Source organism: Streptomyces sp. BoleA5 (assembly GCF_000373665.1).
In the GTDB taxonomy this organism is placed as follows: Bacteria; Actinomycetota; Actinomycetes; order Streptomycetales; family Streptomycetaceae; genus Actinacidiphila.
The window spans coordinates 56590-168082 of the sequence record NZ_KB892098.1; the positions used below are offsets into that span (position 1 = coordinate 56590).

Annotated in this window: 105 protein-coding genes, 3 tRNA genes, 3 pseudogenes and 1 riboswitch (2 of these 112 running past the window's edge); of the genes and pseudogenes, 44 read left to right on the top strand and 67 right to left on the bottom strand. The window is 72.5% G+C overall.

Annotated features, from left to right (window positions below):
* From B085_RS0113560 to B085_RS51890, 5 genes are all read right to left on the bottom strand, one after another.
* On the bottom strand, window positions 1-864 hold the 5' portion of the coding sequence (locus B085_RS0113560) for a YhjD/YihY/BrkB family envelope integrity protein (RefSeq protein WP_018559106.1). 84 nt of this gene lie to the left of the window's left edge; only the first 864 of its 948 coding nucleotides appear in the window; it begins with the start codon at window positions 862-864; the stop codon falls past the left edge of the window.
* A gap of 128 nt (window positions 865-992) precedes the next feature.
* On the bottom strand, window positions 993-1391 hold the full coding sequence (locus tag B085_RS0113565) for a DUF1992 domain-containing protein (protein WP_018559107.1): 399 nt from the start codon (window positions 1389-1391) through the stop codon (window positions 993-995).
* A gap of 149 nt (window positions 1392-1540) precedes the next feature.
* The gene (locus tag B085_RS0113570; RefSeq protein ID WP_018559108.1) at window positions 1541-1945 is read right to left on the bottom strand and encodes a MazG nucleotide pyrophosphohydrolase domain-containing protein; all 405 of its coding nucleotides are present in this window, start codon (window positions 1943-1945) and stop codon (window positions 1541-1543) included.
* A 21-nt stretch (window positions 1946-1966) separates the two neighbouring features.
* Entirely contained in the window at window positions 1967-2233 is a 267-nt protein-coding gene (locus B085_RS51885; RefSeq protein ID WP_018559109.1) for a hypothetical protein, read from the bottom strand.
* 42 nt (window positions 2234-2275) lie between these two features.
* Window positions 2276-2452, bottom strand: a complete 177-nt coding sequence (locus tag B085_RS51890) for a hypothetical protein (protein WP_018559110.1) — start codon at window positions 2450-2452, stop codon at window positions 2276-2278.
* A 129-nt stretch (window positions 2453-2581) separates the two neighbouring features.
* Between B085_RS51890 and B085_RS0113580 the strand changes: the two genes are divergently transcribed.
* From B085_RS0113580 to B085_RS0113605, 6 genes are all read left to right on the top strand, one after another.
* The gene (locus B085_RS0113580; RefSeq protein WP_018559111.1) at window positions 2582-2968 is read left to right on the top strand and encodes a TOBE domain-containing protein; all 387 of its coding nucleotides are present in this window, start codon (window positions 2582-2584) and stop codon (window positions 2966-2968) included.
* Between the two features lie 37 nt (window positions 2969-3005).
* Entirely contained in the window at window positions 3006-3797 is a 792-nt protein-coding gene (gene modA / locus B085_RS0113585; protein ID WP_018559112.1) for a molybdate ABC transporter substrate-binding protein, read from the top strand.
* Window positions 3794-4648, top strand: a complete 855-nt coding sequence (locus B085_RS0113590; RefSeq protein WP_018559113.1) for an ABC transporter permease — start codon at window positions 3794-3796, stop codon at window positions 4646-4648. Before modA ends, B085_RS0113590 begins: the two co-directional genes overlap by 4 nt.
* Window positions 4645-5727, top strand: coding sequence for an ABC transporter ATP-binding protein (locus B085_RS0113595; RefSeq protein WP_018559114.1), 1083 nt, complete (start codon window positions 4645-4647; stop codon window positions 5725-5727). The genes B085_RS0113590 and B085_RS0113595 overlap by 4 nt, the downstream gene beginning before the upstream one ends.
* Window positions 5728-5818: 91 nt before the next feature.
* Window positions 5819-6355, top strand: coding sequence for a universal stress protein (locus B085_RS0113600; protein WP_018559115.1), 537 nt, complete (start codon window positions 5819-5821; stop codon window positions 6353-6355).
* A gap of 166 nt (window positions 6356-6521) precedes the next feature.
* A complete protein-coding gene (locus tag B085_RS0113605; protein ID WP_018559116.1) occupies window positions 6522-8084 on the top strand; it encodes a Tm-1-like ATP-binding domain-containing protein in 1563 nt (520 codons plus the stop codon).
* 62 nt (window positions 8085-8146) lie between these two features.
* On the opposite strand, the gene B085_RS0113610 is transcribed toward B085_RS0113605, so the two are convergent.
* Together B085_RS0113610 and B085_RS0113615 are read right to left on the bottom strand one after the other, a co-directional pair.
* Window positions 8147-8935, bottom strand: coding sequence for a CbtA family protein (locus tag B085_RS0113610; RefSeq protein WP_018559117.1), 789 nt, complete (start codon window positions 8933-8935; stop codon window positions 8147-8149).
* Window positions 8936-8951: 16 nt separating this feature from the next.
* Window positions 8952-9173, bottom strand: coding sequence for a CbtB domain-containing protein (locus B085_RS0113615; RefSeq protein WP_018559118.1), 222 nt, complete (start codon window positions 9171-9173; stop codon window positions 8952-8954).
* Window positions 9174-9211: 38 nt separating this feature from the next.
* Window positions 9212-9349, bottom strand: a riboswitch (cobalamin riboswitch).
* A gap of 121 nt (window positions 9350-9470) precedes the next feature.
* Here B085_RS0113615 and B085_RS0113620 point away from each other — a divergent pair.
* From B085_RS0113620 to B085_RS51420, 5 genes and pseudogenes are all read left to right on the top strand, one after another.
* Window positions 9471-10034: a histidine phosphatase family protein gene (locus B085_RS0113620; protein WP_018559119.1), complete on the top strand. Its 564-nt coding sequence runs from the start codon at window positions 9471-9473 to the stop codon at window positions 10032-10034.
* A 165-nt stretch (window positions 10035-10199) separates the two neighbouring features.
* Window positions 10200-11215: pseudogene (locus B085_RS42285) on the top strand (energy-coupling factor ABC transporter permease).
* Window positions 11216-11217: 2 nt separating this feature from the next.
* On the top strand, window positions 11218-11979 hold the full coding sequence (cbiQ, locus tag B085_RS0113630; protein ID WP_018559120.1) for a cobalt ECF transporter T component CbiQ: 762 nt from the start codon (window positions 11218-11220) through the stop codon (window positions 11977-11979).
* Window positions 11976-12728, top strand: coding sequence for an ABC transporter ATP-binding protein (locus tag B085_RS0113635; protein ID WP_018559121.1), 753 nt, complete (start codon window positions 11976-11978; stop codon window positions 12726-12728). The genes cbiQ and B085_RS0113635 overlap by 4 nt, the downstream gene beginning before the upstream one ends.
* Before the next feature lie 189 nt (window positions 12729-12917).
* Window positions 12918-14408, top strand: coding sequence for a cellulose binding domain-containing protein (locus tag B085_RS51420; protein ID WP_018559122.1), 1491 nt, complete (start codon window positions 12918-12920; stop codon window positions 14406-14408).
* A 93-nt stretch (window positions 14409-14501) separates the two neighbouring features.
* Here the strand turns inward: B085_RS51420 and B085_RS0113645 are convergent, their stop codons facing one another.
* Window positions 14502-16148 carry a glycosyl hydrolase family 18 protein gene (locus B085_RS0113645; protein ID WP_018559123.1) on the bottom strand — a complete coding sequence of 549 codons (1647 nt, stop codon included), beginning with the start codon at window positions 16146-16148 and terminating at the stop codon, window positions 14502-14504.
* Between the two features lie 221 nt (window positions 16149-16369).
* Window positions 16370-18916, bottom strand: a complete 2547-nt coding sequence (locus B085_RS0113650) for a SpoIIE family protein phosphatase (RefSeq protein ID WP_018559124.1) — start codon at window positions 18914-18916, stop codon at window positions 16370-16372.
* Window positions 18917-19455: 539 nt separating this feature from the next.
* On the opposite strand from B085_RS0113650, the gene B085_RS0113655 reads away from it, so the two are divergent.
* Entirely contained in the window at window positions 19456-20631 is a 1176-nt protein-coding gene (locus B085_RS0113655; RefSeq protein ID WP_420706591.1) for a magnesium and cobalt transport protein CorA, read from the top strand.
* A gap of 27 nt (window positions 20632-20658) precedes the next feature.
* Here the strand turns inward: B085_RS0113655 and B085_RS0113660 are convergent, their stop codons facing one another.
* Complete coding sequence (locus B085_RS0113660) at window positions 20659-20928, bottom strand: DUF1876 domain-containing protein (RefSeq protein WP_018559126.1); 270 nt, start codon at window positions 20926-20928, stop codon at window positions 20659-20661.
* A gap of 120 nt (window positions 20929-21048) precedes the next feature.
* Here B085_RS0113660 and B085_RS0113665 point away from each other — a divergent pair, with 120 nt between their 5' ends.
* The gene (locus B085_RS0113665; protein WP_018559127.1) at window positions 21049-21471 is read left to right on the top strand and encodes a CBS domain-containing protein; all 423 of its coding nucleotides are present in this window, start codon (window positions 21049-21051) and stop codon (window positions 21469-21471) included.
* Window positions 21472-21527: 56 nt separating this feature from the next.
* On the opposite strand, the gene B085_RS0113670 is transcribed toward B085_RS0113665, so the two are convergent.
* Both B085_RS0113670 and B085_RS0113675 read right to left on the bottom strand, forming a co-directional pair.
* Window positions 21528-21875 carry an STAS domain-containing protein gene (locus tag B085_RS0113670; protein ID WP_018559128.1) on the bottom strand — a complete coding sequence of 116 codons (348 nt, stop codon included), beginning with the start codon at window positions 21873-21875 and terminating at the stop codon, window positions 21528-21530.
* A gap of 140 nt (window positions 21876-22015) precedes the next feature.
* Window positions 22016-22885: a helix-turn-helix domain-containing protein gene (locus B085_RS0113675; protein ID WP_026251011.1), complete on the bottom strand. Its 870-nt coding sequence runs from the start codon at window positions 22883-22885 to the stop codon at window positions 22016-22018.
* Between the two features lie 193 nt (window positions 22886-23078).
* On the opposite strand from B085_RS0113675, the gene B085_RS0113680 reads away from it, so the two are divergent.
* Entirely contained in the window at window positions 23079-23564 is a 486-nt protein-coding gene (locus B085_RS0113680; RefSeq protein WP_018559130.1) for an ATP-binding protein, read from the top strand.
* Between the two features lie 22 nt (window positions 23565-23586).
* Here the strand turns inward: B085_RS0113680 and B085_RS0113685 are convergent, their stop codons facing one another.
* The 4 genes from B085_RS0113685 to B085_RS0113700 form a co-directional block, all read right to left on the bottom strand.
* Window positions 23587-23826 carry a DUF397 domain-containing protein gene (locus B085_RS0113685; RefSeq protein WP_026251013.1) on the bottom strand — a complete coding sequence of 80 codons (240 nt, stop codon included), beginning with the start codon at window positions 23824-23826 and terminating at the stop codon, window positions 23587-23589.
* Window positions 23827-24058: 232 nt separating this feature from the next.
* Window positions 24059-25012 carry a pirin family protein gene (locus B085_RS0113690; RefSeq protein ID WP_018559132.1) on the bottom strand — a complete coding sequence of 318 codons (954 nt, stop codon included), beginning with the start codon at window positions 25010-25012 and terminating at the stop codon, window positions 24059-24061.
* 105 nt (window positions 25013-25117) lie between these two features.
* Window positions 25118-25561, bottom strand: a complete 444-nt coding sequence (locus B085_RS0113695) for an SseB family protein (protein WP_018559133.1) — start codon at window positions 25559-25561, stop codon at window positions 25118-25120.
* A gap of 21 nt (window positions 25562-25582) precedes the next feature.
* The gene (locus tag B085_RS0113700) at window positions 25583-27691 is read right to left on the bottom strand and encodes an ATP-binding SpoIIE family protein phosphatase (protein ID WP_018559134.1); all 2109 of its coding nucleotides are present in this window, start codon (window positions 27689-27691) and stop codon (window positions 25583-25585) included.
* Between the two features lie 108 nt (window positions 27692-27799).
* Between B085_RS0113700 and aspS the strand changes: the two genes are divergently transcribed.
* Window positions 27800-29569 (top strand): aspartate--tRNA ligase, encoded by a 1770-nt coding sequence (gene aspS / locus B085_RS0113705; RefSeq protein ID WP_018559135.1) that lies wholly within the window; start codon window positions 27800-27802, stop codon window positions 29567-29569.
* A gap of 104 nt (window positions 29570-29673) precedes the next feature.
* Here aspS and B085_RS0113710 read toward each other — a convergent pair whose 3' ends face one another.
* From B085_RS0113710 to metG, 4 genes are all read right to left on the bottom strand, one after another.
* Window positions 29674-30069, bottom strand: a complete 396-nt coding sequence (locus B085_RS0113710) for a type II toxin-antitoxin system VapC family toxin (protein WP_018559136.1) — start codon at window positions 30067-30069, stop codon at window positions 29674-29676.
* A complete protein-coding gene (locus B085_RS0113715) occupies window positions 30066-30332 on the bottom strand; it encodes a hypothetical protein (RefSeq protein ID WP_018559137.1) in 267 nt (88 codons plus the stop codon). Before B085_RS0113715 ends, B085_RS0113710 begins: the two co-directional genes overlap by 4 nt.
* A gap of 72 nt (window positions 30333-30404) precedes the next feature.
* Complete coding sequence (locus tag B085_RS0113720; protein WP_018559138.1) at window positions 30405-30950, bottom strand: hypothetical protein; 546 nt, start codon at window positions 30948-30950, stop codon at window positions 30405-30407.
* Window positions 30950-32677 (bottom strand): methionine--tRNA ligase, encoded by a 1728-nt coding sequence (gene metG, locus B085_RS0113725; RefSeq protein WP_018559139.1) that lies wholly within the window; start codon window positions 32675-32677, stop codon window positions 30950-30952. Before metG ends, B085_RS0113720 begins: the two co-directional genes overlap by 1 nt.
* 136 nt (window positions 32678-32813) lie before the next feature.
* Between metG and B085_RS42290 the strand changes: the two genes are divergently transcribed.
* The 4 genes from B085_RS42290 to B085_RS0113745 all read left to right on the top strand — a co-directional run bounded on the left by B085_RS42290 (window position 32814) and on the right by B085_RS0113745 (window position 37569).
* Window positions 32814-33890 carry an AI-2E family transporter gene (locus tag B085_RS42290; RefSeq protein WP_037731626.1) on the top strand — a complete coding sequence of 359 codons (1077 nt, stop codon included), beginning with the start codon at window positions 32814-32816 and terminating at the stop codon, window positions 33888-33890.
* Between the two features lie 109 nt (window positions 33891-33999).
* A complete protein-coding gene (locus tag B085_RS0113735; protein ID WP_018559141.1) occupies window positions 34000-35829 on the top strand; it encodes an acyl-CoA dehydrogenase in 1830 nt (609 codons plus the stop codon).
* A gap of 95 nt (window positions 35830-35924) precedes the next feature.
* Window positions 35925-37214 carry a M18 family aminopeptidase gene (locus tag B085_RS0113740; RefSeq protein WP_018559142.1) on the top strand — a complete coding sequence of 430 codons (1290 nt, stop codon included), beginning with the start codon at window positions 35925-35927 and terminating at the stop codon, window positions 37212-37214.
* A 133-nt stretch (window positions 37215-37347) separates the two neighbouring features.
* On the top strand, window positions 37348-37569 hold the full coding sequence (locus B085_RS0113745; protein WP_018559143.1) for a hypothetical protein: 222 nt from the start codon (window positions 37348-37350) through the stop codon (window positions 37567-37569).
* 16 nt (window positions 37570-37585) lie between these two features.
* On the opposite strand, the gene B085_RS0113750 is transcribed toward B085_RS0113745, so the two are convergent.
* The 5 genes from B085_RS0113750 to pdhA (B085_RS0113770) all read right to left on the bottom strand — a co-directional run bounded on the left by B085_RS0113750 (window position 37586) and on the right by pdhA (B085_RS0113770) (window position 43319).
* Window positions 37586-39403 carry an NHL domain-containing thioredoxin family protein gene (locus B085_RS0113750; protein ID WP_018559144.1) on the bottom strand — a complete coding sequence of 606 codons (1818 nt, stop codon included), beginning with the start codon at window positions 39401-39403 and terminating at the stop codon, window positions 37586-37588.
* Window positions 39404-39453: 50 nt separating this feature from the next.
* Window positions 39454-39648: a hypothetical protein gene (locus B085_RS0113755; protein WP_018559145.1), complete on the bottom strand. Its 195-nt coding sequence runs from the start codon at window positions 39646-39648 to the stop codon at window positions 39454-39456.
* A gap of 104 nt (window positions 39649-39752) precedes the next feature.
* Window positions 39753-41138: a dihydrolipoamide acetyltransferase family protein gene (locus B085_RS0113760; protein ID WP_051102049.1), complete on the bottom strand. Its 1386-nt coding sequence runs from the start codon at window positions 41136-41138 to the stop codon at window positions 39753-39755.
* A gap of 52 nt (window positions 41139-41190) precedes the next feature.
* Window positions 41191-42165 carry an alpha-ketoacid dehydrogenase subunit beta gene (locus B085_RS0113765; RefSeq protein ID WP_026251014.1) on the bottom strand — a complete coding sequence of 325 codons (975 nt, stop codon included), beginning with the start codon at window positions 42163-42165 and terminating at the stop codon, window positions 41191-41193.
* 2 nt (window positions 42166-42167) lie between these two features.
* Complete coding sequence (gene pdhA / locus B085_RS0113770; RefSeq protein WP_018559148.1) at window positions 42168-43319, bottom strand: pyruvate dehydrogenase (acetyl-transferring) E1 component subunit alpha; 1152 nt, start codon at window positions 43317-43319, stop codon at window positions 42168-42170.
* A 310-nt stretch (window positions 43320-43629) separates the two neighbouring features.
* On the opposite strand from pdhA (B085_RS0113770), the gene B085_RS0113775 reads away from it, so the two are divergent.
* From B085_RS0113775 to B085_RS0113785, 3 genes are all read left to right on the top strand, one after another.
* Window positions 43630-44328 (top strand): response regulator, encoded by a 699-nt coding sequence (locus B085_RS0113775; protein WP_026251015.1) that lies wholly within the window; start codon window positions 43630-43632, stop codon window positions 44326-44328.
* Between the two features lie 93 nt (window positions 44329-44421).
* A complete protein-coding gene (locus B085_RS0113780; protein WP_018559150.1) occupies window positions 44422-45102 on the top strand; it encodes a GntR family transcriptional regulator in 681 nt (226 codons plus the stop codon).
* On the top strand, window positions 45102-46406 hold the full coding sequence (locus B085_RS0113785) for an MFS transporter (RefSeq protein ID WP_018559151.1): 1305 nt from the start codon (window positions 45102-45104) through the stop codon (window positions 46404-46406). Before B085_RS0113780 ends, B085_RS0113785 begins: the two co-directional genes overlap by 1 nt.
* 15 nt (window positions 46407-46421) lie before the next feature.
* On the opposite strand, the gene B085_RS0113790 is transcribed toward B085_RS0113785, so the two are convergent.
* Window positions 46422-47252, bottom strand: coding sequence for a maleylpyruvate isomerase family mycothiol-dependent enzyme (locus B085_RS0113790; protein ID WP_018559152.1), 831 nt, complete (start codon window positions 47250-47252; stop codon window positions 46422-46424).
* A 132-nt stretch (window positions 47253-47384) separates the two neighbouring features.
* Here B085_RS0113790 and B085_RS0113795 point away from each other — a divergent pair, with 132 nt between their 5' ends.
* The 3 genes from B085_RS0113795 (at window position 47385) to B085_RS0113805 (ending at window position 49670) form a co-directional block, all read left to right on the top strand.
* On the top strand, window positions 47385-48185 hold the full coding sequence (locus B085_RS0113795; RefSeq protein ID WP_018559153.1) for a carbon-nitrogen family hydrolase: 801 nt from the start codon (window positions 47385-47387) through the stop codon (window positions 48183-48185).
* Between the two features lie 91 nt (window positions 48186-48276).
* Window positions 48277-48645 carry a pyridoxamine 5'-phosphate oxidase family protein gene (locus B085_RS0113800; protein ID WP_018559154.1) on the top strand — a complete coding sequence of 123 codons (369 nt, stop codon included), beginning with the start codon at window positions 48277-48279 and terminating at the stop codon, window positions 48643-48645.
* Window positions 48642-49670: a phosphotransferase gene (locus tag B085_RS0113805; RefSeq protein WP_018559155.1), complete on the top strand. Its 1029-nt coding sequence runs from the start codon at window positions 48642-48644 to the stop codon at window positions 49668-49670. Before B085_RS0113800 ends, B085_RS0113805 begins: the two co-directional genes overlap by 4 nt.
* A gap of 31 nt (window positions 49671-49701) precedes the next feature.
* Here B085_RS0113805 and B085_RS0113810 read toward each other — a convergent pair whose 3' ends face one another.
* Window positions 49702-51252: a protein kinase domain-containing protein gene (locus tag B085_RS0113810; protein WP_026251017.1), complete on the bottom strand. Its 1551-nt coding sequence runs from the start codon at window positions 51250-51252 to the stop codon at window positions 49702-49704.
* A gap of 245 nt (window positions 51253-51497) precedes the next feature.
* Here B085_RS0113810 and B085_RS0113815 point away from each other — a divergent pair, with 245 nt between their 5' ends.
* Window positions 51498-53252: a protein kinase domain-containing protein gene (locus B085_RS0113815; RefSeq protein ID WP_026251018.1), complete on the top strand. Its 1755-nt coding sequence runs from the start codon at window positions 51498-51500 to the stop codon at window positions 53250-53252.
* 106 nt (window positions 53253-53358) lie between these two features.
* Here the strand turns inward: B085_RS0113815 and B085_RS0113820 are convergent, their stop codons facing one another.
* From B085_RS0113820 to pdhA (B085_RS0113860), 9 genes are all read right to left on the bottom strand, one after another.
* Window positions 53359-53922 carry a bacterial proteasome activator family protein gene (locus tag B085_RS0113820; RefSeq protein ID WP_018559158.1) on the bottom strand — a complete coding sequence of 188 codons (564 nt, stop codon included), beginning with the start codon at window positions 53920-53922 and terminating at the stop codon, window positions 53359-53361.
* A 117-nt stretch (window positions 53923-54039) separates the two neighbouring features.
* Window positions 54040-54396, bottom strand: a complete 357-nt coding sequence (locus B085_RS42295; protein ID WP_051102043.1) for a hypothetical protein — start codon at window positions 54394-54396, stop codon at window positions 54040-54042.
* Window positions 54397-54470: 74 nt separating this feature from the next.
* Window positions 54471-55442 (bottom strand): NAD(P)H-quinone oxidoreductase, encoded by a 972-nt coding sequence (locus B085_RS0113830; protein WP_018559159.1) that lies wholly within the window; start codon window positions 55440-55442, stop codon window positions 54471-54473.
* 10 nt (window positions 55443-55452) lie between these two features.
* Window positions 55453-56523 (bottom strand): potassium channel family protein, encoded by a 1071-nt coding sequence (locus tag B085_RS0113835; RefSeq protein ID WP_018559160.1) that lies wholly within the window; start codon window positions 56521-56523, stop codon window positions 55453-55455.
* Window positions 56520-57956, bottom strand: coding sequence for a molybdopterin molybdotransferase MoeA (locus B085_RS0113840; RefSeq protein WP_018559161.1), 1437 nt, complete (start codon window positions 57954-57956; stop codon window positions 56520-56522). Before B085_RS0113840 ends, B085_RS0113835 begins: the two co-directional genes overlap by 4 nt.
* Window positions 57953-58867 (bottom strand): NTP transferase domain-containing protein, encoded by a 915-nt coding sequence (locus B085_RS0113845; RefSeq protein WP_018559162.1) that lies wholly within the window; start codon window positions 58865-58867, stop codon window positions 57953-57955. The genes B085_RS0113840 and B085_RS0113845 overlap by 4 nt, the downstream gene beginning before the upstream one ends.
* A 28-nt stretch (window positions 58868-58895) precedes the next feature.
* Entirely contained in the window at window positions 58896-60236 is a 1341-nt protein-coding gene (locus tag B085_RS0113850; protein WP_018559163.1) for a dihydrolipoamide acetyltransferase family protein, read from the bottom strand.
* Entirely contained in the window at window positions 60236-61261 is a 1026-nt protein-coding gene (locus B085_RS0113855; protein ID WP_018559164.1) for an alpha-ketoacid dehydrogenase subunit beta, read from the bottom strand. The genes B085_RS0113850 and B085_RS0113855 overlap by 1 nt, the downstream gene beginning before the upstream one ends.
* Entirely contained in the window at window positions 61258-62358 is a 1101-nt protein-coding gene (pdhA, locus tag B085_RS0113860; RefSeq protein WP_018559165.1) for a pyruvate dehydrogenase (acetyl-transferring) E1 component subunit alpha, read from the bottom strand. Before pdhA (B085_RS0113860) ends, B085_RS0113855 begins: the two co-directional genes overlap by 4 nt.
* Before the next feature lie 149 nt (window positions 62359-62507).
* On the opposite strand from pdhA (B085_RS0113860), the gene B085_RS42300 reads away from it, so the two are divergent.
* Entirely contained in the window at window positions 62508-63050 is a 543-nt protein-coding gene (locus B085_RS42300) for an Lrp/AsnC family transcriptional regulator (RefSeq protein ID WP_078619887.1), read from the top strand.
* A gap of 43 nt (window positions 63051-63093) precedes the next feature.
* Here the strand turns inward: B085_RS42300 and B085_RS0113870 are convergent, their stop codons facing one another.
* The 3 genes from B085_RS0113870 to B085_RS0113880 are packed head-to-tail and all read right to left on the bottom strand — an operon-like array spanning window position 63094 to window position 66002.
* The gene (locus tag B085_RS0113870; RefSeq protein ID WP_018559167.1) at window positions 63094-63828 is read right to left on the bottom strand and encodes an alpha/beta hydrolase family protein; all 735 of its coding nucleotides are present in this window, start codon (window positions 63826-63828) and stop codon (window positions 63094-63096) included.
* Between the two features lie 33 nt (window positions 63829-63861).
* A complete protein-coding gene (locus B085_RS0113875) occupies window positions 63862-64479 on the bottom strand; it encodes a TetR/AcrR family transcriptional regulator (RefSeq protein ID WP_018559168.1) in 618 nt (205 codons plus the stop codon).
* A gap of 2 nt (window positions 64480-64481) precedes the next feature.
* Entirely contained in the window at window positions 64482-66002 is a 1521-nt protein-coding gene (locus tag B085_RS0113880) for a 3-hydroxyacyl-CoA dehydrogenase (protein WP_018559169.1), read from the bottom strand.
* Window positions 66003-66133: 131 nt separating this feature from the next.
* Between B085_RS0113880 and paaN the strand changes: the two genes are divergently transcribed.
* The gene (gene paaN, locus B085_RS0113885; RefSeq protein ID WP_018559170.1) at window positions 66134-67810 is read left to right on the top strand and encodes a phenylacetic acid degradation protein PaaN; all 1677 of its coding nucleotides are present in this window, start codon (window positions 66134-66136) and stop codon (window positions 67808-67810) included.
* Window positions 67811-67853: 43 nt separating this feature from the next.
* Here the strand turns inward: paaN and B085_RS0113890 are convergent, their stop codons facing one another.
* The 3 genes from B085_RS0113890 to B085_RS0113900 are packed head-to-tail and all read right to left on the bottom strand — an operon-like array spanning window position 67854 to window position 70671.
* Entirely contained in the window at window positions 67854-68534 is a 681-nt protein-coding gene (locus B085_RS0113890) for a TrmH family RNA methyltransferase (RefSeq protein WP_018559171.1), read from the bottom strand.
* On the bottom strand, window positions 68531-69991 hold the full coding sequence (locus B085_RS0113895; protein WP_018559172.1) for an HTTM domain-containing protein: 1461 nt from the start codon (window positions 69989-69991) through the stop codon (window positions 68531-68533). The genes B085_RS0113890 and B085_RS0113895 overlap by 4 nt, the downstream gene beginning before the upstream one ends.
* On the bottom strand, window positions 69988-70671 hold the full coding sequence (locus tag B085_RS0113900) for a DUF5819 family protein (protein ID WP_018559173.1): 684 nt from the start codon (window positions 70669-70671) through the stop codon (window positions 69988-69990). The genes B085_RS0113895 and B085_RS0113900 overlap by 4 nt, the downstream gene beginning before the upstream one ends.
* A gap of 201 nt (window positions 70672-70872) precedes the next feature.
* On the opposite strand from B085_RS0113900, the pseudogene B085_RS46885 reads away from it, so the two are divergent.
* Window positions 70873-71936 (top strand): annotated as a pseudogene (locus B085_RS46885) (acyl-CoA dehydrogenase family protein); the annotation flags it as partial.
* A gap of 26 nt (window positions 71937-71962) precedes the next feature.
* On the opposite strand, the gene B085_RS0113910 reads toward B085_RS46885, so the two are convergent.
* The 3 genes from B085_RS0113910 to B085_RS0113920 form a co-directional block, all read right to left on the bottom strand.
* Window positions 71963-72295 carry a rhodanese-like domain-containing protein gene (locus tag B085_RS0113910; protein ID WP_018559175.1) on the bottom strand — a complete coding sequence of 111 codons (333 nt, stop codon included), beginning with the start codon at window positions 72293-72295 and terminating at the stop codon, window positions 71963-71965.
* A gap of 49 nt (window positions 72296-72344) precedes the next feature.
* Window positions 72345-73175 (bottom strand): hypothetical protein, encoded by an 831-nt coding sequence (locus B085_RS0113915; RefSeq protein WP_018559176.1) that lies wholly within the window; start codon window positions 73173-73175, stop codon window positions 72345-72347.
* Window positions 73176-73257: 82 nt separating this feature from the next.
* The gene (locus tag B085_RS0113920; protein WP_037731629.1) at window positions 73258-74676 is read right to left on the bottom strand and encodes a DUF2252 domain-containing protein; all 1419 of its coding nucleotides are present in this window, start codon (window positions 74674-74676) and stop codon (window positions 73258-73260) included.
* A gap of 153 nt (window positions 74677-74829) precedes the next feature.
* Here B085_RS0113920 and B085_RS0113925 point away from each other — a divergent pair, with 153 nt between their 5' ends.
* Window positions 74830-77301, top strand: a complete 2472-nt coding sequence (locus tag B085_RS0113925; RefSeq protein ID WP_037731644.1) for a SpoIIE family protein phosphatase — start codon at window positions 74830-74832, stop codon at window positions 77299-77301.
* A 56-nt stretch (window positions 77302-77357) separates the two neighbouring features.
* Window positions 77358-77795, top strand: a complete 438-nt coding sequence (locus tag B085_RS0113930) for a MarR family winged helix-turn-helix transcriptional regulator (RefSeq protein WP_018559179.1) — start codon at window positions 77358-77360, stop codon at window positions 77793-77795.
* A gap of 27 nt (window positions 77796-77822) precedes the next feature.
* Here B085_RS0113930 and B085_RS0113935 read toward each other — a convergent pair whose 3' ends face one another.
* Complete coding sequence (locus tag B085_RS0113935; protein WP_018559180.1) at window positions 77823-78212, bottom strand: winged helix-turn-helix transcriptional regulator; 390 nt, start codon at window positions 78210-78212, stop codon at window positions 77823-77825.
* 114 nt (window positions 78213-78326) lie between these two features.
* Between B085_RS0113935 and B085_RS0113940 the strand changes: the two genes are divergently transcribed.
* Entirely contained in the window at window positions 78327-78941 is a 615-nt protein-coding gene (locus tag B085_RS0113940) for an FMN-dependent NADH-azoreductase (protein ID WP_018559181.1), read from the top strand.
* Window positions 78942-79040: 99 nt separating this feature from the next.
* Here the strand turns inward: B085_RS0113940 and B085_RS0113945 are convergent, their stop codons facing one another.
* Window positions 79041-79616, bottom strand: a complete 576-nt coding sequence (locus tag B085_RS0113945) for a TerD family protein (RefSeq protein WP_018559182.1) — start codon at window positions 79614-79616, stop codon at window positions 79041-79043.
* 160 nt (window positions 79617-79776) lie between these two features.
* On the opposite strand from B085_RS0113945, the gene B085_RS0113950 reads away from it, so the two are divergent.
* Window positions 79777-80298, top strand: a complete 522-nt coding sequence (locus B085_RS0113950; protein WP_018559183.1) for a MarR family transcriptional regulator — start codon at window positions 79777-79779, stop codon at window positions 80296-80298.
* A 22-nt stretch (window positions 80299-80320) separates the two neighbouring features.
* Here the strand turns inward: B085_RS0113950 and B085_RS51425 are convergent, their stop codons facing one another.
* The gene (locus tag B085_RS51425) at window positions 80321-80452 is read right to left on the bottom strand and encodes a hypothetical protein (protein WP_267881086.1); all 132 of its coding nucleotides are present in this window, start codon (window positions 80450-80452) and stop codon (window positions 80321-80323) included.
* A 708-nt stretch (window positions 80453-81160) separates the two neighbouring features.
* Window positions 81161-81244: transfer RNA gene (locus tag B085_RS0113965), tRNA-Leu, on the bottom strand.
* Window positions 81245-81607: 363 nt separating this feature from the next.
* Between B085_RS0113965 and B085_RS0113970 the strand changes: the two genes are divergently transcribed.
* The 6 genes from B085_RS0113970 to pknB all read left to right on the top strand — a co-directional run bounded on the left by B085_RS0113970 (window position 81608) and on the right by pknB (window position 89619).
* Window positions 81608-82447, top strand: coding sequence for an FhaA domain-containing protein (locus B085_RS0113970; RefSeq protein ID WP_018559186.1), 840 nt, complete (start codon window positions 81608-81610; stop codon window positions 82445-82447).
* Window positions 82448-82457: 10 nt separating this feature from the next.
* The gene (locus B085_RS0113975; protein ID WP_018559187.1) at window positions 82458-82982 is read left to right on the top strand and encodes an FHA domain-containing protein FhaB/FipA; all 525 of its coding nucleotides are present in this window, start codon (window positions 82458-82460) and stop codon (window positions 82980-82982) included.
* Between the two features lie 57 nt (window positions 82983-83039).
* A complete protein-coding gene (locus tag B085_RS0113980; RefSeq protein WP_018559188.1) occupies window positions 83040-84590 on the top strand; it encodes a PP2C family protein-serine/threonine phosphatase in 1551 nt (516 codons plus the stop codon).
* Between the two features lie 25 nt (window positions 84591-84615).
* Window positions 84616-86028, top strand: coding sequence for an FtsW/RodA/SpoVE family cell cycle protein (locus B085_RS0113985; protein ID WP_018559189.1), 1413 nt, complete (start codon window positions 84616-84618; stop codon window positions 86026-86028).
* Window positions 86025-87485 (top strand): peptidoglycan D,D-transpeptidase FtsI family protein, encoded by a 1461-nt coding sequence (locus B085_RS0113990; protein ID WP_018559190.1) that lies wholly within the window; start codon window positions 86025-86027, stop codon window positions 87483-87485. The genes B085_RS0113985 and B085_RS0113990 overlap by 4 nt, the downstream gene beginning before the upstream one ends.
* A gap of 151 nt (window positions 87486-87636) precedes the next feature.
* Entirely contained in the window at window positions 87637-89619 is a 1983-nt protein-coding gene (pknB, locus tag B085_RS0113995; protein ID WP_018559191.1) for a Stk1 family PASTA domain-containing Ser/Thr kinase, read from the top strand.
* A 216-nt stretch (window positions 89620-89835) separates the two neighbouring features.
* On the opposite strand, the gene B085_RS0114000 is transcribed toward pknB, so the two are convergent.
* From B085_RS0114000 to B085_RS0114025, 6 genes are read right to left on the bottom strand one after another with little or no spacing between them, the layout of a single operon-like run.
* A complete protein-coding gene (locus tag B085_RS0114000) occupies window positions 89836-90561 on the bottom strand; it encodes a class E sortase (protein WP_018559192.1) in 726 nt (241 codons plus the stop codon).
* A 31-nt stretch (window positions 90562-90592) separates the two neighbouring features.
* Window positions 90593-92053: a class E sortase gene (locus B085_RS0114005; RefSeq protein ID WP_018559193.1), complete on the bottom strand. Its 1461-nt coding sequence runs from the start codon at window positions 92051-92053 to the stop codon at window positions 90593-90595.
* A gap of 4 nt (window positions 92054-92057) precedes the next feature.
* Window positions 92058-92693: an aminodeoxychorismate/anthranilate synthase component II gene (locus B085_RS0114010; RefSeq protein ID WP_018559194.1), complete on the bottom strand. Its 636-nt coding sequence runs from the start codon at window positions 92691-92693 to the stop codon at window positions 92058-92060.
* Entirely contained in the window at window positions 92690-92866 is a 177-nt protein-coding gene (locus B085_RS50010; RefSeq protein WP_018559195.1) for a hypothetical protein, read from the bottom strand. The genes B085_RS0114010 and B085_RS50010 overlap by 4 nt, the downstream gene beginning before the upstream one ends.
* 40 nt (window positions 92867-92906) lie before the next feature.
* The gene (locus tag B085_RS0114020) at window positions 92907-93623 is read right to left on the bottom strand and encodes a class E sortase (protein ID WP_037731630.1); all 717 of its coding nucleotides are present in this window, start codon (window positions 93621-93623) and stop codon (window positions 92907-92909) included.
* 2 nt (window positions 93624-93625) lie between these two features.
* Window positions 93626-94393: a DUF881 domain-containing protein gene (locus B085_RS0114025; protein ID WP_420706593.1), complete on the bottom strand. Its 768-nt coding sequence runs from the start codon at window positions 94391-94393 to the stop codon at window positions 93626-93628.
* A 136-nt stretch (window positions 94394-94529) separates the two neighbouring features.
* On the opposite strand from B085_RS0114025, the gene crgA reads away from it, so the two are divergent.
* Window positions 94530-94784, top strand: coding sequence for a cell division protein CrgA (gene crgA / locus B085_RS0114030; RefSeq protein WP_018559198.1), 255 nt, complete (start codon window positions 94530-94532; stop codon window positions 94782-94784).
* 241 nt (window positions 94785-95025) lie between these two features.
* Here the strand turns inward: crgA and B085_RS0114035 are convergent, their stop codons facing one another.
* The gene (locus tag B085_RS0114035; protein WP_018559199.1) at window positions 95026-95880 is read right to left on the bottom strand and encodes a rhomboid family intramembrane serine protease; all 855 of its coding nucleotides are present in this window, start codon (window positions 95878-95880) and stop codon (window positions 95026-95028) included.
* 71 nt (window positions 95881-95951) lie between these two features.
* Window positions 95952-96479, bottom strand: a complete 528-nt coding sequence (locus tag B085_RS0114040; RefSeq protein ID WP_026251020.1) for a peptidylprolyl isomerase — start codon at window positions 96477-96479, stop codon at window positions 95952-95954.
* A gap of 218 nt (window positions 96480-96697) precedes the next feature.
* On the opposite strand from B085_RS0114040, the gene B085_RS0114045 reads away from it, so the two are divergent.
* Window positions 96698-97465 (top strand): DUF5324 family protein, encoded by a 768-nt coding sequence (locus B085_RS0114045; RefSeq protein ID WP_018559201.1) that lies wholly within the window; start codon window positions 96698-96700, stop codon window positions 97463-97465.
* A 97-nt stretch (window positions 97466-97562) separates the two neighbouring features.
* Here the strand turns inward: B085_RS0114045 and B085_RS50705 are convergent, their stop codons facing one another.
* Both B085_RS50705 and B085_RS51895 read right to left on the bottom strand, forming a co-directional pair.
* The gene (locus B085_RS50705) at window positions 97563-97922 is read right to left on the bottom strand and encodes a hypothetical protein (RefSeq protein ID WP_018559202.1); all 360 of its coding nucleotides are present in this window, start codon (window positions 97920-97922) and stop codon (window positions 97563-97565) included.
* Between the two features lie 115 nt (window positions 97923-98037).
* Window positions 98038-98895: pseudogene (locus tag B085_RS51895) on the bottom strand (MFS transporter); the annotation flags it as partial.
* Here B085_RS51895 and B085_RS50015 point away from each other — a divergent pair.
* Window positions 98849-99016, top strand: coding sequence for a hypothetical protein (locus B085_RS50015; protein ID WP_199789202.1), 168 nt, complete (start codon window positions 98849-98851; stop codon window positions 99014-99016). The pseudogene B085_RS51895 and the gene B085_RS50015 sit on opposite strands and share 47 nt — an antisense overlap.
* 200 nt (window positions 99017-99216) lie before the next feature.
* Here the strand turns inward: B085_RS50015 and B085_RS50720 are convergent, their stop codons facing one another.
* Complete coding sequence (locus B085_RS50720) at window positions 99217-102591, bottom strand: AfsR/SARP family transcriptional regulator (protein WP_018559206.1); 3375 nt, start codon at window positions 102589-102591, stop codon at window positions 99217-99219.
* A gap of 125 nt (window positions 102592-102716) precedes the next feature.
* A tRNA-Ala gene (locus tag B085_RS0114075) sits at window positions 102717-102789 on the bottom strand.
* A 111-nt stretch (window positions 102790-102900) separates the two neighbouring features.
* Between B085_RS0114075 and B085_RS0114080 the strand changes: the two genes are divergently transcribed.
* Both B085_RS0114080 and B085_RS0114085 read left to right on the top strand, forming a co-directional pair.
* Complete coding sequence (locus tag B085_RS0114080; protein WP_018559207.1) at window positions 102901-103467, top strand: helix-turn-helix domain-containing protein; 567 nt, start codon at window positions 102901-102903, stop codon at window positions 103465-103467.
* Window positions 103460-104710 (top strand): serine/threonine-protein kinase, encoded by a 1251-nt coding sequence (locus B085_RS0114085; protein WP_018559208.1) that lies wholly within the window; start codon window positions 103460-103462, stop codon window positions 104708-104710. Before B085_RS0114080 ends, B085_RS0114085 begins: the two co-directional genes overlap by 8 nt.
* Here the strand turns inward: B085_RS0114085 and B085_RS42310 are convergent.
* From B085_RS42310 to gyrA, 6 genes are all read right to left on the bottom strand, one after another.
* Window positions 104696-105931 carry a hypothetical protein gene (locus tag B085_RS42310; protein ID WP_018559209.1) on the bottom strand — a complete coding sequence of 412 codons (1236 nt, stop codon included), beginning with the start codon at window positions 105929-105931 and terminating at the stop codon, window positions 104696-104698. The genes B085_RS0114085 and B085_RS42310 overlap by 15 nt on opposite strands.
* Window positions 105928-107832, bottom strand: a complete 1905-nt coding sequence (locus tag B085_RS0114095) for a VWA domain-containing protein (RefSeq protein WP_106434929.1) — start codon at window positions 107830-107832, stop codon at window positions 105928-105930. The genes B085_RS42310 and B085_RS0114095 overlap by 4 nt, the downstream gene beginning before the upstream one ends.
* Before the next feature lie 167 nt (window positions 107833-107999).
* A complete protein-coding gene (locus B085_RS46895) occupies window positions 108000-108140 on the bottom strand; it encodes a DLW-39 family protein (protein WP_018559211.1) in 141 nt (46 codons plus the stop codon).
* A gap of 155 nt (window positions 108141-108295) precedes the next feature.
* Window positions 108296-108369: transfer RNA gene (locus B085_RS0114105), tRNA-Ile, on the bottom strand.
* 53 nt (window positions 108370-108422) lie between these two features.
* Entirely contained in the window at window positions 108423-109085 is a 663-nt protein-coding gene (locus tag B085_RS0114110; RefSeq protein ID WP_018559212.1) for a DUF3566 domain-containing protein, read from the bottom strand.
* A 60-nt stretch (window positions 109086-109145) separates the two neighbouring features.
* A protein-coding gene (gyrA, locus tag B085_RS0114115; RefSeq protein ID WP_018559213.1) for a DNA gyrase subunit A crosses the window boundary here: on the bottom strand, window positions 109146-111493 show its 3' portion. It continues 262 nt past the right edge of the window; 2348 of the gene's 2610 nt are visible here — the last part of the coding sequence; its start codon lies off the right edge, out of view; it ends in the stop codon at window positions 109146-109148.

Below are 111493 nucleotides of genomic sequence, written 5' to 3' on the forward strand. Positions count from 1 at the left end.
CGTCGCCCCGGGCGCCGGCTCGTCGCCGTGGAACACCGCGCCGACGGTGAGGCAGACGGTCGCCACGACGCACAGCGCGATCAGGCCGGACAGCAGGGTGAACACCGACCCCAGCGAGCCGTACGCCTGCAGGCTGCGGTTGAGCGCCTTCGGCACGTACAGCGGCGCGGCGAAGACGGCGGCCTCCAGGAGCACCGCCGTGAGCAGCGCCCCCGGCAGCAGCGGCCACCAGCCGATCCGGCCGCCCAGCAGCAGGTGCTGGGTCCACCACCAGATCCCCACCGCGCTCACCAGGGACAGCGGGACACCGAGCCAGCGGCCCGCGCCGAAGCCCTCCCGCAGCGGCCCCTGTATCGCCAGGTAGACCAGCGCCGCGCACACCCAGGCGAACCAGCGCCAGGCCGCGATCCGCGCCGCCGACTTCGGCAGGTGCCAGGCGCGTTCGCACACCCGCTGCATCGCCCGGCTGCAGGCCGTCGCCGACAGCAGGGCCATCAGGATGCCCACCACCCCCACCGTCTGGCGCAGGCTCCCCGGATCGGACTCGTAGACCGAGCGCAGCTGTTCACGGGCGGGACCGGAGAGCCCCAGCACCCGCACCAGCGAGTCGAGGAGTTCCTTGCGCACGCTCTCCGGGGCGAGGGACGCGATGACGAACAGCAGTGGCACGGCGGTCAGAAAGGCCTGGGCGGCCAACCGGGTGGCCGCGTCGAGCACGTTGACGCTCAGCAGCCGGGCGGCGAGCCGGGTGACGATGGGGAACCGCCGCTCGGTGTCCTCCCGCAGGGCGCGCGCCCGCCCCGGCAGGTCCGCGAACCGCGCACGGAGCCCCTCCGGGATGCTGACCCGTGGCCGCCCTTTCACAGTCCGACTATTTTTCAGCCCGCCGGACCCCGCAACCGGGGGCCCGCGGCGCGGAACGGGAGGTCACCGGAACCGCCGCGAACAGTCCGTCCCGCTGCCCGGTCACCAGGGCTCGCGGCGCGGGTGACTCAGTCGCGCTCCGCGCGCCACCGTGCGACGACGTCCTCCACGTCGTACGGGACGAGGTTGAGCGGCGGACCGTCCATCGGGGTGCGGATGCCCGCACGGATCTTCTCGTTGGCCTCCTCGACGATGCGGCGCACCTCGCGTTCAGAGGGGGCGCGGGAGGCGGCGTCCATCGCGTCCTCCACCTCCTTGCGCAGCCTGAGGCTCGCCGGGAGGTGGGACAGCCCCTCGCGGGCCATCTTCTCCCTGATCCACCACAGCTCGTCGTAGGGCCTGTCGAGGGAGGCCAGGGGCTTCCCGGCCCCGGGCAGGTCGTCGAAGGCGCCGCGTTCCGTCGCCTCCCGGATCTGCTTGTCGACCCAGGACTCGAAGGGGACGCCCGGTGGCTTGCGCTCCGTCATGCCCCTGATTCTCCCTCCCACCGCGGCGGAGGGGGAGGGCCGGGGTGAGCCGTCCCCGGGCGTCGGCCCGCGCGCCCTGCGGAGCGACGTCCACGGGCTCCGGCCGGCGAAGCGGCACGGCTCACGGCCGCACACGCCGCGCCGGCGCATCACTCCCCGGCGGGGGCCCAGCCCTGGGCGCGCAGGACCGCCGCGACGTCCGGGGCCTGGTAGTGCTCGCCCTTGAGGACCTTGCCGTCGGCCCGCAGGGTCGGGCGCCCGTCGGGGCCGAGCTTGCTCATGTTGGCGCGGTGGATCTCCGCGATGACCGCGTCCAGGTCGATGCCGTGCACCAGCGCGGTGCCGTACGCGACGTAGACCACGTCGGCCAGTTCGTGCGCGAGGTGGTCCAGGGGACCGTGCTCCGAGGCCTCGGCGACCTCCGCCACCTCCTCGGCCAGCAGGTCCTGCCGGTGCGCCGCGTACTCGGGCGCGATCTCGGTCGGACGGGGACGGGCGTCGAGGCCGAAGGCGGTGTGGAACTCACGGACCAGGCCGGCGGGGGAGGGGCGCATTCCGCCGATCGTAGTGCCCGCTCACACGCCTTCGTCGCCTTCGGCCGCCGGGCCTCCGCCGTACCCGCCGTACCCGCCGTCCACGCGGACGGCGGTGAGGCCGCTGATGTGCCGGGCCCCGCAGCGGTCCTGGGGCAGCACCGGTTGCGGGCCCCGCGCGTCCAGCGGGGTGCCGTCGATGCGGGTGGCGAGCAGGACGCGGGCCTGCCCGGGGTCCGGGTCGATCTCGGCCCAGGACAGCAGCGCGCGGTGGCCCTCCGCCCCGGTGACGGCGATGAGGAAGCGCATTCGGTCCTTGCGGCGTCCGGGGTCGGAGCCGGGACCGGCCGATCACAGCACCTCGTGGAGCAACGGGCCCTCGAAACGGTGGTGCTGCACGCCGCCGGTCCGGTGCTCGAAGCTCACCCGGGCCGTGTGCTGGGGCCAGGCGCGCGGGTCGAGAACGGTGAGCGGGGCAGGGCGGGCCAGGTTTCGCCGCTCAGGACGAGCCCGGTCACTGGCTTCCACCTCTCCCGATGACCGTACCCGCCCTCGAAGGCCTCGGAAACGCAGATGCAACCCTTGACGTCGCTAAACCCGGCAGATGCAATCAGTTAATGGGCTTCCCACTTGCATCTGCGTCACTATGATCGAGTCATGCACACCTACCGGATCGGCGAGGCGGCCGCATTGATGGGCGTGAGCGCCGACACCCTCAGGCGCTGGGTCGACGCCGGACGGCTGCGCGCGGAACGCGACGAGCAGGGCCGGCGCATCATCGAGGGCCCTGTACTGGCCGCCTTCGCCCGGGACTTCAACCGCACGGAGCGCGCGCGCACTGGCTCCTCGGCCCGCAACCGTTTCGCGGGCATCGTCACCGAGGTGATCCTCGGCGACGTCTCCGCGCAGGTCGAGATCCAGGCCGGCCCGTTCCGCGTGGTGTCCATGATCAGCCGGGAGTCGGCCGAGGAGCTGAAGCTCGAGCCGGGCGCACCGGCGGTCGCCGTCATCAAGTCGACCAACGTGGTCGTCGAGACACCGTAGAGACACCGCAGAGATCGAGCCTCGGAGGAGCAGTCCTGTGACGACCCGTCCCACGCACCGCCGGACCCTTCAGCCGGCCGTCGGAGGAACCGCGCTGCTGCTGGCCCTCAGCGCCTGTTCGTCCTCGGCGGGCGCGTCCTCCGCGGGCGACGTGAAGGGCACGGTCACCGTCTTCGCCGCCGCCTCCCTCAAGGAGAGCTTCACCGAACTGGGCGAGGAGTTCGAGGCGGCACACCCCGGCACCAAGGTCACGTTCAACTTCGGCGGCAGCGACGCGCTCGCCGCCGGCATCACCTCCGGCGCCCCCGCCGACGTCTTCGCCGCCGCCTCCCCCAAGACCATGCAGATCGTCACCGACGCCAAGGACGCGGCCGGCGAGCCCGCCACCTTCGTGCGCAACCAGCTGGAGATCGCGGTCGTCCCGGGCAACCCCGAGAACGTCGCGACGCTCGAGGACCTCACCGAGCCGGGGCTGAAGGTCGCGCTGTGCGCCAAGGAGGTGCCCTGCGGCGCCGCGGCGCAGAAGGCGCTGGACGGCGCCGGCCTGAGGCTCACCCCGGCCTCCTACGAGCAGGACGTCAAGAGCGCCCTGACGAAGGTGCAACTGAAGGAGGTCGACGCGTCCGTGGTCTACAAGACCGACGTGCAGGCCGCCGCCGGCAAGGTGGAGGGCGTGGAGTTCCCCGAGTCCGCCGGCACCGTCAACGACTACCCGATCGTCCTGCTCAAGGACGCTCCCAACGCCGGGGCCGCCGAGGCCTTCATCGCCCTCGTCCGGTCCGGCCAGGGCCGGAAGGTGCTGACCGAGGCGGGATTCCTCACCCCGTGACCGGCCACAGCCGCGGCGTGCCCGAACTCCTGGAGTCCCGGCCGCGCCCCGCCGCCCGCCGGCGGGGCCACCGCTCCCCGGTGCCCCTGCCGCTGCTGCTGCCCGCCCTGCTCGGTCTCGGCTTCCTCGTGCTGCCGCTCGCCGGGCTGCTGGTCCGCACCCCGTGGAGCGAACTGCCCGCGCAGCTGACCAGCCCCGGGGTGTGGCAGGCGCTACGGCTCTCCCTGATCTGCGCCACCCTCGCCACCGCGGTGACCCTGGTGCTGGGCGTGCCCCTGGCGTGGCTGCTGGCCCGCACCGAGTTCCCCGGGCGCCGGCTGGTGCGCGCCCTGGTGACGCTGCCCCTGGTGCTGCCGCCCGTGGTCGGCGGTGTGGCGCTGCTGCTGGCGCTGGGCCGCAACGGCATCGCCGGGCGGTGGCTGGACCAGTGGTTCGGGGTGTCGCTGCCCTTCACCACGGCCGGCGTCGTCGTCGCGGAGGCCTTCGTCGCGATGCCGTTCCTGGTCATCAGCGTCGAGGGCACCCTGCGGGCCGCCGACCCGCGCTACGAGGAGGCCGCCGCCACCCTCGGCGCCTCCCGCTTCACCGCCTTCCGCCGAGTGACGCTGCCTCTGATCGCCCCCGGCATCGCCGCCGGAGCCGTCCTGGCCTGGGCACGGGCGCTCGGCGAGTTCGGAGCCACCATCACCTTCGCGGGCAACTTCCCCGGCCGTACGCAGACGATGCCGCTCGCCGTCTACCTCGCCCTGCAGAGCGACCCGGCCGCCGCCATCGCGCTCAGCCTGGTGCTGCTCGCCGTCTCGATCGCCGTCCTGGCCGGACTGCGCGACCGCTGGATGACCACGCCATGACCTCCCTGGAGAAGACCGCCACCACCGGCGGCCCGGCCCCGCAGGGCCTGGACGCCCGGCTGGTCGTCGACCGCGGCGCCTTCCGCCTCGACGTGACGCTCACCGCCGCCCCCGGCGAGGTGCTCGCCCTCCTCGGCCCCAACGGCGCGGGCAAGACCACCGCGCTGCGGGCCCTGGCCGGGCTGACCCCGCTGACCGCCGGCCACCTGCGGCTGGACGGCGCCGCCCTGGACGGGACGCCTCCCGAGACCCGGCCGGTGGGCGTGGTCTTCCAGGACTACCTGCTCTTCCCGCACCTGTCGGCGCTGGACAACGTCGCCTTCGGTCCGCGCTGCCGCGGCGTGCCCAAGGCGCGCGCCCGCGCCGAGGCCGCCGAGTGGCTGGAGCGCATGGGCCTGGCCGAGCACGCCGGGGCCCGGCCCCGCCGGCTCTCCGGCGGCCAGGCACAGCGCGTCGCCCTCGCCCGGGCGCTGGCGACCAGGCCCCGGCTGCTGCTCCTGGACGAGCCGCTGGCCGCGCTCGACGCCCGCACGCGTCTGGAGGTCCGCTCCGGACTCCGCCGCCATCTGGCCGACTTCGAGGCGGTGGCCGTCCTGGTCACCCACGACCCGCTGGACGCCATGGTGCTGGCCGACCGGCTGGTGGTCATCGAGCACGGCGGCTGCGTGCAGGAGGGCACCCCCGCCGAGATCGCCCGCCGCCCGCGCACCGACTACATCGCGCACCTCGTCGGCCTCAACCTCTACCGGGGCCGCGCCGACGGCCACACCGTACGGATCGACGGCGGACCCGCCATCACCACCACGGAGGAACTGTCCGGCCCGGCCTTCGTCGCCTTCCCGCCCGGCGCCGTCACCCTCCACCGGGAGCGCCCCACCGGTTCCAGCGCCCGGAACATGTGGCAGGGCCGGGTCGCCGGCCTGGAGTCGCACGGAGACCAGATCCGCGTGGACGTCCGGGGAGAACTCCCGCTCGCCGCCGACCTCACCACGGTGGCCACCGCGGAACTCGGGCTGCACCCCGGCGCCGAGGTGTGGGCCACCGTCAAGGCGGCCCAGACGCACGCCTACCCGGACTGAGGCCCGCCGGGTCAGGGCGGCGTCAGGAGTACGCCGACCGGCGACAAGGGGACGACAAGGAGCCCCCGCGGGCGCCGCGCCCGGGTCTTCCATGGGGGACATGGATGACGCCGGACACCACCGCGTGGTCGTGGGGCTGAGCGGCTCCCTCGGCAGCCTCACGGCGCTGCACCGGGCCGCCGCCGAGGCACGCCGTACGGGCGCGGTGCTCGTCGCCGTGCTCGCCTGGGAACCGCCGGGCGGGGAGTTCGCCTACCGGCGCTCCCCCTGCCCCCCACTGCTGGACGCCGGGCAGGACCGGGCCCGGCGGCGGCTGCTCGACGCCGTCGAGTCCGCCTTCGGCCGGCTCCCGGAGGACCTCCCCTTGCGCGCGCTGACCGTCCGCGGGCCCGCGGGGTGGGCGCTGACCCAGGTCGCGAACCGCCCGGACGACGTACTGGTGGTGGGCGCCGGGCGACGCGGCCGGCTGCGCCGGCTGCTGAGCCCCTCGGTGGCCCGGCACTGCCTCGCCCACGCGGTCTGCCCGGTGCTCGCCGTACCCCGCTCGCCGCTCCACGGGGTCCTCGAGGACATGCACCGCCGCAACACCTGGCGGCTGCCCCTGCACACCGCCGCGCCCCTGCGCTGAACCCTCGCCGACCAGGCCGGCAGCGCCATCGCCGGCACGCCCCCCCGCCGCGGCCCCCCGACCGGTCCCGGCGGGACACCACCCTTCGAGCCGGCGGGAGGAGACGGGGCGGACGGGGGCGTATCGTCCCCTTATAGGTGGTGTCGGCCCGATGGTGGAGCCACACATGGTGGTGACTGCCCCCGCGCGGGAGCTGCTGGACCAGGTGCTCGCCGAAGTGGTGCGCGAGACGGGCGCCCGTGTCGGTGCGGTCTTCCTGCTGATGCCCGAGGGCCGCGCGCTGGGGTTGGAGGTCATCACCGGGGCGCCGCGCGAGCTGTCGATGCCGTGGTCGCGGCTGCCCATGGAGCGGTCGACCCCGGTGGCCGACGCCGTACGGGAGGGCCGGACGATCCGGGTCGGCTCCCGGGACGACTGCTGCGTCCCGTGCCCCCGTCATGAGGCCTTGTCACTTCCGGCCCGGGGCCCAACACTGGTGTCCATGCCGGTGGTTGCGCTGCTGGGAACGCTGGACACCAAGGGCACCGAGTACGGCTGGCTGCGGGACCGCCTCCTGCGCGCCGCCGTCGAGGTCGTGCTGATCGACGCGGGCGTGGCCGGCGAGCCCCTCGTGACCCCCGACATCCCCCGCTCCGTCGTGGCCTCCGCCGCGGGTGCGGACGCCGAACGGCTGCGCAGGGCGGGCGACCGCGGCACCGCGGTGACGGTCATGGCCGAGGGGGCGGCCCGGGTGGTGCGCCGGCTGCACGACGAGGGCAGGCTGCACGGCGTGCTGGCCGTCGGGGGCAGCGGCGGCACCTCGATCGCCACCCGCGCGATGCGGGAGCTGCCGCTGGGCGTGCCGAAGCTGATGGTCTCCTCGATGGCCGCGGGCGACGTCTCCCCGTACGTCGGCTCGACCGACATCGCCATGATGTACAGCGTCGTCGACATCGCGGGCGTCAACCGGGTGTCGGCGCCGATCCTGGCGAACGCGGCCGACGCCATCGCCGGGATGGCCAGGGGCTTCGCCGGGGCGCCCGCCGCGCCCGCCGGGGACCGGCCGCTGGTGGCGGCGAGCATGGCGGGGGTGACGACCCCCGGGGTCGACGCCGCCCGGGCGCGGCTCACCGAACTCGGCTACGAGGTGCTGGTCTTCCACTCCGTGGGCTCCGGCGGCCGCTCCCTGGAGTCGCTCGCCGGGGAGGGCATGTTCAGCGGGGTGCTCGACCTGACGCTCAGCGAGCTCGCCGACGAGCTGGTGGGCGGCGCCTTCGGCGCGGGGCCCGACCGGCTGCGCGCCGCGGGCCGCGCCGGACTGCCCCAGGTGGTGAGCCCGGGAGCGCTCGACATGGTCAAGTTCGGCCCGCTCGGCTCGCTGCCGGACCGCTTCCGGGCCCGTCACGTCCACGTCCACAACCCGTCGGTGACCGTGATCCGCACCTCCGCCGCCGAGTGCGCCGAACTCGGCCGTCAGGTCGCCGCGAAGCTGCGCGCGGCCACCGGCCCGGCCACGCTCCTGCTGCCGCTGCGCGGGCTGTCCACCCTCGGGGCGCCGGGCGGGCCGTACCACGACCGGGCGGTGGACGGGGTGCTGTTCCACACCCTCCGCGAGGAGTTGCGCGGCAGCCGGGTGGAGGTCGCCGAGTACGACACGCACCTCAACGACCCCGCCTTCGGCCGCGCCGCGGCGGACCGGCTGCACGCGCTCGTCTCCTCCGTGCACGCGACCGCCCGCACGACGCGCTGAGCGTCGTACGGGCGGTCGTGCGTACGGTGCGGCGGGCCCGGCCGAGGGCCCGGACGGCGGCCCTAGACGGAGGCCGCCGTGCCCGCGCCCACGGCGTCGCGCCCCGCGGAGGCGGCGGCCGGGGCCGGTTCCAGCAGGCGTCCGGCCAGGTGGCCGAAGACCAGCCCGAAGGAGGTCCACAGCGTCAGCTGGACCGCCAGCGCCGCCAGACGGAACTGCCACAGCAGTTGCGCCGGGAAGTGCTCCGGCACCTCGTCGATCCCGGGCAGCAGCGCGTACGCGAGCCCCACGGTCACGACGAGGAAGACGCCGGCGGCCACGGTCGCGTACCAGTTGCCCAGGCGCGGCGCGAGGCGCCTGCCCAGGATCACGGTGGCGATCGCGAGCAGCACGCTGAGCAGCATCATCAGGAAGTACAGCGTGGTGCGTTCGCCGATGGTGTCGGGGTCGCCGACGGCCGGCGGGTTGGCGGGGTACTTCAGGAAGGGCACGACGTAGACCGCGACGAGCGCCGCGGCCGACAGCAGCATCGCCGTCGACCGGGCGCCGAAGCGGCCGATCCGCCCGAGGGCGAAGCAGTAGGCGAGCGCGGCGATGCCGCCCAGCGCCACGCCGTACACGAGGAGGCCGGTGGCCAGACCGGCGGTGGACTGCAGGGCACGGCTGACCGGTTCGGTGCCGCCGTGCTCGTGGGCGTGCGACTCCTCGAACGCGATGGCGGCGTCGACCCGGGACTCGCCCAGCAGGTAGGCGACGACCAGCGCGAACGCGCCGGCGGCGAGGCCGGCCAGCATGCCCCGCACCAGCAGTTGTCTGACGGTGACCGAATTGACGGGGGTGGCGGGGTTCATCGGTGCGGCGCCCCTGTCAGTGGCAGGGGAAGCCGAGCAGGTGGCGCCCGTCGTGCAGCCACTCGTGGACGTTCTCACCGGACATGAGGGACGTGGCCCCCTGCTCGGCACCCACGAAGTAGAGCAGGACCAGCATCAGGACGCCGAAGAAGACCGCCCAGGGCAGGATCGCCCTGATCGGCAGCGTCAAGGGGGCGGCGGAAGGGGCTATGGCCGGCGAGGCGGCGGACTGCGCCATGGCATGACCTCCTGGTGGGAACTCGCGTCCCGGTCGGTGGAGCTCTGTCGGACGACTGCGGGTCTGACTCGCCTGGCGCTGGGCTGGGCTTACAGTGGCGCGACCGTGCCGGATTTGCACCGGACTTCCGCCGTGTCGTCGTGAATGTCGTCGTGACGGTACCGCGATCCGGTGATCCGGCCAAGGGCGCGCGTTCACGCCACGGCATGCGCGGGAGCCGCTTCGGTGCCGCGGGCAGGCCCGGTGCGGGGCGGCAGTCGGCGATTCCAGGTGATCGCCGGAGAACGAGGAGGGTGCATGACGACCCGGGTGACGTTGATCTCACCGGTGGTGAACGCGGCGCTGCGCGAGGCGCGTTTCGACGACGACGTGCCGCCGGACGGGCAGGCGCTCGCCGCCGCCCGCGCCTTGGCCGGTTCGCTGCCCTCCGCGGTACCGGTGCCCGTCTCGCCCACGGTGCGCTGCCACGCGACCGCGCAGGCGCTCGGCCTCGCCGCCGAGGAGACCGCGCCCGCGGGCTGGGCGCTGGGCCGCTGGCGGGGACGCACCCTGGCCGAGGTGAGCGCCGAGGAACCGGAGGCGGTGGCCGCCTGGCTCTCCGACCCGGACGCCGCGCCGCACGACGCCGAGTCGCTGCGCGAGCTGTGCGCCCGCGTCGGCGGCTGGCTCGACGGGCTCGCCGCCACGCCGGGCCGGGTGCTCGCCGTCGTCGAACCGGAGATCGTCCGGGCCTGCGCGGTACGGGCCCTGGGTGCGCCGGAGGCGTCCTTCTGGCGGATCGACGTGCCCCCGCTGACGGCGACGGAATTCAGCGGGCGGTCCGGACGCTGGAACCTGCGGGCGGGGCGCCCGTTGGGCTGACCGGGCACCGGAAGCGCGGCTGAAGCGGGCTGAAGCGGGATGAAGCGCGAACGGGCATACGCGGGGCATGCGCTCCAGCATCAGACAGGCTCTTGCAAGTCAGTCGCAATAGGACTCTATGATTGAGCGTTCGACTTCCGACGCGACCCCGGAGCGGAGCTCTCCATGCATGTACCCGACGGATTCATCGACGCCCCGGTGTCGGTGGCGGCCGGTGCCGTCGCGGCGGCAGCCGTGGCGGTGAGCCTGCGCGGTGCGCGACGCGAACTGGACGAGCGCACCGCGCCGCTGGCCGGACTCGTCTCCGCGTTCATCTTCGCCGTCCAGATGCTCAACTTCCCGGTGGCCGCCGGCACCAGCGGCCACCTCCTCGGCGGAGCGCTCGCGGCGATACTCGTCGGCCCCTATACAGGGGTGTTGTGCGTGTCCGTGGTCCTGCTCATCCAGGGCGTGCTCTTCGCCGACGGCGGCCTCACCGCCCTCGGCGTGAACATCACCGACATGGCGATCGTGACCGTGGTCGTCGCCTACGCCCTCTTCCGCGCTCTGGTCAAGGTGCTGCCGAACGGGCGCGGCGGGGTGACGGGCGCGGCCTTCGTCGCGGCCCTGGTCTCCGTCCCGGCCGCGGCGGTCGCCTTCACCGGGATCTACGCGCTGGGCGGGACGACCGACGTCTCGCTCGGCAAGGTCTTCACCGCCATGGTCGGCGTGCACGTCCTGATCGGCATCGGTGAGGCGGTGATCACCGCCGCGACGGTGGGCGCCGTCATCGCCGTCCGCCCCGACCTCGTCCACGGCGCCCGTGACCTGCGCCGCCCGCTGGAACTGAAGGAGGCGACCGTCTGATGGCGGCCGTGACCGACACCCCGAAGCGCGGCGGCATACGGCCGCTGTGGATCGCCGGCCTGATCGCCGCCCTGGCGCTCGCCGGATTCGTCAGCTACTACGCCTCGGCCAGCCCCGACGGGCTGGAGAAGGTCGCCGCCGACCACGGCATCGACAAGAAGGCCGAGGACCACGCGGCCAAGGACTCGCCGCTGGCGGACTACCAGACCAAGGACGTCGGCGACGCCCGGCTCTCCGGCGGCCTCGCCGGTGTCATCGGTGTCGGCGCCACCCTGGCGCTCGGCACCGGCGTCTTCTGGATCGTCCGCCGCCGGCCGCGCGCGGACGAGGGCTGACGGTGGGCGCGGGCCACGCCCACCGGCTCTACCGGCACGGGCACTCGCCGGTGCACGCGCTGCCCCCGCAGTGCAAGATCGCCGCGGTCTTCTGCTTCGTCCTGGTCGTCGTGTCCACGCCGCGCTCAGCGGTGTGGGCCTTCGGCCTGTACGCCGTGCTGCTGGCCACGGTCGCCGTCGCGGCGCGCGTCCCGGCCGGCTTCCTGCTGCGGCGGCTGCTGATCGAGGTGCCCTTCGTCGCCTTCGCCGTCCTCATGCCCTTCGTCGCCGAGGGGCCGCGCACCGAGGTACTGGGCCTGTCCCTGAGCGTGCACGGCCTGTGGGGCGCCTGGAACATCCTCGCCAAGGGCACCCTCGGCGTCGCCGCCTCCGTGCTGCTGGCCTCCACCACCGAGCTGCGCGAACTCGTCCTCGGCCTGCAGCGGCTGCGGCTGCCGGCGCTGCTGGTGCAGATCGCCTCCTTCATGATCCGTTACGGGGACGTCATCACCGACGAGATGCGCCGGATGCGCGTCGCCCGCCTCTCGCGCGGCTTCGAGGCGCGCGGCCCGCGCCACTGGGGCGTGCTCGCCAAGTCCGCGGGCGCCCTGTTCATCCGCTCCTACGAACGCGGCGAACGCGTCCACCTGGCGATGATCAGCCGCGGCTACGCCGGCAGCATGCCGGTGATCGACGATGTGACCGCCTCACGCGCCCAGTGGTCGTACGCGGCCGTGCTCCCGGCCGCCGCGCTGGCGGTCTGCCTGATGGGATGGTTCCTGTGACCGCTTCGCTCGAGGTCAAGGGCCTCGCCTACGCCTACCCCGACGGCCACCAGGCGCTGTTCGGCGTCGACCTGGCCATCGCCCGCGGCGAGCGGGTCGCCCTCCTCGGCCCCAACGGCGCCGGCAAGACGACGCTCGTGCTGCATCTCAACGGCATCCTCGAGGCCGGGGCCGGCTCCGTGACCGTCGCCGGGCTCCCGGTCGGCGACCGCAAGCACGTGGCGGAGGTCAGGCGCCGGGTCGGCATCGTCTTCCAGGACCCGGACGACCAGCTCTTCATGCCCACCGTCCGCGAGGACGTCGCCTTCGGCCCGGCCGCCGCCGGTCTGCGCGGCGCCGAGCTGGAGGCCTGCGTCCGCAAGGCGCTGGAGCGGGTCGGCATGGCGGAGTTCGCAGACCGGCCGCCGCACCACCTGTCGTTCGGCCAGCGGCGCCGCGTGGCGGTGGCGACCGTCCTCGCCATGGAGCCGGAGATCCTCGTCCTGGACGAGCCCTCCTCCAACCTGGACCCCGCCTCCCGCCGCGAACTCGCCGACATCCTGCGCTCCCTGGACGTCACGGTCCTGATGGTCACCCACGACCTGCCGTACGCCCTGGAGCTGTGCCCGCGCTCCGTCGTCCTCAGCGGCGGCACCGTCGTCGCCGACGGCCGCACCCAGGAACTCCTCTCCGACGACACCCTGATGCGCGCCCACCGCCTCGAACTCCCGTACGGCTTCGACCCCCGCTCGGTCACCGTCCGCGGCTGATCCGCGGGCGTCGAACCGCTCGGCGGCGTTCACGGCCGCGCAGCGGCGCACAGCCCTGCTCTCGCCCCAACTCCCCCTTCGGCAAACGAAGTCACACCTTGCTACTTGTGTGGAAAGCGTGAAAGGCTCCCGGCACCACAAGGCGCAGGCGCAGCCGCCTCCCGACGCCGAAGGTTGGTTCACCGCCCCATGACTGCCGCAGCCCCGGTCCCGGAGGCCGTACCGCTGTCCGAGTACTGGGCGGAAGCGCTGTGCTTCGCCCAGCTGTGCACGCTCTCCCCCGAGGACGGCGGACGCCTGGCCGCCGACGCGTTCGAACGCGGCCTGGACCAGGTACCCGACGTGATGGACCCCGGGTTCGCGCCGGGGCCGCTGCCGCTGCCCCTGCTGCCGCTGCTGCTGACCGCCGTACGGGACACCGCCGCGGACTGGCAGGCCCGGGGCGAGGGGGGCAGCCTGCATCCGGAGTTCCGCATCTGGCTCAACGCCGAACGCGCCGCCCGCCGGGGCAGGGCAGCGCGCCCGGAGCCGCTGGCCCTGCGCGGGCTGCGGGACATGGCGGAGGCGGACGCGGCACTGCTGTGGTCCACCGAGGTCGAGTGCCGCCCCGTGGCGGTGACCGCCCGCACGCTGGGCATCGACGCCGCCGCCGCGGAACGGGAGATCGACCGGGCCCGCGAGGACTTCCGGGACCGCTGCCTGCGCGCCCACCAGGAGGAGCCGCCCTCCGACGAGTGCCAGGGGTACGCCAGGCTGCTGGACGCCGCCACCCGGATGCCCGTCGAGGCCGCGCCCGAGGACCTGCGCCGGCACCTGCGCGGGTGCGCCGACTGCGCGCGGGCCGCCGTGTGCCTGGCCCCGTTCGGCGGTGGCCCGGCCGAGGCGCTGGCCGAAGGGGTGCTGGGCTGGGCGGGTCCCGCCTACCTGGAGGCCCGGCGCCGGGCGGCCGGACTGGGAGCCGTTCCGCCCCGGCCGTCGCGGCGTGCCGCCCGTGCCGCCCGCGCGGCGCGGACGCGGACCCGGACACCCCGGGGCAGGGCCGCCGTGGCCGCCGCTGCCGCGGTGCTGGCCGCCGTGGTCTGCGTGACGGTCGTGGTCACCGCCGACGACTCCGCCCCCCGGTCCGCCCAGGCCGCGCCGACGGCCCAGGGCGGCAATGACGGCGCCGCCCCGGACGGTCCCGGATTCCCCCCGCTGCGGTCACCGGGCGCGTCCGGCGCCTCCGGGGCTCCCGAGCCCTCCGGCAGCGCGCCGCCGTTCCCCGAGGAGATCGTGCCCTCGGCCGCCGAGCACACCATCCCCGCCGCCCGCCGCACCCCGTCCTCCGCCGCGCCGCCCGCCCGGAACGCACCGGTGGAGGCACCGCCGTCCTGCACGATCGCCTACGAGGTGACCGACCGGTGGTACGACGGCTTCCAGGCCTCGGTCACCCTGACCGCCCGCGAGGACCTGCGCGACTGGACGGTCGGCTGGCGGTACTCCGACGGCCGCCGGGTGACGCAGATGTGGGACGCCGACTTCTTCCAGCGCGGCGGGACGGTCACCGCCCGGGCCAAGGGCTACAACAGGTGGGTGCGGGCGGGCGAGCCGGTCACCTTCGGCCTGGTCGGCACACGGTACGGTGCCACCTCACCGCCCTCGGGCTTCACCCTCGACGGCGCGCCCTGCGCCACCGCCTGACGCGCCCCGGACACGAACGCGCCGGACACGAACGGGCCGGAGGAGCGGTCGCGAACCCGTCCCTCCGGCCCGTACGGCCGGGCTCCCGAATCGCTAGCTCAGACCGTTGTTGATCGCGGTGACCAGCTCGCCGTTGCCGGTGTCGCCGCTGAACTCCCAGAAGAACGCGCCGCCGAGGCCCTGGTTCTTGACGTAGGCCATCTTGCCCGCGATGGTCGCCGGGGTGTCGTAGCTCCACCAGTTGTTGCCGCAGTGCGCGTACGCGGTGCCCGCGACGGTGCCGGTGGCCGGGCAGGTGTTCTTGAGGACCTTGTAGTCCTCGTTGCCCGCCTCGTAGGTACCCGGGGCGGCACCGGTCGCGGAACCGCCCGGAGCGGACTGGGTGACGCCGGTCCAGCCGCGGCCGTAGAAGCCGATGCCCAGGTTGAGCTTGTTCGACGGGATGCCCTTGCCCTTCAGCTTCTGGATCGCCGCGTCGGAGTAGAAGCCGGCGATCGGGATGCCGCTGTAGGAGGTGAGCGGGGAGTGCGGGGCGGTCGGCCCGTCCGCGTCGAAGGCGCCGAAGTAGTCGTACGTCATCACGTTGTAGTAGTTCACGTACTGGGCGGCGCCCGCGTAGTCGGCGGCGTCGATCTTGCCGCCGCTGGTGCCGTCGGCCGTGATGGCGGCGGTGACCAGGTTGTTGGAGCCGAACCTGGTCCGCAGCGCGGACATCAGCGTCTTGAAGGACGAGGCCCCGCTGGTGTCGCAGGACAGACCGCAGGCGTTGGGGTACTCCCAGTCGATGTCGATGCCGTCGAAGACGTCGGCCCAGCGCGGGTCCTCTACCAGGTTGTAGCAGGAGTTGGCGAAGGCGGTCGGGTTGGCGGCCGCCTGGCCGAAACCGCCGGACCAGGTCCAGCCGCCGAACGACCACAGGATCTTGATGTTCGGGTACTGCTTCTTCAGCTTGCGCAGCTGGTTGAAGCTGCCCCGCAGGGCACCGGTGTCCCAGGTGTCGGCGACGCCGTCGACGCTCTGGTCCGCGGTGTAGGCCTTGTCGTAGTCGGCGTAGGAGTCGCCGATCGTGCACTGGCCGTTGGTGACGTTGCCGAAGGCGTAGTTGATGTGGGTCAGCTTGCTCGCCGAGCCGGAGGTGACCAGGTTCTTGACGTGGTAGTTGCGGCCGTAGACGCCCCACTCGGCGAAGTAGCCGAGGCGGATCTTGCTCCCCGCGGGGCCGGTGGGGGTCGGCGTCGGGGTCGGCGTGGGCGTCGGGGTGGGCGTGGGTGTGGGCGTCGGCGTGGGTGTCGGGTCACCGCCGCCACCGCCGGTGCAGGAGCCTCCGTTGAGCTTGCAGCCGCTCGGGCTGCCGCTGCCGGAGCCGTTGAAGCCGAAGCTGATGCTGGCGCCCGGGGCCAGCGTGCCGTTCCAGCTCTTGTTCCTGGCGGTCCAGTGCGTGCCGGAGCCGGTGACGTCGGCGTCCCACGCCGAGGTCACCGCCGTGCCGGAGGGGAAGTCCCACTCGACGGTCCAGCTGCTGATGGGCGACGAACCGCCGTTGGTGACCGTCCACTTGCCCTCGAACCCCGTGCCCCAGTCCTGGGTCTTGGTGTACGTGGCGGTGGTACCCGCGGCATGGGCCGGCGTGGCCAGGCCGACGAGCGCCGCGAACGGGAGCAGCAGCGCGGTGAGTCCCGCGGCCGCTGTGGTCCTGATGCGTCTGGTGCGTGGAGTGCGGGGGGTGTCTCCAGTGCTCAAGGGGTGCTCCTCGAGTGGGGGGCCGACGGGGATACCAGTGCCGCCTGGCGGGCGATTGACTGATGTCATGCCCACCACAGTTCCCTCGCAGGGTAGAAAGGTCTGGACCAGATGGTCAATAGGTCTGGACCATCTCGACGTACCGGCTCACGGCACGACGCCCCGGCGAAGGCGCCGGGGCGCACGGGTGAACGACGGAGAGCGGGCGGCGGAGTCCGGCCTCAGGCCGGTCCGCCCATGCTGACCGCGTCGAAGCCGATGCCGAAGTCCACACCGACGTCGGGGCCGTGCCCGTCGAGGAACTGCTCGGCCCAGATGATCTTCCCGTCGTCGGTGTAGCGGGTACCCCACCGCTGGGCGAACTGCGAGATCAGGAACAGCCCGCGGCCGCCCTCGTCCGTGGTGCGGGGGTGCCGCAGATGCGGCGACGTGCTGCTGGCGTCGGAGACCTCGCAGATCAGCGCGCGCTCCAGGATCAGCCGCAGGCGGATCGGACCCGAACCGTGCCGGATCGCGTTGGTGACCAGCTCGCTGACGACCAGTTCGGTGGTGAACACGAGATCGCCCAGACCCCAGTCCTCCAACTGCCGGGTGGACAGCTCGCGGGCCCGGCCCACGACCGCGGGGTCGGTGGCCAGGTCCCAGGAGGCGACCCGGCCGATGTCCAGGCACCGGGTCCTGGCCAGCAGGAGCGCCACGTCGTCGTGCGGGCGGGCCGGGGCCAGCTCGTCGACGACGCCGCGGCACAGCGCGTCCAGCGACGCCTCATCGGCCTCCAGGGCCGCCCTCAGCCGGGTCCGCCCGCTGTCCTGCCCCTCGTCCACGCCCTCCACCGGGGCGACCAGCCCGTCCGTGTACAGCGCGAGGACGCTGCCCTCCTCCATCTGCAACTCGGTCGCCTCGAAGGGCAGTCCGCCCAGGCCCAGCGCGGGGCCGATGGGCAGTTCGGGGAAGTGGACGGCCTCCCCGCACTCGGCCCCGCACCGCTCACAGGCGGGCCGGAGCACGGCGGGCGGCAGGTGCCCGGCGCTGGCCATGACGCAGTGCCGGCTGACCGGGTCGTACGTCACGTACAGGCAACTCGACCCCAGCGCGCTGCCGCCGACCCCGACGGTCGCCGACTCCCCGGCCTCCCGCGAGACCTGGACGACCAGGTCGTCCAGGTGCGCCAGCAGCTCCTCCGGCGGCAGGTCGAGGTCGGCCAGGGTCCGCACCGCCGTCCGCAACTGGCCCATCGTCGCGGCGGCCTCGATGCCGTGGCCCACCACCTCTCCCACCACCAGCGCGATGCGCGCCCCGGACAGCGGGATGACGTCGAACCAGTCGCCTCCCACGCCCGACAGCTCGTCCGCCGGCCGGTAGTAGGTGGCGACCTCCACCGCGTCCTGCGGGGGGAAGGTGTGCGGCAGCAGGCTGCGCTGCAGCACAAGGGCCGCGTCCCGCTCACGGGTGTAGCGGCGCGCGTTGTCCAGGCAGACCGCGGCCCTGGCCACGACCTCCTCCGCCAGGCGCAGATCCTCCCCGTCGAAGGGGTCGGCGCGGCGCACCCGGAAGAAAAGGGTCACACCGAGGGTGACCCCGCGGGCCCGGATCGGCACCACCATCGCCGTGTGCAGTCCGAGTTCGCCGAAGTGGAGCGCCCGGACGCCGGCCGGGCCGGCGGCCCACTCCAGCCCGAGCGGATCCAGCCGGGAGCTGATCCAGGAGGTGCCGTCGGTCAGGGACCGGATCGGCGGGGTGTCCTCCAGATAGGCGGAGACCGCCCCGATGCCGAAGGCGGGCTCGGGCTCGCCCTGCCGCGCCGACCGCATCCCGGCGCGGCGCAGCGGCACGGTGACCGCGTCGCCCAGCGGGCCGGCCTGCGGCTCCGCTCCCTTGATGACCGACTCCAGCAGCTCCACGGCCACATAGTCGGCGAGGTCGGGCACGACCACGTCCGCCAGATCCTGCGCGGTGTGCATCACGTCCAGGGTGCGCCCGATGTGCTCACTGGCCCGGTCCAGGAGCGACAGCCGCTTACGGGCCCGCCAGCGGTCGCTGATGTCGACCACCGAGTAGCACACGCCCACCGGGACGCCGCGCTCGTCCTCCAGCCGCACGAAGGACATCGCATGGGCCTGCTCGCGGCGCGGGTCGGTGCGGAAACGCCCCACGTGCTCGTAGTCGATCACCGGCACACCCGTCTCCAGGACCTGGCGCATCTGCGCCTCCAGGACCGTGGCGTTCAGGCCCGGCTGGATCTCCGCGAGCCGCCGCCCCAGCCGCCCCTGGGAGGGACCGCCGCCGAAGCGCTCCAGTGCCGCGTTCGACCAGACGCAGCGCAGTTCGGTGTCGACCACGGCCAGCCCGATCGGCGTCTGGCCGACGATCCGCTCCATCATCGCCGGGGTCATCCCCGACGCCGTCGAGCGGGCGGTGCTGCGGGACTCCGCCGCCAGGACCATCCAGCGGGCGGACGAACCGCCGATGCCCTCGGGGAGCCCGGCCACCCGTACACCCAGCGTGACCCTCGTACCGTCGTCGCGGCGGAGCCGCAGCACACCCGTCCAGCCGCCCTCGGTGCTGCAGCGCTCGGCGATCTCCGGCGGCCGCGCCGCGTCCTCCGGGGCGAGCAGCTCCACCGCGGGGGTGCCGACGACGTCCACCGCACGCCGGCCGAGCAGCCGCTCGGCGGCGGGAGGCCAGGTCAGCAGGCTCCCATGGGCGTCGAGGAGCAACGTGACGGCGTCCGCCACGCCCGCGTCCACGCGTTCCTCGGGAGTCCCCATGGCCAGCCACTCCGTATCCGCCCGCACGTTACGCTCCGCACACCCTTTTCTTGTTCTTCCCACTCGGCGAACGCCGCTCACGGGGTCACGGGAGGCGGTGCAGCGGACCGGCTGCCTGCCGGAGCTCCCGGCCGGTCCGGGAGGGGCGGGCGGGCGGCCTCGGGAGCATTGCCCGGCGGGGACGGGTTCTCGGGGCGGGCGGCGGCCCCCTGGGGGGAGGGCGGTGCGAGGAGAATCCGGCCGAACGGCACCGGGACGTCCATCGAGACCTCCGGAGTACGGCCCCCGTGTCCCCCGCGAATCAGGTTACCCGTCGGCCCCGGTCAGCGCCCCGCGTGCGTACCGCCGTATCACCGGTCTGGCCGGAGGCGGGAACACAGGCGCCGGAGACCCCCCGCCCGGCCGCGGCGGCGCGCGTGAGCACGCAGACGCCCGACCCCGCGTCCCGAAGGGGGACCTGTACCGGCCCGGTCGCGGTGCGGCCCCTACCGGGCGGGCTCGGGCTACCCTGCTCGCAAGGCCCGAAGGGGGTGCTGCCGGTGTCCGGGCGACGACTGCGAGCCCTGCGCGCACTGAGTAACTCGGCGAAGGAGAGGGCCAGGACCGCCCGTCCGCACCGGCCCGCCGCACCGCCGGCCGGGGAGGGCGAAGCCCCCCTGGAGCCGAGGATCGCGGACACCGCAGTCGCCGGTGTGAGCAGCGTGATGGACGCGGCCCTCTACCGCGACGGCCGGCGCATCGCCACGCCCTCCTCGCTCGCCGATGCGTACGCGCAGCTGCGCGCGGAGCCGGGCGCGGTGGCGTGGATCGGGCTCTACCGGCCGAGCGAGGCCGAGCTGGTCTCGCTGGCGAAGGAGTTCGACCTCCACCCGCTCGCCCTGGAGGACGCGATCCAGGCCCACCAGCGCCCCAAGCTGGAGCGGTACGGCGAGACCCTCTTCGTCGTCCTGCGCGCCGCCCGCTACCTGGACGCCCCGGAGGAGGTCGACTTCGCGGAGCTGCACATCTTCGTCGGGCCCGGATTCGTCCTGACCGTCCGCCACGGCGCGGCCCCCGACCTGTCGGCCGTGCGGCGCCGCATGGAGAGCAACCCCGAGCTGCTGACGCTCGGGCCCGAGGCGGTGCTCTACGCGATACTCGACACGGTCGTCGACGGCTACGCGCCGGTCGTCGCGGGGGTCGAGAAGGACATGGAGGAGAGCGAGATCCAGGTCTTCGGCGGCGACCCCCAGGTCTCCCGCCGGATCTACGAGCTCTCCCAGGAGGTGCTGGAGTTCCAGCGCGCCACCCGCCCGCTCGTCCCCATGCTGGACGGTCTGCAGGCGGGCTTCGTGAAGTACGGCACGGACGAGGAGCTGCAGCGCTACCTGCGCGACGTGGCCGACCACGTCACACACACCATCGAGCGCGTGGACGGCTTCCGGCAGGCGCTCGGTGACCTGCTCACCCTCAACGCGACCCTCGTCGCGCAGCAGCAGAACGCCGAGATGCGGGCGCTGGCGGAGGCGGGCTTCGAGCAGAACGAGGAGATCAAGAAGATCTCCGCCTGGGCCGCCATCCTCTTCGCGCCCACGCTCGTCGGCACGATCTACGGCATGAACTTCGACCACATGCCCGAGCTGCACTGGCTGCTCGGCTACCCCTTCGCGATCCTGCTGATGGGCGTGGTCTGCGTCAGCCTCTACCTGGTCTTCAAACGCCGCGGCTGGCTGTGAGGGCGCGCGGCCGGCGCGCCGCCCGGCTCAGATCCTGGGATGCGCAGGCACCCGGGTGACCTCCTCGATCTCGTGCGCCGCCTTGCCGAGGAGCTGACGGGCGAGGTCGTTGAGCGCCCTGGCCGCCGCCAGTTCCTCGCCGACCCGTTCCTGCTCGGGGTCGGAGGGGTGCCGGTTGGCGTGACCGTGCGACCTGACCTCGGTACCGTCCGGGAGCCGGAGCAGCGCGGCGGCCTTCGTCCGCGCGCCGTCCTCCCGGAAGTCCATCTCTATGTGCCATCCGACGAGGGTCTGCATGACGGAACACCTCCAGCGGTCCCGATGTCTCCTTCCAGCGTGCTCCCTATCGCGGAACTACTCCACCAGGGTGACGATGGAGCCAAAGGAAATCGGTCCACGCCCCAAGGAGGCGCCGTCATGACCACCGCACTGGACATCATGCACCCCGGCGCCATGTGCGTGGGGGAGCGGGAGAGCCTCACCGACGCAGCCCGGATCATGCGGGAGCAGGACATCGGCGCGCTGCCGATCTGCGGGGACGACGACGTGCTGGTCGGCATCCTCACCGACCGCGACATCGTGCTGAAGTGCGTCGCCGAGAAGCGCGACCCTTCCGAGGTCACCTGCGGGGAGCTCGCCATGGGACGGCCGCAGATCATCGAGGGCGACGAGCAGATAGAGCGGGTGCTGGAGCTGATGGAGGAGTACCGGGTGCGCCGCCTGCCGGTGATCGACCATCCCGCGCACCGCCTCATCGGCATGATCAGCGAGGCGGACGTGGCCCGCCACCTGCCCCAGGAACGGGTCGCCGAGTTCGTGTCGGCCGTCTGCTGCGACTAGCGTGTCGGCCGTCTGCTGCGACTAGGTCGCGACCCACGGCAGTGTGGACGGGGCGGTCACGGCCGCCCGATCCGGGCGAGCGCCTCGTCCACGCTCGGCACCGGCCGCAGGGCGTTCAACAGCCCGGTGGCACGCAGGACCTTCAGGGTCGGGGGCCGGCAGCAGACGAACTGCACCCGCCCGCCGTTGCCGCGGACCCGGCTGCGGACCCGGCAGAGCACGGCGAGTCCGGAGCAGTCGATGAAGTCGACGGAACCAAGGTCGACGACAAGGCCCGGGCCGGGCGAGCGGGTCAGCTCGTCGAGCGGCGGAGTGATCTCCATTGCCGCGACGATGTCGATCTCCCCGCTGAGTTCGGCCACGACGCACCCGTCGATCGTGCGGGTACGCAGGTACGGGCTCACCGCAGCATGAGATCACCGGGCCGATGAGCCGACCAACGCGTCAAGGTCCACTTCACTCGATCGAGTGAGATCTACGAAAGCCGCAAACCCCCAGTTCAGAGGGGGGAAGCGCAGCACCCGGCGTTGCCGCCGGGGTGCGCTCAGATGTCCCGGAGGACGGCGTTCAGCCGGTCCCGGGTGGCCTCGGGGGAGAGACTGTCCGCGCGGAGCTTCGCCATGACGACGCGGTACTGGTCGACCTCCTCGCGCTTGTCGATGTACATCGCCCCGGTGAGCTGCTCGACGTACACGACGTCGGGGACGTCGGACTCCGGGAAGGTCAGCTGGGTGAAGGTACCGCTGGCGCCCGCGGAGTACCCGGTGAACTCCAGCGGCAGCAGCTGCACCGTCACATTCGGCTGCTCCGAGGCCTCGACCAGGTGCGCGAGCTGAGCCCGCATCACTTCCCGCCCGCCGAACCTGCGGAGCACCACGGCCTCGTCCATCACGGCCACGATCTGCGGGGCGAGCTCCGAGGTGAGCAGCTTCTGGCGCTTGTGCCGCAGGTCGAGCCGGCGTTCCACCTCGTCGGCGGGGGCGTCCGGGTGACCCAGCTCGATGACGGCGCGGGTGTAGTCGTCGGCCTGCAGCAGGCCGTGCACGAACTGCGTCTCGAAGGAGCGGATGACCGAGGCGGACTCCTCCAGACCCACGTACGTCTGGAACCACGCCGGCAGGACGTCGCCGAAGCCGTGCCACCAGCCGGCGACGTTCGCCTCGCGCACCAGCCCGAGCAGCCCGGTGCGCTCGGCGTCGTCGGTGATGCCGTAGAGGGTGAGCAGGTCGGCCACGTCGCGCTCCTTGAAGCTCACGCGCCCGAGCTCCATGCGGCTGATCTTCGACTCCGACGCGCGGATCGAGTAGCCCGCGGCCTCACGGGTGATGCCCCGCGCCTCGCGGAGCCTGCGCAGCTGCGAGCCAAGGAGGATGCGGCGCACCATGGATCCGCTCCCCGACTGCACTGTGGTCATTTGCGCCTACCTTCTCCCCGTGGCATCCAGCAGTCTGCCATCTTCGTGCTGCGTTCAGTACTCGATCGGTCACTCTCGATCGTCACTTCCGCCCCACCTGCCTCGCGTCATGCAAATGCACGTGCATCCGCCCCTTGCATCGGCCACCGGCCGTACGGGACGATGACGTACGTGCCGATACCGGGTGGTGCGCATGTGGACTGAGAGCTCGGCCGGGGTGCAGCCCTTATGGGACGGGCTGGTTCCGGAGCGCCTTTCGTCATCGAGCGCCACCTCGTGCCCGCTGCCGCCGCGTTTCGAAGCGGTCGGCGACGCACGAAGATTCGCGCGGACGACCCTCCGCGCCTGGGATCTCGAGGAGCTCCAGGACGGCATCGAACTGGTCGCCTCGGAACTGGTGACGAACGCCCTGCGCTACGCACTGCCCCAGGACGCGCCCCACGGGTGCGTCAGGCTCAGCCTGGTCAGATGGTCAACGCGCGTAGTCTGCGCGGTGCGTGACCCCAGCAGCCACGGGCCCGTCGCCAAGGCCCCCGACTTCGTGGCCGAGTCCGGGCGCGGGCTGCATCTGGTGGAGTCCTTCAGCGAGACCTGGGGCTGGCATCCCCTGACCACCGCGGGGAAAGTCGTCTGGGCCCTCTTTCGCATGCCCGGACAGCACGACGGCCCGTCACATTGAGCCGCGGCGGGGACGACCGCGGTCAGTTCGCCACGAAATGATCGAACTCCCCGTTCTTCATCCCCACGATGAGGGATTCGATCTCCGCCTTCGTATATATCAGCGCGGGTCCGTCCGGAAAACGTGAATTGCGCACGGCCACTTCCCCGTCCGGAAGCGCGGCCAGCTCCACGCACTGTCCGTTCGCATTGCTGTGCCGGCTCTTCTGCCACACCACTCCGCGGAGATCGGACGCGGCCATGCCGTTGTACGTGTGGCGCATGCTTCTCTCCAGATAAGTGCCGTGCAGGACAGGGGAGATGATAGCCAGAGACGAAGTCACGTGCATCTGCACGTGCAAGTGCACGTGCAGTCACTCAGGGTGAATGCAGCGGCCAATGAGGAGCCAACGAACCGCCCGACGGAATTGCTCCCACCGTATGCGACGGCCCCGCCCGGGAATCGGATTCCCGGACGGGGCCGTTTAATGCCGGAGGTACCCGGAGCCGCCTACGTCACTCCTGACCGGCGGGAACGGTGCCGAGCCGGCCGGCCTTGAAGTCGTCGAAGGCCTGGGCGAGTTCCGCGTGGGTGTTCATCACGAACGGGCCGTACTGCATCATCGGCTCACGGATCGGCAGCCCGCCCAGAAGGACGACCTCGAAGTTGGGGCTGCGCGAATCCTGGGTCTCGTCGGCACGGATCGTGAGGGAGTCCCCGCGTCCGAAGACGACCGCCTGCCCCATGCGGAAGGCCCGGCCCTCCGGGCCCGCGGCGCCCCGGCCGGACAGGCCGTACGCCAGGGCGTTGAAGTCCGCGCGCCAGGGCAGCGTGAGCTGGGCGCCCGGGTTCACTGAGACGTGCAGCATGGTGATCGGGGTGTGCGTGGCGCCCGGGCCCTGGTGCCCGTCGATGTCACCGGCGATGATCCGGATGAGCGCGCCGCCGTCCTCCGACGCCAGCAGCCTGACGCTGCCGCCGCGGATGTCCTGGTACTTCGGCGCGATCATCTTGTCCTTGGCGGGCAGGTTGACCCACAGTTGCAGACCGTGGAACAGTCCGCCGCTCATGACCAGCGCCTCGGGCGGGGTCTCGATGTGGAGCAGGCCGCTGCCGGCGGTCATCCACTGCGTGTCGCCGTCGGTGATGGTGCCGCCGCCGCCGTGGGAGTCCTGGTGGATGAAGGCGCCGTCCATGATGTAGGTGACGGTCTCGAAGCCGCGGTGCGGGTGCCAGGGCGTGCCCTTGGGCTCTCCGGGCGCGTACTCCACCTCACCCATCTGGTCCATCATGATGAACGGGTCGAGGTTCTTGTAGTCGATGCCCGCGAAGGCGCGACGGACGGGGAAGCCCTCCCCCTCGAAGCCACTGGGGGCGGTGGTCACCTGCAGCGCACGCCGCTGCACCGCGTCGGCGGGGGCGTGAACGCGCGGCAGGGTCAACGGGTTCTCGACGGTCACTGCGGGCATGGCCAGGATCCTCCTCGGATTGTTCAACGTTCAACATAGTTGAACTCTGAACTTCCCGCAACCATTCCCCGGCCTTTGTCCGGTTTCCGTGGGGTCAGGGCCGTATCAGCCGTACATCCGCCGCATGGTGAACTCCACCATCTGCTCGACCGCCTTCGCGTCGAACACCATCCGGTGCTCGCCCTCCATGTCCAGCACGAAGCCGTAGCCGGTCGGCAGCAGGTCCAGCACCTCGGCCCCCGTGATCACGAAGTACTTGGACTCCTTGCCGGCGTAGCGGCGCAGTTGCTTCAGCGAGGAGAACATGGGGATCACCGGCTGCTGCGTGTCGTGCAGCGCCAGGAAACCGGGGTTGTCACCGCGCGGGCAGTACACCTTGGACGTGGCGAAGACGGCCTGGAAGTCCTCGGCCGACATCGAGCCCGTCGTGAAGGCGCGGACCGCGTCCGCCAGCGAGGGCGGTGACGGCTCGGGGTAGCTCGCACCCATCGGCGCACCGCCCATCGGCGGCGCGGCCCCTGCCATCCCGTTCTGGTCGTAGCCGTACACGGCACACAGCGTATCGGGCCGCTAGCCCGCCATGGGAGCCTCGTGGAGTTCGAACCAGATCGCCTTGCCGTCGCCCAGCGGATCCACGCCCCAGGCGTCCGCAATCTCCTGCAGGAGCAGCAGTCCGCGACCGGAGGCGGCCATCTCGCCCGGGGTGCGGCGGTGCGGCATCCCGTCGCTGCGGTCGGTCACGTCGACCCGCAGCCGCCGGACGCCCGGAACGCCGAGGAGCTGCGCGCCCAGCACCGCGTCGTCGTCGGTGTGCAGCAGCACGTTCGTGACCAGCTCCGACACCAGCAGCACGGCCGCGTCCACCTGGTCGCCGGACGTCCAGTCGTGCAGCAGCGCGCGGACCTCCTCCCGGGCCGCCCGCAGCTGACGGGCGTCGGTCTGGGCGACGGTGAGCACGCTGCGCCGCACCGGGGCTTCGCGGTGCGCCCCCACGGGGTCGCGCCGCACCAGCAGCAGCGCGACGTCGTCCTCACGGCGGTCGGCGAGCGGGCCGGTCAGATGGTGCGAGGCCAGGCCGTGCACCATCTCCACCAGGGCGTCGGCGAGCGCCTCCAGCCCGTCGTCGACCGCGTCCTCCAGCACCGGGCGGAGCCTTTGGAACCCGGAGTCCAGGTCGTGGCCACCGGTCTCGATCAGGCCGTCCGTGCAGATCAGCATCGTCTCGCCGGGTTCCAGGGTGAGCCGCGTGGTCGGGTAGTCGGAGTCGGGGGCGATCCCCAGCGGCAGGCCGCCGGCCGTGCGCCGCACGATCGTCGTGCCGTCCGCGAGCCGCACGACGGGGTCCAGGTGCCCGGCCCGCACCACGTCCAGGGTCCCGTCCACCGGATCGACCTCCATGTAGAGGCAGGTGGCGAAGCGGGCGTCCTCACTCTCGGCGGAGCACTCGGTGAGCCCGGCCAGGAAGCGGGACGTCCGGGACATCACCGCGTCGGGGCGGTGCCCCTCGGCCGCGTACGCGCGCAGGGCGATGCGCAACTGCCCCATCACCCCCGCCGCGCGGACGTCATGGCCCTGCACGTCGCCGACGACCAGCGCCGTGCGCCCCGACGGCAGGTCGATCACGTCGTACCAGTCGCCGCCCACCTGCAGTCCGCCGCCGGTCGGTACATAGCGGGCGGTCAGCGTCATCCCCTCGACGTACGGCCGCCGTCGCGGCAGCATCGCGCGCTGCAGCCCGTCGGACAGCTCCCGCTCGGACTCGTGCAGATGCGCTCTGGACAGCGCCTGGGCGAGCATCCGGGCGACGGTGGTCAGCACCGACCGCTCGTCCGGGGTGAAGGCGACGCGTTCCCGGAAGCAGGCCATCCACGCGCCGATCGTGCGTCCCGCGGCGACCAGCGGCAGATACGCCCAGGACGACCGCCCGAAGTCCCGCACCAGCGGCCATGTGGCCGGGAAGCGCTCCTCGTACGCCCGCGGGCTCGGCAGATAGACCGCACGGCCGGTGCGCACCACCACCGCCGCCGGGTACTCCGCGCCGAGCGGCATGTCCAGGAAGGGCACCTCGTCGCCGGGCTGCTGCCCGTGGAACCCGATGGCGCGCAGCCGCTCGCCCTGGACACCGAAGACGGCGAGGCCGTCGGGGGAGAACCCCGGCATGGACAGGTGGGCGGCCACACGGAGCACCTCCTCGGTGCTGTCCGCCTCCGCCAGCGCCCGGCCCGCGTCCAGCAGGAAGGCCTCGCGGGACCGCCGCCAGTCCGCGGGGGCGGCCGGTGCCGCCCCGGTGGGCCGGGTGCCGGTGCCCGCGCCGGCGATCGCGTGCGCCGCGGGCGCCTCCTGCAGCGTGCCCATGATCTCCGCCGGCCGGCCGGCGGCAGAGGGGAGCCCGAAGGTGCGCATCACCACGGTGCGGACGACCCGTCCGTCCTCCCGGACCACGCGCAGCAGGGACTCCGAGGAGGTGCCCTCGGCCATCGCCAGGGCGACCGCCGCCGACATGTCCACGTAGTCGGAGGCGTGGTAGCAGGCCCTGGTCACCCCCGAGTGGACCTTCTGCGGCCGGGGCGGAAGCCCTATCAGCCCGGCGCTCACGGCGTCGAGCTCCACCATGTCGGTGGCGCTGTCCCAGCGCCAGACGCCCGTGCCGAGCGAGGCCAGCACGTCCTCGATGCGCATTCGCATAGTTTATGGTTTTTCGCCGCTTTCATACGAATGGGGTCGGGCGCGCGTACCCCCGTAGACTGGGGAGGCCTCATCCCCGAAATCAGACGACTTGGATGAACGATGCATCGGTACCGGTCCCACACCTGCGGTGAGCTGCGCGCCACCGACGTAGACGCGGAAGTGCGCCTGAGTGGTTGGCTGCACAATCGCCGGGATCTGGGCGGCATCCTGTTCGTCGATCTCCGGGACCACTACGGGGTGGTCCAGCTCGTGGCCCGCCCGGGCTCGCCCGCGTACGAGGCACTGAGCCACCAGTCCAAGGAGTCGGTGCTCCGCGTCGACGGACGCGTCGTCGCCCGTTCGGGGGAGAACGTCAACCCCGACCTGCCCACCGGCGAGGTCGAGGTCGAGGTCTCCGAACTGGAGGTGCTCGGCGCCGCCGACCAGCTGCCGTTCCCGGTCTTCCCGGAGGACAACGCGAACGAGGAGATGCGGCTCACCCACCGCTTCCTCGACCTGCGCCGCGCCCGCATGCACCGCAACATCATGCTGCGCACCCAGGTCATCAGCTTCCTGCGGCGCGAGATGACGGCGCTCGGCTTCAACGAGCTGGCCACCCCGATCCTGTCCGCGACCTCGCCCGAGGGCGCCCGCGACTTCCTGGTGCCCTCCCGCGTGCACCCCGGCACGTTCTACGCGCTCCCCCAGGCCCCGCAGCAGTTCAAGCAGCTGCTGATGATCGCGGGCTTCGACCGCTACTTCCAGATCGCGCCCTGCTTCCGCGACGAGGACAGCCGCGCCGACCGCTCGCCGGGCGAGTTCTACCAGCTCGACATCGAGATGAGCTTCGTCGAGCAGGAGGACGTCTTCGCGGTCATCGAGAAGGTCATGACCGACCTCTTCGAGGAGTTCGGCGGCGGCCGCCACGTGACCTCGCCGTTCCCGCGGATCCCGTTCCGTGAGGCGTTCGTCAAGTACGGCAACGACAAGCCGGACCTGCGCGCCAAGCTGGAACTGGTGGACGTCTCGCCGGTCTTCGCCGACTCCGGCTTCAAGGCCTTCGCCGGCAAGCACGTCCGCGCCCTGCCGGTGCCGGACACCGCGGACCAGCCGCGCAAGTTCTTCGACAACCTCGGCGACTACGCCGTCGAGCAGGGCGCCAAGGGCCTGGCCTGGGTTCGCGTCGGCGACGATCTCACCCTCACCGGCCCGATCGCCAAGTTCCTCACCGAGGACGACGTGAAGGCGCTGCTCACGGCGGTCGACGCCAAGCCCGGCCACGCGATCTTCTTCGGCGCGGGCGAGTTCGACGAGGTCTCCAAGATCATGGGCGCCGTCCGGGTCGAGGCCGCGAAGCGGGCCGGCCAGTTCGAGGAGAACGTCTTCCGCTTCTGCTGGATCGTCGACTTCCCGCTGTTCGAGAAGAACGAGGACACCGGGCAGATCGACTTCTCGCACAACCCCTTCTCCATGCCGCAGGGCGGCCTGGAGGCGCTGGAGACCAAGGACCCGCTGGACATCCTGGCGTGGCAGTACGACATCGTCTGCAACGGCGTCGAGCTGTCCTCGGGCGCGATCCGGAACCACGAGCCCGCGATCATGTACAAGGCCTTCGAGATCGCCGGCTACAGCCGCGAGACCGTCGAGCACGAGTTCGGCGGCATGCTCCGCGCCTTCCACTTCGGCGCCCCGCCGCACGGCGGCATCGCCCCGGGCGTCGACCGCATGGTCATGCTCCTCGCGGACGAGCCCAACATCCGCGAGACCATCGCCTTCCCGCTCAACCAGAACGCCCAGGACCTCCTCATGGGCGCCCCGAGCACGGTCGACGAGGCGCGGCTGAAGGAGCTGCACCTCGCGCTGCGGCTGCCCCCGGAGAAGAAGGCCTGACCCACGCCCGCGGGGCATGACGCCGATGGGCCCGGAACCGTACGGTTCCGGGCCCATCGGCGTCATGCCCGTCTCCGCTGCCGTCCCGTCGGGCCGACCCGCCGTCAGCCGACGACCTCGACCACGCAGCGAATGCCGGAAGCTCGCGCCATCCGCCCGTCGGTGGTGAGGAGCGGGCAGCCGTACGCCTCCGCGGCGGCCACGTACGCCGCGTCGTACGCGGTGAGGTTGCCCCGGAGTTCCCAGACGCGGGGCAGCAGAACGCGGGGCATCGGAACGACGGGGTCGAGCCCGCAAAGTGCCTCCACCGCGTCCGCGGCATGGCCGGCCGTGATCTTGCCACCGAGCAGATTGCCCCGGATCACGGACATCACCTCGATCGTCCAGTGCTGCGGCGCGATCCAGCGGTCGTCCGCAGCCAGGGCGCTTCGGCAACGCTCGCCGGTCGTGCCCTCGTCCAGGAGCGAGAAGGCGAAGACAGAGGCATCGACGACGATCACTCGTCGCCTCCCGGCACACCGAGTTGCGCGTCCCGCTCTGCCCTCGCCGTACGCAACACGTCCGTGACGTCGCCTTCGGCAAGCCGGGTGCCGTACGCGGACCTCGAGAACCGCTCGAGAACGGCCAGGTTGTCCCTGCGCCGCACCTCGTCGCGCACGAGGTCGAACAGGTACGCCTGAAGCGACTGGCCGCGCTCCTCGGCTATGGCCGCGAGACGGTCGCGAAGGTCCTCGGGCACGTCACGGATCTGGAGAGCAACCATACGGACAGTGTTGCACGCTTGCATGCATATGTGCATGCAAGCGCCTGGCGAGACGACGGCCGGCCGGGCCGGTCAGCCGTCCAGGGCCACGAGCGCGACCACCGGGTGGGCGGGGTCGCTGTCGTCGACGGCGACACCGCGGCTGTAGGCGCCGTGGCCCGCGGCGGCAGGCACGTGGTCGCCGGCGTAGCGGGCGTGCGCGAGGCCGCCGGCGGCGCGGCGGCAGGGGTCGGCGGGGGGCTCGCCCACGCGCAGTGCCTGGACGTCGGGGCCGAGCGCGCCGAAGCCGGATGCGGAGAGGAACTGCTTCAGGCCGGCGGCCGTGGTGCGGAAGCGCAGTTGGAGGTCGTGCTGACCGGACAGCCCGCCGCCCTGTGCGAGGTAGTGCACGTCCTGCGGGTCGTCCGGCAGCCGCAGGCCGAAGCGCCCCGCGGCCTGCTCCAGCGTGACGTTGCTGCCGCGGCACGCGCCGTCCGGTCCCGGGGCGGCGCCGGAGCGCCGGTCGTCCGAACCGGTCAGGGAGACGGCGAGGATCACCGCGGCCACCACCAGCACCAGGGTCAGGCCCACCGCGAGGATCAGCACCAGCGGGGACCTGTCCCTGGCCGTGGCGGGCATCAGGCGGCCTCCGGCTCCCCGCCGAAGCGCTCCCGGTAGGACTCCAGGTCCTCCTCGGTGATCTTGGCGAAGAGCACCGGCGGCACGGTGAAGGACGTCCCGGCCGGGACGGCGGCCAGGGCGCGGGCCTCCTCGGGGGTGACCCAGGCGGCGGTGTCGTCCGCCAGGTCGAATGCACCGCGCATGGCGGCGGCCGTGGCCGGGATGAAGGGCTCGGAGACGACCGCGTAGAGGTGGATCAGGTTCATGGCCGTGCGCAGGGTCAGGGCGGCGCCGTCGGCGTCCGTCTTGATCTCCAGCCAGGGGGCCTTCTCCTCCAGGTAGGAGTTGCCGGCGCTCCACAGGGCGCGCAGAGCCTGCGCCGCCTTGCGGAACTGCAGGTCCTCCATGTGGCGCTCGTACTCGGCGAGGAGCTCGGCGATCTGCTCGCCGAGGCGCCGCTCGGCCTCCCCGGCCTCCTTGCCCGCCGGCACCTCGTCACCGAAGCGCTTGCGGGAGAAGGACAGCACGCGGTTGACGAAGTTGCCGAGGGTGTCGGCGAGGTCCTTGTTGACCGAGGCCGCGAAGTGCTCCCACGTGAAGGACGTGTCGTCGGACTCGGGCGCGTTCGCGATCAGGAAGTAGCGCCAGTAGTCGGCGGGCAGGATCTCCAGGGCCGCGTCGGTGAAGATGCCGCGCCGCTGCGAGGTGGAGAACTTGCCGCCGTAGTAGTTCAGCCAGTTGAAGGCCTTGACGAAGTCGACCTTCTTCCACTTGTCGCGGGTGCCCAGCAGGGTGGCCGGGAACATCACGGTGTGGAAGGGGACGTTGTCCTTGGCCATGAACTCGGTGTAGCGGACCTCGGTGTCGACGTCGTACCACCACGAGCGCCAGTCGCGCGCCTCGCCCTGGGGCGCGGCGTCCGACCACTCCTTGGTGGCGCCGATGTACTCGATCGGGGCGTCGAACCAGACGTAGAAGACCTTGCCCTCGGCCGCCAGCTCCGGCCAGGTGTCGGCCGGCACCGGCACGCCCCAGTCCAGGTCGCGGGTGATGGCGCGGTCCTGCAGGCCCTCGGTCAGCCACTTGCGGGCGATGGAGGAGGCGAGCGTCGGCCAGTCCTTGCCGTGCTCGTCGACCCAGGCCTCGACCTCGTGGGAGAGCTTGGACTGGAGCAGGAAGAGGTGCTTGGTCTCGCGGACCTCCAGCCGGCTGCTGCCGCTGATCGCGGAACGCGGCTCGATCAGGTCGGTCGGGTCCAGGACGCGGGTGCAGTTCTCGCACTGGTCGCCGCGGGCCTTGTCGTAGCCGCAGTGCGGGCAGGTGCCCACGATGTAGCGGTCGGGCAGGAAGCGCTCGTCGTCCAGGGAGTACACCTGGCGGATGGCGCGCTCCTCGATGAAGCCGTTCTGCTTCAGCTCGCGCGCGATGGCCTGGGTGATCTCGACGTTCTGCGGCGAGGAGCTGCGGCCGAAGTAGTCGAAGGAGAGCGCGAAGCCGTCGTAGACCGCCTTCTGCGCGTCGTGCTGCTGGGCGCAGAACTCGGCGACCGGCAGCCCGGCCTCCTGCGCGGCGAGCTCGGCCGGGGTGCCGTGCTCGTCGGTGGCGCAGATGTAGAGGACCTCCTGGCCGCGCTGGCGCAGGTACCGGGAGTAGACGTCGGCCGGGAGCATGGACCCCACCATGTTGCCCAGGTGCTTGATCCCGTTGATGTACGGAAGGGCGCTGGTGATGAGGTGTCGAGCCATTGCCGGCTGCTCCCAAGTCGCTACTGTGGGTGAGGAATTCCTCTACGGACCGTCAATATCGTATCCGACCGCCGCGGGCCACCCGTTCGCCTTTTCCGGCATGCGGACAGCGGGCACCCCGTGATCCGCTGGGCGGGTGGACGCGCCCCTTCTGCCGGCATCCGCGCGACGGACGGCCGCGTGGTGCGCCGTCGTGCTGCTGGTGGCCGGCGTGGGCGCGCTCGTGGTCTGGCTCGTCGTCACCTTCGCGGCGGTGGTCACGCCCGTCCTGCTGGCCCTGCTGGGCAGCGCCCTGCTGGGCCCGCTCCACCGGCGGCTGCGGGCCGCCAAGGTGCAGCGGTCGGCGGCCGCGGCGCTGACCTGCGTGGCGCTGGTGGTCTTCGTCGCGGGCGTGGGGTTCGTGGTCGTCCACAGCCTGCTGGAGACCGGGGACGAGATCGTGGCCTCGCTCAAGGAGGCGGCCCGGAAACTTCTGCCGCGCCTGGGCGCGTCGGGGACCTCGCTGAACGACACCATCGACAGCCTCAAGTCCTTCGCCACCAAGTACGGCGCCCGCGCCGCCTCCGGGGTGGTGTCCGGGATCAGCATCGTGGGGCAGCTCATCGCCACCGCCGTGCTGGCGCTGCTGCTGACCTTCTTCTTCCTGCGCGACGGCGCCCGCTTCCCGGTGCTGCTGCGCGAGGCCGCCCCGGACGGCACCGGTCCCCTGCTGGAGCGGATCGCCCACCGCGCCTTCGCCGCGGTCCAGGGCTTCATGCGGGGAACGACCGTGATCGCGCTGATCGACGCCGTGCTGATCGGCATCGGCCTGCTCATCCTGCGGGTCCCGGGGGCGGCCGGCCTGGCCGCCCTGGTCTTCGTCGGCGCCTACATCCCGTACCTGGGGGCGTTCATCTCCGGCTCGGCGGCGGTGCTCGTCGCGCTCGCGGACCGGGGGTGGGTGATCGGCCTGTGGGCCCTGGGCGTGGTGCTGGCCGTGCAGGTGCTGGAGGGGCACGTGCTGCAACCGATCGTGCAGAGCCGCACGGTGCACATGCACCCCGCGCTGGTCCTGCTGGCGATCACCGCGGGGGCGAGCCTGGCGGGCATCCTCGGGATGCTGCTCGCGGTGCCGATCGCGGCGGCCGCCTTCGGGGCCCTGGACGAACTACGGCACCGGGAGCCGGGGACTCCTCCGGACGTCGAAGGTCATCCGTCACATCCGGCCGGGTAGGGGTTGTTTTTATTACCGACGGGTAGCATCATTACCGATCGGTAAGTGATAAAGCTGCGAGGACTGGCACCTTTCCCGCCGTCCGACCGACCCCGACGGAGCCGTCGCCATGGGCCACTACAAGTCAAACCTTCGCGACATCGAGTTCAACCTCTTCGAGGTCCTCGGACGCGACACGCTGTACGGGACCGGCCCGTTCGCCGACATGGACGTCGAGACCGCCAAGGACATCCTGTCCGAGGTCGCGCGCCTGGCGGAGAACGAGCTCGCCGACTCCTTCGCGGACGCCGACCGCAACCCGCCGGTCTTCGACCCGTCGACCAACACCGCCCCGGTGCCGGACTCCTTCAAGAAGAGCTACAAGGCCTTCATGGCCTCCGAGTACTGGCGCCTGGGCCTGCCCGAGGGCATCGGCGGCACCACCGCCCCGCCGTCCCTGATCTGGTCGTACGCGGAGCTGATCCTCGGCTCCAACCCGGCCCTGTGGATGTACTCCTCCGGCCCGGCCTTCGCCCGCATCCTCTTCGAGGAGGGCAACGAGGTCCAGAAGAAGATCGCCGGGATCGCGGTCGAGAAGACCTGGGGCTCCACCATGGTCCTCACCGAGCCGGACGCCGGCTCGGACGTGGGCGCCGGCCGCGCCAAGGCCGTCGAGCAGGAGGACGGCTCCTGGCACATCGAGGGCGTGAAGCGCTTCATCACCTCGGGCGAGCACGACATGGAGGAGAACATCCTCCACTACGTCCTCGCCCGCCCCGAGGGCGCCGGCCCCGGCACCAAGGGCCTGTCCCTCTTCCTCGTCCCCAAGTACCTCTTCGACTTCGAGACCGGCGAGCTGGGCGAGCGCAACGGCGTCTACGCCACCAACGTCGAGCACAAGATGGGCCTGAAGGCCTCCAACACCTGCGAGATGACCTTCGGCGACAAGCACCCCGCCAAGGGCTGGCTCATCGGCGACAAGCACGACGGCATCCGCCAGATGTTCCGCATCATCGAGTTCGCCCGCATGATGGTCGGCACGAAGGCGATCTCCACCCTCTCCACCGGCTACCTCAACGCGCTGGAGTACGCCAAGGAGCGCGTGCAGGGCCCGGACCTCGCGCAGTTCATGGACAAGTCCGCGCCCAAGGTCACCATCACCCACCACCCCGACGTGCGCCGCTCGCTGCTGACGCAGAAGGCCTACGCCGAGGGCATGCGCGCCCTGGTCCTCTACACCGCCTCCGTCCAGGACGCGATCGCCGCCGCCGAGGCGGCCGGCGAGGAGGAGAAGGGCCTCGAGGCGCTCAACGACCTGCTCCTGCCGATCGTCAAGGGCTACGGCTCCGAGAGGGGCTACGAGCAGCTCGCGCAGTCCCTGCAGATCTTCGGCGGCTCCGGCTTCCTGCAGGAGTACCCGATCGAGCAGTACATCCGCGACGCCAAGATCGACACCCTCTACGAGGGCACCACCGCGATCCAGGGCCAGGACTACTTCTTCCGGAAGATCGTCCGCAACCAGGGCACCGCGCTCACCGCCCTCTCCGAGGAGATCAAGAAGTTCCTCGCCGAGGCCACCGGTGGCGAGGAGCTCTCCGCGGCCCGCGAGCAGCTCGCCAAGGCCGCCGTGGACCTGGAGGCCATCGTCGGCAAGATGCTGAGCGACCTCGCCGCCACCGAGCAGGACGTCAAGAACATCTACAAGGTGGGACTGAACACCACCCGCCTGCTGATGGCGTCCGGCGACGTGGTCGTCGGCTACCTGCTGCTCAAGGGTGCGGCCGTCGCCGCCGCGAAGCTGGCCGCCGGCGCCTCCGCCAAGGACACCGCCTTCTACACCGGCAAGATCGCCGCCGCGAGGCACTTCGCCGCCGAGGTCCTGCCCCAGGTGTCCGTCGCGCGGTCCGTCGCCGACGGCGTCACCCTCGACGTCATGGACCTGCCGGAAGAGGCGTTCTGACCCGGCCCTGACCGGCTCCGCCCGGGACCGGTACGGCGACGGCGGCCCGCTCCTCCCACGAGGAGCGGGCCGTCGCGCGTCCTTATGCTTGAAGCATGAACCCTCAGCCCCACTTCGGCCGCGGCCACACCGACGACCTCGCAGCTTTCCTCACCGCCAGCCCGTCGCAGTACCACGCGGTCGCGAGCGCCGCCGAGCGCCTGGAGAAGGCCGGATTCCAGCGGGTGGCGGAGACCGAGGCGTGGGGCGCCGAGGCCGGCGGCAGGTACGTGCTGCGGGGCGGCGCGATCATCGCCTGGTACGTGCCCGAGGGCGCAGGACCCGCCACCCCCTTCCGGGTGGTCGGCGCGCACACCGACTCCACCAACCTGCGCGTCAAGCCGCGTCCCGACTCCGGCTCCTTCGGATGGCGCCAGATCGCCGTCGAGATCTACGGCGGCGCCCTCCTCAACACCTGGCTCGACCGCGACCTCGGCCTGTCCGGCCGTCTGGTGCTGCGTGACGGGACGACGACGCTGGTCAACGTGGACCGGCCGCTGCTGCGGGTGCCACAGCTCGCCGTCCACCTCGACCGCGGTGTCAACGACAACGGCCTCAAGCTCGACAAGCAGCGCCACATGCAGCCCGTCTGGGGCCTGGGCGAGGTCAACGAGGGCGACCTGATCGCGTTCCTCGCGGAGGAGAGCGGCGTGGCCGCCGCCGACGTCGTCGGCTGGGACCTGATGACCCATGACGTCCAGCCGCCCGCCTACCTCGGCCGCGACCGCGAGTTCCTGGCCGCGGGCCGGCTCGACAACCTGCTCTCGGTACACGCCGGCACCGCCGCCCTGGCCGCCGTCGCCGGGGCCGACCTGACCTGCATCCCCGTGCTGGCCGCCTTCGACCACGAGGAGACCGGCAGCGAGTCCGACACCGGCGCCCTCGGCCCGCTCCTCGGCAACGTCCTGGAGCGTTCCGTCTTCGCCCGGGGCGGCAGCTACGAGGACCGCGCCCGCGCCTTCGCCGGCACCGTGTGCGCCTCCGCCGACACCGGCCACGCCGTCCACCCCAACTACGCCGAGAAGCACGACCCGACGCACCGCCCGATGCCCAACGGCGGCCCGATCCTCAAGGTCAACGTCAGCCAGCGCTACGCCACCGACGGCACCGGCCGCGGCATCTTCGCCGCCGCCTGCGAGCGGGCCGGTGTGCCCTGGCAGTCCTTCGTCTCCAACAACGCCATGCCCTGCGGCACCACCATCGGCCCCATCACCGCCGCCCGGCACGGCATCACGACCGTGGACGTCGGCGTGCCGATCCTCTCGATGCACTCCGCGCGCGAACTGTGCGGCGCCGACGACCCGTTCCTGCTGGCCGGCGCCCTGAAGGCGTTCCTTGAGGGCTGAACCGCGGCCCCGCCGGTGAAGTCCGTCCCCCCAGGAGCGGACTTCACCGGCATCCGGCGGTCATGAGTTCGCCGCCCCGGGGTACACGGGTTCTACGAGTCCGTAGACCCAACCCAGTTCGGAGGCGGACATCATGGGCATCGGCGGTTGCATCGGCCTGATCGCGGTGGGGGCCATCCTCACCTTCGCGACCGACTGGCACATGGCCGGCGTCAATCTGGACCTGGTCGGCCTGATCATGATGGCGGTCGGCGTCATCGGCCTGGCCGCGTACATCAGCATCTTCAAGAAGCGCCGCGTCGTGGAGCCGATGCCGGTGATGGACGAGCGGGCCCGCAACTACCCGCACGTGTGACGGACGTGCGGGCGCGTCAGGCGTCCATCCCGGCGAGCACCAGGGCGAGCCGGGTGTCCCCCTCGGGCGTCAGCCGGACGGGGACACCCCAGTCCTGCTGGTGCACATGGCAGGCCGGGAACTCGTTGTCCGGGTCGTCGTCGCACGACGCGGCCATCGCGGAGACGTGGAGCACCCCCTCGCCGACGTCGCCGTTCAGGACGACGTCGCGGAAGAGGTCCGTGCCCTTGCCCTCCCCCTCCAGCAGCAGCTCCGGGGGCGTCGCGCCGACCAGCAGCCGCGTCGACGGGCCGTAGCGCTCGTCGAGCTTCTGGCCGGCCGGGGCGGAGAACACCACGTCCAACCGCAGCGGCCCCGGCGCCACATCGGTCGCGGGCCGCTGCGTGCGGTGCGCCGCGCCCTCGACCCGCACCGCGTCCTCCGGCAGGCGCAGCCGCGTCAGCCGGTGGCGGGCGGACTCCACCACCACGATCTCCCCGCCGTCCAGCACCGCGCCGGACGGCTCCCGCAGGTCCGTGGCGAGCGTGGTGACCTCGCCGGTCGCCGGGTCGAAGCGGCGCAGCGCGTGGTTGTACGTGTCGCTCACCGCGACCGAACCGTCGGGCAGCGCGGTCACCCCGAGCGGATGCTGCAGCAGCGCCTGCTCCGCGGCCCCGTCGCGGTGACCGAAGTCGAACAGCCCGGTGCCGACGGCGGTACGCACCGCGTACCCCGCGCCGTCCGCGCTCCGCTCCACCCAGCGCAGCGCGCTGGTCTCGGAGTCCGCGACCCACAACCGGTCGCCCGCAGCCGCCAGGCCCGACGGCTGAGCGAACCACGCCTCCTCCGCCGGTCCGTCGACCAGCCCCTCGTTGGTCGTGCCCGCCGCCACGGCGACCGTCCCGTCCGCCGGGTCGTACGCCCACAGCTGGTGCACGCCGGCCATGGCGATCCACACCCTGCCGTCCCACCACGCCACGTCCCACGGCGACGACAGGTCGGTCCCGAGTGCCGGGCCCGAGGTCGCCGACCCCTGCCACCACTGTCTGCCGGTGCCGGCCACCGTCTCCAGGGCCCCGCTCGCCGGGTCGAACGTCCGCAGCCGGTGGCCCACGGTGTCCGCGACGACCACGGTGCCGTCCGGCAGCAGCGCCAGCCCCTGCGGCTCGTTGAAGTCCCCCGGCCCGCCGATCCGCCGTACGACGGTCTCCCCGTCCGGCTCCATCTCCACCAGCTGGTGCCGGGTCGAGTCCGAGACCAGCAGGTTCCCCGACGGCAGCCGCAGCGCCTTCCCCGGGAACCGCAGGTCCGTCGCCACCGGTTCCGGGGCCACGTACGGGCCGTCCCCGCGGCGCAGCGTCCCCTTCGCCGCGTGCTCGGCCTCCAGCTCGGTGACCAGCACCTCCAGCGCGTGCGCGTGCCCCTCCCCGGAGTGCTGGGCGACGACGTACCCCTCCGGGTCGATCACGGTCAGCGTGGGCCACGCGCGCACGGCGTACTGCTTCCACGTCGTGAGCTCCGGGTCGTCCAGCACCGGGTGGTGCACCCCGTACCGCTCGACGGCGTCGACGACCGCGTCGTGCTCCGCCTCGTGCACGAACTTCGGCGAGTGCACGCCGACGATCACCAGGGTGTCGCGGTGCTTCTCCTCCAGCTCGCGCAGCTCGTCCAGGACGTGCAGGCAGTTGATGCAGCAGAAGGTCCAAAAATCAACGATGACGCACTTGCCCCGCAGGTCGGCGAGAGTGAGATCCCTGCCCCCGGTGTTGAGCCACCCGCCCTTCCCGACCAGTTCAGGGGCGCGGACACGGGCACGGCGGGGCTTGGGGGCGGACGCGGAGGCGGAATCGTTCATGCTTCAAGGGTGCCATCCGCGCGCCGCGCCCGATCACGGCGAGGACGGGCTCAGGGGCGCAGGTCGCTCACGGCGTCCGTGGTGGCGACCAGGCCGGAGTGGATGGTGGGGGCGAGGCTGGAACTGGCGAGGCAGAAGCCGAGAAGGACGCACAGGATCGCGTGGGAGACCTTCAGCGACTTCGCCCGGAGCAGGATGAGCGTGATCACGACCAGGAGCAGGACCACGGAGATGGATACCGCCATGGCCGTATGACGTCACAGATCGCCGCCGGGTTGGGGGCGACACGCGCGGGAAGGGCCCGGACGCACAAACGTCCGGGCCCTTCCCGTTGCCGTGTCCGGGCGGCTCAGGCCCAGGTGATCAGGCGCTTGGGGTACTCCAGGACCGCCGCGACGTCGGCGAGGAACCTGGAGCCGAGCTCGCCGTCGACCAGGCGGTGGTCGAAGGAGAGCGCGAGCGTGGTGACCTGGCGGGGCTTGACCTTGCCCTTGTGGACCCAGGGCATCTCCTTGACCGCGCCGAAGGCGAGGATCGCGGACTCCCCGGGGTTGAGGATGGGCGTGCCGGTGTCGACGCCGAAGACGCCGACGTTGGTGATGGTGACCGTGCCGCCCTGCATGTCGGCCGGCGAGGTCCTGCCCTCACGTGCCGTGGCGACCAGGTCACCGAGGGCGGACGCCAGTTCGGGCAGGGTCTTGGCCTGGGCGTCCTTGATGTTGGGGACGATCAGGCCGCGCGGGGTGGCGGCGGCGATGCCCAGGTTGACGTAGCCCTTGTGGACGATCTCCTGGTTGGCCTCGTCCCAGGCGGCGTTGATCTCCGGGTTGCGGCGGACCGCGACCAGCAGCGCCTTGGCGACCAGCAGCAGCGGGCTGACCTTGAGCCCGGCGAAGGCCGGGTCGGTCTTGAGCTCCTGGACGAGCCGCATGGTCCGGGTGATGTCGAAGGTGACGAACTCGGTCACGTGCGGCGCGGTGAAGGCGCTGGCGACCATGGCCGCGGCCGTGGCCTTGCGGACGCCCTTGATCGGGACGCGGGTCTCCAGCGCGCCTGCGGCGGCGGCCGGGGCGGTCGGAGCCGGTACCGCCTGCGCGGCGACGGGCACCTGCGCGGGGGCGGCCGGCGCGGCGGCGGGGGCCACCGCCCTCTGGACGTCCTCGCGGGTGATCGTCCCCTGCGGCCCGGTCGGGGCGACCGTGGCCAGGTCCACTCCCAGGTCCTTGGCGAGCTTGCGCACCGGCGGCTTGGCCAGCGGGCGCACCTCGGCGGGGGCGAAGGAGGCGGCGGCCGCCGGGACCGGGGCGTGGCCGTTCAGCTCGCCCTGGACCGCCTGCCGGGCAGGGGTCTGCGCCGGCACGGCGGGATGCCTGCGGGGCCGGCGCTTGGTCGACGAGGCGGCGACGCCGTAGCCGACCAGCACGGGCTGACGCTTCTGCTCCGGCTCCGCGGCGGGGGCCGGCGCGGCGGCCGGTTCCGCGGCGGCCTCGGCGGCCGCTTCGCCGGCGTCGCCCTCGCCGGTGTCGACCGCGATGATCACGGTGCCGACGTCGACGGTCTCGCCCTCGGGGAAGCGCAGTTCGTGCACCACCCCGTCGAACGGGATCGGAAGCTCGACCGCGGCCTTGGCGGTCTCCACCTCGCAGACGACCTGGCCGTCGGTGACGGTGTCGCCGGGCTTGACGTACCACTTGAGGATCTCGGCCTCGGTGAGTCCCTCGCCGACGTCCGGCATCTTGAACTCACGGAAGCGCTGCGGTGCTGCCACTGTCGTCACAACCCTCTCCTCAGAACGCCAGCGAGCGGTCGACGGCGTCCAGCACCCGGTCCAGGCCGGGCAGGTACTCCTCCTCCACCCGGGCCGGCGGGTACGGCGCGTGGAAGCCGCCGACCCGCAGCACGGGGGCCTCGAGGTGGTAGAAGCACCGCTCGGTGATGCGGGCCGCGATCTCCGCGCCCATGCCGAGCTGCACCGGCGCCTCGTGCACGACGACCAGGCGGCGGGTCTTCTCCACCGACGCCTGGACGGCGTCGAAGTCCAGCGGGGACAGCGACCGCAGGTCCACGACCTCCAGGCTACGGCCCTCCTCGGCGGCCGCGGCGGCCGCTTCCAGGCAGACCTTCACCATGGGGCCGTACGCGGCCAGGGTGAGGTCGGTGCCCTCCAGGGCCGTGCGGGCCTTGTGGAGCGGGGCGGGGATGCCGTCGGTGTCGACCTCTCCCTTGTCCCAGTAGCGGCGCTTGGGCTCGAGGAAGATCACCGGGTCGTCGGAGTCGATCGCCTGCTGCAGCATCCAGTAGGCGTCCTGCGGGGTCGACGGGGAGACGACCTTGAGTCCGGCGGTGTGCGCGAAGTACGCCTCGGGCGACTCGCTGTGGTGCTCGACGGCGCCGATGCCGCCGCCGTAGGGGATGCGGATGACGACCGGGAGCTTGATCTTGCCCAGGGCGCGCGCGTGCATCTTGGCGAGCTGGGTGACGATCTGGTCGTACGCGGGGAAGACGAAGCCGTCGAACTGGATCTCCACGACGGGCCGGTAGCCGCGCAGGGCCAGGCCGATCGCGGTGCCGACGATGCCGGACTCCGCGAGCGGGGTGTCGATCACCCGCTCCTCGCCGAAGTCCTTGTGCAGCCCGTCGGTGATCCGGAAGACGCCGCCGAGCTTGCCGATGTCCTCACCCATGAGGACGACCTTGGGGTCGGTCTCCAGGGACTTGCGCAGCGCCTCGTTGAGGGCCTTGGCGATGGTCATCGTTGCCATGGTCAGTGACCCTCCGTGCTGTCCGCGAACGACGCCTGGTACTCGGCGAACTGGGCGCGCTCCTCGTCGACGAGCGCGTGCCCGTCGGCGTAGATGTTCTCGAAGATCGACATCGGGTCGGGGTCGGGCATGGCGCGCACGGCCTCGCGGACCCGCTTGCCGAGCGCCTCGCTCTCCGCCTCGACACCGGCGAAGAAGGCCTCGTCGGCGATGCCGTCCTTCTCCAGGTAGCTGCGCAGCCGCAGGATCGGGTCCTTGTGCTCCCACTGCTCGCGCTCCTCGTCGAGGCGGTAGCGGGTGGGGTCGTCGGACGTGGTGTGGGCGCCCATGCGGTAGGTGAAGGCCTCGACGAGCATCGGGCCCTGGCCGGAGCGGGCGTGCTCCAGGGCGGCGCGGGTGACCGCGAGGACCGCGAGGACGTCGTTGCCGTCGACCCGCACGCCGGGGAAGCCGAAGCCGGCGGCGCGCTGGTAGATCGGGACGCGGCTCTGCTTCTCGGTGGGCTCGGAGATCGCCCACTGGTTGTTCTGGCAGAAGAAGACCACGGGAGCGTTGTAGACGGCGGCGAAGGTGAAGGCCTCCGCGACGTCGCCCTGGCTGGAGGCACCGTCGCCGAAGTAGGCGATGACGGCGGAGTCCGCGCCGTCCTTGCTGATGCCCATGGCGTAGCCGGTCGCGTGCAGCGTCTGGGAGCCGATCACGATCGTGTACAGCTGGAAGTTGTTCTCGTTCGGGTCCCAGCCGCCGTGGTTCACCCCGCGGAACATCCCGAGCAGGTTGACCGGGTCCACGCCGCGGCACCAGGCGACGCCGTGCTCGCGGTAGGTGGGGAAGACGTAGTCGTCCGGCCTGGTGGCCCGCCCCGAGCCGATCTGTGCGGCCTCCTGGCCCAGCAGCGACGCCCACAGACCCAGCTCGCCCTGCCGCTGCAGGGACGTCGCCTCCGCGTCGAAGCGGCGGGTCAGGACCATGTCCCGGTACAGACCGCGCAGCTCTTCGGGGCTCAGGTCGATGGAGTACTCACTGTGCTGGACGCGCTCGCCCTCGGGGGTCAGGAGCTGTACCAGCTCCGGCTCGCCCTCACGGCGCTTCGCTCCACCGCGCGCGCCCGTACGGGGCGTACGGGGCTTCGCGGCAGTGCTTTTCACGCTCACGCTTGCTCCTCCGTCTGTCCGGCCCCCGGGATCCGCCGGCGGCCAGTGCGGCTCCTGCCCGACTCGTCGCGGCGCACGGGGTGTGTGCGGCACGGCCGAGCCGGGAGTGTTGGTCGACCCGGCAGGAGGCCCTGCGAAGTGAACGTTACCCACACCTTCCGCTTTCGCGCGAAGGGTGTTCTACCTGCGGTTTTGTTTGGATTTCCTAGTAAATGGGCGTTCTCGCAGGCCACCGGGACAACGGCACGGTATCCCGAGGATCGATTCTGCGTAAGAGGTCGGCGCGGGTCGCGTGTGCAACGCTGAACTTGTGACCGAAAAGTCGGGAATCACGGTTTTCCTACTGGACGACCACGAAGTCGTCCGGCGCGGGGTGCACGAGCTCCTCGCCGCCGAGGACGGGATCGAGGTCGTCGGCGAGGCCGGCACGGCCGCCGAGGCGCTGGCCCGGATCCCCGCCGTACGCCCCGACGTGGCGGTCCTGGACGTCCGGCTGCCGGACGGCAGCGGAGTCGAGGTGTGCCGGGAGATCCGCTCCTCCCAGCCGGGGATCGCGTGCCTGATGCTCACCTCCTACGCGGACGACGAGGCCCTCTTCGACGCCATCATGGCGGGCGCTTCGGGCTACGTGCTCAAGGACATCCGCGCCAGCGACCTGGTCGGCGCCGTACGGGACGTCGCCCGGGGCCGGTCGCTGCTGGACCCGGTCGCCACCGCGCGCGTCCTGGAGCGGCTGCGCGGCGGCGGGGAACGCCAGGAGGGCCGCCTCGCCGATCTGACCGACCAGGAGAAGCGGATCCTCGACCTGATCGGCGAGGGGCTCACCAACCGGCAGATCGGCGACCGGCTGCACCTCGCCGAGAAGACGGTCAAGAACTACGTCTCGTCCCTGCTCGCCAAGCTCGGCATGCAGCGGCGCACCCAGGCCGCCGCCTACGTCGCGCGGCTGCGCAGCGGCGGCTCCACGGGGACGGGCACGGGAACGGGTCCCGGGCCGCCCGGATCCTGACCACGCGCGGCCCGCCACGGCGAAACACGTACCAGTCCGTATGCCGGACGCGCACCGCCTGTGCATACGTCTTGTATCTATGATGTGCGCATCATGACCCGAAGCCCCGTCGCGACCGCCGGCACCACCGCCGAGCAGGCCGCCAAGCAGCCACCCGCCGCCGAGCGGGTCTACACCCACGTCAAGCAGGCGGTGCTCGACCGCCGCTACGAGGGCGGCACCCTCCTGAGCGAGGGCGAGCTGGCCGAGGCGGTGGGCGTCTCGCGCACCCCCGTCCGCGAGGCCCTGCTGCGCCTGGAGGCCGAGGGCCTGCTGAAGCTCTACCCGAAGAAGGGCGCCCTGGTGCTGCCGGTCTCCGCGCAGGAGATCGCCGACGTCGTGGAGACCCGGCTGCTCGTGGAGCGCCACGCCGTGATGAAGGCGGTGCCGGCCCCGGAGCGGCTGCTGATCCGGCTGGAGGAGCTGCTGGACGAGCAGCGCGGCCACGCCGCCACCGGCGATTTGGCCGCCTTCGCGGCGGCCGACCGCTGCTTCCACGCGGAGATCGTGCGCGCCGCGGGCAACCGCATCCTCTCCCAGCTGTACGACCAGCTGAGGGACCGTCAACTGCGGATGGGAGTGGCCACGATGCACGCCGAGCCCGGCCGCATCGCCAAGAACGTCGCCGAACACACCGAGATCCTCGCGGCGTTGCGCGCGGGGGACAGCGCCTCGGCGGCCACGCTGGTCGAGCGGCACGTCAGCTGGGTGAGCCACCTGGCCCGGGGGGAGTAATGACGACGAGCGGCACCACCAGCGGTGAACCTCCCGGCGGCACCAGGGCGGTCGCCGTCTGGAGCATCGGCACCCTCGTCTACACGGTCGCGGTCGTGCACCGCACCAGCCTCGGCGTCGCCGGTATCGACGCCGCGGAGCGCTTCCACATCGGCGCCTCGGCGCTGTCCACCTTCTCGATCCTGCAGGTGCTGGTCTACGCCGGCATGCAGATACCGGTGGGCCTGATGGTCGACCGCCTCGGCACCAAGAAGGTGCTGAGCATCGGCATCGTCCTGTTCACCGCGGGCCAGCTCGGCTTCGCCCTCTCCCACGCCTACGGCCCGGCGCTCGCCGCCCGCGCGGTGCTGGGCTGCGGCGACGCCATGACCTTCGTGAGCGTGCTGCGGCTCGGCTCGCGCTGGTTCCCAGCCCGCCGCGGGCCGATGATCGCGCAGGGCGCCGCGCTGTTCGGCGTCGCGGGCAACCTGCTGAGCACCGTGCTGCTCGCGCGGCTGCTGCACTCCGTGGGCTGGACCCCGACCTTCGTGGGCACGGCGCTGGGCGGCGCGCTCGTCCTCGTCCTCGTGCTGGCCTTCATGAAGGACCACCCCGAGGGCTTCGAGCCGGCGCCCCCCGAGCACCCGGGGCGCGGTTACGTGAAGCGGCAGATCGCCGCCGCCTGGCGGGAGCCCGGCACCCGGCTGGGGATGTGGACGCACTTCACCACCCAGTTCTCCGGGATGGTCTTCCTGCTGCTGTGGGGACTGCCGTACCTGGTGGAGGACCAGGGGCTGTCCCGCGAGACCGCGGGCACCCTGCTGACGGTGGTCGTGATCGCCAACATGGTCTTCGGGATGCTCTTCGGCCAGATCATCGCCCGCCACCACGGGGCCCGGATGCCGCTCACCCTGGGCGTCGTCGGGGCGACCGCGGTGATGTGGGCGGTGGTCCTGGCCTGGCCAACGGACCACGCGCCGCTGTGGCTGCTGGTGCTGCTCTGCGTCGTGCTGGGCACCTGCGGGCCGGCGTCGATGATCGGCTTCGACTTCGCCCGCCCGGCGAACCCTCCCGAGCGCTTCGGCACCGCGTCCGGCATCGTCAACATCGGCGGCTTCACCGCCTCGATGGCCACGCTGCTGGCCATCGGCGTCCTGCTGGACGCGAGCGGCGACGACTACCGGGTGGCCTGGAGCAGCGTCTTCGTCCTCCAGGCCCTGGGCCTGGCGCAGATCCTGCGGCTGCGCGGCCCGGCCGCGCGGCTGGAGCGGCAGCGCATCGCCGTCAGCCGCGTCGAGAGCGTCCACGTCCCCGCCGGGACATGAACGCTCCCCCCGGCGTCACTGCGTGACGGCGATGTTCGCGAGGATCGCGTCGGCCAGCGACCGGTCGCCCTCGGTCTTGAGCCGGTCCTCCACGGCGGCCGCACGCGTGCGGCCGCAGGTCAGCCGGACGAAGGTCTCCCAGTCCAGGGTCAGCGTGACCGCGGGACCCAGCGAGACGCTGCCGTCGATCGAGCCGTGGCCCTCGGCGTCGACCCGGACCGTCCGCATGAACTCCAGTTCACCATGGACGTCGAACACCACAGCGGAGCCCGCCGGGGCGCCCGCGCGCTCGGCGACCACCTTCGGCAGCTCGGAGAGGATGTGGTCCCGGGCGACGACCGCGCCCGGCGAGTCGAGGTTGCCGGGCTCGCCCAGTGCCCTGCGCAGGTCCTGCTCGTGCACCCACACGTCGAAGACCCGCCACTTCAGCAGCTCCTCGAGGGTCGTCTCCCTGCCCATGGGTCCGCGGACGGTGTCCTGCGCGCCACGGGTCTCGTTCCGCAGCTGCCGGGAGCGGCGGATGATGGTGTAGTCGAGTTCGCCGACGACCTCCGGCGCGGTGTGGTGCCGCCGCTTGTCGACCGGCACCTCCACGTAACGGGCGTGCTCCGTGGTCATGTGCCGCAGGTCGCTGGGGAGCGTGTGGATCGGCCGGGGATCTCCGAGCAGCTCGCACTCGAACCCGATCACGTGCGACACGACGTCGCGCACGGACCAGTACGGGCACTCGGTCGGCCGGTTCCAGGCGCCCGCCGGAACGGGACGGACCAACTCGGCTATGGATTCTATGGAGTGGGTCCAGGCGTCGATGTACGGCTGGATCTGGCTGTGGACGGTGCCGGTCACGGGACCCCTCGACGGTCGGAGCGCGGTCGTGGTGTGCGCCTTAAATTACGCTGCGCAGTGACACCACGGGAGTGCTTTCGTGTGACGATCGTAGGCCCGCAAGAACGTGCCGAACTCATGGGCGGTGGTACTGTGCGCGTTTCCCTGCTCCAGATCGACGTCGACCCCGGCGAAGCGGTGGACGCCCGGCGCGAACGGGTCGCGTCGCTCGTCCGCGGACAGGCCGGGTCGGACCTGGTGGTCCTGCCCGAACTGTGGCCCGTCGGCGCCTTCGCCGCCGATCTTTTCCAGCCAGAGGCCGAGCCGCTGCGGGGTCCCACCGCCGAGGTCATGAGCGCCGCGGCGCTCGACGCGGGCGTCTGGCTGCACGCGGGGTCGATCGTCGAGCGCGCCCCCGACGGCGCGCTGTACAACACCTCGCTGCTCTTCTCCCCCGACGGCGAACTGCGCGCGACCTACCGCAAGATCCACCGCTTCGGCTTCGACCGGGGCGAGGCCGTGCTCATGAGCGCCGGCGACCGCATCGTCACCGGCGACGTCCAGGGCGTCCCCGTGGGCCTGGCCACCTGCTACGACCTGCGCTTCCCCGAGCAGTTCCGGCTGCTCGTCGACGCGGGCGCCACCGTCCTGGTCGTCCCGGCCGGCTGGCCCGCCCGGCGCCGCGAGCACTGGACGCTGCTGGCCCGCGCCCGCGCGATCGAATCGCAGGCCTACGTGCTGGCCTGCGGCACCGCGGGCACCCACGCCGGGGTGGAGCTGGCCGGGCACAGCGTCGTCGTCGACCCCTGGGGCGCCGTCCTCGCCGAGGCCGGGCCGGGAGAGGAGGTCCTCACCGCCGAACTCGACCCGGGCCTGGTGGCGAAGACCCGGGCGGACTTCCCGGTGCTGCGCGACCGCGTGCTGGGCCTGCCGGTGCCGGATTCGGCCGGTTGAGGCGGTATGGCCCCATCAGGGACCATCGGCCCCGGAGGTGGGGGCGGAGTGCTCTGCGCCTGCGGGGGGCCGGACCGGCAGGGTGGATCCCATGGAATTCGAGGGGCGCGCTGCGCTGGCGCTGCTGGGAAGGGTTCGGTACGGGCGGCTGGCGCTGACGCGGGGGGCCCTGCCGTACATCGCCGTGGCCCGGCACGTCGTCGCCGACGACTCCGTGCTGATCCGCACCGACCGCTCATGGGGTGTGGACGGCACGGTCGTGGCCTACCAGGCGGACGACCTCGAAGCTGGCTGGGCGGTGCAGTTCCTCGGGACGGCGCGCGCCTTCCACCCGTCGACGGCACAAGAGGCGCTCTTCGGCACAGATCGTCAAAACGATACAAGCCTGGAGCCGGGCCATGTGTACGTACGACTCGACCCGCGAGTCCACCACCGGAATGATCTAGCATCTGCCTGGTGATCGGGAGTTCGGCGACGGCGCCGCCCTCCGCCGGGACACTGGACACCCTGCTGCGCCGATACAAGGACGCCGGCGCCCCGCTGTCCTGCGAACCCGTTGCCCAGGGCTTACTGAACCGGGGATTCCGGCTGGCCACCACCAGCGGCCGCTACTTCCTCAAGTTGTACGTCGACAGCGCCACCTCCGACTCCGCCGTCATCGCCCGCCAGCACCGTGCGACCCAGCGGCTCGACGAGGTGGGCCTGCCCGTCGCGCCGCCGGTGCCGGACGCCGACGGGCGCACCGTCGCCGTGGTCGGCGGGCGCCGCTTCGCGCTTTATCCGTGGGTGGAGGGACGGCACCGCGAGGGCGGCGAACTCACCACCGCCGACTCCCGCCGCCTCGGCGCGCTGCTCGGACTCGTCCACACCACCCTGGCCCAGGTGCAGCCCGCCCCGGAGCCGGGCCGGCACGCCAGCGCCGACCCCGAACTGACCTACGCGCTGATCGCCGCGCTGCTGCGCCGGGTGCGCGCCCGCGCGCCGCGCGAGACCTTCGACGAACTGGCCGAGCACCGGCTGCTGGAGCGCCGCGCCCTGCTGGAACGTCACGCCCACCGCCGCCCGCCCGACGCCGCCGGCCCGGTGTCCGGATGGGTGCACGGCGACTTCCACCCGCTCAACCTGCTCTACCGCGAGGACGAACCCGTCGCCATCGTCGACTGGGACCGGCTCGGCGTGCGGCCGCGCGCCGAGGAGGCCGTACGGGCCGCCGTGATCTTCTTCGTGCAGCCCGGTGGCGCCCTGGACCTCGACAAGATCCGCGCGTACGCGGGCGCCTACCGCCGCGCCGCGGGCGTGGCGGAGGACGAACTGGCCGCCGCCGTGCACCGGGTGTGGTGGGAGCGGCTCAACGACTTCTGGATGCTGCGCTGGCGCTACGTCCTCGACGACCGCAGGACCGACCCCCTCTTCCCGGCCTCGTCCGCCCTGGTCGTCTGGTGGACCGCGGCGTACGAGGCCGTGCTGGAGGCCTTCACGGGCTGACCCGGAGGTCAGCGGGCCGGCCACCGGCCGGTCAGCCGCCCGTGACGCCGGCGTCCGCGGCGCCCTCGGTGCCGGCGGTACCGCCGCTCTCGGACGCGGTCGGCGTCGGCTCGCTCGGCGTCGGCGTGGGCGGCGCGGAACTGGCGGGGGCGCTCGGCTCCTTGGTCGGCGCCTCGGAGGTGGCGGGCGCCTCGGAGGTCGGCCGCGTGTAGGAGGGGGTCGAGTTGTACGACGGCTTCTCCGTGACCCCGCCGGTGCCTTCCTGCGTCTCCTGCGTGGAGTCGTCCCGGGTCGGCTGCGACGTCGGCTTCTCCGGCTGCGAATGCGTCGGCGTCACCTTCTCCGCCGGGGGCTTCTTGCCACCGGTCTGGGAGACGGCGAAGTAGATGCCGAGCGCGACCGCGAGCACCGCCGCGACCACGAACAGCGCCGGCTTGGCCCAGCGGCCGCCGCCGTGCGGGGGGCTCGCGCCGTTGTAGCCGTGGTCGCCGCCGTCGCCGCCGGGCGGCCCGAGCAGCAGCGGCGGCTGCAACTCCGCGGTGTTGTGCGGGTTCTGCTGTCCGTACTGCGGGGAGACGCCCATCGGCGCGGTCGGGGCGGCGTTCGGCGCGGGCACGTACCCGGTGTTCCAGGTGCCGGTGTGGCCACCGCGCTCGCTCAGCATGCCCAGCGCGTACTGGACGACGCCGCGCATCTCCTCGGCGGTCTGGAAACGGTCGTCCGGGTGCTTGGCGAGCGCGTGCAGCACCAGCCCGTCCAGCTCCGGCGGCACCCGGTCGCTGAGCTGGGACGGCGGGCGCGGCTCGTCCTGGACATGCTGGTAGACCACCGACAGCGGGGTCTCACCGGTGAACGGGGGCCGCAGCGCGAGGAGTTCGTAGAGCAGGCAGCCCGTCGCGTACAGGTCGGAGCGGGCGTCCACCGTCTTGCCGAGCGCCTGCTCCGGCGACAGGTACTGCGGGGTGCCCATGACCATGCCGGTCTGCGTCATCGTGGTCGAGGCGCCGTGCAGCGCCCGCGCGATGCCGAAGTCCATCACCTTCACCGCGCCGGTGTTGGTGATGATCACGTTCGCCGGCTTGATGTCCCGGTGGACGATGCCGTGCGCATGGCTGTAGGCCAGCGCCTCCAGCACGCCCGAGACGATGATGAGCGCCTGGTCGACCGGCGGCGGCTGGTCGGAACCCAGCAGCAGGTCGCGGATCGTGCGGCCCTCGACGAGCTCCATCACGATGTACGGCACGGTGCCGCCCGGCGTGACGTCCTCGCCCGAGTCGTACACCGCCACCACCGCATGGTGGTTGAGCCCGGCGACCGACTGCGCCTCGCGCGTGAAGCGGGCCTTGGACACCGGGTCCTCGGCGAGGTCGGAACGGAGCAGCTTGACGGCCACCGTCCGCCCCAGGCGCACGTCCTCAGCCGCGAAGACCTCGGCCATGCCGCCGCGTCCGAGACGCCCGGTCAGCCGGTAGCGGCCGTCGCCCACCAGGCCCGCGGCGCCCCACAGCTCGGGCGAGTCGGGCACGCCCCGGCCGTCGGCAGAGGGCTCGTCAGGGCCCCCGGCGGCTGTCGTCTGTGCCATCAGTCCTCGCCGTCGATCGTCGCCGTACAGGGTCCTCCGGCGCACCACGCTACCGCGTTCCGTGTGGGACGCGCTCCCGTGGCACCCGTGCCCCCGATGAAGGGATTCATACGCATCCGGTGACGAACAGGTCAACGAACTTGACCTGTCCAGGCCGTCGGGCAGACTGGGCTGGCAGGATCGGGACAACCGTCTTGTGCGTACGCGCGGTGCGCCCAGGGGGAACGTCAAGGGGACGGGTACGGATGAGCGGGGACGGCACGCGGGGGACTCATTCGGGGCGCTCGGTCGGTAACGGTCGCTACGTACTGCGCGACCTGCTGGGACAGGGTGGCATGGCCGCCGTGCACCTGGCACACGACACAGTGCTGGACCGTCCGGTGGCCGTCAAGACGCTGCACACGGACCTCGGCCGGGAGCAGTCGTTCCGCGAGCGGTTCCGGCGCGAGGCGCAGGCCGTCGCCAAGCTCAACCACACCAACATCGTCTCGGTCTTCGACTCCGGCGAGGACACCGTCGACGGCGCGCTCGTGCCGTACATCGTCATGGAGTACGTCGAGGGCAAGCCCCTGCGCGAGGTGCTCGACGAGGACGTCGCGCAGTTCGGCGCGATGCCCACCGAGAAGGCCCTGAAGATCACCGCGGACGTGCTCGCCGCGCTCTCCGAGAGCCACAGCATGGGCCTGGTCCACCGGGACATCAAGCCGGGCAACGTGATGCTCACCAAGCGCGGTGTGGTGAAGGTGATGGACTTCGGCATCGCCCGCGCCATGCAGTCCGGCGTCTCGTCGATGACGCAGACCGGCATGGTCGTCGGCACCCCGCAGTACCTCTCGCCGGAACAGGCGCTGGGGCGGGGCGTGGACGAGCGCTCCGACCTGTACTCGGTGGGCTGCCTGCTCTTCGAGTTGCTCACCGGGCGGCTGCCCTTCGACGGCGACTCCCCGCTGTCCATCGCCTACCAGCACGTGCAGGAGGTCCCGCCGGCCCCGTCGGCGCTCAACCGGGCGGTGCAGCCGGGCGTCGACGCGCTCGTCGCACGGGCCCTGAGGAAGAACCCGGCCGAGCGCTTCCCCACCGCCGACGCCATGCGCGACGAGGCGGAGCGGGTCGCGGCGCCGGGCCGCGGCGGGGCGACGACACCGCTGATCATCGGTGGCGGGCCGCGCCCGCGCGGCCGCGGTGAGGAGGTCTCCTCCGCGGTCTTCCCGCCGGTGCAGGGGGACCTGGGGACCCCGCCGCCGCACGTGCAGACCCCGTACCAGGCCCCGGCCCCGCCTCCGTACGCGCAGCCGCGGCAGCAGTCCCCGCAGCGCTGGGGCACCGGCGGTCAGGGGGGCGGCGCCCACACCCCGCCGCCCGGCCCCGCCTACGGCTACCCGCAGAACGCGCACGCGTCCCACCCGGCACACCCGCAGGCCGCGCAGCAGCACGCCACCCCGCCCTACACGATGCGCCCGGGCACCCCGGCGGGCGGCGGCCGCAGGGGAGGCGGCGCCTCGACGGCGGTCGTCGCCATCGGCGCCACGGTCGCCGTGATCGCGGTGGTCGCGGTCGTCATCATCGCCATGGCGATGGGCGAGCAGGGCGAGAAGGGTGACACCGGCGGCACTCCCACCTACGACTCCCGGCCCGGCGCCTCGGTCACCGCCACCGACCGCAGAAATACCCCCTCGCGCCCGGCGGACGACGAGCCCGCGCCGGGCGTCAGCCAGGCCGACCAGACCCGGACCATCGACGCCTCGCGCTGCTCCGAGGCCACCAAGAGCTACCTGGGCGACGACCCGGACGCCGTGGTGATGCCGGACTTCTTCACCAAGTACGTCGACTCGGTCAAGTCCTGCATGGACGCGGCCGGTTGGGACTACGAGATCAAGTACCGCAACGAGCAGATCTACGGGAAGGGCGCGGTCGTCGACCAGAAGCCCAAGACCTACGGCGCGTTCAAGCCGGAGAAGGACAAGATCACCATCTGGGTCTCCACCGGCCAGGGCGGCTGACCCCCGGCGTCCCCCGGACGCCCGCACGGCAACGACGGACGGCGGGTGACCCCATGGGTCCCCGCCGTCTGTACCTACGCGTACGTACCGTCCTGGTCCCGCCGGCTCACAGATACGGGCCCGTGCGGGCCCCGCCCGGAACGTTCCCCTCCTCGTCGCCCTCGTGGCCGACACCGGGCGGCAGCGCGCGGCGCATCTGCTCCAACTGGGCGCGGGCGGCCATCTGCTGGGCGAACAGGGCGGTCTGGATGCCGTGGAAGAGGCCCTCGAGCCATCCCACCAACTGCGCCTGGGCGATCCGCAGCTCGGCGTCGCTCGGCACGCCGTCCTCGGCAAAGGGCAGCGAGAGCCGCTCCAACTCCTCGACCAGCTCGGGGGCGAGCCCCGCCTCGAGCTCCTTCACGGAGCTGTGGTGGATCTCCTTCAGGCGCACCCGGCTCGCCTCGTCCAGGGGCGCGGCCTTGACCTCTTCCAGGAGCTGCTTGATCATGCTGCCGATCCGCATGACCTTCGCGGGCTGTTCGACCATCTCCGTCACGGGAACCTCGCGCTGCTCGTCGCCTTCTCCGGCGCGGTCGGCGTGTCCGCCGCCGCCGAGGGCCATCCCGTCCGGGCCGACGACCAGGACCTGCGGGCTCTCCTGCGACCGTTCGTTCATCGGCATCTCCATGCCGCCATTGTCGCGCACCGGCGCCTCTCCGGAATGTGTGCCCCCCACCACCCCGCGCTACCCCTCCCGGCCGCCGCCGTCCGCCGCCGGGCCGGCCCGGTGCGTGGCGCGAGGGGCTCAGCGGCCACGGCGCAGCCGCAGAGCGAGGAAGCCCAGTCCCAGCCCGATCAGCACCAGCCCCGCACCGAGCGGCAGCACTTCCAGCACCCGCCCCACCGGTGCCCGGACGGCGGCCGGTCCCTGGTCCTGCGGCTCCTCGACGTGGACGGGGAGGTTCGCCGGGGGCCGTTCCTCGCCGGTGCCCGTGGTCTGCGGCGGTTCCGCCCGCCCGGGGTGCCTGCGCCCCTCACCGGACTCGTTGCCCGCCAGCCCGGAGGACGCCGCCGGGTGGGGCGGGGGCGGCGCGGCCGCGCCGGTGACCAGGAGGGCGACTCCGGTCACCGTCGCCGCCACGACCACCTTCCGCAACTCCATGCTTCCAGCGTCACACGGAGCGTCACGAGCGGCCAGTCGTGCCCGCGGGGCCGTACCGGCCGTCCGGCGGCGGTTCAGAGCGTGAGCAGCACCTTGCCGACGTGGGTGCTGGCCTCGACCAGCCGGTGCGCCTCCGGCGCCTTGCGCACGGGGAGCGTGCGGTCCACGACCGGGCGCACCACCCCGGACTCCAGCAGCGGCCAGACGTGCTCCCGCACCGCCGCCACGATGGCCGCCTTCTCCTCCAACGGCCGTCCACGCAGAGAGGTCGCGGTGATCGCGGCCCGCTTGGCGAGCATCCTGCCGAGGTCGAGCTCTCCCTTGACGCCGCCCTGGAGCCCGATGACGGCCAGCCTGCCGTTGACCGCGAGGGCCTCGACGTTCCGGCCCAGGTACTTCGCGCCCATGATGTCGAGGATGACGTCGGCCCCGCCGAAGGCCTTGCGGACCTCGGCCGTGAAGTCCTGCTCGCGGTAGTTGATCCCGAGGTCCGCGCCCAGCTCGCGGCACTTGGCGAGCTTGTCCTCGCTGCCCGCGGTGACCGCGACCTTGGCACCGACCGCCTTGGCCAGCTGGATCGCCATCGTGCCGATGCCGCTGGAGCCGCCGTGGACCAGCAGCCTCTCGCCGGGACGCAGGTGGGCGATCATGAAGACGTTGGACCAGACGGTGCAGACCACCTCCGGCAGGGCCGCCGCCTCGACGAGTCCCACCCCCTTGGGCACCGGCAGCAGCTGCCCGGCGGGTACGACGACCTTGCCCGCGTAGCCGCCGCCCGCGAGCAGTGCGCACACCTCGTCGCCCACGGACCAGCCGCTCACCCCCGGGCCGAGGGCGGCGATTCGGCCCGAGCACTCCAGGCCCGGGTAGGGGGACGCGCCCGGCGGCGGGTCGTAGAAGCCCTGCCGCTGCAGCAGGTCGGCACGGTTGACGGCGGTCGCGGCGACCTCGACCAGCACCTCGCCCTCGGCGGGTACGGGATCGGGGACCTCGGCCCAGACGAGCGCGTCGGGACCGCCGGGTTCGGGGATGGTGATCGCATGCATATCGCCGACGCTACCCCTGCGGGACGTGCGACGGGTCGCCCTGACTCGTCCTGTGGATGACGATGAGCCGATCGGTCAACTGCAGCGGGCTCGCCTCGGGGTTGTCGTGGTCGAGCAGCCGGTGGCCGCGCTTGACGACCACCACCAGGTCACCGACCTCGCGCGGGTCGAGCCCGGCCTCCGCCTTGGTGACGGGGCGCTCGATCAGGTCCAGCCCGCTGCCGTAGCTGATCAGCTCCTCCATCACCTCGCCGGCGCTGGGGCTGAGCATCGACATCCCGAGCAGCCGGCCCGCCGCGCCGGAGCTGGTCACGACGGCGTTGGCGCCCGACTGGCGCAGCAGCGGGGCGTTCTCCTCCTCGCGCACGGACGCGACGATGTTGATCCGCTTGCTGAGCTGGCGGGCCGTGAGGGCCACCAGGACGGCGGTGTCGTCCCGTTGCGCGGCGATGATCAGCTCCTTGGCCCGCTGGATCTCCGCGCGCAGCAGGACGTCGTTGCGGGTCGCGTCGCCGGTGACGCCCGCGAACCCCGCGGCGACCGCGGACTCCACGGCCTTGGGGTCGGGGTCGACCACCACGATCCGCTGGGCCGGCACGCCGTGCCCGGTCAGCGTCCTGGCCGCCGAGCGGCCCTTGGTGCCGTATCCGACGATGACGGTGTGGTCGCGCACGGCGGACCTCCAGCGCTGCTGCCGGTACTGCTCGCGGGTGCGCTCGGTGAGCACTTCGAGAGTGGTGCCGACGAGGATGATCAGGAAGAGCACGCGCAGAGGCGTCACCAGGAGCACATTGGTCAGCCGGGCGCTCGCGCTGTACGGGACGACGTCGCCGTAGCCCGTGGTGGAGAGGGTGACGGTGGCGTAGTAGACGCAGTCCAGCAGCGACATCGAACCGCCGGCGTTGTCGTGGTAGCCGGCCCGGTCGATGTACACGATCAGTACGGTCAGCGCCATGACCAGCAGGGCCAGCACTAGCCGCCGGACCACCTGGCGCAGGGGCCCGACGGCGTTCTTGTGGGGCAGGTGCACGATGTCGGCGCCCGCCCGTACGGCGCCACGACCGCGGCCGGTGTCCCTCACAGCCGGCCCCAGCCCGTCTCCAGTACGGCCGTGCGGTCGCCCTTCACCGCCCCGCCGGGCGGCACGACGGCCATGCCGTCGGCCGCCGCGATGCCGCGGAGCATGGCCGGGCCGCTGAAGTGCAGCGGGGCCGCCTGCGACTCCTCGTCGAGGACCACCGGCACCAGGCGGGTGTCGGTGGGGTGGCCGTGCACGTCTCCGGTGAGCCGGGCCTCGTACGCCACCGGGGCCGGGCGGCCCGCGAGCGCGCGCAGCAGGGGGACGGCGAGGGTCAGCACCCCGGAGACGGCCGCCAGCGGGTTCCCCGGCAGACCCACCAGCCTTCCGCCGCCCGGCAGTTCGGCCAGCAGCATGGGGTGCCCGGGGCGGACCGCGACGCCGTCGACGAGCAACCGCGCCCCGATGCGCTCCAGTACGGGGTGGACGAAGTCCACCGGACCGCCCGCAGTGCCGCCCGTGGTGACGACGAGATCGGCGGTCGAGGCGGTGACGGCGTCCTGCAGCAGGCCGGCGTCGTCCTTCAGCCGCCGGGCGCTGACCGTGCCGGCCCCGAGCGCGGTGAGCCAGCCGGGCAGCAGCGGGCCGAGCGCGTCCCGCACCCGGCCGGCGCCGGGCGCGCCGGCGTCCAGCAACTCGTCGCCCAGGACGAGGATCTCCACCGACGGCCTCGCGGTGACGGCCAGTTCGTCGTAACCGGCCGCCGCCGCCAGGCCGAGCACCGCGGGCGTGACCAGTACCCCGGCGGCCAGCAACTCGTCGCCGCCGCGGCACTCCTGGCCGCGGGGCCGCACGTCCTGCCCTGGCCCGGGGCCGCCCCGCGTGGCGTGCAGCAGCCCGTCCGCGGTGGTCCGCCCGTGCTCCCGGCGCAGCACCGCGGTCGCGCCGGGGGGCAGCGCGGCGCCGGTGGCGATGACCGTGGCATGGCCGTCGAGCAGCGCGGTGGTGGACCGCTGCCCGGCCAGGACGCTGCCCTCCGTGCGCCACGGGCCGGGGCCCGCGACGGCCCAGCCGTCCATCGCGGAGGTGTCGAAGGAGGGCAGGTCCGTGAGCGCGGTCAGCGGTTCGGCCAGCGCGTGTCCCAGCGCCGCGTCGAGCGGCAGCGCCAGCCGTCCCAGCGGGCCCGCGGCGGACCCGGCGATGTGCCGGGCCCGCGGCCACGGCAGGTCATGGCGACCGCTGTGGGGGGAGCCGTGGGAGGAGCCGTGGGAGGCCCCACGGGCGGCGCCGTGGGTCTCGCCCCGGGCCCCGCCGTGGGGGCGGGGGTGGGACGACGCCGCGCCGTCGGGGCCGCCGCCTTCGGAAGGCGGCTGCGCGGGGTCGTGCCGGCCGACGGACCGCCCGTTGACCAGGGCCAGCGCCGCGTCCAGCTCGTCGTCGGCGGCGTCCCCGGCACCGGTGTCGCGGGCACCGCCCGCCGCACCCGGCAGGTTCATGCGCCCGGGTCCCCGCTCTCCGCTTCCTTCGCCCACCGCTCGGCCAGCGCGGCGGCGCGCCTGGCGGCCTCCGCGACGGCCTGCTCGCCGCCGCCCGCCGTGGCCGCCGCGTAGCCCACCAGGAAGGTGGTCAACGGCGCGGCGGGGCGGTCGACACCGTGCGCGGCGTCCCGGGCGAGGTCGAGGAGCATACGGATGTCGACGTCGAGATCGATGCCGAGTTCGGACTTGGCTGCGGTGATCCATTCATCCAACACGCCCCCATGCTCCCTGATACGGGCCCGCGCTGTGGAGAGGTCGTCCCAGGTGTCGCAGTCGAAGGAGGCCTGCCCTGTGGGGTCGGGCAGCCTCCGCAGGGCCAGTTCACCGGTGAGCAGACGCAACGGCAGCCCGGTGAGGGTTCCGTGCTCGGCGGCGATCAGCGCCAGGTGGTGGCGCAGTGCCTCCGTGCGGTAGGCGGCCGCCAGCGTCTGGTCGCGGCCGTCGGGGTCGGTGAGCACGACCCCGTCGTCGCCGTCCGCGCCGCTGCGCAGGTCGGCGAGCAGGGCGTCCGCCGTGGCACGGGACAGGAACGGCAGGTCGGCGGCGAGCACCAGCACGACGTCCGCGGTGACCTGGCGCAGCCCGGCGGCGAGCGCGGGCAGCGGGCCCCCGCCCGGCGGTTCCTCGCGGGCCCAGGCCACCGGGCGGACGGTGGGGCGGCGCGGGCCGACGACCACAGTGGTGGCCGCGCCCGCGCACGCGTCCAGGACACGGTCGATCAGCGCGCGACCGGCGACGGGCAGTCCCGGCTTGTCGGCCCCGCCGAGGCGCCTGGCGGCGCCGCCGGCGAGGACGACCGCGTCGTGGGGCCGCTCGTACGACGAAGGCGGCGATGGGTGGTCCCGCGGCTCATGCGGCTCCGGAGTCATGCCCGGAGTATCGCCCACCGTGATGTGTTCACACCGCCCGGAGCAGTACCGCCGGTTGTTCCACGCAGTCCGCGACGAAGCGGAGGAAGCCGCCCGCCGTGCCGCCGTCGCACACCCGGTGGTCGAAGGTGAACGACAACTGGACCACCTGGCGCACCGCCAGCTCGCCCTGGTGCACCCACGGCTTGGGGGTGATCCGGCCGACGCCGAGCATCGCGGCCTCGGGGTGGTTGATGATCGGCGTGGAGCCGTCGACACCGAACACGCCGTAGTTGTTGAGCGTGAAGGTGCCGCCGGTCAGCTGGGCCGGGGTCAGCGCGCCGGAGCGGGCCGCCTCGGTGAGCCGCCCGATCTCCGCCGACAGCTCCTCGGTGCTGCGCCGGTGGGCGTCCCGCACGACCGGCACGACCAGACCGCGATCGGTCTGCGCCGCGAAGCCGATGTGCACCTCCGGCAGCACGACGATCTCGCCGCGCCCGGTGTCCACCGTGGAGTTCAGCTCCGGGTAGCGGGCGAGGGCCGCCGCGCAGATCCGCGCGAACAGCGCGAGGACGGAGACCTTGGGACCGCCCGCGGCGTTCATCGCCGCCCGTGCCGCGAGCAGTTCCGTCGCGTCGGCGTCCACCCAGCAGGTGGCGTCGGGGATCTCCCGCCGGCTGCGGCCGAGCTTCTCGGCCACGGCGCCGCGGATGCCGCGCAGCGGGATGCGGGTGCCCTCGGCCGGGGCCGCGGACGCCGCGGGGGCGGCCGCGGTGACCGGCGCCGTGGACACGGCCGTGATGGCCCGCTCCACGTCGGAGCGCAGGATCAGCCCGTCGGGGCCGGAACCCGTCAGCACGCGCAGGTCGAGACCGTGCTCACGGGCCCGACGCCGCACGAGCGGGGAGATGACGGCCACCGGACCCTCGTGCCGGACCGGCACGGCGGCCACCGTCGCGGAAGCGGGCACCGGAGCCGGAGCGGGCGCGGGGGCGGATGCGGCGGGCGCGGGGACACCCGGCGCCGGACGCACCCGTCGGCGGCGGGCCACGGGGCCGCTGGTCCCGTAGCCGACCAGCACGTTGCCGGACCCGGAGTCGCCGTCGGCCGGGGCGGCCGGGGCGGCGGGCGTCTGCCCGTCGGGGGAGCCGACGGCGACGGTCAGCAGCGGCCGCCCGACGTCGAGGGTCTGGCCCTCCTCGCCGAAGCGTGCGGTGACCACGCCGCCGTAGGGGCAGGGCACCTCGACCACGGCCTTGGCCGTCTCGACCTCGACGACCGGCTGGTCGATGGCGACGACGTCGCCGACCCGCACCATCCAGCGCACGATCTCGGCCTCGGTCAGCCCCTCACCCAGGTCGGGGAGGGCGAACTCGCGGACGACGGCCATCACGCCTCCTCCCACTGCAGGCGCCCGACCGCGTCGAGGATGCGGTCGACACCGGGCAGGTGGTGCCGCTCCAGCATCGGCGGCGGGTAGGGGATGTCGAAGCCGGCGACCCGCAGGACCGGGGCCTCCAGGTGGTGGAAGCAGCGCTCGGTGACCCGGGCGGCGATCTCGGCGCCCACGCCACCGAAGCCGGAGGCCTCGTGGACGACGACCGCGCGGCCGGTGCGGCGCACCGAGGCGCTGACCGTCTCGTCGTCGAAGGGCACCAGGCTGCGCAGGTCGACGACCTCCAGGTCCCAGCCCTCCTGCACGGCGGCCTCGGCCGCCTCCAGGCAGACCGGGAGCGACGGGCCGTAGGTGATCAGGGTGGCGGAGCGGCCGGCGCGGCGGACGACGGCCCGTCCGATGGGGGCCACCTCCTCCGGCGCGTCCGCCGACCAGTCGGCCTTGGACCAGTACAGCCGCTTCGGCTCGAGGAAGACCACCGGGTCGTCGGAGGCGATCGAGGCCCTCAGCAGCCCGTAGGCGTCCGCCACCGTGGCGGGGGTGACGACGTGCAGGCCTGGGGTGTGCGCGTAGTAGGCCTCGGACGCGTCGCTGTGGTGCTCGACGCCGCCGATGCCGCCGCCGTAGGGCACGCGGATGGTCAGCGGCAGCGGCATGGCGCCGCGCGTGCGGTTGCGCATCTTGGCGACGTGGCTGACCAGCTGCTCGAACGCCGGGTAGGCGAAGGCGTCGAACTGCATCTCGACCACGGGGCGCATGCCGTACATCGCCATGCCCACGGCCGTGCCGAGGATGCCGGCCTCGGCGAGCGGGGTGTCGGTGCAGCGGCTGTCGCCGAACTCCTTGGCGAGGCCGTCGGTGATCCGGAAGACACCGCCGAGGGTGCCGATGTCCTCGCCGAAGAGGTGGACGGAGGGGTCCTCGGCGAGGGAGTCGCGCAGCGCGCGGTTGAGCGCCTGGGCCATGGTGGCCGGCTTGCGTCCGGCGGCCACGGGGGTCGCGGTGGTGGCGGTGCTCATGACTGTGCCTCGGCCTCCAGCTCGGCCCTCAGCATCGCGGCCTGCTCGCGCAGCTGCGGGGTGGGCTCGGCGTAGACGTGTGCGAACAGGTCCATCGGGTCGAGGACCGCCTCCTCGTTCATCCGCTCGCGCAGCGCGGCGGCCATCCGCTCCGCGTCCTGCTCGGTCTCGCGGACCGTCGCCTCGTCGAGCAGGTCGCGCTCGCGCATCGCGCGTTCGAGCACCGCGATCGGGTCGTGCTCGCGCCAGGCCTCGACCTCGGCGTCCTCGCGGTAGCGGGTGGCGTCGTCGGCGTTGGTGTGGGCGTCCATGCGGTAGGTGATCGCCTCGACCAGGGTCGGCCCGCCGCCCTCGCGGGCGCGGGCCACGGCCTCGGTGAGCACGGCGTGAACGGCCGCGATGTCGTTGCCGTCGACGAGCCGGCCGGGGATCCCGTAGCCCACGGCCTTGTGGGCCAGCGACGGGGCGGCGGTCTGCTTGGCGAGCGGCACCGAGATGGCGAAGCCGTTGTTCTGCACGAGGAAGACGACGGGGGAGCGCCACACGGCGGCGAAGTTCAGCGCCTCGTGGAAGTCGCCCTCGCTGGTGCCTCCGTCGCCGACCATGGCGAGCGCCACCACGTCGTCGCCCTTGAGCCTGGCGGCGTGCGCCAGGCCGACGGCGTGCGGCAGCTGGGTGGCCAGCGGAGTGCTGAGCGGGGCGACCCGGTGCTCGCGCGGGTCGTAGCCGGTGTGCCAGTCGCCGCGCAGCAGCGTCAGCGCCTCGACGGGGTCGACGCCGCGGGCGACGGCGGCGAGGGTGTCGCGATAGCTGGGGAACAGCCAGTCCCGGGGCTCGAGGGCGAGCGCCGCGGCGACCTCGCACGCCTCCTGGCCGGTGCTGGAGGGGTAGACGGCGAGCCTGCCCTGCTTGGTGAGCGCGGTGGCCTGCCGGTTGTAGCGGCGGCCGCGCACCAGCTGTCCGTACATCGTGGTCAGCAGTCCGGCGTCGAGCGCACCTGCCTCGGGGGTGCCGAGCAGTCGGTACGGCTCAGGGTCGGGCAGCAGCGGCGCCGGGTCGGTGCGGGGTTGCCAGACGTGCTGGTCCAGGACGGTCATCGCGAGCACCTCCTCGTGGGCGTGTTCGATCGGTGGAGCGGGTATCGCTCCCCTACCGATTGTTCGGTCGCCGGAGGCATTTTGGCTACAGGTGCGTCCTGCCTGTGGACAAACGGTTCTCCACACCCTGAGATGGAGCCAGTACGTCCATGCTAGGGAGGCTCGGGGGCGTGACGGATTCCCAAATTTCTCGGGGCGGGGCCCCGGGACCGCAGGCAGCGGCACCGGACACCGGTCCGGCGGCGGTGCGTCCGCTGGACGCCATCGACCGCGCGATCCTGCGCTACCTGCAGGAGGACGGCCGGGCGTCCATACGGTCGGTGGCGGAGCACGTCCATGTGTCCCGCGCCAACGCCTACGCCCGGATCAACCGCCTCATCGAGGACGGGGTCATCCGCGGCTTCACGGCCCGGGTCGACCACGAACGCGCAGGTCACGGGGCATCCGCGTACATCACTCTGAAGATCGTGCAGAACTCCTGGCGCACCGTGCGGGAGAAGCTTCTGGAGCTTCCCGGGGTCGCCCACATCGCCCTGGTGAGCGGGGACTTCGACGTGCTGCTGCTCGTCCACACCCCCGACAACCGCAGCCTGCGGGAGCTGGTGCTGACCCGCATCCAGGCGGTGCCGGAAGTGCTCAGCAGCCGCACGCTGCTGGTCTTCGAGGAGACCGACCGGGTGCTGACCGACTGACGCCGGCCCCGTCCGCGGATCCGCCCGCCCATCCTCCGCCCGGCTATCCGGCGTACTTCTTCAGGAAGGCCGTCACGGTGGCCCAATTGGGGTCGTAGGTGAGCATGCCCACGCCGTGCTGGGGTCCGCCGACGATGTCGAGCCGGTTCTCGGCCGCCTTCTTCGTGGCCTTGCTCAGCGCCTCGGTCGACTCCGCGAACGCCGTGTCGCCCGCCGCCGCCATGTAGAGCACGGGCACGGTCAGCCGGGGCACCGCGGAGCTCGCGTCCATCGTCCCGTAGGTCTCGGGTGCGGAGAGCGAGACCACGGCGTCGACCGGCGGGTCGGCCGACGCGGCACCCTCCAGCACGGCCGTGCCGCCCTTGGAGGCGCCCATCAGCAGCACGTGCCGCGCGCCCTTGGCGCGCAGGAACGCCACGCCGCCCACGACCTCGGGCACCTCGCTGCCGTTGGAGTCGACGACCAGGACGCGGTAGCCGTCCTTCACCAGAAGGCCGGCCTGCGGCATCCACTGGCACATGTCGCCGTCCGCCTGGTGCATCAGCAGGACGGCCGTGTCGCCCCTGCCGCCGAGCCAGGCGTCCACGGGGTTGCCGCCGGTGTCGTCGTAGCCGACGGAGCCGGCCTTCGCCTGCGCGGCCGTCAGGCATCCGAAGTCCTCCGGCGGTGCGGCGTCGGCGGCCCGCCCGTCGCCGTCGCCGTCACCGCCTCCGCACCCGGCGAGCAGCAGGACGGCCGCCGAGGCGGCGCACAAACGGGCACGCAAGGTGAGGGCCATGACCCTGAGCGTGACGGTTGGTCTGGACCAGCGTCAAGAGACGCGCAACCCGTCGAAGGCCAGCCGCACGACGGCGTCCACGACCGCGGCGTCGTCGTGCTCCCTGGTACCGGCCGCGTGCGGCTGGTACCACTCGACTATGGAATTGATCATTCCGAAGAGCAGCCTGGTCGCGAGCCTGGGCTCCACGTCACCTCGCAGGTCCCCCTCCGCGACGGCCGACTTCAGCAGGTCGGCGACCCGGTGGTCGAACTCCCTGCGGCGCTCCATGGCCGCCCGCTCGGCCGTGGTGTTGCCGCGCACCCGCAGCAGCAGCGTGACGTAGGGCAGCTCCGCCATCAGCACCTCGGTGGTGCGGCGCGTGACGTACTCCAACCGCTCCACGGCACGCCCGCCGCTCGCCCCGGGCTCCGCCAGGATGCCGAAGAGCCCGTCCAGGGCACGGCCGACGGCGCGCTCCAGGAGCTCCTCCTTGCCCCGCACATGGTGGTAGATCGAGGACTTGGAGATGCCGGCGGCCCGTGACAGGTGCTCCATGGACGTGCCGTCGTAACCGCGCTCGATGAAGACCGCCACTGCCACGGCCAGCAGCGAGTCCGGGGTGTACGTGTCCCTCTTGGGGGCGGAGCCGTCGCGCTGTGCCATGGTCATGATTAGAGCAGTCTCCCCTCGACCGCCGCGCGGCGGTTCAGCGGACGGGACGGCGCGTACCGCCCGCCGGGGTACGCCTGGTGCAGGTTGCGCAGCACCTCGCGCACCCACTCGAAGCCCAGTTCCTCGCCCCAGGCCAGCGGACCGCGCGGGTAGTTCACGCCCAGCCGCATCGCGGAGTCGACGTCCTCCGGCGAGGCCACCCCGCGCGCGACCGCGTCGGTGGCGAAGTCCACCAGCATCGCCACGGTACGGGCGACGATCATGCCCGGGACGTCCTCGATGACGCTGACCTTCTTGCCCAGCGCCTGGAACAGGCCGATCGCCGCCTGCATGGTCTCCGGGCGCGCGGAGTCGGACGGAGCGAGGGCGACCCGGGTGGCCACCCGGTAGTCCAGCGCGAGGTCGAACTGCACGTAGTCGACGGCCGGGCCCGTGGTGGCCGGTCCGCCGTCCGCCAGGTAGAGCCGGCCGCCGCCGGGCAGCTCGATGAACCCGTCGTCCGGGTCGGCGACCTCGCCGTCCAGCACCTCGATCCCCGCCTCGGCGATCAGCCTGGGCAGCACCGCGGCCGGGCCGCGGCCGCTCATGCACACGGTGACCTCGGCGGGCGGCTTCTCCGGCCCGGCGGTGTGGGGGGCCGCGGCGGCCGCGCCCTCGGCGTGGTCGTACCAGCCGTGCCCGCTCTTGCGGCCGAGCCGCCCGGACTCCACCAGCCGCCGCTGGGCGAGCGAGGGAGTGAACCTGGGGTCCTGGAAGAAGGAGTCCCACACCGAGCGGGTGACGGCCTCGTTGACGTCCTGGCCGATGAGGTCGGTGAGTTCGAAGGGGCCCATCCGGAAGCCGCCGCTCTCCCGCAGCACCGCGTCGATGGTGGCGGGGTCGGCGACCCGTTCCTCGTGGAGCCGGAAGGCCTCGGCGTAGAAGGGGCGCGCGACCCGGTTGACGATGAAGCCGGGGGTGTCGGTGCAGCGCACCGGCGTCTTGCCCCAGGTGGCGGCGGTGTCGTACGCGGTCCTGGCGGCCGCCTCGTCCGTCGCGGCGCCGGAGACCACCTCTACCAGCGGGAGCAGCGGGGCGGGGTTGAAGAAGTGCAGGCCCACGAAGCGCCCCGGAAGGCGCAGCGCGCCGCCCACGGCGGTCACCGACAGGGAGGAGGTGTTGGTGGCCAGCAGGCAGTCCTCGCGGACCACCGACTCCAGCGCCGTGAAGAGCTGCTGCTTGGCGCCCAGGTCCTCCAGGATCGCCTCGACGACGAGCGACACGCCCGCCAGTTCCTCGATCTCGCGGACGGCCGAGAGCCGCCCGCGGGCCGCGTCGCGCTCGCCGGCGGACAGCCGGCCCTTCTCCACCAGCCGGTCCAGCCGTTCCCCTATGGCCCGCTCGGCCTGCTCGGCCCGGCCCGGCCCGGCGTCGTAGAGGCGCACGGGATGCCCCGCCACCAGTGCGACCTGGGCGATCCCCTGGCCCATCGTCCCCGTGCCCACCACCGCGACCGTGCTGGATCGGTCAAGAGCGCTCATCGCCGCCACTGCTCCTCGCCGGTTGTCCACAGCTTGGGTCGGCCCCCTTGTCCCGACCGAACATTCGGTTAATCTAGCGGTGAAGCCAGCACCCTGCCCACCCCAATCCAGCTCGACGAGGAGTTGGCCCCATGGCTGCCGATCTCACCGCTGTACCGTCGGTCGAAGCGCACCGCGAGACGCTCGACAAGGCGCTCGAGGCGATCCGTACCCGCGAGTACTGGTCCCCGTACCCCGAGCACCCGAAGGCATACGCGGACGGCGAGACCGCCCAGGCCGCGTTCGACGCCCTGCGCGGCACCCGCTTCGACCTGGACCAGCCCGGTACCGACGGCTGGACCGGCGGTGAGGTGTCCCCCTACGGCATCGACCTGGGCGTGGAGTACCCGCACCCGGCCGTCGACGTGCTCCTCCCCGCGATGAAGGCCGCGATGCCCGCCTGGCGCGAGGCCGGCCCCGAGAACCGGGCCCTGGTCTGCCTGGAGATCCTGGCCCGGATCAACGCGCGCACCACGGAGATGGCCCACGCGGTCATGCACACCTCCGGCCAGGCCTTCATGATGGCCTTCCAGGCCGGCGGCCCGCACGCGCAGGACCGCGGCCTCGAGGCCGTCGCGTACGCCTACGTGGAGCAGGTGCGCACCCCCGGCACGGCCGAGTGGGTCAAGCCACAGGGCAAGCGCGACCCGCTGAGCCTGCGCAAGGACTTCACCGCCGTGCCGCGCGGCGTCGCGCTCGTGATCGGCTGCAACACCTTCCCCACCTGGAACGGGTACCCGGGCCTCTTCGCCTCCCTGGCCACCGGCAACGCGGTGGTGGTCAAGCCGCACCCGCGCGCGGTGCTCCCGCTGGCGCTGACGGTCAAGATCGCCCGCGAGGTGCTCGCCGAGACCGGCTTCGACCCGAACCTGGTCTGCCTGGCCGCCGAGCGGCCCGGCGAGGGCCTGGCCAAGACGCTGGCGCTGCGCCCCGAGATCCGCGTCATCGACTACACCGGCTCCACCGCCTTCGGCGACTGGCTGGAGGAGAACGCCCGCCAGGCCCAGGTCTTCACCGAGAAGGCCGGCGTCAACACCGTGGTCGTCGACTCCACGGACGACTACAAGGGCATGCTGTCCAACCTGGCCTTCTCCCTGTCCCTGTACAGCGGCCAGATGTGCACCACCCCGCAGAACCTGCTGATCCCGCGGGACGGCATCGCCACCGACGACGGCCACAAGGGCTTCGACGAGGTCGTGGGCGATCTGTCGGCCGCCGTCGGCGGGCTGCTCGGCGACGACGCCCGGGCCAACGCCCTGCTGGGCGCCCTGGTCAACCCCGATGTGAAGGCCCGCCTGGAGGCCGCCGCGTCGCTCGGCGAGGTCGCGCTCGCCTCCCGCGAGGTCACGCACCCCGACTTCCCGGACGCCGTGGTCCGCACCCCGGTGATCGTGAAGCTGGACGGCGCCAAGCCGGACGACGAGGCCGCCTACATGTCGGAGTGCTTCGGCCCGGTCGCCTTCGCGGTCGCCATGGACTCCACCAAGGACTCGGTCGACCTGCTGCGCCGCACCGTGCGGGAGAAGGGCGCCATGACGGTCGGCGCCTACACCACCTCCGGCGAGGTGGAGCGGCAGATCGAGGAGGTCTGCCTGGAGGAGGCCGCCCAGCTCTCGCTGAACCTGACCGGCGGGGTGTACGTCAACCAGACGGCCGCCTTCTCCGACTTCCACGGCTCCGGCGGCAACCCCGCCGCCAACGCGGCCCTGTGCGACGGCGCCTTCGTCGCGAGCCGCTTCCGGGTCATCGAGGTCCGCCGCCAGGCCTGATCCGGCCGCCTCACCGACGACAGCCCCGCCCGGAGAAGCCCTGTCACTCCGGACGGGGCTGCTCCGTCCCCACCCGCGCGTAGCGCTGGATCCAGGCGTGCATCGCGATGGCCGCCGCCGCTCCCGCGTTGATCGACCGCGTGGAGCCGAACTGGGCGATCGAGCAGACCGCCGCGGAGTGCTTCCACGCCTCGTCGGTCAGACCGGGCCCCTCCTGCCCGAAGAGCAGCACGCAGCGCCGGGGCAGCTCGGTGGTCTCCAGGGGCACGGCGCCGGGGAGGTTGTCGATCCCGATGACCGGCAGGTCCTCCGCGGCCGCCCACGCGGCCAGCGCCGCGACGTCCAGGTGGTGGCGCACGTGCTGGTAGCGGTCGGTCACCATGGCGCCGCGTCGGTTCCACCGGCGCCGCCCCACGATGTGCACCTCCTTGGCCAGGAAGGCGTTGGCGGTGCGCACCACGGAACCGATGTTGAAGTCGTGCTGCCAGTTCTCGACGGCGACGTGGAAGTCGTGGCGCCGGGTGTCGAGGTCGGCGACGATCGCCTCCCGCGTCCAGTAGCGGTACTCGTCCACCACGTTGCGGCGGTCGCCGTGCGCGAGCAGCTCGGGGTCGTAACGCGGGCCCTCGGGCCAGGGTCGCGGATGCGGCCCGACCCCGATCTCGGGGCCGAAGCCGTCGTCGTACTGCAGCGGCTCGGCCGCGTCGTCCTGGCTGGTGCTCACACCACGAGGTTAGAGGGGGCGGGCTCGCCGTCCGGTCCCGGCCCCAGCGGCCCCGCGACCGCCCGCGCAGGCGCTTCCTTCGGCCTCTCCGCGTCCTTCGCCTTCTCCGCGTCGTCCGTGTCCTCCGCGTCCCGCGCCCGGGCGTCCGCCGGCTCCCCGGCGCCGTCCGCCGCCGCGCCGGCTCCGCCGCCGCGCCGCAGCGGGCGCGCCACGCGGTCGCCCGCCCAGCGCAGGAAACCGGTGGGCAGGAAGACCGCGTCGGCGGCGATCATCGCCAGCGAGAAGAAGGGCAGTCCGAGGACGACCGCGATCGAGGCGTGCTCCACCATCATCAGCGCGAGCAGCACGTTCTTGACCCGGCGGTTGAAGAGCGTGAAGGGGAAGGCGACCTGGACGATCACCGTGCCGTAGGTGATCACCATGACCATCAGTCCGCTGGCGGCCATCGCGTGGGACAGCCCCGGCCAGGGGCTGAAGTCGTCCAGGTGCAGGGGGTAGTACAGCGCCGTGCCGTCCTGCCAGCGCGAGCCCTGGACCTTGTACCAGCCCGCCGTGGAGTAGATCAGGCACACCTCGACGACGATCACCAGCAGACCGGCGCCGTGCAGGATGTTGGCGAGGATGTCGAGCACCGTGCGCGGCTCGCCCGGCGCGTACCGCCGCACCGCCCACCACACGGCCTGGAGCAGCAGGAACCCCCACAGGAACGGCGTCCAGCCCAGCCAGGGCAGCAGGCCGTCGGTCCAGGTCAGTCCGGTGCGGCCGAGCAGCTGCGCCACGGCCAGCACGAGCCCGAGGACGATCCACAGCGCGATCCCCGCGCCGTCGCCCTCCCGCCGCCTGGCCCGGCGGCGGGAGTCCAGCGACCAGACCTGCCCGCACCGGGTGACGACGAGGTAGATCGCCATCAGGTGGATCACGTTGTCTCCGCCGTCGCCGACGAAGACGCTGCGGTTCTGCAGGGAGAGCACGCCGATCATGAACAGCAGCGAGGCCGTGCGGGTGCGCCAGCCGAGCAGCAGCATCACGCTCGCCAGGATCGCGCCCGTGTAGACGACCTCGAACCAGACGTCGGCCCTGCCCCACAGCAGCAGGGTGAAGGCGTGGTTGCCGGCGACGAGCCGGTCCGCCAGGTCCCAGCTCCAGGCGCCGTCCGGCCCGTAGAGCTCGTGGCGGTGCGGCCACTCGCGCAGCAGGAACAGCAGCCAGGTCAGCGAGATGCCTATGCGTACGACGGCGGCCTGGTAGCGGCCGACGGTGGTGCCGGTGATCCGGGCCAGCCCGCGCGACAGACCGCCCGCGGCGGAGTCGAGCACCCCGGCGAAGGGGGACGGAACCGGCGCCGGGGCCGCCGTGCGGCCGGGGGCGGGGACCGGCCCGCCGCGTACGGCTTCGTGCGGGGCCGGGTGGGCTCCCCGCGGGGCCCCCTGCGCGGCTTCGTTCAGCGCCTCGCTCACGACGCGTCCTCCCCGCCCTCGTCCTCGTCCGCCTGGTCCGCCACGTCCGAGCTCCACCAGGGCAGCACCTGGAAGGTGGTGCGCGTGTCGATCTTCTCGGGGCTCCAGGTGGGGGCCGCGACCGCTGTGGTGCCGCTCCGCACCTGCAGGCGGACGACGTCGCCGCCGTTGAGCCGGGGCCCGAACCGGTCCTCCACGATGCGCTGCAGGTACTGCCTGCTCAGCTCGCCGCGCAGGCCGATGGGCTTGTCCTTCTCACCGTGGGAGGCCGCGTAGAAGCTCCACGCCCGGCGCAGTTGGTTCTGCTCGGTGTGGCTGGGCGCGATGTTGTGCCTGATCGCGGCTATGTCCATGGCCGTGAGGTCGACCCAGCCGGTCACCTGGCTGCCGCCGTCGTCCTTGCGCACCTCGGCACGCGCCCAGACGTGGATGTTCTGCTGGAGCGGATTGGGCGCGAAGAGCTTCCAGTTCTGCTCGAACTCGGGATAGACGTAGCTGCCGACCAGTTCGCCGTGCTTCTTGGTGGCGGTGTTCGGCGGCGCGACGTGCAGGAAGACCATGAGGAGGTGCACTGCGACGCCGACCGCGGCCGCGGCCAGCGCCAGCGCGACCACGGTCCGCGCGGGCGGTGACAGCGCGGCTATCGCGGCCGGTCCCCCGGACTCCTCGGGTGGCTCCATCGTGGTCTCCGCTCCTGTTCCCCGTGTTCCGCTCAGCACGGAACGGTACTCATGCCCCACGCGTGCGGTACAGCCGTCCCGGTCAGCACGGGCCACGGCCCGGCACGGGGAGGCGGGCGAGGGCGACGGGGATGCGGACTTCCCCGCCCGGCCCCCTGATCTGACACACCGTCAGAATCGATGCTTCCGGGAGGCCGGGCCATGGACTTCAGCTTCAGCCAGGAGCAGCTGGCGGCCGTCGAGGCGGCTCGGGCGGTGTTCTCCGGGGTGGCCCCCGACGCCGTGCCGAGCCCCGCGCTGACCGCCGGGGCGGTCGCGGAGGACTTCGACCGCCCGCTGTGGCGCCGCCCGGCCTCGGCCGACCTCCTCGGCCTGGTGCTCGACGAGACGTACGGAGGGGCCGGCCTCGACCCGGTCGCACTGTGCCTGGTGCTGTGCGGGGCCGGGGCCGTACCGGCCCGGGTGCCGCTGCTGGAGACCTGCGCCGCCGCGCTCGCCGTTCAGGCCGACGGCCCCGATGAGCTGCGCGACCGGCTGCTGCCGCGGTGGACCGCGGCGACCTGGTGCCGGCCGTCGCCTCGGCCGGCCGCACCGGCCACGACGGCGCGGAGCTCGCCGTCACCGCACGGCCCGCGGACGGGGACTCCCAGCGCCACACAGACGGAGCCGCCGCCCCCCGCGACTGGCTGCTCGGCCGCTTCCCACACCGCCGTCCCCTGGGCCCCGTACGCCGACCACGTCCTGGTCCCGGCCTGCGCCGCCGGCGGCCGCACCGTCATCGCCGTCGTCCCCCGCGAGGCGGTCACCGCGGCCGAGCAGATCTCGACGAGCGGTGAGCGCCACGCCGTAGCTCCGGCTGGACGCCGTCCGCTTCCCCGCGGGAGCCATGATCACCGCCGACGGCGCCTCGGACCGGCTGCGCCGGCTGCTGACCACCGGCACCTGCGCCCTGGCGCTCGGGCTCGGCGGCGCCGTCCTGCCCATGACCGACGCCCACACCTGCCGGCGCGAGTGGTTCGGGCACCCGCCGGCCACCTTCCAGGCCGTGGCCGTACAGTCCGCCGACCGCTCCATCGACCTGCGGGCGATGGAGGTCACCTGCTGGCAGGCCGCCAGGCGGCTGGACCCCGCCGACGTCGCGGTCGCCAAGATCTGGGCCTCCGAGGGCGTCGGCGCGTCGTGCCAAGCAGCCGGAACTCTCCCTCGGCCCCGCCGCCGCCCACGAGGAGGAACCGGGCGGCCTGCCGGCCGCCGAGGCCCGAGCGTCCCGCGGAACGGCCTCCCGGGGCGCTCAGAGCACGTGCGCCGGGCCCGCGCCGTCCGTCACCAGCGGGCGGCCCGCGGCCTCCCAGCCGAGCATCCCGCCGTCGACGTTCACCACGTCGAGGCCCTGCGCGATCAGGTACTGGGCGACCTGCGCCGAGCGACCGCCGACCCGGCACACGACGTGCACCCGGCGGTCCGCCGGGACCTCCCCGATACGGGCGACGACCTCGCCCATCGGGATGTGCACCGCGCCCTCGGCGTGCCCGGCGTCCCACTCGTCGTGCTCCCGTACGTCGAGCAGGTAGCCGTCGGCGGGGACCTGCGCGGCGTCCACCGCGGGCAGCTGGGCGTAGAACATGGAACGGACTCCTTCGGTCAGGGCGTGCAGGTCGAACGTACCCGACCGGCTACGCGGGCCCCTTCGAGGAGCGCACGAGCTCCGCCAGCCGGGCCTCGCGGTTGGCGACCTGGTTGAGGAGGTTCTCCGCGATCTCGTTGAGCAGCCCGTCCGGGTCGTCCGGCGACAGCTTCATCATCTGCGCGATCGCGCTGTTCTCCAGCTCGGCGGCGAGCACGGCCAGCTGCTCCTTGCGCTGCGCCAGCCACTCCAGCCGCGCGTACAGCACCTCCGCCTCGCTCGGCTGAGCCTCCTCGGGAACCGGCCCGGCCTCCCACTCCTCCGCCAGCTCGCGCAGCCGCTGCTCGTCGGCGTACGTGTAGGCCTCGTTGACCCGGGCGATGAACTCGCTGCGCCGCTCGACCTCGGCCTCGTCCTGCGCCAGGTCCGGGTGGGCCTTGCGGACCAGCTCGCGGTAGAGCCGCTGCGCCTCCTTGCCCGGCCGGACGCGGCGCGGCGGGTTCGGGTCCTCCTGGGGCCGGACCCCGTCCGAGCCGAGCAGCCCGTCGAAGAGCTCCTCCACCCCGGGCATCGGCATCACGAGCGCCCGGGCCTCCCAGGCGCGGGCGATGTCCTCGCGGGAGCCGCTGTTCGCCGCGACCGCCTCGGCGATCAGCGCGTCGAGCTCGTCGAGCCGGGCGTACATCGGGCCGAGCTTCTGGTGGTGCAGCCGGGAGAAGTTCTCGACCTCCACCCTGAAGGTCTCCACCGCGATCTCGAACTCGATCAGGGCGCGCTCGGCGGCGCGGACCGCCTGGGCCAGGCGGTCCTGGGGCTCGGAAGAGGATGCGGCGGCCGACTCGGTGCCGGGGGCCGACTCGGTGCCGGGGGAATTCGTCACCGGTCCAGCCTACGAGCAGAGGGGGGCGCCGGTCACAGGCTACGGCCTGGTAGCCGCCGCCGGCGCTCCGGCGCCCGCCGCCTCACACGCCCTCTTCCGCCGCGATCCGCCCGGCCCGCACCTCCGCCACCAGTTCCGCGTGGTCCGCCTCGGTCCGGTCGGCGTACGCCACCGCGAAGGCCGCCACCGCCTCGTCCAGTTGCTCGCCCTTGCCGCAGTAGCCCGCGATCAGCCGGGGGTCCGCGGAGTGCGCGTGCGCCCTGGCCAGCAGCGCGCCCGTCATCCGCGCGTAGTCGTCTATCAACCCGGACTCCAGCTCCGCGGGGTCGACGCTGCCCTTGCGGTTGCGGAACTGCCGCACCTGGTACGGCCGTCCGTCCACGTCGGCCCAGCCCAGCAGGCTGTCGCTGACGACCTGCATGCGCTTCTGGCCGAGCACCACGCGCCGCCCCTCGTGCTCCACCGCGGGGGCGTCGAACCCGGCCTTGCCCAGGTACGGCAGCAGGGCGGAGGGCCGGGCCTCCTTCACCTGGAGCACCAGCGGCTGCCCGAGGTGGTCCAGCAGCAGCACCACGTAGGAGCGGGTGCCCACGCTGCCCGTACCGACCACCCGGAACGCCACGTCGTGCACCGCGTACCGGGCCAGCAGCGGTCGCCGGTCCTCTCCGATCGTCGCCAGGTAGCCGGCCTCCGACAGGGCCGCGGCGACCGCCGCCGCCTCCTCGTCCGGCACCCGGCGCAGCACCGGGGGCGCGTCGACGAAGCGGCGGCCGCCGCCCTCGACCTCCTCCGTCGCCCGCGCCGCGAACTTGGCACTGGTGTTGCGGCGAGCCTTGCCGGCCACCAGGCGCAGCGTGCCGGCCAGATCGCGGGCGTCGGCGTGCGCGACCAGTTCCTCGTCGGCGATGGCGTGCCAGGCGTCCAGCACCGGCATCTTCGCCAGCAGCCGCATGGTGCGCCGATACGCGCCGACCGCGTCGAAGGCGGCGCCCCGGCAGGCGTCCTCGTCGGCCCCGGCCTCGCGCCCGGCCAGCACCAGGGAGGTGGCGAGGCGCTTGACGTCCCACTCCCAGGGGCCGTGGACGGTCTCGTCGAAGTCGTTGATGTCCATGACCAGCCGGCCCAGATGGTCTCCGTACAGGCCGAAGTTGGCGGCGTGCGCGTCACCGCAGATCTGGGCGCCGATGCCGGTGACCGGGGCGCCCGCGAGGTCGGCGGCCATCAGCCCGGCCGAGCCGCGAAGGAAGGCGAAGGGGCTCGACGTCATCCTCCCCACCCGCAGCGGGACGAGTTCCGGGATGCGCCCGAGCCCGGACTCCCGCACCGCCTCGACCGCGCCCGGCCGGTCGGGCCCCGGTACGAACGCCGCGTGCGCCTCACGCGGGACCGCCTCCCGCAGCGCCTTGCCCTCCTGCTTGGGCGCACCGTCGTGCGGCCATCTCCGGAACCCCGCGATGTGCGGGAGCCTGTGCGCCACGTGCTCTCCCTCCCCATGGGCCATGCCCGGTTGGTCACTCCTGGGGGCAATCTAGCCATTTACCGGACCGCGTCCGATGTTTCATGCTTCCCTGGACGGTGCAAACCCGACCCTGATGCTCTTTCAGCCTTCCGCGCCGAACCGCAGCCGAACCTCAGGTGCCCGACGTTGGACGAGATGACCAGGCTTCCCACGACCACGACCCCGCTCGCAGCCACCGGCGTCTCCGCGCTCGTGCGCCTCGCCGTGCTCTGCGTCGGTCCCGACGGCGACGTCTCGTACTGGAACCGCGGTGCCGAGGAGCTCTTCGGCCACCGCTGGGAGGGCGTGTTCGGCCGGCCGGCGGCCGGCCTGCTGCCCCACACCGCGGGCCGGCACCCGGGCGAGCAGGACGCCCTGGAGGTGCTGGACGACCTCACCCGGTCCGCCTGGGCCGGCGCGCTGCCCACCACCGACCGCGACGGGGGCGTCAAGGACGTGGTGTGGTGGTCCTACCGGATCATGGAGCCGGCCGGCCGGAGCCTGCTGGTGATCGCCGCCAACGCCCGTCCGCTGCGCGACACCGGGCCGCGCCTCGCGCTCGGCGACCAGCTGCTGCCCTATACCGCCGACGGCACCACCGCCCGCGGCGCCGTACGCATCACCCCGCGCCTCGCCCCGGTCGCCGACCCCGCGCACGCCGAGCACCTGACCGGCCGTCTGGGGTCGGTCCTGCCCCGGGTCAGCGCGGGCCGGCTGGACCGGATCGTCCGCCAGATCGTGCCCCTGGGCTACCCGGCGGTGGAGGTCGACGGCACGGTGCTGCTCCCGGTGCTCCCCGAGGAGTACGGCACGACCGTGGCCCCGGACCCCGTGAACCCCGCCACCGGCCGCACCGCCCGCCCCACCCGGCCCGCCCCGCACCCGGAGCTGCTGCCCGGCCCGCGCGCCGACGTCCCGACGCCGGCGCCGGTCCCCGCGGCCACCACCCCCGGCCCCTCGCTCGCCCCGGGCAACGTACTGGACGAGCAGTTGGCCCTGCTGCGGGAGACCGGTGCCAAGGTGGGCACGACCCTCGACCTGGAGACGACCGCCCGCGAGCTGTGCGCCGTCACCGTGCCGCGCTTCGCCGACTTCGCCGCCGTCCTCGTCGTCGACCAGCTGTTCTCCGACACCGAACCGCCGAAGGACGACCTGTCCGGGGAAACGATCATCGCCCGCCGGGTCGCCGTGGCCCACACCGACACCACCCCCGGGGCCTGGGCGGCCGCCCTGCCGGAGGGCGAGCTGATCCCGCTGCCGGCCGACTCCACCCCACGGCTGGGCGAGCCGCTGCTCGTACCGGTGATAGACCCCGCGCTCGCCCGGGACATCGCACTCGACCTGGGTGTCCCCGGGCTCGGCCCGTTACTTCCCGAGCGGTCGATGGTCGTCGTACCGCTCACCGCACGCGGCACCGTGCTGGGGCGGATGTGCTTCCTGCGCCACCCCGGACGCCGCCCCTTCGACGCCAAGGACGCCGCGACCGCCGCCGAGGTCGCCGCCCGGGGCGCCGTGCACCTGGACAACGCCCGCCTGCACCGGCTGGAGTCGCGCGCCGCCGCGACCCTGCAGCGCAGCATGATGCCGACCCGCCCGCCCCGTATCCCCGGGGTGCGGATCGCCCACCACTACATGCCCGGTGACCGCCAGGCCCAGGTCGGCGGCGACTGGTTCGACGCCATCCAGCTGCCCGGCGGGCGCGTGGCGCTGATCGTCGGCGACGTCATGGGCCACGGTCTGCTGTCGGCGGCCGTGATGGGCCAGTTCCGCACCTCCGTGATCACGATGGCCGCGCTCGACCTGCCGCCCGCGCAGCTGCTGCGGCACCTGGACAACCTCGCCCACCGCCTTGGCGCCGAGCACCTCGCGACGTGCGTGTACGCGGTCTACGACCCGATCCACCGCTCCCTGACGCTGGCCAACGCGGGCCACATCCCTCCCGTACTGGCCCGGCACGACGGCCGCAGCGAACTGCTGCAGATCCCCAAGGGCGCCCCGATCGGCGTCGGCGGCGTCCCCTTCGAGACGGTCGAGATCCCGGTCCCGGACGGCAGTTGGCTGGTGCTGTGCACCGACGGCCTGGTCGAGGTGCGCGGCCAGGGGATAGACGCCGGCCTGGCGGCGCTGTGCTCCAACGTCATCGAGCCGCAGCAGACCCCCGAGGACGTCTGCGAGCAGATCCTCAGCCGTGTCCACTCCGACGACCGCCGCGACGACGTGGCGCTGCTGGTCGCCAACTTCCAGGGCATCCCGTCCGAGGACGTCGCCGAGTGGCGGCTGGCGATGGACCTCTCCGACGTACGGCGGGCCCGCGCGCTCACCCGTGAGCAGTTGGCGCGGTGGGGGCTGCACGGGCTCAGCGACCTGACCGAGCTGCTGGTCAGCGAGCTGGTGACCAACGCGCTGCGGGTCGCCTCGCACGAGGTGTCGCTACGGCTGATGCGGGTCGGCAAGCTGCTGGTCGAGGTCAGCGACGACGATCACAACCTGCCGCAGCTGCGCCGCGCGGACGCCGACGACGAGGAGGGCCGGGGCCTGGCCCTGGTCAGCAACCTCTCCCGGCGCTGGGGCACCAGCCGCAAGGCGGTCGGCAAGGTCGTCTGGTTCGAGCTGGCGCTGCCCGGCTGACCATGGCGACGAATAGGCGCAAACCACTCCGATCCACCCAGATGTAACCTACAAGCATGCAGGCCGGGAACGACGCCTCCGTCGAGACGATCCATCGCGAGATGACCGCGTTCGCCCGCCGGGCACGCGCCGCGGCGGCCCGCATGCACCCGAAGCTGTCGCTGGTCGCGTACACACTGCTGGCCCACATGAGCGAGCGCCGGCACTGCCGGGCCACGGACCTGGCACAGGCGTTCCTGCTCGACAAGTCGACGGTCAGCCGCCAGATCGCCACCCTGGAGCGGCTGGGCCTCGTCGAGCGGCGCCCCGACCCCGCCGACCACCGCGTCCAGGTGCTGCTGCCGACCACGGCGGGCGCGGCCGTGCTCGCGGAGGCGACCCGCGCGGCGTGGCACATCGTGCGCGGGCGGCTGGCGGACTGGGACGATTCGGACCTTGCGCGGTTCGCCGCCTACCTGACCCGCTACAACGACGCCGCCGGACAGCAGGGCTGACGGGGCGTCAGCCGGACGTCACCGCCCTCAGCGGCAGGCCTCCGCGCCCTCGGTGCACTCGGCGGCACCGCCGGGGAGGTACTTCTCGGCCCACGACCCCAGCTCTCCCAGAGCCGGCCCGAGCGCCTCGCCCGCCTCGGTGAGCCGGTAGCTCACCCGCAGCGGGGGCCCGGGATCCACCTCGCGGACGACGATGCCCGCTTCCGCCAGCTCCGTGAGCCGGTCGGAGAGCATCCGTTCGCTGATCTTGGGGATGGCCCGGCGCAGTTCGACGAAGTACGCCGGCCGCTGCGTGAGGACGGCCACGATCAGACCGCTCCAGCGCTTGCCGAGGATCCCGAAGACGCGGGTGAGCCCGACGTCGACCTTGGCGCACGGCTCCGCGTCGTGCGCGGCCGGCTCAGTCCCCTGTCCCATGAGCACAAGGGTACCCGGCTTGCCGTCACGCGCTGCAGAAAAGTAAGGTCCTGTGGTACCACTAGCTGCGTACGAATTTTTCACTCCGAACTTTACGGAAGTGGAGGCACCCCCATGCCCACGCTGCTGCACATCGACTCGTCCATCTGGCCCTCCGAGACCTCCGCGTCCCGGGACGTGGCGAACTCCTTCCGCAAGGAGTGGGAGGCCCAGCACCCGGGCGGCGTCGTGATCTACCGCGACCTGAACGCCGAGCCGGTGCCGCACCTCGACGCGACCCACTACGTGGCCGGCGCCGAGCACCCGCTGCGCGGCGAGCTGGCCGACGAACTCGAACGGGCCGACGCCCTGCTGATCAGCGCGCCGATGTACAACTTCTCGATCCCCAGCACCCTCAAGGCCTGGCTCGACCAGGTGATCATCCTGGGCCGGACCGCGGGCGAGCGGCCCACCGCCGCGGACACGCCGGTCGTCGTCGTGGCCAGCCGCGGCGGCGGCTACGGCCCCGGCACCCCTCGTGAGGACTTCGAGTTCGTGACCAACTACCTGGAGAAGGTCCTGCAGGGCTGCCTCGGCATCACGAACGTCGAGTTCATCGTCCCCGAGCTCACCCTTGCCCGCGCGGTCCCGGCGATGTCCGGCCTCATCGAGGCCTCCGACCTCTCCCGCACCAAGGCCCACGAGCAGGCCGCCGCCAAGGCCAAGGAGCTCGCGGCGCGCGTCGCCTGACCCCCGTCGCGCCCGCCCGGAGAACGCGCGGGGGCCGCGTGGCGTGCGCCACGCGGCCCCCGCGTCGTATCCGCCCGTACACCCGGGCGTACGGCTACCTCACAGGTTGACGCCGAAGTCCTGCGCGATGCCGCGCAGGCCCGAGGCGTAACCCTGGCCGACGGCGCGGAACTTCCACTCGGCGCCGTTGCGGTACAGCTCGCCGAAGACCATCGCCGTCTCCGTCGAGGCGTCCTCGGACAGGTCGTAGCGGGCGAGCTCGTTGTTGTCGGCCTGGTTCACCACGCGGATGAAGGCGTTGCGCACCTGGCCGAACGACTGCTGGCGGGTCTCGGCCTCGTAGATCGACACCGGGAAGACGATCTTCTCGACCTCGGCCGGCACGGTGACCAGGTTCACCTTGACCTGCTCGTCGTCGCCCTCGCCCTCGCCGGTGAGGTTGTCGCCGGTGTGCTCGACCGAGCCCTCCGGGCTCTTCAGGTTGTTGAAGAACACGAAGTGCTTGTCGGAGACGACCTTGCTCTCGGCGTTGACCAGGAGCGCGCTCGCGTCGAGGTCGAAGTCGGTACCGGTGGTCGTACGGACGTCCCAGCCCAGACCGACGGTGACCGCGGTCAGTCCCGGGGCCTCCTTCGTCAGCGAGACATTGCCGCCCTTGGAAAGGCTGACACCCATGGGATCTCCCTGCTCATTCCGGCGCGGGCCGCGCCCCTTGACGATTCCTTTGCCCAATGGCTCAACGGATCTCCCGGGGCGCGGGTTCCCGGCGCCGCACCCGTTCACCTGAGTGCCGTACACCCCCGTACGACGACCGCGGGAGCGGTAGAAAGGACGCATGGCCACCGGCTCCCGCGCATCGTCCGACTCCCCCTCCGGCGCCGACGACCCCGGGAGCTCCGCCGAGGAGATGGTCAGCGCCCTGCTGACCGCGTCCCGGCTCCTCGTCGCGGTCTCCGCCCGCTCGCTCGCCGCGGTGGAGGAGGCGCTGACCCTGCCCCAACTGCGCATGCTGGTGGTCCTCGAGAGCCACGGGGCGCTCAACCTCTCGCAGCTCGCCGCGGAACTGGGCGTCCAGCCCTCCACGGCGCTGCGCATGCTGGACCGCCTCGTGGCGGTCGACATGGTCGCGCGCGGCGCCTCCCCCACCGACCGGCGCACGACGGTCATCTCGCTGACGGCGACCGGGCGGCGCACCGTGAACGACGTCACGGAGCGCCGCCGCGCCGAGATCGCCCGCATCGTCGACGCCATGCCCCCGGGGCAGCGCCGCCACCTCGTCCAGGCACTCCAGGCCTTCGCCGAGGCCGGCGGCGAGCCCCCCGTCGGCGAGCGGGACGCCCGTCACGTCGGCTGGTGACACCTCCGCCGGCGTGGGCCGGTCAGGACGGCGGCTGGAAGCCGCCGGCCTGCGGGTACTCCCCGGCCAACCCGAGCTTCCCGGCGGTCGGCCCGACACCGCCCATGGCATCGGCGGGCATGAGCACCGCCCCGGCCAGCGCTGCTGCCGCCACGGCAACCGCCGCCGCGACGCGCCCCCGGAAGACGAACTCTCCGCGAACGCGCCTCACCGGACCCGCAACACCGGCGGCTGCCCCGGCGGCCGGGCGGTCACCCCTGGTTCGTCGAGACGCCCAGCAGCGTCAGAGCCTTCGCCACTGTCACGAGTGTCAGCTGCGACGGTTCCTTCGAACGGACGTCGATCTTCATGTCCGGGCCTTCGGCCGAGCCCGGGCGTCCGGCTGTGCCCCCAGCCCGTCATCTGGCGGTCCCCGCCGACAGCACGGCAGTTCCCGTCGGCGGGGACGGGAACCCCCCCGCGCCAACGACCCGGCGTCGCCGGTCCTGTTCTCGTCGCCGCACGGCCCCCACCGAGGACCGGGATCTCCGCCCACGATCACGCCGCCGCCCGCCACGCGGGGCCCTTCGCCGGCTGCCCGACGGACTCCACGGTCGCCCGGAGCGCACAGCGCCGTCCCGGCGACACCTGGACATCAATGGGACATCTCGAACCGGGCGCCGGAGTGCCCAAGATCACTCTTCGACAACTCTTCTGCACCGTCCGCACCGCCGTCCCCGTGCGGTTCGGCGACGCCCGGTCGTCCGCGAGCCGAAGTTGGGGTTACGCGACCGCCCACCGAACCGCTGCCGCCGCGACACGCAAAACGGGCCCCCGACCGAGACTTTCGTCACTGTCGGGAGCCCGTTTCGGTACTCCGCTGTGCGCGAGGGGGGAGTTGAACCCCCACGCCCTTTCGGGCACTGGAACCTGAATCCAGCGCGTCTGCCTATTCCGCCACCCGCGCATGGGTGTTGTCTTCTGGTGTCCTTCACACCTTGGGGTCTTCCCCGTCCGGTGCGTCGGCGCCTTCCGACATCGAGAACATTAGCACGCTGCTCAGGGTGGAATCACATCCGTTTCCGGGCACCCCCGAGCGAGGGGAACCGTCCTCTGTTGCGGGACACTGGCATGGGCCGCCTCTACCATCCCTGTGGGGGAGCGGCCGCGGACCGTGGCACTGTTGACACCGGTCCCCTGGGACCGTCCAGGGAACCAGCGGTTTTCCCAGTGCGTGGATACGATCAGTAAGCAGTACCGGAAGGATCGGACCGGAAGATCACGGCGGACCGCCGTGGCGACCGCAGGACCTCGAGGAGGGAGGTGCACCGTGGGAGTACTCAAGAAGTTCGAGCAGCGTCTCGAGGGCTTCGTGAACGGCACCTTCGCCAAGGTGTTCAAGTCCGAGGTCCAGCCCGTGGAGATCGCGGGTGCCCTGCAGCGCGAGTGCGACAACAACGCGACGATCTGGAACCGGGACCGCACCGTGGTCCCCAACGACTTCATCGTCGAGCTCAGCACCTCCGACTACGAGCGCCTGAGCCCGTACGCCGTCCAGCTCGGCGAGGAGCTCGCCGGCATGGTCCGCGACTACGCCAAGCAGCAGCGCTACACCTTCATGGGCAACATCAAGGTGAACCTGGAGAAGGCCGACGACCTCGACACCGGCCTGTACCGGGTGCGCAGCCGCACCCTCGCCTCCAGCGAGTCCCAGCAGCAGCAGTACCAGCAGCAGCCCCCTGCCGGCCGCGGTGGCTACGGCTACCCGCAGCAGGCCCCGCAGCGCCCCGCGGGACCGCCGCCGATGCCGGCCGGTCCGCCCGCCGGCGCCGCGCCGGTCACCCGGCTCCCCGGAGGAGGCCCCACGGCCCCCGGTGGCGCGGGCATGAACGTACGCCGCTGGGTCGAGATCAACGGCACCCGCCACCAGATCTCGCGTCCGACCCTGGTCCTCGGCCGCAGCACCGAGGCCGACGTCCGGGTCGACGACCCCGGTGTGTCCCGCCGCCACTGCGAGATCAGGGCGGGATCGCCCTCAACGGTCGTGGACCTCGGGTCCACGAACGGCATCGTGGTGGACGGACAGCACACCCAGCGCGCTACGCTCCGCGACGGTTCACGGATCGTCGTGGGCAGTACCACCATCGTGTACCGGCAAGCCGAAGGGTGAAGCGGGGGCAATGTCAGAGCTGACCCTCACGGTCATGCGGTTGGGTTTCCTCGCCGTACTGTGGCTGTTCGTCATCGTGGCCGTGCAGGTCATCCGCAGCGACCTGTTCGGGACCCGGGTGACCCAGCGCGCGGCCGGGCGCCGCGAGGCCCAGACACGTCCTCCGCAGCAGCGCCAGCAGGCGCAGCAGGCTGCGCAGGGCCGTCAGCAGCAGAACAACAACAACCGGGCCCGGCGCGGCGCCCCCACCAAGCTGGTGGTCTCCGAGGGCTCGCTCGCGGGCACCACGGTCGCGCTCCAGGGCCAGACGATCACCTTGGGCCGGGCGCACGATTCCACGATCGTGCTCGACGACGACTACGCGTCCAGCCGTCATGCCAGGATCTACCCGGACCGCGACGGCAACTGGATCGTCGAGGACCTGGGATCCACCAACGGCACCTTCATGGACCGGAACCGGCTCACCACGCCGACCCCGATCCCGCTCGGTGCGCCGATCCGCATCGGCAAGACCGTCATCGAGCTGCGGAAGTAGTCGCACAATGGGCGAGCACAGCCAGCGAGCGCGAGCGAGAGGGTGGGCAGCGTGCGGATGTACCCGGAGCCGACGGGCGAGGTGCGCATGACTCTGTCGTTGCGCTTCGCCGCCGGCTCGCACAAGGGAATGATCCGGGAGGGCAACGAGGACTCCGGCTACGCCGGCCCCCGGCTGCTCGCCATCGCCGACGGCATGGGCGGCCAGGCCGCCGGTGAGGTCGCCTCCTCCGAGGTGATCTCCACCCTCGTCCCCCTCGACGACGACATCCCCGGCTCGGACATCCTCACCTCCCTCGCCACCGCCGTGCAGCGGGCCAACGACCAGCTGCGCGTCATGGTCGAGGAGGACGCGCAGCTGGAGGGCATGGGCACCACGCTCACCGCCCTGCTCTGGACCGGCCAGCGGCTCGGTCTGGTGCACGTCGGCGACTCCCGCGCGTACCTGCTGCGCGACGGGGTGCTCACCCAGATCACCCAGGACCACACCTGGGTGCAGCGGCTCGTCGACGAGGGCCGGATCACCGAGGAGGAGGCCGGCACGCACCCGCAGCGCTCGCTGCTGATGCGCGCCCTGGACGGCCGCGGCCAGGTCGAGCCCGACCTGTCGATCCGCGAGGTCCGGGCCGGCGACCGCTACCTGATCTGCTCCGACGGCCTGTCCGGCGTCGTCAGCCACCAGACCCTCGAGGACACCCTCGCCGGGTACCAGGCGCCCGCCGAGACCGTGCAGGAGCTGATCCAGCTCGCCCTGCGCGGCGGCGGTCCCGACAACATCACGTGCATCGTCGCCGACGTCCTGGACATCGACGACGGCGACACCCTGGCCGCGCAGCTGCACGACACGCCCGTCGTCGTGGGCGCCGTCGCCGACAGCCGGCACCACCTGCCGGTGTCCGACCCGCGGCACCTGCAGACCCCGGCCGGCCGCGCCTCCGAGCTCGGCCGCCCGCCGGCCCCCGAGGGTTCCTTCGGCCCGCCCGGCAGCGGTGACCCGCAGATCGGCGCCCAGGCGGACGGCTTCGGCGCGTTCGACGACGCGGAGCTGGGCAAGCCCCGCAAGCGCGGCCGGTGGCTCAAGCGCTCGCTGATCCTGCTGGTCGTCCTCGGTGTCGTCGGCGGCGGCCTGTACGGCGCCTACCGCTGGACCCAGACGCAGTACTACGTGGGCGTCAAGGGCGACCACGCGGCGATCTACCAGGGCATCGAGCAGAAGCTGGCCTGGGTCAACCTGTCGAAGGTCCACGAGGACCGCCCCGGTATCGAACTCAAGTACCTGCCGCAGAACCAGCGCAAGTACGTCACGGCCACGATCGCCGCCAGCGACCTCGCCGACGCGCGCAGGACGGCGAACGAGCTCGAGCACCAGGCGAAGGTCTGCCAGACCAAGGAAGCCATCGACAAGTCCGAGGCAGCCGCGGCGGAGAAGGCCAAGAAGGACGAGCAGAAGGGCGCCGACACCGCCACCGGCAAGACGACCGGCAGCCCGTCCTCGGACGCGTCCGGCTCCCCCAAGCCCAGCACGACCCCCTCCAGCAACCCGTCGACCAGCCCCACCCTCTCCGACGAGGACCAGTCGCTGGCCCAACAGTGCCCCAGCGGCAGCTAGTGAGCAGGAGGGGCGTCAGTCCAGCATGAGCGTTGTCACCAACACCACGACCATCACATCCGTCGGCGCACCGAGCCGCCGGAACACCGAGCTCGCGCTCCTCGTCTTCGCGGTCCTGATCCCGGTCTTCGCGTACGCGAACGTCGGGCTGGCGACGACCGACGAGCTGCCCTCGGGCATGCTCGGCTACGGTCTCGGGCTGGCCGCGCTGGCCGGAGTGGCGCACCTCACGGTGCGCAAGTTCGCCCCGTACGCCGACCCCCTGCTGCTCCCGCTGGTGACCCTGCTCAACGGCATGGGCCTCGTCTTCATCTGGCGGCTCGACCAGTCCCCCCGGCTCCACCAGCGCGCCGAGGCCCTGTTCGGGTCGTTCAGCCCGGACACCCCGAAGCAGCTGCTGTACTCGGCAGTGGGCGTCGCCCTGTTCGTCGCGGTGCTGGCCTTCCTCAAGGACCACCGGATCCTGCAGCGGTACACCTACATCTCGATGGTGGTGGCGCTGATACTGCTGATCCTGCCGATGTTCTTCCCGGCGGTGAACGGCGCGAAGATCTGGATCAGCATCCCCGGCGTCGGCACGATCCAGCCCGGTGAGTTCGCGAAGATCATCATCGCGGTCTTCTTCTCCGGCTACCTGATGGTGAAGCGGGACGCGCTGGCCCTCGCCAGCCGCCGGTTCATGGGCCTGTACCTGCCGCGCGGCCGCGACCTCGGCCCGATCCTGGTGATCTGGGGCCTGAGCATCCTGATCCTGGTCTTCGAGACCGACCTCGGTACGTCACTGCTCTTCTTCGGCCTCTTCGTCGTCATGCTGTACGTCGCCACCGAGCGCACCAGCTGGATCGTCTTCGGTCTGCTGATGTCCGGCGTGGGCGCCGTCGGCGTGGCCACCTTCGAGCCCCACGTCCAGGAGCGCGTCGACGCCTGGCTGGACCCGTTCGCGGCCTTCAAGGACGGCACGAGCGACCAGGTCGCCCAGGCCCTGATGTCCTTCGGCTCCGGCGGGATCCTCGGCACCGGCCTCGGCCAGGGCAACTCCGACCTGATCGGCTTCGCCGCCAACTCCGACTTCATCCTCGCCACCGTCGGCGAGGAGCTGGGACTGGCCGGCCTGATGGCCTTCCTGCTGCTCTACGGTCTGATCGTCGAGCGGGGCGTCCGCACCGCGCTCGCGGCCCGTGACCCCTTCGGGAAGCTGCTGGCGATCGGCCTGTCCGGAGCCTTCGCGCTCCAGGTCTTCGTCGTCGCCGGTGGCGTCATGGGCCTCATCCCGCTGACCGGTATGACGATGCCGTTCGTCGCGGCCGGCGGCTCGTCGGTGATCGCCAACTGGGCCCTCGTGGGCATCCTGCTGCGGATCAGCGACACCGCGCGCAGGCCCGCCCCGACCCCCACGTCCCCCGATGCCGAACCGACCCAGGTGGTGCGCGTCCAGTGAACAAGCCCCTGCGGCGGGTGGCCATCTTCTGCGGCCTGCTCGTCCTCGCCATGCTCGTCCGCGCGAACTACCTCCAGTTCGTCCAGGCAGACGAGCTCAAGACGAACACCCACAACCGCCGCGTCGCGATCAACCAGTACGCCACCCCGCGCGGCGACATAATCGTCGACGGCAAGGCGATCACCGGCCACACCGAGACCAACGGCAGCGACTTCAAGTACAAGGCCACCTTCAAGAACGGCCCCCTCTGGGCACCGGTCACCGGCTACGCCTCCCAGGCCTTCGGCTCCACCCAGCTCGAGTCGATCTACGACTCGATCCTCACCGGCGACGACGACCGGCTCTTCTTCAAGCGCACCGTCGACATCCTCTCCGGCAAGCAGAAGCAGGGCGGCGACGTCGTCACGACGCTGAACGGCGCGGCACAGCGCGCCGCCTTCAAGGGCCTCGGCAACAAGAAGGGCGCTGTCGCGGCGATCGACCCGCGGACCGGCGCCATCCTGGCGCTGGCCAGCACCCCGTCGTACGACCCCACGTCCTTCGCCGGCAACTCGGAGAAGGACGGCAAGGCATGGAACTCCCTGCAGAAGAAGAACAACCCGGACGAGCCGATGCTCAACCGGGCGCTGCGCCAGACCTATCCGCCCGGCTCGACCTTCAAGGTCGTCACGGCCGCCGCGGCACTGGAGAACGGCCTGTACAGCGGGGTCGACGACGCGACGGACTCGCCGGTGCCCTACATCCTGCCGAACACCACCACACCGCTGGAGAACGAGGGGAACATCCCTTGCAAGAACGCCACCCTGCGTGTGGCGCTCCAGTATTCCTGCAACTCGGTCTTCGGCAAGATCGGCGCCGACCTCGGCCGCGACAAGATGGTGGAAGAGGCCGAGAAGTTCGGCTTCAACCAGCAGCTCTTCGTTCCGGTCCGCGCCGAGGCGAGCAACATCTCCAAGACCATGGACAAGCCGCAGACGGCCCTGTCGTCCATCGGCCAGTTCGAGACGGCCGCCACCCCGCTGCAGATGGCCATGGTCGCCTCCGCGATCGCCAATGACGGCAAGCTGATGGAGCCGTACATGGTCAGCCAGCTGCGGGCGCCGAACAACGCGATCGTCGAGCAAACCAAGCCGAAGGAGTTCTCGCAGCCGCTCAGCGCCGAAAACGCGCAGAAGCTGCAGGACATCATGAAGACCGTGGTCGAGGAGGGCACCGGCAAGAACGCCCGGATCCCGGGCGTCACGGTCGGTGGAAAGACCGGTACCGCCCAGCACGGCATCGACAACAGTGAGAGTCCTTACGCGTGGTTCATCTCATACGCGAAGACCGACAAGGGCTCCCCGGTCGCCGTCGCCGTCGTGGTTGAGGACGCCAGCGCGAACCGCGGCGACATCTCTGGCGGCGGCTTCGCCGCGCCGATCGCCAAGAGTGTCATGGAGGCCGTGCTGAACAAGTGATGCCGGTCACACCGTATCCATGGATGTGCGTTAAGTCGCACGTCGCGATACCGGTCGTATATCGGCTACCGGCGAGGACCGGGATCGGCACGCGGCGGCGGGTACGGTATGCCCGAGCAGCCACACGGACGGTTTAGGAAGGGCAAGCGCTATGGAAGAGCCGCGTCGCCTCGGCGGCCGGTACGAGCTGGGCTCGGTGCTCGGCCGCGGTGGCATGGCCGAGGTGTACATCGCCCATGACACCCGGCTCGGCCGCACCGTCGCCGTGAAGACGCTCCGGGTGGACCTCGCCCGCGACCCGTCCTTCCAGGCCCGGTTCCGCCGTGAGGCCCAGTCGGCCGCCTCGCTGAACCACCCGTCGATCGTCGCCGTGTACGACACCGGTGAGGACTACGTCGACGGGGTCTCCATCCCGTACATCGTCATGGAGTACGTGGACGGGTCCACCCTGCGCGAACTGCTCCACTCCGGCCGCAAGCTGCTGCCGGAGCGGTCGCTGGAGATGACCATCGGCATCCTCCAGGCCCTGGAGTACAGCCACCGGTCCGGCATCGTGCACCGCGACATCAAGCCCGCGAACGTGATGCTGACCCGGAACGGTCAGGTCAAGGTCATGGACTTCGGCATCGCCCGCGCCATGGGCGACTCCGGCATGACCATGACGCAGACCGCGGCCGTGATCGGCACCGCCCAGTACCTCTCCCCGGAGCAGGCCAAGGGCGAGAGCGTCGACGCGCGCTCCGACCTGTACTCCACGGGCTGCCTGCTGTACGAGCTGCTCACCGTGCGACCGCCCTTCGTCGGCGACTCCCCGGTGGCGGTGGCGTACCAGCACGTGCGCGAGGAGCCGCAGCCGCCGAGCATCTACGACCCCGAGGTCTCGCCGGCGATGGACGCCATCGTCCTCAAGGCGCTGACCAAGGACCCGGACTACCGCTACCAGTCCGCCGACGAGATGCGCGCCGACATCGAGGCCTGCCTCGACGGCCAGCCCGTCGCCGCGACGGTCGCCCTGGGCTCCGTCGGATACAACGGCGGCGGCTACGGCGGCTACGGCAACGACGCACCCACCACGGCCCTCCCGCCCCAGCAGGACGCCGGCACCTCGATGCTGCCGCCCATGCGGGACGACGACGGCGGCTTCGGCTACGACCAGCCCCAGGGCGGCAGCGGCCGGCGCAAGCCCAAGAAGAGCAACACGTCCACGATCCTGCTGGTCGTCGCGGCCGTCCTGGTCCTGATCGGCGCGATCTTCATGGGCAAGGCGATGTTCGGCGGCAACGAGGGCAGCGGCACGGTGAGCGTCCCGCAGTTCGTCGGCGACACCAAGTCCGAGGCCGAGACCAAGGCGGCGAACGGCGAGATCACCATCGCCTTCGGCGACCCGGTCTTCTGCGCCGACCAGCCCAAGGACAAGGTCTGCAAGCAGTCGGCCGAGGTCAACAGCAAGATCCCCAAGGACCAGACCGTCACCCTGCAGCTCTCCAAGGGAATCGAGAAGGTCGACGTCCCGGATGTCACCGGTGACTCCTTCGACGACGCCGAGAGCGAGCTGAAGGACGCGGGCTTCGAGGTCGACAAGCAGTCCCAGACCTCCAGCGAGGACGAGGGCACCGTCCTCAAGCAGGACCCCAAGGGCGGCTCGAAGCGCGCCAAGGGCACGACGATCACGCTGACCGTGGCCGTGGCGCCCGAAGAGGTCACGATCAGGGATGTGAGCAACAAGAGCAAGGACGAGGCCACCCAGATCCTCAAGGCGGACGGCCTGAAGGTGGTCGTCACCGAGCAGGAGTCCCCCGATCACGCCCAGGGGACGGTCATTTCGACCAATCCGACGGCCGGGAGCACGATCAAGGCGGGCGAGACGGTCACCCTGATCGTCGCGAAGCCGCCGTCCACCAACGCGATGCCCCCCGTGGAGGGCAAGACGGTCGCGGAGGTCAACGGCATCGCGCAGGAACTCGGCATGACGCTGCAGTTGGCCCCCGGCTCGTCGCAGGACCCGAACGCCATCGTCCGGCAGCAGAACCCGCGGCCGGGCACCCAGGTGAAGCCGGGTGACGTTCTGATCGTCTTCGCCCCGGACCAGAACGGCGGCAACGGCGGCTTCATCAACGGAGGCGGCGGCGGCTGACACAGCCGGTTACCACTGACGAAGCGGGGAGGCGGTCACCACGGTGACCGCCTCCCCGCTTCATTGCTGCCCGCGAGGGTCCGGGGCCGTTCGCCCGCCCCGCTGCCCTGCCCTGCTCTGCCCTGCCCCGCGCCCGGACACGGAAGGGGCCGCGGACTCGGTGTCCGCGGCCCCTTCCGTTCGCCGCGCGCCGGCGAAGGCGCCGGCGCCTTCGCCTCAGCCCAGCTCCGCCGGAGGCGTCCGCTGGGCGTCCACCTTCTGGGTGCGGACGAGTTCGGCCCACACGATGTAGCGGTCGCGCGAGGTGTAGACCGGGGTGCAGGTCGTGAGCGTGAGGTAGCGGCCGGCCTTCTTCTTGCCGCTCTCCTTCGGGATCTGGTCGATGACCTGGACGTTGAACTTCGAGGTCTCGGGGAGCACCTTGTAGACCTTGTAGACGTACCAGGTGTCGCGGTCCTCGAAGACGATCGGGTCGCCGTCCTTGATCTTGTGGATGTTGTGGAACTTGGCGCCGTGGCCGTCGCGGTGCGCGGCGAGCGCGAAGTTGCCCTTCTCGTCCCAGGGCATGGCCGACTCGACGGGGTCCGTGTAGTAGCCGGCGACGCCCTCGTTGAGCACCTTCGTGGTGGTGCCCTTCGTCACCAGGACCTCGTAGTCCTTGCCCATGGCGGGGACGTGGAGGAAGCCGATGCCGCCCTTGGTGTCGAGCTTGCCCGGGGCGCTGTCGGCCCACTGGCGCCTTACGGCGTCGCTGTCCTGCTTGGCGGCACGGTCGGCCAGGACGTTCGTCCACCACAGGGAGTAGACGACGAAGAGCCCCAGGATCACGCCCGCGGTGATGAGGAGTTCACCGATCAGGCTGACGGTGGCGGCGAACCACGAGAGGCGGCGCCGGGTCGGCACGGCCTCCCGGGCGCGGTCATGCTGCGTGGTCGTCACCACTTGCCCCGATCTCTGTGCGTCCGTACCTGGCCTACTCGACCAGGGCGTCCGGCTTGCCCTTGCTGCGCGGCCGTTCCTCGACCATCTTGCCCCAGACGATCAACCGGTACTTGCTGGTGAACTCCGGTGTGCACGTGGTCAGTGTGATGTAGCGGCCGGGCTTGGTGAAGCCCGATCCGACGGGGATCGGCTTGATCACCGAGATGTTGGAGGGCGGGGTGGAGGGCAGCATGCTCGTGACCTCGTACGTGTAGTACGTGCTCTCGGTCTCGACCACGACCTTGTCCCCCGCCACCAGCTTGTTGACGTAGCGGAACGGTTCGCCGTGGGTGTTGCGGTGCGCGGCGAGGGAGAAGTTGCCCTTCTTGTCCCAGGGCATGGCCGTCTCCAACTCACCGGAGTAGTGGCCGATCATGCCCTTGTCGAGCACCTTGTGCTTGTCGATGCCCTCGGCGATCGGCGCCTTCACGTCCAGCTTGGGGATGTACATGATCGCGAAGCCCTGCCCGGGGGTGAAGGCGCCCGGGTCGCGGTTCGGCCCCTTCTCGCCCTCCCACTGCTTCTGCAGGTTGCTGGCGGCGCCGCCGGCCTGCTGGTGGGCGAGGACGTTGGTCCACCACAGCTGGTAGGTGACGAAGAGCAGCATCAGCACGCCCAGGGTGATGAACAGCTCGCCGGCGACCCTGCTGGCGATCACCGCGGGGCTCTCCTTGGCCGCGCGCGCCGCGCGCCGGGCCTCCATGCGGGACCTCGGGGCGGCCGGGGTCGACGCCATGGGGGCTGTGGCGGCCTCTGTGGCGGCCTGGGAGGCCGCGGCGGGACCGGAACGCCTCCGTCCCCTGCCACCGCGCCGTGCGGCCTCCTGGGCCGCTTTCCGGCGGGCGGCGCGGCCGCCGCCCTCGGGAGCCAGGGCGTCGGGGGACGGCTGCGGCGCCTTCTCCCGCTCCGGATCCCCGGGGTCGCGCTCCCGTTCGGGCTCCGGCCCGGTCACCGCGGGCATCGCCATGGTGTCCCCGGGCGCCCCCGCGACGCGTCGGCGCGCGGCGGCCCGCTCCTCGTCGGTGAGAGGGCGCCGCACGGGCCTGGCCCCCTCGGCGTACGGCTGTTCGGCCGGCCCCCTGTGCCGGGGGCGCGGCTCGGGCGGCTCCTCGGGCACGGGCACGGGCGCGGGCACGGGCGACGCGGACGGCCACGGATCGGCGGGCGGCGCCTCGTAGGCGGGTCGCACGGACCCCTGGACGCCCTGCTCGTACGTCCGCCGGCCCGGGACCGAGGCCTGGGGCGCGACCGGCCGCGCGGTGGCGGGCGGCGTCGTGGCGGGCTCGGCGGAGGGCTCCGTGAGCGACTCCCCGGCGGGCTCCGCCGCGGCTTCCTGCGCGGGCCGGGCCGCGTGCCGGGCGGTGTTGGGCAGCGGGTCGCTGAGCGGGTCGGCCAAGCCCTCCACCGCGGCGGCGAATTCGGCGGTGTCACCGAAGTGCCGATGCGCGGTCACGCAGTCACGCCCTGGTTCCGACCACAGGCGCGAGGCCCGCGGAACGCTCGACGGCTCCCTTGTCGCCGCATTCCACGAGCCAGTTGGCGAGCATCCGGTGCCCCCATTCGGTGAGCACCGACTCGGGGTGGAACTGGACGCCCTCCACCCGGGCGCTGCGGTGCCGCAGTCCCATGATGATGCCGCTCTCCGTCCAGGAGGTGATCTCCAACTCCTCCGGCACCGTGTCCCGTTCGACCGCCAGCGAGTGGTAGCGGGTCGCGGTGAACGGCGTCGGCAGCCCGGCGAAGACCCCGCGGCCCTCGTGGGTCACCAGGGAGGTCTTGCCGTGCAGCAGTTCGGGCGCCCGGTCCACCACGCCGCCGTAGGCGACCGCCATGGACTGCAGTCCGAGGCAGACGCCGAAGACCGGGACGTCGGTGGCGGCGCAGTGGCGCACCATGTCGACGCAGACGCCGGCCTCCTCGGGGGTGCCGGGGCCGGGCGAGAGCAGGACGCCGTCGAAGCCGTACTGGGCGTGGGAGAGCTCCACCTGGTCGTTGCGGAGCACCTCGCACTCGGCGCCCAGCTGGTACAGGTACTGGACCAGGTTGAAGACGAAGCTGTCGTAGTTGTCCACGACGAGGATGCGCGCGCTCATCGGCCGGCCGGCATCCCCTCGTCGACGGTGACGTCCCCGAACGGCAGCAGCGGCTCCGCCCACGGGAAGACGTACTGGAACAGCATGTAGACGGCGGCGACGACCAGCACCAGCGAAAGGAGTGCCTTCACCCACACGTTGCCCGGCAGATGCCGCCAGATCCAGCCGTACATGCGCCGCCTTCCTGCCTTCCGTGCCGTGCCTCGCCCAAGATTAGCCCGACAAGCCCTCCGGCATACCGTCCTCCACGGGCTGTGTGGATTCCAGGTGCCCCCGGGTGATGAGCCGGTGGCTGTGGCCCCACTCGGGATCGCAGGTGGTCAGGGTCAGATAGCGGCCCGGAACGGTGTATCCGGACTTCCGCGGGACGGGATCGATCACAGCGACGTCGGTGGGGACCGTGCGGTAGGGTGCGCGGTCGATCTCGTGGGTGTACCGGGTGCGCCCGTCGGTCAGGACCACCTCGTCGCCCTTGCGCAGCCTGGGGAAGTCCTTGAACGGGTCGCCGTAGGTGCGGCGCTGGCCGGCGACGGCGAAGTTGCCCACGGCGCCGAGCCGGGCGGTGTTCGCGTAGTGGCCGAGCCCCTTCTTCAGGGTGCCGGTGCCCGTCCCCTCCAGCACCGGCTTGTGCCAGGAGCGCCCCAGCCGCGGAACGTACATCACCGCGAAGGCCCTGCCGTCCCGGTACGGCACCGCGGCAGGCGCGGGGAACGGGAAGCGGAGGCCGAGGGGCCGTCCGTACCCTGGGGGGACGGGGTCGGCCACGGAGACCGGCCCGGTCGCCCAGCGGTCCTCCAGCCGGTCGATCTCCCCGTCCATCGCCCGGTTTGCCCGCACGCCGGTCCAGAACAGCACGTAGCAGACGAAGAGCACGATCAGCGCGCCCACGGTGATGCTCAACTCGCTCAGCGTCCGCACCACCAGGCGCATGCTCACCCCACAGGCTCGGCGTACCGCAGATCCACGGTGCCGGAGTAGCCGGGAAGAGTCACCCGCCGGTCGTCCTCGACTTTCCAGCCGAGCCCGTAGGCCTGGACGTACTGCAGGTAGTTCTGGATCGCGGGGCTCGCGTCCAGCGCCTTGTGCAGCTTCTCCTGGTCGCCGACGGCCGTGATGGTGTACGGCGGGGAGTAGACGCGCCCCTGCAGGATGAGGGTGTTGCCGACGCAGCGCACCGCGCTGGTGGAGATCAGCCGCTGGTCCATCACCTTGATGCCGGAGGCGCCGCCCGCCCACAGGGCGTTGACCACGGCCTGCAGGTCCTGCTGGTGGATGACGAGGTCGTTCGGCTGCGGGTCCGGCACGCCCGGGACGAGCGGGGTCGCGTCCGGCGGCGCGTCGTTCAGGGTGACGGAGACGGCGGGACCGGTGAGCTTGACGGTGCCGGCCTCGGCGCCGAGCCGCGCCAGCTGCTTCCGGGCGGCGTCGCTGACGCCGCTGTCCGTGTGGGCGAGTCCGTCGACGTCCTTGCGCACCCCGGCGAGCTCGTTGTCCAGTTGCTCGTTCTGGCGGCTCTTCTCCTGGACGCGGTCCGACAGGCGCAGCAGCGGGTCGTCGGTGCGGATGTCCAGGCCCTTGGCGGTGTCGAAACTCATCCAGAACAGCAGACCGGCCATGGCGAACACCCCGGCGCTGAGCACACGAAGCACCACAGACCGGGCGGATCGGCGGGCTGGGGAGACGTCAACCGGATTGCTCACCGTAGCCTTATCTCCTTCCAACCCGAGGAAGCACTACGCTAACGGACGCCCGGAGACATGGTTCCTCCAGTCGTCCGGCCGCTCACACAAGACGTCACACGCGCGGTTACGCAGCGCATCGACAGGAGAGTCCCTCGTGCCGAAGTCACGGATCCGCAAGAAGGCCGACTTCACTCCGCCCCCGGAGAAGACCACCCCCATAAAGCTGCAGTCCGGCCGCGGCTGGGTGGCTCCGCTCATGCTGGCGCTGTTCCTCGTCGGCCTGGCGTGGATCGTGGTCTTCTACGTGACGCAGGGCAGCTTCCCGATCGAGCAACTGGGCAACTGGAACATCGCGGTCGGCTTCGGCTTCATCGCGGGCGGGTTCGTCGTGTCCACGCAGTGGAAGTAGCAGCCCGCACAGTTATCCACAGGCGTCATCCACAGTGTTGAAAAGGTCGCATGATCTGTGGATAACCACCAGCCGGTTGACACCGGTGTGACCGGTGGTCCGATGTACGGACCACCGGTCTTTCATTGATCTTGCAGGTCAGAGATGGTGTGGACGGGCACCCGCACGGCTTGCCCACAGGATGCACAGGAGGCTTCCGCCTCTCTGTGGATAACGTCTGATCAACGCTGCGCGTTACGGCCTACGCGGAGATATTCGCGACCCCGGCCCACACCGTGACCGCCACGGCCACCAGCATCGCCGCGCACGTCCCCCACTGGACCAGCGCCCGGCGCGAGTGCGGCGCGTACGCCATCGCGACGGCGATGATCACGCCGACGACAAGACCGCCGATGTGCGCCTGCCAGCTGATGCCGCCCCAGGTGAAGGTGAACAGCAGGTTCAGCCCCAGCAGGACCAGGACCGGCCGCATGTCCATCCGCAGCCGCTTCACGAAGACGGCCGTCGCGCCGAAGAGCCCGTAGATCGCGCCCGAGGCCCCCAGGGTCAGGGTGTCCGGGGCCAGCAGCACCACGAGCGCGCTGCCCCCCAGCCCCGCGATCAGGTAGAGGGCGGTGTAGCGGGCCCGGCCGAGCAGCGTCTCCAGCGGACCGCCGATCCACCACAGCGAGAGCATGTTGAAGGCGATGTGCGCGAGCTCCTGGTGGAGGAACATCGAGCTCACCAGCCGGTACCACTCACCGGGTCCGCCGGCCACGCCGCACTGCACACTGCCGGGGACGTAGCACGGGGTGAAGAGCCCCAGGGCGGTGACGAACGGCCTGCCCTCGACCTGCGCGAGCAGGAAGACCAGCAGGTTCAGCCCGATCAGGATCTTGGTGACCAGCCGGGGGTCCCCGGCGACCGGGCCGCCCGCCACCGTACGGGGTTCCGCGGCCTGGGCCGCGCGACGGCCCTCCCGCACGCACTCCGGGCAGTGGAAGCCGACCGACGCGTTGATCATGCACTCCGGGCAGATCGGCCGCTCACAGCGCGAGCAGCGGATCCCGGTCTCCCGGTCCGGGTGCCGGTAGCAGCGGACGGCCTGGTCGGTCATGTCTCAGCCCTTCGCAGCGGAATCGCCCCGCCCGTCATACGCACGGGCGGGGCGTTCGGGTTCCCGGGAGGCTAGCGACGCTCGATCACGACGCTCTGGATCACGACGTCCTCCCGCGGACGCTCGGTGCGCGGATCGGTGGGGGTGGTCGCGATGGAGTCCACGACCTTCTGGCTGGCGGGGTCGGTGACCTCGCCGAAGATGGTGTGCTTGCGGGTGAGCCACGCGGTCGGCGCGACCGTGATGAAGAACTGCGAGCCGTTGGTGCCCGGGCCCGCGTTCGCCATGGCCAGGAGGTAGGGCTTGGTGAAGCCGAGGTCCGGGTGGAACTCGTCGGGGAACTGGTAGCCGGGACCGCCGGTGCCGTTGCCCAGCGGGTCGCCGCCCTGGATCATGAAACCCGAGATGACCCGGTGGAAGACCGTGCCGTCGTAGAGGGGGTCGTGGGAGGTCCGGCCGGTGTGCGGGTCCGTCCACTCCCGGCCGCCCTCGGCGAGCTCCACGAAGTTCTTGACCGTCTTCGGCGCGTGGTTCGGCAGCAGCCGGACGGTGATGTCCCCGTGGTTGGTCTTCAGGGTGGCGTAGAGCTGCTCGGCCACGATCTTGCCTTCCATAGTCCTCACTGACAGGGGCAAATCCTCGCATGCCGCGGCATCCCGCAGGCACCTGTCGCGCGGCAGGTCGTCCGGTGGCATCGTCGGTGAAGGCCCCCCTTGACCCGGATGCCCGTACGCACATGCCGTACCCAGCGGCGGCGGGCATGATTTCAAACCGGGTGGAAAGGCGAAAACCGAACGCCACCGAGGAGGAGGTTCTCGTGACCCGCATCGACAGCGTGCGCGACGCAGCCGAGAGGACGAGGGACAGCGTGCGGCACGCCGCGGACGTGGTGGCGCCGTACGCCGACACAGCGAAGGTCAACGCCGTGCACTACGCGGACGAGGCCAGGATCTACCTGGCACCGCGGGTGTCGGCGGCCGGGCGGCAGGCGCGCGCGGCGGCCCGGTCCCAGTACGACGCGCACCTGGCGGCGCGTCTCGACCAGGCCCTGGCGGCGGTGCCGCCGGGCGTCCAGCAGAAGGTGGGGACCGCCGCCCGGCGCACCCGTGACACCGCCCGTCTCGCGGCGGAGTTCACGGCGCCGCGGATGGGCCAGGCGGTGACCACCGTGCGCAGTGTCGCGGCCCCGGCCGCGGAGGAGGCGGCCGCCCGCAGCGCCGCCGCCGTCGCCGTGCTGCGCAGCCACGTCACGGCGGACGACATCCGCAAGCTGGAGCGCCGCCGCGAGCGCCGGGCCCGCAACGGGCGGTTCGCCAAGGGTCTGCTGCTGGCCGGCCTCGTCGCCGGGGCGGGCTTCGCGGCCTGGAAGTGGTGGAGCAAGCAGACCAACCCCGACTGGCTGGTGGAGCCCGCGCCCGCCACCGAGGTCGCCGACCGCGCCTCCCTCAACGGCGGCGTCGAGGCAGACGCCTCGTTCGGCAAGGTCGACGGCTCACCGGTGGACGCCCTCGACCCGGAGGTGCAGGCCAAGCAGGCCGAGTCGGACGCCGACGACCGCCGCGACCGCGGGGACACCTACCCGTGACGTGACGGGCCCGGGCACCGGCGGCAGTGCGACACGGCAGACAGGAGGGCGGCGGACCCGTGACGGGTCCGCCGCCCTCCGCCGTACGCGTCGCAGGTCACCGTCGGGACGGCACGGCCGGCGGCAGGACCTCCTCCTCGGCCTCCGGGTCGGGGATCTCCGCCGGCACCCCGCGCAGGGTGTACAGCGCCGCGACGGCGCCCACGGCGAGCAGCACCGCCCCCACCACGGCGGTGACCTGCACGCTGTGGCAGAAGGCGTCCTTCGCGGCCGTCAGCAGCGCGATCCCGTCCGCCCCGGGTACCCGCACGGCCGCCTCGGCGGCCCCGCCGACCGACTCCCGGGCGGAGTCCGCGGTGCCCGCCGGCAGCCCGGGGGGCAGGACGAGGGCGTCGCGGTAGACCGCGCCGAGCAGCGAGCCGAGGACCGCGATGCCCAGCGAGCCGCCCATCTCCATGGCGGTCTCCGAGACGGCGGCGGCCGCGCCGGTCCGCGCCTTGGGGGCGCTCGCCAGAAATCGTGTCGTTGGTGACGGAGACGATCAGGATGATGCCCGCGCCGTTGACGACCAGCGGTGCCAGCAGCCCCCAGTACGGCGTCCCCGGCGAGGACAGCGAGCCGAGCGCCGCGGTGCTCGCGGACAGCAGCACCAGCCCGAGTGCCACCACCCGGGCCCGGCCCAGCCGGGGGATCAGCGCGGTGGCCGCCGGAGCGGCGAAGGCCGCGGCCAGCGGGCCGGGGAGCAGTGCCAGCCCCGCGGTGAGGGGCGACCAGCCGCGGACGACCTGGAAGTACAGGGAGAAGGCCAGCGACAGCGTGGACGAGGCGAAGATCATGACCAGGTTGGAGCCGACCGCGCCGCTGAAGGCCGGGGTACGGAACAGCCGCAGGTCGATCAGGGGTTCCTCGACGCGCACCTGGCGGCGGGCGAACAGCGTCAGGGCCGCCGCCCCGACCGCCGCGGCGATCCACACGGGCGCGTGGTCCGTACCGTCCCGGAAGCCCTCCTTGATCGCGTAGACGGCTCCCACGACACCGACGACCGACAGCGGCACACCGATCCAGTCGAGCCGGCCCGGGCGCGGGTTGCGGGACTCGGTCAGCACCAGGACACCGGCCACCAGGACGACGGCCATGAGCGGGACGTTGATCAGGAAGACCGAGCCCCACCAGAAGTGGTCCAGCAGCAGGCCGCCGACGACCGGGCCGAGCGCGAAACTCGCGGCGCCGACGCCGCTGCTGATCCCGATCGCCGTGGTGCGCTCCCGGGGATCGGTGAAGGCGTGCCGCACGACGGAGAGCGTGGAGGGGACCATCGCCGCCCCGGCGACGCCGAGCAGCGCGCGGCCGGCGATCAGTGTCCCGGGGGTGGGGGCGTAGGCGGTGAGCAGCGACGCCACACCGAAGGCGGCGGCGCCCAGCAGCATCATCCGCTTGCGGCCGAGCGCCGAGGTTGCCCATGACGACCAGCAGGCCGCCCATGGCGAAGCCGTAGACGTCGGAGATCCACAGGATCTCGGTGCCGGAGGGGCCCATGTCCCGCAGCAGTGAGGGGATGGCGTAGTTGAGCACGCTGTTGTCGATGCCGAGGAGCATGGCGGCCAGGCAGCAGACGGCGAGTGCCGCCCACCGGTGCCGTGCGGGGGCCGCGGGTGCCGAGGCCGCGGCGTCGTGTGTGCTTGCGGGATTCGTCATGGCCGACACGGTGCGCGTGGACGCTGACCGCTCACGCACCGCGCGCTGACCGGCGGCTACGGGTGCCCGGTCAGCGCGGTGAGCGCCCGCAGCGCCCGGTCGGAGGGAAGCCCCGCACCGCGCGCCAGCGCCTCGTCGTGGGCCGGTTCGCCGAGGGCGGCCCGCACGGCGTCCCCGGTGCGGGCGGCGTCGGGACCGGCCGGCACCTGCGGACCGCGCAGCGCGCGGCCCAGGCCCAGGAGTTCGGCGGCCCGAGCCGGGTCCCCCTCGGCGAGGGCGAGCCCGGCGAAGGCGTCGGCGAGGTTCGCCGCGAGCGGCAGGTCGCGGGCTCCGTGCTCCACGTCGGCCGCCTCACGGAAGTACCCGCGGGCGGCGGCCGTGGCGCCCTCCTCGAGGGCGATCCTGCCGAGGGCGATGTACGCCTCGGCGCGGGCGCTCTCGCCGGTGTACCAGCCGTCCAGCGACTCGGACAGGGCCAGCCCCGACAGCCGCCGCGCCTCGACGAGGTCACCGGTCAGCCGGGCGCACTCGCCGAGGCCCAGGTGGGCCCCGGCGAACATCTCCCGGGCGCCGCAGCCGCGGGCGAGTTCCAGACCGCGCGTGAAGTCGGCCCGGGCCTGCTCGTACCGTCCGCTCCGCAGACCGCATCTGCCGCGCTCCCCGAGCAGTTCGGCGACGCTCTCGGTGGCGCCCAGCTCGGCGGCGTGGCCGAGGGCCTCGTCGATCAGCCCCACGGCCCGCGCCACGTCACCGCGGGCGCCGGACAGCCAGGCGAGCTGGGTGAGGGCCATCGTGGCCCCCCAGCGGTCGCCCAGGGCGCGGAACCCCGCGAGGGCCCGGCCGAACTCCGTGCCGGCGGCGGCGATGTCCCCGCCGACCATCCACGCGCGGAATCCCGAGCCGACGTGGACCAGTGCCTGCTGCCAGGGTTCGACGAGGGTCGCCGCGCTCGTCGCGTACCGGGCGAACGTCTCGTCGTCCGGCACCCCGGCGAAGGGCGCCCAGAGCAGGTTCAGCACCGGGTAGCGGCGCGCCATCCCGCCGAGCCCGGCGACGACGTCCGTGGCGGCCGCCAGGTGGACGGCGAGTTCGGCCTGGTCGGCGGTGGCGGAGGCGGCGGTGATCACGCACAGCGCGTACTCCTCCGCCAGCCCCGGCGGCCCGCCGGGCCCGGTCGCCGCCAGCAGTTCGCGGGCGGGCCGGGCGCCCTCGTACCGCATTCCGCGCAGCATCCAGTACGTGCACACGGCGGCGAGCAGCCGCAGCGCCAGGGCGGTGTCGCCTGCGGCCACCGACCCGCGCAGCGCGGCGTGCAGGTTGTCGTGGTCGGCGGCGAGGCGGCGCAGCCACTGCAGTTGCTCGGCGCGACGCAGCCACGGGTCGGCGGTCAGCGCAAGGTCGAGGAAGTACGCGGCGTGCGCCTCGCGCAGCGCCTCCGACTCGCCCGTCTCCGCCAGGCGTTCGGCGGCGTACGCCCTGATGGTCTGGAGCAGCCGGTAGCGGACACCGCCCGCGCCTTCTCCGTCCCCGTACCCGTCCCTGTCCCCGTCCGGACGGTCCACCACCAGCAGCGACTTGTCGGCGAGGGAGGCGAGCAGATCGAGCATGTCCTCGGCGTCGATACTCTCCCCGCCCGCCGGACCGTCCACCGGTCCCGCACAGATCGCCTCGGCGGCCGGCAGGGTCCAGCCCCCGGCGAAGACGGAGGCGCGGCGCAGCACGGTGCGCTCGTCCTCGGGCAGCAGTTCCCAGCTCCAGTCCACGACCCCGCGCAGGGTCCGCTGGCGCGGCTGGGCGGTGCGACTGCCCCGGGAGAGCAGCCTGAAGCGGTCACCCGGCCCGGCGAGCACATCCCCGAGCCGGGCGGCGATGTCGGCGGCCGACAGCGACCGCAGGCGGGCGGCGGCCAGCTCGATGGCGAGCGGGACGCCGTCCAGGGCACGGCAGATCCGGACGGCGGCCTCGGCGTCGGGCAGCCGGCCGGACGGGCTCACGGCGGCGGCACGATCCAGGAACAACCGGACGGCGGGGGAGCCGAGCACGTCCTTCTCCGGCGCACCGGGCAGCGGCAGAGGCAGCGGTTCCAGCGGGCAGAGCGTCTCGCCGTTGACGCCGAGCGCCTCCCGGGTGGTCGCCAGCACCCTTGCCCGCGGGCAGGCGGCCAGCAGCTCCGCGGTGATCCGGGCCGCGGTGATCCGGGCCGCGTCGGCGATCAGGTGCTCGCAGTTGTCCAGCACGAGCAGCAGGTCCCGGTCGGCCAGGGCGGCCGTCAGGCGGGCGAGCGGAGCGCCGTCCGGGCCGGCTGTCTCACGCCCCGCGGCCCCGGCGAGCGGGCCCGCCTCCCGCAGGCCCAGGGCCCCGGCGATCGCCTGCGGCACCCCGGAGCCATGGGTCAGCCCCGAGAGGTCCACGAAGCAGACCTCCCCCGGGTGCCGTCCGGCCGCCTCCACGGCGACCCGCGTTTTTCCCGCGCCACCCGGGCCGATCAGGGTGACCAGCCGGGCGTCGGCGAGCCGCTCGCCGATCCGTGCCAGCTCCTCCTCACGTCCGATGAAGCTGGTCAGCTGGGCGGGCAGGCCGTACCGGAGCAAAGACGCGGCCGGGTCGCCCGCGGACGGTGTTTCACGTGAAACAACCGACGCCCCGCCATCCGGCGCGCCCCTGGAAACGGAGGCCGGCGCGGGACGAGCCGGGCCCGGCTCGCCGCGCAGCACCGCCAGATGGGCCTGGGCCAGCTCCGGGCCGGGGTCCGCGCCGAGGGACTCGGCGAGCTCGCGGCGCGCGTCCTCGTACACCCGCAGCGCCTCGGACTGGCGGCCGCAGCTGTACAGCGCGCGCATCAACTGGGCCCGCAGCCGTTCCCGCAGCGGATAACGGACGACCAGCTCCTGCAGCTCGGCGACGAGTTCCCGGTGGTGCCGTGCGTCCAGAGCCAGCTCGGCCGCGATCCGGTCCTCCACCGCCGCGATCCGCAGTTCCTCAAGCCGTGTCGCCTGCGCCCGCGCGAAGGGAGCTTCGCCCACGTCCGCCAGGGCGGAGCCCCGCCACAGGTCCAGCGCACCGCGCAGCAGACCCGCGGCCCTCCCCGGCTCACCGGCGGCCAGCGCCTCCCGGCCCTCGGCCGCGAGGCGTTCAAAGCGGTGCACGTCCACCTCGTCCCGGGCGACCACCAGCCGGTAGCCCCCGGGAGGGCGCTCGATCGGCACGCCGACGGCCGCGCGCAGCCGGGAGACCTGGGACTGCAGCGCATTGCCGACCCCGGCCGGCGGCTCGTCCCCGTACAGCCCGTCGATCAGCCGCTCGGTGCTGACGATCCGGCCCGCCTCCAGCAGCAGCATCGCCAGCAGCGCCCGCCGTCCCGGGCCTCCGACGGAGGCGGTGCCCCCGTCGTCCCGCAGCGCTCTCGTCTCCCCCAGAATGCCGAAACGCACGCCGCCGATTCTGCCCCAGATTCACTCCGGCGCTCCCGCAAGGACCGGAAGGGCGACCCCGCACCCGGCTCCGGACACACGACAGGCCGGGACCTCGATGAGGTTCCCGGCCCGGTCGGACGGTGTGGAGCCTAGGGGAGTCGAACCCCTGACATCCGCCATGCAAAGACGGCGCTCTACCAACTGAGCTAAGGCCCCGTGCCGCAGACCAGCGTACCGGCTGCGGAGACGATCACCGACCGAGTATCGGGGGTCCGTAGGATGACGGGCAAGTTCGCGGCCGCAAAGGTCCCCCGTCAGGAGCCCGCAATGGACACCTCGCAGCCGGACGCCACCACCCGCGTCCAGGACATGCAGCGCACCTGGTACGGCGAGCCGCTCGGCGTGCTGTTCCGCCGGCTCATGGAGACCCTGGGGCTGAACCAGGCGCGGCTGGCGGGGGTGCTGGGGCTGTCGGCACCGATGCTGTCCCAGCTGATGAGCGGGCAGCGCGCGAAGATCGGCAACCCCGCGGTGGTGCAGCGGCTCCAGGCGCTGCAGGAACTCGCCTCGGAGGTGTCCGCAGGAGCGGTGACCGCGGCGGACGCCGTGCCGCGGATGGACGAGATCCGGGGATCGGCCGGCTCCCCGCTGCTCGGCACCACCCAGAGCGCGACCGGAACGCCGCTGCCGCCCGCGCGCCGGGTCGTCCACGAGGTCCGCGCGCTGCTGCACACGGCCGCCTCACCGGCCGAGATCGCCGACGCGGCCGACTCCCTCGCCCACCGCCACCCCCAACTGGCAGAGTTCCTCAGGGTGTACGGTGCCGGCCCGTCCGACGCGGCGGTCCGGGACTACGAGGCGCGAAAGCGGGGGGCGGACGCACACCATGGGTGAGGTCTTCGCGGGCCGGTACGAACTGGTCGATCCGATCGGCCGCGGCGGGGTGGGCGAGGTGTGGCGCGCCTGGGACCGGCGGCGCGGGCGCTACGTGGCGGCCAAGGTGCTGCTGCAGCGGGACGCCCACGCCCTGCTGCGCTTCGTCCGGGAGCAGGCGCTGCGCATCGACCACCCGTACGTGCTCGCCCCCACGAGCTGGGCGGCCGACGACGACAAGGTGCTGTTCACCATGGACCTGGTGCGCGGCGGCTCGCTGTCGCACCTCATCGGCGACTACGGCCCGCTCCCGCCGCGCTATGTCAGCGGCCTGCTCGACCAGTTGCTGTCCGGTCTGACGGCGGTGCACGCCGAGGGCGTGGTGCACCGGGACATCAAGCCCGCGAACCTGCTGATGGAGGCGACCGGCACCGGGCGCCCACACCTGCGCCTGTCCGACTTCGGCATCGCCATGCGCAAGGGGGAGCCCCGGCTCACCGCGGCCGACCATGTGGTGGGTACCCCGGGTTACTTCGCCCCGGAGCAGCTCCTCGGCGCCGAGCCGGACTTCCCCGCCGACCTGTACGCGACGGGGCTGGTCGCCCTCTGTCTGCTCAGCGGCAGCAAACCCGACGCGGAGGCGGTCGTCACCCAGTACGCCCACGGCATGCCCCGGGCCCCGCAGGGCGTTCCCGGGCCGCTGTGGGAGGTGATCGGCACCCTGCTGCAGCCGGACCCGGAGGCCCGTTTCCGCACCGCCTCGGGCGCCCGCAAGGCCCTGGCTGCGGCGGTCGAGCTGCTGCCGGACCCGGAGCCGGACGAGGAGGCCGTCGAGGTCTTCGACCAGATCGGGCCGCTCCCCGCGGGCTTCTCCCCCGACGGCCCGGTGGATCCGGTGCCCTCCGTGGAGGAGACCGGGAGCTTCCGCCTGCCGCCGCCCGCGCCGCGGCCGGCCGGGACGGCCCCTACGCCTCCCACACCGCCGACGCGGGCGCCGGTCGCCCCGGCGCCCACCCGTCCGTACACGGCCACCACGACGGGTGCCACGACGGGTGCCGGCGCCGCGATGGACGCTCCCGCCGCCCCCCTCACTCCGCCGGTACCACCGCCCCCGGCCGTCGCCCCGGCCGTGACCGCCGCCCATGCCGCCGCGCCGGCGCCCGCGCGTCGCCCCGGTCCTCCCGCCAGGGTCGTCGTGCCGATGCTGCTGGTCGCGGCCCTCTGCCTCGCCTTCGGCTTCTGGGCGCTGTCAGCGTCCTCCTGAGACCTCGGCTGGACGGCGCCGCGCGGCCACGGTCCAGACCGCGAGCGACAGCAGCAGCACGGTGCCGGCGCCGAGCGCCGCGAAGCCGAGGGCCCGCAGCAGCGGGTTTCCCGCACCGGGCTCACCGGGCAGGCCCAGGTCCTCGCCGGGGTCACCGTCGTACGAAGGCCCGGGCCGCGCGGTGCCCTCGACGTCGACCCGCAGGGTGACCGGGACGGCCCCGTCGACGAAGCCCGCGACCTCCGGGTGCACCGACACCGCCAGGTAGTAGGAGCCGTCGAAACGGGCCGCCGTCACGGCGTCACCGCTCTCGAGGCGGTTGGCGTAGGCGACCCGGCCGGTCGTGGCGGTGACGGAGGTCTGCTCGCCCGAGTAGGAGGCGGTGTCGGTGCCGATGAAGGCCCAGCGGGGGTTGTAGACCTCCACGCGCACACCGGAGCCGCTGTAGCCGCCCGGCTTCGTCACATCCGCGTTGGCGAAGTCCGCCGCGACCCAGGCCTGTTGTCCCCAGCCGACCGGCACCCGGTAGAAGCGCGTCTGGCCGGGCAGCACCTCGTCCCTCCAGACCCCGGTGCCCAGAGCCCCGGCGTGCACGAAGTCCGCGCCCCCGTCGGTGGCGCGGGCGGTGCCGCTCGCGGGCACCGGCGTCCGCGTGCCGGGGCTGAGGGCGGGGCCCGGCGCGGCACCGTCGGTGAGCCCCGGCTCGTCGGTGAGGCGGATCTGCAGGGGCCAGGGCGCGGCGTCCGAGGTGCCCTTCGACGTGCGCGTCACCTCCAGGACGTACGCGTGCGCCTCCTGGCACGGCCCGTCCTCGGCGATGGTGCGCTTGACCCAGGTGCCGATCGGCCGCGCCGCCCCGTCGGCCGAGAACGTCCGGTGGCCGCTGTCGCAGCGGGTGCCGTCGGTGCTGGTCAGCGTCAGCTCGATGCCGTCCCCGTACGCCACCTCGGTGCCTGGGCGGGGCAGCGCGAAGACGGCGACGTAGGACGAGCTCACCGCGTCCAGGTCGAGGGCGTAGTTCCTGCCGCCCTCGTCCGCCGACAGGGTGTCCCGGTACAGGACGCCCGGTTCGAGCCGCGGGGCGTCCGCGGTGCTCGCCCGCCCCTGTATCGGCTCGCCCTGCGGCTGCCAGGCCGGGACCGCCGGGTCGGCGGACGCCGATCCCGCCGCTCCCGCCAGCAGCGCGAGCGCCGCGGCCGATGCGAGTGCCCAGCGGATCATGCCCCGTCCCTCCGTCTGCGGCCCAGCAGGACCACCGCCACGACCCCGGCGAGCGCCACCGCGCCGCCCGCGGCCGCCGCGACCGCGTCGCCCACCGTCATGAAGCCTCCCGCGTCCGCGGGGGCGCCGGCCGCGGTGCTGTCCGTGTCCCCGGCGGCCGCCCGCTCCCCCTCGCCCCTGCCGGCGCCCGGCTCTCCGCGCGCCGATGCCCCGTACTCCGGCCCGGCCAGCTCCGTACCCGTCACGTCCACGCGCAGGACGACCCGCACCGCCGCGTTCCGCGCCAGCCCCGCCGCACCCGGACCGAGCGACAGCGCGACGTAGTGCTCGCCCGCCGTACGGGCGCCCCGGGCGCTTCCGCCCGCGGCCCAGCGGTTGGTCCACGTCACCGGCACGGTGCCGAGCCCCACGGACAGCGGCCGCCCGTGGTAGCCGCGGCGCTGCGAGGCCCCGGAGGCGTCGCCGAGCGGCTGCCGTCCCGGCCCGTACGCAGCCGTCGCCACGAAGGAGGAGGCCGTGGAACCCCCCTCCAGGAGCGGTTCGTTGGCGAAGTCGGCGGAGTAGGTCAGACGCTGTCCCCAGCCCACCCGCACCGCGTAGAAGCGCGTCTGCCCGGGCAGCAGCGTGTCGCGCCAGATGCCCGTGCCGAGCCTGCGGGCGTCGTTGAACCCCGTACCGCCCTCGACGTCGTGCGGTGCGCCCGTATGAGCCGCCGGCGGGTCCCCGTAGCGGGTCGCGGCCGGTGCCGGGGTGGCGCCCGCCGGGAACGGCCGCTCCGAGCCGTACCGCAACTCCAGGGGCCAGCGGGCCCGGTCGGAGCCGGCGGCGCTGGTGCGGTGCACCGACAGCACGTAGCGCCCGGCCCTGTCGCAGGCGCCGTCCCGGTCGTCAGTGGGGATCCGGCTGACGGCGCCGCCGATCACCATCGCGCCCTCGTCCTGCCCGAAGTGCGCCGCGTCCGAGCCGCAGGTGAGGGTGTACCTGCCGGTGCCGGCCAGCCGCAGCTCGACACCGTCCCCGTACGCGGCCCTCACCCCCGGCCGCGGCACCGCGGTCACCGCCAGGTCGGCGGTGGAGGCCGCGTCCAGGGTCACCGCGTACCAGCGGGTCTCGCCGGGCCCGATGTCGTCGACGTACTGGCCGGGGACCAGGGCCGGAGCACCGGTGGCACCCGTCCCGCCGGTCACGCGCCGGCCCTGGAGGCGGTACGCGTCCGCGCTCAGCCGGGAGGCCCGCGTCAACTGCCGCACGAGCGAGGCGGCGTCGGGGGCGTCGTAGTAGCTGCCGTGACCCGTTGCGGCGATGCACTCCAACTGCTCGCGGGCGCCGCCCCGCACCTGGAAGCCGACAGTGTCGATCCGCAGGTCAGCCCCCTGCCCGGCGAGCCGTGCCGCCACCTCGCAGGGTTCGGGCGCCCCGCAGGTGTCCTCGCCGTCGGAGACCAGCACGATCGTCCGCCGCCCGCCCTCGGGCAGATCGGCGGCCGCCTTCCGCAGCGACAGCCCGATGGGGGTGTCCCCCTTGGGCCGCACGCCTGCCACGGCCTGCTTCAGGGCCTCCCGGTCCAGGGGCCGCACGGGCTCCAGCAGCCGGGTGTCGTCGCAGCCGTGCTCCTTGCCCGCGCCGTAGACCCGCAGTCCCGTGGGGTAGCCGTCCGGCAGCGCGTCCACGACGGCTCCGACGGCCCGCCCGGCCGCCGCCATACGGGCGCCCGCCATGGAGCCTGAGGAGTCCAGCACCATGACCAGTCCGTCGCGGTCGCCGTCGCCGGCAGCGCCGGCCGCCGCGCCGGCGGCCTGCGCCGTCCCGGCCGGGCCCAGCAGGGCGCCCACCACCGCGAGCCCGCACACGGCCCCCAGCGGCCCCGCAAGCCCGCGTGGCAGCGCATTTCCTCGTCGCATGTGCTGTGTTCCCCCTCGCACATCTCCGGCCTCAGCGAAGCTATTGATTTGCGACAGCAAATACAAGCGGATCACGTCACGGTCGGGCAACGACGACGCGAACATGACGAGGCCCCGACCACATCGTGATCGGGGCCTCGGGAATCCTTCGTCCGGGCTGTGCCGTCTCAGACGCTCGCGCCGGAACCCGCCGGAACGGAGTCCGTGGCCTCCGTCCACAGGTCCTGCTCGGCGCGGTCCGCCTGGATCTGGCGGTACACGAGGAGACCGCCGATGGCGGCCAGTGCGACCAGGAGAAACTTCTTCACCGCGCGACCTCGTCCTTCTTGCGTTGGGGGTCCTCCGACGGGCCCGACTATACACACCGGTCGATATCGAACGGTGACCTGCCACCGGATCCAACTCCGCCGACGCGGACAAAGAAACGGCCCGTACGGATGATCCGTACGGGCCGTTCACGCGGTGGGGCTAACAGGACTTGAACCTGTGGCCTCTTCCTTATCAGGGAAGCGCTCTAACCGTCTGAGCTATAGCCCCGCGCTGCGTTGCGTTGAAAGATTAGCGCACACGGGGCCGTGGCCCAAAATCGGTTACTCGTCCTCCGCCAGCGTCAGCTCCACGCCGCCCACCATGCCGGCCGACATGTTGTAGATGAAGGCCCCGAGCGTGGCCAGCGCCGTGGCCAGCACGACGTCGATGACCGCGATGACCGCCGTGAAGGTCAGCACGCGCGACATCGACAGGAACGACACCAGGTCGAAGCCGCCGTCCGAGCCGGACGAGGTGGCCTCGCTGAGCGTGCCGCCCACCGTCGTGAAGACGCCGATGGCGTCCATCACCATCCACAGCACCGCGACCGCGATGACCGTGCAGATGCCCAGCGCGATGGAGAGCAGGAAGCTCACCTTCATCACCGACCACGGGTCGGCCTTCGCCACCCGCAGCCGCGCCTTGCGCGTACGCGGGACGGTACGGGCCGCCGGACGCGGCTGGCGGACGCCCGCGGTCGCGGGGCCCCCGGCCGGCGGCGCGTACGCCTGAGGCGGCTGGTGCGGCCCCTCCGGCTGGTGCTGGGGCTGCGGCGGCTGCTCGGCGACCGGGGTGCCGGGCGCGCCCCCGTAGGTCTGCTGGTGCACGGCGTGCTGGTGCTGCGATGGACGGGTGTCAGTCACGGTGATTCCCCCCTGGTGCGGGCCGTTGTCCGTACGTGGGCCAGGGGCACCGCCGATCGCGTCCGGAAGGGCGGCCGGCATCGGCTGCCCTCCGTCCGCGCCCGTCCCACCCGCGGCGCCCTCGGCTCCACTCACGGTCTTCTACTCCTCCGACTCGGCGGCCACGGGCTGCTCGCCCTCGGCCTCTTCGGCGGCGACGACCTCTTCGGCCTCCGCCCCCGCCTCGGCATTGCGGGCGACGCCCACAACTGCATCCTTTTTACCGAGGTTGATCAGTTGGACGCCCATGGTGTCACGCCCGGTTTCCCTGATCTCGTTGACACGGGTGCGAATCACGCCGCCGCCGAGGGTGATGGCGAGGATCTCATCGGTCTCCTCCACCACCAGCGCCCCGACCAGGGAGCCCCGGTCTTCGACGATCTTGGCCGCCTTGATGCCGAGTCCGCCACGCCCCTGGACCCGGTACTCGTCCACACTGGTGCGCTTGGCGTACCCGCCGTCGGTGGCGGTGAAGACGAACGTACCCGGTCGCACGACATTCATCGAGAGCAGTTCGTCCCCTTCACGGAAGCTCATGCCCTTCACACCCGAAGTGGCACGGCCCATCGGGCGCAGCGACTCGTCCGTCGCGGTGAACCGGATGGACTGCGCCTTGCGGCTGACCAGCAGCAGGTCGTCGGCCGGACCGACGAGCTCGGCGCCGATCAGCAGGTCCTCGCTGCCGTCGTCGGTCTCCCGCAGGTTGATCGCGATGACACCGCCGGAGCGGGGGGAGTCGTAGTCCTTCAGCGAGGTCTTCTTCACCAGGCCCGACCGGGTGGCGAGCACCAGGTAGGGCGCCGCGTTGTAGTCGCGGATGGCCAGCACCTGGGCGATCTGCTCGTCCGGCTGGAAGGCCAGCAGGTTCGCCACGTGCTGCCCGCGGGCGTCACGGCCGGCGTCCGGCAGCTCGTACGCCTTGGCGCGGTAGACACGGCCCTTGTTCGTGAAGAACAGCAGCCAGTGGTGGGTGGTGCTGACGAAGAAGTGGTCGACGATGTCGTCTTCCCGCAGCTTCGTGCCGCGCACGCCCTTGCCGCCGCGCTTCTGGGAGCGGTAGTCGTCCGTCTTGGTGCGCTTGACATAGCCGCCGCGGGTGATCGTGACGACGATGTCCTCCTCGGCGATCAGGTCCTCGATGGACATGTCGCCGTCGAAGGGCACCAGCGCCGAGCGCCGGTCGTCGCCGAACTTCTCGACGATCGCCGTCAGCTCCGTGCTGATGATGCCGCGCTGCAGCTCGGGGGAGGCCAGGATGCGGTTGTACTCGTTGATCTTCGCCTGGAGTTCGTCGTGCTCCTGGACGATCTTCTGCCGCTCCAGGGCCGCCAGGCGGCGGAGCTGCATCTCCAGGATCGCGTTGGCCTGGATCTCGTCGATCTCCAGCAGGCCCATCAGGCCCTCTCGCGCCACGTCGACCGTGGCGCTGCGCCGGATCAGTGCGATGACCTCGTCGATGGCGTCCAGGGCCTTCAGCAGACCGCGCAGGATGTGGGCGCGCTCCTCGGCCTTGCGCAGCCGGAAGCGCGTCCGGCGGACGATGACCTCGATCTGGTGGGTCACCCACTGCTTGATGAACTGGTCCAGCGACAGGGTGCGCGGCACGCCGTCGACCAGCGCCAGCATGTTGGCGCCGAAGTTCGTCTGCAGGTCGGTGTGCTTGTAGAGGTTGTTCAGCACGACCTTGGCGACGGCGTCGCGCTTGAGCACGATCACCAGGCGCTGCCCGGTCCGGGAGGAGGTCTCGTCCCGGACGTCGGCGATGCCGCCGACCCGGCCGTCCTTCACCAGGTCGGCGATCTTCTGCGCCAGGTTGTCGGGGTTGACCTGGTACGGCAGCTCGGTGACGACCAGGCACTGCCGGCCCTGGATCTCCTCGACCTCGACCACCGCGCGCATCGTGATGGAGCCGCGGCCGGTGCGGTACGCCTCCTCGATGCCCTTGCGGCCCACCACCAGGGCGCCGGTCGGGAAGTCGGGGCCCTTGATGCGCTCGATGAGCGCGTCGAGCAGCTCCTCGTTGGACGCCTCGGGGTTGGCCAGGTACCACTGGGCACCCTCGGCGACCTCGCGCAGGTTGTGCGGCGGGATGTTGGTCGCCATGCCGACCGCGATGCCGGCGGAGCCGTTGATCAGCAGGTTGGGGAAGCGCGACGGCAGGACCGTCGGCTCCTGGTTGCGGCCGTCGTAGTTGTCCTGGAAGTCGACGGTCTCCTCGTCGATGTCCCGGACCATCTCCATCGACAGCGGCGCCATCTTGCACTCGGTGTACCGCATGGCGGCGGCCGGGTCGTTGCCCGGGGAACCGAAGTTGCCGTTGCTGTCGACCAGCGGCATGCGCATCGACCACGGCTGGGCCAGGCGCACCAGCGCGTCGTAGATCGAGGAGTCGCCGTGCGGGTGGTAGGTACCCATGACGTCACCGACGACGCGGGCGCACTTGTAGAAGC

Bases quoted from the DNA above. Each gene is read 5' to 3' on its own strand.
- B085_RS0113570 (WP_018559108.1), bottom strand. From the start codon at position 1,945: ATGCGCCCCTCCCCCGCCGGCCTGGTCCGTGAGTTCCACACCGCCTTC.
- B085_RS0113735 (WP_018559141.1), top strand. From the start codon at position 34,000: ATGGGCCACTACAAGTCAAACCTTCGCGACATCGAGTTCAACCTCTTC.
- B085_RS0113615 (WP_018559118.1), bottom strand. From the start codon at position 9,173: ATGGCGCAGTCCGCCGCCTCGCCGGCCATAGCCCCTTCCGCCGCCCCC.
- B085_RS0113880 (WP_018559169.1), bottom strand. From the start codon at position 66,002: ATGAGCGCTCTTGACCGATCCAGCACGGTCGCGGTGGTGGGCACGGGG.
- B085_RS0113940 (WP_018559181.1), top strand. From the start codon at position 78,327: ATGCCCACGCTGCTGCACATCGACTCGTCCATCTGGCCCTCCGAGACC.
- B085_RS0114010 (WP_018559194.1), bottom strand. From the start codon at position 92,693: ATGAGCGCGCGCATCCTCGTCGTGGACAACTACGACAGCTTCGTCTTC.
- B085_RS51420 (WP_018559122.1), top strand. From the start codon at position 12,918: ATGACTGCCGCAGCCCCGGTCCCGGAGGCCGTACCGCTGTCCGAGTAC.
- B085_RS0113745 (WP_018559143.1), top strand. From the start codon at position 37,348: ATGGGCATCGGCGGTTGCATCGGCCTGATCGCGGTGGGGGCCATCCTC.
- B085_RS0113840 (WP_018559161.1), bottom strand. From the start codon at position 57,956: ATGAACCTGCCGGGTGCGGCGGGCGGTGCCCGCGACACCGGTGCCGGG.
- B085_RS0113935 (WP_018559180.1), bottom strand. From the start codon at position 78,212: ATGGGACAGGGGACTGAGCCGGCCGCGCACGACGCGGAGCCGTGCGCC.
- paaN (WP_018559170.1), top strand. From the start codon at position 66,134: ATGGCTGCCGATCTCACCGCTGTACCGTCGGTCGAAGCGCACCGCGAG.
- B085_RS0113765 (WP_026251014.1), bottom strand. From the start codon at position 42,165: ATGGCAACGATGACCATCGCCAAGGCCCTCAACGAGGCGCTGCGCAAG.
- pknB (WP_018559191.1), top strand. From the start codon at position 87,637: ATGGAAGAGCCGCGTCGCCTCGGCGGCCGGTACGAGCTGGGCTCGGTG.
- B085_RS0113605 (WP_018559116.1), top strand. From the start codon at position 6,522: ATGGTGGTGACTGCCCCCGCGCGGGAGCTGCTGGACCAGGTGCTCGCC.
- B085_RS0114095 (WP_106434929.1), bottom strand. From the start codon at position 107,832: ATGCGACGAGGAAATGCGCTGCCACGCGGGCTTGCGGGGCCGCTGGGG.
- B085_RS0113820 (WP_018559158.1), bottom strand. From the start codon at position 53,922: ATGGAGATGCCGATGAACGAACGGTCGCAGGAGAGCCCGCAGGTCCTG.
- B085_RS0113980 (WP_018559188.1), top strand. From the start codon at position 83,040: ATGTACCCGGAGCCGACGGGCGAGGTGCGCATGACTCTGTCGTTGCGC.
- B085_RS50705 (WP_018559202.1), bottom strand. From the start codon at position 97,922: ATGGAGATGGGCGGCTCGCTGGGCATCGCGGTCCTCGGCTCGCTGCTC.
- B085_RS0113850 (WP_018559163.1), bottom strand. From the start codon at position 60,236: ATGGCCGTCGTCCGCGAGTTCGCCCTCCCCGACCTGGGTGAGGGGCTG.
- B085_RS0113690 (WP_018559132.1), bottom strand. From the start codon at position 25,012: ATGCCCGCAGTGACCGTCGAGAACCCGTTGACCCTGCCGCGCGTTCAC.
- B085_RS0113755 (WP_018559145.1), bottom strand. From the start codon at position 39,648: ATGGCGGTATCCATCTCCGTGGTCCTGCTCCTGGTCGTGATCACGCTC.
- B085_RS0114020 (WP_037731630.1), bottom strand. From the start codon at position 93,623: ATGCGCCTGGTGGTGCGGACGCTGAGCGAGTTGAGCATCACCGTGGGC.
- B085_RS0113900 (WP_018559173.1), bottom strand. From the start codon at position 70,671: ATGGAGCCACCCGAGGAGTCCGGGGGACCGGCCGCGATAGCCGCGCTG.
- B085_RS0113595 (WP_018559114.1), top strand. From the start codon at position 4,645: ATGACCTCCCTGGAGAAGACCGCCACCACCGGCGGCCCGGCCCCGCAG.
- metG (WP_018559139.1), bottom strand. From the start codon at position 32,677: ATGGCTCGACACCTCATCACCAGCGCCCTTCCGTACATCAACGGGATC.
- B085_RS0113565 (WP_018559107.1), bottom strand. From the start codon at position 1,391: ATGACGGAGCGCAAGCCACCGGGCGTCCCCTTCGAGTCCTGGGTCGAC.
- B085_RS0113930 (WP_018559179.1), top strand. From the start codon at position 77,358: ATGCAGGCCGGGAACGACGCCTCCGTCGAGACGATCCATCGCGAGATG.
- B085_RS0113810 (WP_026251017.1), bottom strand. From the start codon at position 51,252: ATGGCACAGACGACAGCCGCCGGGGGCCCTGACGAGCCCTCTGCCGAC.
- B085_RS0113875 (WP_018559168.1), bottom strand. From the start codon at position 64,479: ATGACCATGGCACAGCGCGACGGCTCCGCCCCCAAGAGGGACACGTAC.
- B085_RS0113760 (WP_051102049.1), bottom strand. From the start codon at position 41,138: ATGCCGGACGTCGGCGAGGGACTCACCGAGGCCGAGATCCTCAAGTGG.
- B085_RS0113720 (WP_018559138.1), bottom strand. From the start codon at position 30,950: ATGCCCGCCACGGCCAGGGACAGGTCCCCGCTGGTGCTGATCCTCGCG.
- B085_RS50010 (WP_018559195.1), bottom strand. From the start codon at position 92,866: ATGTACGGCTGGATCTGGCGGCATCTGCCGGGCAACGTGTGGGTGAAG.
- B085_RS42300 (WP_078619887.1), top strand. From the start codon at position 62,508: ATGCTAGGGAGGCTCGGGGGCGTGACGGATTCCCAAATTTCTCGGGGC.
- B085_RS0113660 (WP_018559126.1), bottom strand. From the start codon at position 20,928: ATGCAGACCCTCGTCGGATGGCACATAGAGATGGACTTCCGGGAGGAC.
- B085_RS0113870 (WP_018559167.1), bottom strand. From the start codon at position 63,828: ATGGCCCTCACCTTGCGTGCCCGTTTGTGCGCCGCCTCGGCGGCCGTC.
- B085_RS0113785 (WP_018559151.1), top strand. From the start codon at position 45,102: ATGACGACGAGCGGCACCACCAGCGGTGAACCTCCCGGCGGCACCAGG.
- B085_RS0113700 (WP_018559134.1), bottom strand. From the start codon at position 27,691: ATGCGCATCGAGGACGTGCTGGCCTCGCTCGGCACGGGCGTCTGGCGC.
- B085_RS0113675 (WP_026251011.1), bottom strand. From the start codon at position 22,885: ATGACCACAGTGCAGTCGGGGAGCGGATCCATGGTGCGCCGCATCCTC.
- B085_RS0113685 (WP_026251013.1), bottom strand. From the start codon at position 23,826: ATGCGCCACACGTACAACGGCATGGCCGCGTCCGATCTCCGCGGAGTG.
- B085_RS0113610 (WP_018559117.1), bottom strand. From the start codon at position 8,935: ATGAACCCCGCCACCCCCGTCAATTCGGTCACCGTCAGACAACTGCTG.
- B085_RS0113975 (WP_018559187.1), top strand. From the start codon at position 82,458: ATGTCAGAGCTGACCCTCACGGTCATGCGGTTGGGTTTCCTCGCCGTA.
- pdhA (WP_018559165.1), bottom strand. From the start codon at position 62,358: ATGACCGTCCTGGACCAGCACGTCTGGCAACCCCGCACCGACCCGGCG.
- B085_RS0113780 (WP_018559150.1), top strand. From the start codon at position 44,422: ATGACCCGAAGCCCCGTCGCGACCGCCGGCACCACCGCCGAGCAGGCC.
- B085_RS0114035 (WP_018559199.1), bottom strand. From the start codon at position 95,880: ATGACCGACCAGGCCGTCCGCTGCTACCGGCACCCGGACCGGGAGACC.
- B085_RS0113925 (WP_037731644.1), top strand. From the start codon at position 74,830: ATGACCAGGCTTCCCACGACCACGACCCCGCTCGCAGCCACCGGCGTC.
- B085_RS42295 (WP_051102043.1), bottom strand. From the start codon at position 54,396: ATGGAGTTGCGGAAGGTGGTCGTGGCGGCGACGGTGACCGGAGTCGCC.
- B085_RS0113740 (WP_018559142.1), top strand. From the start codon at position 35,925: ATGAACCCTCAGCCCCACTTCGGCCGCGGCCACACCGACGACCTCGCA.
- B085_RS0113580 (WP_018559111.1), top strand. From the start codon at position 2,582: ATGCACACCTACCGGATCGGCGAGGCGGCCGCATTGATGGGCGTGAGC.
- B085_RS0113950 (WP_018559183.1), top strand. From the start codon at position 79,777: ATGGCCACCGGCTCCCGCGCATCGTCCGACTCCCCCTCCGGCGCCGAC.
- B085_RS0113715 (WP_018559137.1), bottom strand. From the start codon at position 30,332: ATGGTTGCTCTCCAGATCCGTGACGTGCCCGAGGACCTTCGCGACCGT.
- aspS (WP_018559135.1), top strand. From the start codon at position 27,800: ATGCATCGGTACCGGTCCCACACCTGCGGTGAGCTGCGCGCCACCGAC.
- B085_RS0113600 (WP_018559115.1), top strand. From the start codon at position 5,819: ATGGGGGACATGGATGACGCCGGACACCACCGCGTGGTCGTGGGGCTG.
- B085_RS0113830 (WP_018559159.1), bottom strand. From the start codon at position 55,442: ATGCATGCGATCACCATCCCCGAACCCGGCGGTCCCGACGCGCTCGTC.
- B085_RS0113620 (WP_018559119.1), top strand. From the start codon at position 9,471: ATGACGACCCGGGTGACGTTGATCTCACCGGTGGTGAACGCGGCGCTG.
- B085_RS0114110 (WP_018559212.1), bottom strand. From the start codon at position 109,085: ATGCCGGCCGCCCTTCCGGACGCGATCGGCGGTGCCCCTGGCCCACGT.
- B085_RS0113750 (WP_018559144.1), bottom strand. From the start codon at position 39,403: ATGAACGATTCCGCCTCCGCGTCCGCCCCCAAGCCCCGCCGTGCCCGT.
- B085_RS0114080 (WP_018559207.1), top strand. From the start codon at position 102,901: ATGGACACCTCGCAGCCGGACGCCACCACCCGCGTCCAGGACATGCAG.
- B085_RS0113815 (WP_026251018.1), top strand. From the start codon at position 51,498: ATGAGCGGGGACGGCACGCGGGGGACTCATTCGGGGCGCTCGGTCGGT.
- B085_RS0113910 (WP_018559175.1), bottom strand. From the start codon at position 72,295: ATGTTCTACGCCCAGCTGCCCGCGGTGGACGCCGCGCAGGTCCCCGCC.
- B085_RS42310 (WP_018559209.1), bottom strand. From the start codon at position 105,931: ATGATCCGCTGGGCACTCGCATCGGCCGCGGCGCTCGCGCTGCTGGCG.
- B085_RS0113845 (WP_018559162.1), bottom strand. From the start codon at position 58,867: ATGACTCCGGAGCCGCATGAGCCGCGGGACCACCCATCGCCGCCTTCG.
- B085_RS51885 (WP_018559109.1), bottom strand. From the start codon at position 2,233: ATGCGCTTCCTCATCGCCGTCACCGGGGCGGAGGGCCACCGCGCGCTG.
- B085_RS0113665 (WP_018559127.1), top strand. From the start codon at position 21,049: ATGACCACCGCACTGGACATCATGCACCCCGGCGCCATGTGCGTGGGG.
- B085_RS0114085 (WP_018559208.1), top strand. From the start codon at position 103,460: ATGGGTGAGGTCTTCGCGGGCCGGTACGAACTGGTCGATCCGATCGGC.
- B085_RS0113650 (WP_018559124.1), bottom strand. From the start codon at position 18,916: ATGGGGACTCCCGAGGAACGCGTGGACGCGGGCGTGGCGGACGCCGTC.
- B085_RS0113855 (WP_018559164.1), bottom strand. From the start codon at position 61,261: ATGAGCACCGCCACCACCGCGACCCCCGTGGCCGCCGGACGCAAGCCG.
- B085_RS0113680 (WP_018559130.1), top strand. From the start codon at position 23,079: ATGTGGACTGAGAGCTCGGCCGGGGTGCAGCCCTTATGGGACGGGCTG.
- B085_RS0113945 (WP_018559182.1), bottom strand. From the start codon at position 79,616: ATGGGTGTCAGCCTTTCCAAGGGCGGCAATGTCTCGCTGACGAAGGAG.
- B085_RS0113920 (WP_037731629.1), bottom strand. From the start codon at position 74,676: ATGGCCCATGGGGAGGGAGAGCACGTGGCGCACAGGCTCCCGCACATC.
- B085_RS0113800 (WP_018559154.1), top strand. From the start codon at position 48,277: ATGGAATTCGAGGGGCGCGCTGCGCTGGCGCTGCTGGGAAGGGTTCGG.
- B085_RS0113985 (WP_018559189.1), top strand. From the start codon at position 84,616: ATGAGCGTTGTCACCAACACCACGACCATCACATCCGTCGGCGCACCG.